Origin of the sequence: Methylobacter tundripaludum, assembly GCF_002934365.1 — a bacterium.
Lineage (GTDB): Bacteria > Pseudomonadota > Gammaproteobacteria > Methylococcales > Methylomonadaceae > Methylobacter_A > Methylobacter_A tundripaludum_A.
The window spans coordinates 1-115,343 of the sequence record NZ_PTIY01000002.1; the positions used below are offsets into that span (position 1 = coordinate 1).

Annotated in this window: 108 protein-coding genes and 1 pseudogene (1 of these 109 running past the window's edge); 47 read left to right on the plus strand and 62 right to left on the minus strand. The window is 53.6% G+C overall.

Features of this window, described 5'->3' with window-relative positions:
• Window positions 1-273: 273 nt before the first annotated feature.
• The 5 genes from B0F88_RS02075 to B0F88_RS02095 all read left to right on the plus strand — a co-directional run bounded on the left by B0F88_RS02075 (window position 274) and on the right by B0F88_RS02095 (window position 5,335).
• A complete protein-coding gene (locus tag B0F88_RS02075) occupies window positions 274-654 on the plus strand; it encodes a hypothetical protein (protein ID WP_104422300.1) in 381 nt (126 codons plus the stop codon).
• A gap of 21 nt (window positions 655-675) precedes the next feature.
• Window positions 676-1,311 carry a DUF2760 domain-containing protein gene (locus B0F88_RS02080; protein WP_104422301.1) on the plus strand — a complete coding sequence of 212 codons (636 nt, stop codon included), beginning with the start codon at window positions 676-678 and terminating at the stop codon, window positions 1,309-1,311.
• On the plus strand, window positions 1,308-3,218 hold the full coding sequence (locus B0F88_RS02085) for an Hsp70 family protein (RefSeq protein WP_258076534.1): 1,911 nt from the start codon (window positions 1,308-1,310) through the stop codon (window positions 3,216-3,218). The genes B0F88_RS02080 and B0F88_RS02085 overlap by 4 nt, the downstream gene beginning before the upstream one ends.
• Window positions 3,219-3,348: 130 nt before the next feature.
• The gene (locus B0F88_RS02090; RefSeq protein ID WP_104422302.1) at window positions 3,349-3,924 is read left to right on the plus strand and encodes a UbiX family flavin prenyltransferase; all 576 of its coding nucleotides are present in this window, start codon (window positions 3,349-3,351) and stop codon (window positions 3,922-3,924) included.
• A 316-nt stretch (window positions 3,925-4,240) separates the two neighbouring features.
• On the plus strand, window positions 4,241-5,335 hold the full coding sequence (locus B0F88_RS02095; protein WP_104422651.1) for an L-dopachrome tautomerase-related protein: 1,095 nt from the start codon (window positions 4,241-4,243) through the stop codon (window positions 5,333-5,335).
• Between the two features lie 6 nt (window positions 5,336-5,341).
• On the opposite strand, the gene B0F88_RS02100 is transcribed toward B0F88_RS02095, so the two are convergent.
• The gene (locus tag B0F88_RS02100) at window positions 5,342-6,265 is read right to left on the minus strand and encodes a LysR family transcriptional regulator (RefSeq protein WP_104422303.1); all 924 of its coding nucleotides are present in this window, start codon (window positions 6,263-6,265) and stop codon (window positions 5,342-5,344) included.
• 262 nt (window positions 6,266-6,527) lie between these two features.
• Here B0F88_RS02100 and amoA point away from each other — a divergent pair, with 262 nt between their 5' ends.
• The 4 genes from amoA to B0F88_RS02120 all read left to right on the plus strand — a co-directional run bounded on the left by amoA (window position 6,528) and on the right by B0F88_RS02120 (window position 10,786).
• Window positions 6,528-7,280 (plus strand): bacterial ammonia monooxygenase, subunit AmoA, encoded by a 753-nt coding sequence (gene amoA / locus B0F88_RS02105; RefSeq protein WP_104422304.1) that lies wholly within the window; start codon window positions 6,528-6,530, stop codon window positions 7,278-7,280.
• Between the two features lie 11 nt (window positions 7,281-7,291).
• On the plus strand, window positions 7,292-8,530 hold the full coding sequence (amoB, locus tag B0F88_RS02110; RefSeq protein WP_104422305.1) for a bacterial ammonia monooxygenase, subunit AmoB: 1,239 nt from the start codon (window positions 7,292-7,294) through the stop codon (window positions 8,528-8,530).
• Between the two features lie 18 nt (window positions 8,531-8,548).
• On the plus strand, window positions 8,549-9,346 hold the full coding sequence (gene amoC / locus B0F88_RS02115) for a bacterial ammonia monooxygenase, subunit AmoC (protein WP_104422306.1): 798 nt from the start codon (window positions 8,549-8,551) through the stop codon (window positions 9,344-9,346).
• Between the two features lie 222 nt (window positions 9,347-9,568).
• Window positions 9,569-10,786, plus strand: a complete 1,218-nt coding sequence (locus tag B0F88_RS02120) for an MFS transporter (protein ID WP_104422307.1) — start codon at window positions 9,569-9,571, stop codon at window positions 10,784-10,786.
• Window positions 10,787-10,985: 199 nt separating this feature from the next.
• Here B0F88_RS02120 and pqqE read toward each other — a convergent pair whose 3' ends face one another.
• The 8 genes and pseudogenes from pqqE to pqqA form a co-directional block, all read right to left on the minus strand.
• Window positions 10,986-12,137 (minus strand): pyrroloquinoline quinone biosynthesis protein PqqE, encoded by a 1,152-nt coding sequence (pqqE, locus tag B0F88_RS02125; RefSeq protein WP_104422308.1) that lies wholly within the window; start codon window positions 12,135-12,137, stop codon window positions 10,986-10,988.
• A complete protein-coding gene (gene pqqD, locus B0F88_RS02130) occupies window positions 12,115-12,387 on the minus strand; it encodes a pyrroloquinoline quinone biosynthesis peptide chaperone PqqD (protein WP_104422309.1) in 273 nt (90 codons plus the stop codon). The genes pqqE and pqqD overlap by 23 nt, the downstream gene beginning before the upstream one ends.
• Before the next feature lie 32 nt (window positions 12,388-12,419).
• Window positions 12,420-12,584 (minus strand): annotated as a pseudogene (locus tag B0F88_RS02135) (type II toxin-antitoxin system RelE/ParE family toxin); the annotation flags it as partial.
• A gap of 127 nt (window positions 12,585-12,711) precedes the next feature.
• Complete coding sequence (locus B0F88_RS19285) at window positions 12,712-12,897, minus strand: hypothetical protein (RefSeq protein WP_104422310.1); 186 nt, start codon at window positions 12,895-12,897, stop codon at window positions 12,712-12,714.
• Between the two features lie 8 nt (window positions 12,898-12,905).
• On the minus strand, window positions 12,906-13,379 hold the full coding sequence (locus B0F88_RS02145) for a Uma2 family endonuclease (protein ID WP_104422311.1): 474 nt from the start codon (window positions 13,377-13,379) through the stop codon (window positions 12,906-12,908).
• 21 nt (window positions 13,380-13,400) lie between these two features.
• Window positions 13,401-14,129, minus strand: a complete 729-nt coding sequence (gene pqqC, locus B0F88_RS02150) for a pyrroloquinoline-quinone synthase PqqC (protein ID WP_104422312.1) — start codon at window positions 14,127-14,129, stop codon at window positions 13,401-13,403.
• A 10-nt stretch (window positions 14,130-14,139) separates the two neighbouring features.
• A complete protein-coding gene (gene pqqB / locus B0F88_RS02155; protein WP_104422313.1) occupies window positions 14,140-15,051 on the minus strand; it encodes a pyrroloquinoline quinone biosynthesis protein PqqB in 912 nt (303 codons plus the stop codon).
• 111 nt (window positions 15,052-15,162) lie between these two features.
• The gene (gene pqqA, locus B0F88_RS02160; protein ID WP_006892363.1) at window positions 15,163-15,237 is read right to left on the minus strand and encodes a pyrroloquinoline quinone precursor peptide PqqA; all 75 of its coding nucleotides are present in this window, start codon (window positions 15,235-15,237) and stop codon (window positions 15,163-15,165) included.
• A gap of 310 nt (window positions 15,238-15,547) precedes the next feature.
• Here pqqA and B0F88_RS02165 point away from each other — a divergent pair, with 310 nt between their 5' ends.
• Window positions 15,548-15,754, plus strand: a complete 207-nt coding sequence (locus B0F88_RS02165) for a hypothetical protein (protein ID WP_104422314.1) — start codon at window positions 15,548-15,550, stop codon at window positions 15,752-15,754.
• Window positions 15,755-15,811: 57 nt separating this feature from the next.
• On the opposite strand, the gene B0F88_RS02170 is transcribed toward B0F88_RS02165, so the two are convergent.
• Window positions 15,812-16,564, minus strand: a complete 753-nt coding sequence (locus B0F88_RS02170; protein ID WP_104422315.1) for a HesA/MoeB/ThiF family protein — start codon at window positions 16,562-16,564, stop codon at window positions 15,812-15,814.
• A gap of 140 nt (window positions 16,565-16,704) precedes the next feature.
• Here B0F88_RS02170 and B0F88_RS02175 point away from each other — a divergent pair, with 140 nt between their 5' ends.
• The 3 genes from B0F88_RS02175 to B0F88_RS02185 all read left to right on the plus strand — a co-directional run bounded on the left by B0F88_RS02175 (window position 16,705) and on the right by B0F88_RS02185 (window position 20,597).
• Window positions 16,705-16,992, plus strand: a complete 288-nt coding sequence (locus B0F88_RS02175) for a co-chaperone GroES (protein WP_104422316.1) — start codon at window positions 16,705-16,707, stop codon at window positions 16,990-16,992.
• 49 nt (window positions 16,993-17,041) lie between these two features.
• Window positions 17,042-18,697: a chaperonin GroEL gene (groL, locus tag B0F88_RS02180; protein ID WP_104422317.1), complete on the plus strand. Its 1,656-nt coding sequence runs from the start codon at window positions 17,042-17,044 to the stop codon at window positions 18,695-18,697.
• Window positions 18,698-18,890: 193 nt separating this feature from the next.
• Entirely contained in the window at window positions 18,891-20,597 is a 1,707-nt protein-coding gene (locus tag B0F88_RS02185) for a GspE/PulE family protein (RefSeq protein WP_104422318.1), read from the plus strand.
• A gap of 59 nt (window positions 20,598-20,656) precedes the next feature.
• On the opposite strand, the gene B0F88_RS02190 is transcribed toward B0F88_RS02185, so the two are convergent.
• Both B0F88_RS02190 and B0F88_RS02195 read right to left on the minus strand, forming a co-directional pair.
• Window positions 20,657-21,703, minus strand: a complete 1,047-nt coding sequence (locus tag B0F88_RS02190) for a phytanoyl-CoA dioxygenase family protein (RefSeq protein WP_258076535.1) — start codon at window positions 21,701-21,703, stop codon at window positions 20,657-20,659.
• A 15-nt stretch (window positions 21,704-21,718) separates the two neighbouring features.
• On the minus strand, window positions 21,719-22,525 hold the full coding sequence (locus tag B0F88_RS02195; protein WP_104422319.1) for a helix-turn-helix domain-containing protein: 807 nt from the start codon (window positions 22,523-22,525) through the stop codon (window positions 21,719-21,721).
• A 178-nt stretch (window positions 22,526-22,703) separates the two neighbouring features.
• On the opposite strand from B0F88_RS02195, the gene B0F88_RS02200 reads away from it, so the two are divergent.
• The gene (locus B0F88_RS02200; protein ID WP_104422320.1) at window positions 22,704-23,183 is read left to right on the plus strand and encodes a hypothetical protein; all 480 of its coding nucleotides are present in this window, start codon (window positions 22,704-22,706) and stop codon (window positions 23,181-23,183) included.
• A 232-nt stretch (window positions 23,184-23,415) separates the two neighbouring features.
• A complete protein-coding gene (locus B0F88_RS02205) occupies window positions 23,416-23,943 on the plus strand; it encodes a class I SAM-dependent methyltransferase (protein WP_104422321.1) in 528 nt (175 codons plus the stop codon).
• On the opposite strand, the gene B0F88_RS02210 is transcribed toward B0F88_RS02205, so the two are convergent.
• The 9 genes from B0F88_RS02210 to B0F88_RS02250 all read right to left on the minus strand — a co-directional run bounded on the left by B0F88_RS02210 (window position 23,930) and on the right by B0F88_RS02250 (window position 33,072).
• Window positions 23,930-24,442: an HPP family protein gene (locus tag B0F88_RS02210; protein ID WP_104422322.1), complete on the minus strand. Its 513-nt coding sequence runs from the start codon at window positions 24,440-24,442 to the stop codon at window positions 23,930-23,932. The genes B0F88_RS02205 and B0F88_RS02210 overlap by 14 nt on opposite strands.
• An 82-nt stretch (window positions 24,443-24,524) precedes the next feature.
• Window positions 24,525-25,727, minus strand: a complete 1,203-nt coding sequence (locus tag B0F88_RS02215) for an NAD-dependent formate dehydrogenase (protein ID WP_104422323.1) — start codon at window positions 25,725-25,727, stop codon at window positions 24,525-24,527.
• A gap of 128 nt (window positions 25,728-25,855) precedes the next feature.
• A complete protein-coding gene (locus B0F88_RS02220; RefSeq protein ID WP_104422324.1) occupies window positions 25,856-26,773 on the minus strand; it encodes a LysR family transcriptional regulator in 918 nt (305 codons plus the stop codon).
• 69 nt (window positions 26,774-26,842) lie between these two features.
• Window positions 26,843-28,015, minus strand: a complete 1,173-nt coding sequence (locus B0F88_RS02225) for a molybdenum ABC transporter ATP-binding protein (RefSeq protein WP_104422325.1) — start codon at window positions 28,013-28,015, stop codon at window positions 26,843-26,845.
• A 97-nt stretch (window positions 28,016-28,112) separates the two neighbouring features.
• Window positions 28,113-28,541, minus strand: a complete 429-nt coding sequence (locus B0F88_RS02230) for a TOBE domain-containing protein (protein ID WP_104422326.1) — start codon at window positions 28,539-28,541, stop codon at window positions 28,113-28,115.
• A 20-nt stretch (window positions 28,542-28,561) separates the two neighbouring features.
• Window positions 28,562-29,638 (minus strand): molybdenum ABC transporter ATP-binding protein, encoded by a 1,077-nt coding sequence (gene modC / locus B0F88_RS02235; RefSeq protein WP_104422327.1) that lies wholly within the window; start codon window positions 29,636-29,638, stop codon window positions 28,562-28,564.
• A gap of 430 nt (window positions 29,639-30,068) precedes the next feature.
• Window positions 30,069-30,755 carry a molybdate ABC transporter permease subunit gene (gene modB, locus B0F88_RS02240; protein ID WP_104422328.1) on the minus strand — a complete coding sequence of 229 codons (687 nt, stop codon included), beginning with the start codon at window positions 30,753-30,755 and terminating at the stop codon, window positions 30,069-30,071.
• Window positions 30,756-30,759: 4 nt separating this feature from the next.
• Window positions 30,760-31,530 (minus strand): molybdate ABC transporter substrate-binding protein, encoded by a 771-nt coding sequence (modA, locus tag B0F88_RS02245; RefSeq protein WP_104422329.1) that lies wholly within the window; start codon window positions 31,528-31,530, stop codon window positions 30,760-30,762.
• 45 nt (window positions 31,531-31,575) lie between these two features.
• Window positions 31,576-33,072 carry an alginate export family protein gene (locus tag B0F88_RS02250; RefSeq protein WP_104422330.1) on the minus strand — a complete coding sequence of 499 codons (1,497 nt, stop codon included), beginning with the start codon at window positions 33,070-33,072 and terminating at the stop codon, window positions 31,576-31,578.
• Between the two features lie 416 nt (window positions 33,073-33,488).
• On the opposite strand from B0F88_RS02250, the gene B0F88_RS02255 reads away from it, so the two are divergent.
• From B0F88_RS02255 to B0F88_RS02325, 13 genes are all read left to right on the plus strand, one after another.
• On the plus strand, window positions 33,489-34,307 hold the full coding sequence (locus tag B0F88_RS02255; protein ID WP_104422331.1) for a TOBE domain-containing protein: 819 nt from the start codon (window positions 33,489-33,491) through the stop codon (window positions 34,305-34,307).
• A gap of 79 nt (window positions 34,308-34,386) precedes the next feature.
• Entirely contained in the window at window positions 34,387-35,118 is a 732-nt protein-coding gene (locus tag B0F88_RS02260) for a beta-ketoacyl synthase chain length factor (protein ID WP_104422332.1), read from the plus strand.
• On the plus strand, window positions 35,103-35,879 hold the full coding sequence (locus B0F88_RS02265) for a lysophospholipid acyltransferase family protein (RefSeq protein ID WP_104422333.1): 777 nt from the start codon (window positions 35,103-35,105) through the stop codon (window positions 35,877-35,879). Before B0F88_RS02260 ends, B0F88_RS02265 begins: the two co-directional genes overlap by 16 nt.
• Window positions 35,880-35,884: 5 nt before the next feature.
• Window positions 35,885-36,133: a phosphopantetheine-binding protein gene (locus B0F88_RS02270; protein ID WP_348529994.1), complete on the plus strand. Its 249-nt coding sequence runs from the start codon at window positions 35,885-35,887 to the stop codon at window positions 36,131-36,133.
• Window positions 36,134-36,143: 10 nt separating this feature from the next.
• Window positions 36,144-36,392 (plus strand): acyl carrier protein, encoded by a 249-nt coding sequence (locus tag B0F88_RS02275; protein ID WP_181049828.1) that lies wholly within the window; start codon window positions 36,144-36,146, stop codon window positions 36,390-36,392.
• Between the two features lie 226 nt (window positions 36,393-36,618).
• On the plus strand, window positions 36,619-37,170 hold the full coding sequence (locus tag B0F88_RS02280) for a COG4648 family protein (RefSeq protein WP_104422336.1): 552 nt from the start codon (window positions 36,619-36,621) through the stop codon (window positions 37,168-37,170).
• A complete protein-coding gene (locus B0F88_RS02285; protein WP_104422337.1) occupies window positions 37,160-38,851 on the plus strand; it encodes an AMP-binding protein in 1,692 nt (563 codons plus the stop codon). Before B0F88_RS02280 ends, B0F88_RS02285 begins: the two co-directional genes overlap by 11 nt.
• Window positions 38,852-38,961: 110 nt before the next feature.
• On the plus strand, window positions 38,962-39,696 hold the full coding sequence (locus B0F88_RS19600) for a glycosyltransferase family 2 protein (RefSeq protein ID WP_104422338.1): 735 nt from the start codon (window positions 38,962-38,964) through the stop codon (window positions 39,694-39,696).
• The gene (locus B0F88_RS19605) at window positions 39,693-40,640 is read left to right on the plus strand and encodes an LpxL/LpxP family acyltransferase (RefSeq protein ID WP_104422339.1); all 948 of its coding nucleotides are present in this window, start codon (window positions 39,693-39,695) and stop codon (window positions 40,638-40,640) included. The genes B0F88_RS19600 and B0F88_RS19605 overlap by 4 nt, the downstream gene beginning before the upstream one ends.
• Window positions 40,630-42,222 carry an HAL/PAL/TAL family ammonia-lyase gene (locus tag B0F88_RS02300; RefSeq protein ID WP_104422340.1) on the plus strand — a complete coding sequence of 531 codons (1,593 nt, stop codon included), beginning with the start codon at window positions 40,630-40,632 and terminating at the stop codon, window positions 42,220-42,222. Before B0F88_RS19605 ends, B0F88_RS02300 begins: the two co-directional genes overlap by 11 nt.
• A gap of 5 nt (window positions 42,223-42,227) precedes the next feature.
• Window positions 42,228-42,767: an REP-associated tyrosine transposase gene (locus tag B0F88_RS02305; RefSeq protein WP_104422341.1), complete on the plus strand. Its 540-nt coding sequence runs from the start codon at window positions 42,228-42,230 to the stop codon at window positions 42,765-42,767.
• A 772-nt stretch (window positions 42,768-43,539) separates the two neighbouring features.
• On the plus strand, window positions 43,540-43,761 hold the full coding sequence (locus tag B0F88_RS02320) for a helix-turn-helix domain-containing protein (RefSeq protein WP_104422342.1): 222 nt from the start codon (window positions 43,540-43,542) through the stop codon (window positions 43,759-43,761).
• A complete protein-coding gene (locus tag B0F88_RS02325) occupies window positions 43,751-44,299 on the plus strand; it encodes a hypothetical protein (protein ID WP_219820760.1) in 549 nt (182 codons plus the stop codon). Before B0F88_RS02320 ends, B0F88_RS02325 begins: the two co-directional genes overlap by 11 nt.
• On the opposite strand, the gene B0F88_RS02330 is transcribed toward B0F88_RS02325, so the two are convergent.
• The 3 genes from B0F88_RS02330 to B0F88_RS02340 all read right to left on the minus strand — a co-directional run bounded on the left by B0F88_RS02330 (window position 44,262) and on the right by B0F88_RS02340 (window position 46,815).
• Window positions 44,262-45,197 carry a DNA-methyltransferase gene (locus tag B0F88_RS02330; protein WP_104422343.1) on the minus strand — a complete coding sequence of 312 codons (936 nt, stop codon included), beginning with the start codon at window positions 45,195-45,197 and terminating at the stop codon, window positions 44,262-44,264. The genes B0F88_RS02325 and B0F88_RS02330 overlap by 38 nt on opposite strands.
• Before the next feature lie 122 nt (window positions 45,198-45,319).
• Window positions 45,320-46,513 (minus strand): iron-containing alcohol dehydrogenase, encoded by a 1,194-nt coding sequence (locus B0F88_RS02335; RefSeq protein WP_104422344.1) that lies wholly within the window; start codon window positions 46,511-46,513, stop codon window positions 45,320-45,322.
• Between the two features lie 5 nt (window positions 46,514-46,518).
• A complete protein-coding gene (locus B0F88_RS02340; RefSeq protein WP_104422345.1) occupies window positions 46,519-46,815 on the minus strand; it encodes an antibiotic biosynthesis monooxygenase in 297 nt (98 codons plus the stop codon).
• Window positions 46,816-47,227: 412 nt separating this feature from the next.
• Here B0F88_RS02340 and B0F88_RS02345 point away from each other — a divergent pair, with 412 nt between their 5' ends.
• The 10 genes from B0F88_RS02345 (at window position 47,228) to B0F88_RS02395 (ending at window position 56,791) form a co-directional block, all read left to right on the plus strand.
• Complete coding sequence (locus B0F88_RS02345) at window positions 47,228-47,641, plus strand: acyl-CoA thioesterase (protein WP_104422346.1); 414 nt, start codon at window positions 47,228-47,230, stop codon at window positions 47,639-47,641.
• The gene (locus B0F88_RS02350) at window positions 47,638-48,225 is read left to right on the plus strand and encodes an outer membrane lipoprotein carrier protein LolA (protein ID WP_104422347.1); all 588 of its coding nucleotides are present in this window, start codon (window positions 47,638-47,640) and stop codon (window positions 48,223-48,225) included. Before B0F88_RS02345 ends, B0F88_RS02350 begins: the two co-directional genes overlap by 4 nt.
• Window positions 48,206-50,530: an MMPL family transporter gene (locus tag B0F88_RS02355; protein ID WP_258076536.1), complete on the plus strand. Its 2,325-nt coding sequence runs from the start codon at window positions 48,206-48,208 to the stop codon at window positions 50,528-50,530. The genes B0F88_RS02350 and B0F88_RS02355 overlap by 20 nt, the downstream gene beginning before the upstream one ends.
• Before the next feature lie 149 nt (window positions 50,531-50,679).
• Complete coding sequence (locus B0F88_RS02360; RefSeq protein WP_104422349.1) at window positions 50,680-51,912, plus strand: NAD(P)/FAD-dependent oxidoreductase; 1,233 nt, start codon at window positions 50,680-50,682, stop codon at window positions 51,910-51,912.
• A 248-nt stretch (window positions 51,913-52,160) separates the two neighbouring features.
• Complete coding sequence (locus tag B0F88_RS02370) at window positions 52,161-52,634, plus strand: DUF3261 domain-containing protein (protein WP_258076537.1); 474 nt, start codon at window positions 52,161-52,163, stop codon at window positions 52,632-52,634.
• Window positions 52,615-53,790 (plus strand): beta-ketoacyl-ACP synthase, encoded by a 1,176-nt coding sequence (locus B0F88_RS02375; RefSeq protein ID WP_104422351.1) that lies wholly within the window; start codon window positions 52,615-52,617, stop codon window positions 53,788-53,790. The genes B0F88_RS02370 and B0F88_RS02375 overlap by 20 nt, the downstream gene beginning before the upstream one ends.
• The gene (locus B0F88_RS02380) at window positions 53,787-54,206 is read left to right on the plus strand and encodes an ApeP family dehydratase (protein WP_104422352.1); all 420 of its coding nucleotides are present in this window, start codon (window positions 53,787-53,789) and stop codon (window positions 54,204-54,206) included. The genes B0F88_RS02375 and B0F88_RS02380 overlap by 4 nt, the downstream gene beginning before the upstream one ends.
• Window positions 54,207-54,455: 249 nt before the next feature.
• Window positions 54,456-55,181 (plus strand): 3-oxoacyl-ACP reductase FabG, encoded by a 726-nt coding sequence (fabG, locus tag B0F88_RS02385; RefSeq protein ID WP_104422654.1) that lies wholly within the window; start codon window positions 54,456-54,458, stop codon window positions 55,179-55,181.
• Window positions 55,175-56,404 (plus strand): beta-ketoacyl-ACP synthase, encoded by a 1,230-nt coding sequence (locus B0F88_RS02390; RefSeq protein ID WP_104422353.1) that lies wholly within the window; start codon window positions 55,175-55,177, stop codon window positions 56,402-56,404. Before fabG ends, B0F88_RS02390 begins: the two co-directional genes overlap by 7 nt.
• 24 nt (window positions 56,405-56,428) lie before the next feature.
• Entirely contained in the window at window positions 56,429-56,791 is a 363-nt protein-coding gene (locus B0F88_RS02395) for a hypothetical protein (RefSeq protein ID WP_104422354.1), read from the plus strand.
• A gap of 604 nt (window positions 56,792-57,395) precedes the next feature.
• Here the strand turns inward: B0F88_RS02395 and B0F88_RS02405 are convergent.
• The 3 genes from B0F88_RS02405 to B0F88_RS02415 all read right to left on the minus strand — a co-directional run bounded on the left by B0F88_RS02405 (window position 57,396) and on the right by B0F88_RS02415 (window position 58,477).
• Window positions 57,396-57,662: an RNA recognition motif domain-containing protein gene (locus tag B0F88_RS02405; RefSeq protein ID WP_104422356.1), complete on the minus strand. Its 267-nt coding sequence runs from the start codon at window positions 57,660-57,662 to the stop codon at window positions 57,396-57,398.
• 108 nt (window positions 57,663-57,770) lie between these two features.
• Window positions 57,771-57,977, minus strand: coding sequence for a cold-shock protein (locus B0F88_RS02410; RefSeq protein ID WP_006892427.1), 207 nt, complete (start codon window positions 57,975-57,977; stop codon window positions 57,771-57,773).
• A 197-nt stretch (window positions 57,978-58,174) separates the two neighbouring features.
• The gene (locus B0F88_RS02415) at window positions 58,175-58,477 is read right to left on the minus strand and encodes a hypothetical protein (protein WP_146083298.1); all 303 of its coding nucleotides are present in this window, start codon (window positions 58,475-58,477) and stop codon (window positions 58,175-58,177) included.
• A gap of 201 nt (window positions 58,478-58,678) precedes the next feature.
• Between B0F88_RS02415 and ppnN the strand changes: the two genes are divergently transcribed.
• Window positions 58,679-60,049, plus strand: a complete 1,371-nt coding sequence (gene ppnN / locus B0F88_RS02420; protein ID WP_104422358.1) for a nucleotide 5'-monophosphate nucleosidase PpnN — start codon at window positions 58,679-58,681, stop codon at window positions 60,047-60,049.
• Between the two features lie 145 nt (window positions 60,050-60,194).
• Entirely contained in the window at window positions 60,195-62,537 is a 2,343-nt protein-coding gene (locus B0F88_RS02425; protein ID WP_104422359.1) for a type IA DNA topoisomerase, read from the plus strand.
• Window positions 62,538-62,774: 237 nt separating this feature from the next.
• On the opposite strand, the gene B0F88_RS02430 is transcribed toward B0F88_RS02425, so the two are convergent.
• The 5 genes from B0F88_RS02430 to B0F88_RS02450 all read right to left on the minus strand — a co-directional run bounded on the left by B0F88_RS02430 (window position 62,775) and on the right by B0F88_RS02450 (window position 69,477).
• Complete coding sequence (locus B0F88_RS02430; RefSeq protein ID WP_104422360.1) at window positions 62,775-63,434, minus strand: PepSY-associated TM helix domain-containing protein; 660 nt, start codon at window positions 63,432-63,434, stop codon at window positions 62,775-62,777.
• A gap of 84 nt (window positions 63,435-63,518) precedes the next feature.
• On the minus strand, window positions 63,519-64,979 hold the full coding sequence (locus tag B0F88_RS02435; RefSeq protein ID WP_104422361.1) for an ABC transporter permease: 1,461 nt from the start codon (window positions 64,977-64,979) through the stop codon (window positions 63,519-63,521).
• Between the two features lie 12 nt (window positions 64,980-64,991).
• Window positions 64,992-66,458, minus strand: coding sequence for an ABC transporter permease subunit (locus tag B0F88_RS02440; protein ID WP_104422362.1), 1,467 nt, complete (start codon window positions 66,456-66,458; stop codon window positions 64,992-64,994).
• On the minus strand, window positions 66,455-67,264 hold the full coding sequence (locus tag B0F88_RS02445; RefSeq protein ID WP_104422363.1) for an ABC transporter ATP-binding protein: 810 nt from the start codon (window positions 67,262-67,264) through the stop codon (window positions 66,455-66,457). The genes B0F88_RS02440 and B0F88_RS02445 overlap by 4 nt, the downstream gene beginning before the upstream one ends.
• Window positions 67,265-67,278: 14 nt before the next feature.
• Window positions 67,279-69,477: a TonB-dependent receptor gene (locus B0F88_RS02450; protein WP_104422364.1), complete on the minus strand. Its 2,199-nt coding sequence runs from the start codon at window positions 69,475-69,477 to the stop codon at window positions 67,279-67,281.
• Between B0F88_RS02450 and B0F88_RS19610 the strand changes: the two genes are divergently transcribed.
• On the plus strand, window positions 69,465-69,593 hold the full coding sequence (locus B0F88_RS19610) for a hypothetical protein (protein ID WP_258076538.1): 129 nt from the start codon (window positions 69,465-69,467) through the stop codon (window positions 69,591-69,593). The genes B0F88_RS02450 and B0F88_RS19610 overlap by 13 nt on opposite strands.
• A 214-nt stretch (window positions 69,594-69,807) precedes the next feature.
• Here B0F88_RS19610 and B0F88_RS02455 read toward each other — a convergent pair whose 3' ends face one another.
• The 18 genes from B0F88_RS02455 to B0F88_RS02540 form a co-directional block, all read right to left on the minus strand.
• Entirely contained in the window at window positions 69,808-70,110 is a 303-nt protein-coding gene (locus B0F88_RS02455) for a hypothetical protein (RefSeq protein WP_146083299.1), read from the minus strand.
• Between the two features lie 13 nt (window positions 70,111-70,123).
• A complete protein-coding gene (locus tag B0F88_RS02460) occupies window positions 70,124-70,357 on the minus strand; it encodes a hypothetical protein (protein WP_104422366.1) in 234 nt (77 codons plus the stop codon).
• 603 nt (window positions 70,358-70,960) lie between these two features.
• Window positions 70,961-72,223 (minus strand): PepSY-associated TM helix domain-containing protein, encoded by a 1,263-nt coding sequence (locus B0F88_RS02465; RefSeq protein WP_181049818.1) that lies wholly within the window; start codon window positions 72,221-72,223, stop codon window positions 70,961-70,963.
• A 301-nt stretch (window positions 72,224-72,524) separates the two neighbouring features.
• Entirely contained in the window at window positions 72,525-74,621 is a 2,097-nt protein-coding gene (locus B0F88_RS02470; protein WP_104422368.1) for a TonB-dependent siderophore receptor, read from the minus strand.
• Between the two features lie 75 nt (window positions 74,622-74,696).
• The gene (locus B0F88_RS02475; RefSeq protein WP_104422369.1) at window positions 74,697-75,215 is read right to left on the minus strand and encodes a ParB N-terminal domain-containing protein; all 519 of its coding nucleotides are present in this window, start codon (window positions 75,213-75,215) and stop codon (window positions 74,697-74,699) included.
• A 2-nt stretch (window positions 75,216-75,217) separates the two neighbouring features.
• Window positions 75,218-76,414: a type III PLP-dependent enzyme gene (locus tag B0F88_RS02480; protein ID WP_104422370.1), complete on the minus strand. Its 1,197-nt coding sequence runs from the start codon at window positions 76,412-76,414 to the stop codon at window positions 75,218-75,220.
• Entirely contained in the window at window positions 76,411-77,172 is a 762-nt protein-coding gene (locus B0F88_RS02485; protein WP_104422371.1) for an HpcH/HpaI aldolase family protein, read from the minus strand. The genes B0F88_RS02480 and B0F88_RS02485 overlap by 4 nt, the downstream gene beginning before the upstream one ends.
• Complete coding sequence (locus tag B0F88_RS02490) at window positions 77,172-78,929, minus strand: IucA/IucC family protein (RefSeq protein WP_104422372.1); 1,758 nt, start codon at window positions 78,927-78,929, stop codon at window positions 77,172-77,174. The genes B0F88_RS02485 and B0F88_RS02490 overlap by 1 nt, the downstream gene beginning before the upstream one ends.
• A gap of 4 nt (window positions 78,930-78,933) precedes the next feature.
• The gene (locus B0F88_RS02495; protein WP_104422373.1) at window positions 78,934-80,664 is read right to left on the minus strand and encodes an IucA/IucC family protein; all 1,731 of its coding nucleotides are present in this window, start codon (window positions 80,662-80,664) and stop codon (window positions 78,934-78,936) included.
• A gap of 13 nt (window positions 80,665-80,677) precedes the next feature.
• Window positions 80,678-81,883, minus strand: a complete 1,206-nt coding sequence (locus B0F88_RS02500) for an MFS transporter (RefSeq protein ID WP_104422374.1) — start codon at window positions 81,881-81,883, stop codon at window positions 80,678-80,680.
• Complete coding sequence (locus B0F88_RS02505; protein ID WP_104422375.1) at window positions 81,880-83,637, minus strand: IucA/IucC family protein; 1,758 nt, start codon at window positions 83,635-83,637, stop codon at window positions 81,880-81,882. Before B0F88_RS02505 ends, B0F88_RS02500 begins: the two co-directional genes overlap by 4 nt.
• 5 nt (window positions 83,638-83,642) lie before the next feature.
• Complete coding sequence (gene sbnB, locus B0F88_RS02510; RefSeq protein WP_104422376.1) at window positions 83,643-84,668, minus strand: 2,3-diaminopropionate biosynthesis protein SbnB; 1,026 nt, start codon at window positions 84,666-84,668, stop codon at window positions 83,643-83,645.
• Window positions 84,665-85,654 carry a 2,3-diaminopropionate biosynthesis protein SbnA gene (sbnA, locus tag B0F88_RS02515; RefSeq protein WP_104422377.1) on the minus strand — a complete coding sequence of 330 codons (990 nt, stop codon included), beginning with the start codon at window positions 85,652-85,654 and terminating at the stop codon, window positions 84,665-84,667. Before sbnA ends, sbnB begins: the two co-directional genes overlap by 4 nt.
• Window positions 85,651-86,037, minus strand: a complete 387-nt coding sequence (locus B0F88_RS02520) for a hypothetical protein (protein ID WP_104422378.1) — start codon at window positions 86,035-86,037, stop codon at window positions 85,651-85,653. Before B0F88_RS02520 ends, sbnA begins: the two co-directional genes overlap by 4 nt.
• Window positions 86,038-86,624: 587 nt before the next feature.
• Complete coding sequence (locus B0F88_RS19295; RefSeq protein WP_104422379.1) at window positions 86,625-86,849, minus strand: hypothetical protein; 225 nt, start codon at window positions 86,847-86,849, stop codon at window positions 86,625-86,627.
• A gap of 99 nt (window positions 86,850-86,948) precedes the next feature.
• Complete coding sequence (locus B0F88_RS02530; protein ID WP_104422380.1) at window positions 86,949-87,377, minus strand: ExbD/TolR family protein; 429 nt, start codon at window positions 87,375-87,377, stop codon at window positions 86,949-86,951.
• The gene (locus B0F88_RS02535) at window positions 87,374-88,210 is read right to left on the minus strand and encodes a MotA/TolQ/ExbB proton channel family protein (RefSeq protein WP_104422381.1); all 837 of its coding nucleotides are present in this window, start codon (window positions 88,208-88,210) and stop codon (window positions 87,374-87,376) included. The genes B0F88_RS02530 and B0F88_RS02535 overlap by 4 nt, the downstream gene beginning before the upstream one ends.
• Before the next feature lie 6 nt (window positions 88,211-88,216).
• Window positions 88,217-88,972 (minus strand): energy transducer TonB, encoded by a 756-nt coding sequence (locus B0F88_RS02540; protein WP_104422382.1) that lies wholly within the window; start codon window positions 88,970-88,972, stop codon window positions 88,217-88,219.
• 1,063 nt (window positions 88,973-90,035) lie between these two features.
• Here B0F88_RS02540 and B0F88_RS02545 point away from each other — a divergent pair.
• Window positions 90,036-90,248, plus strand: a complete 213-nt coding sequence (locus B0F88_RS02545) for a hypothetical protein (protein ID WP_104422383.1) — start codon at window positions 90,036-90,038, stop codon at window positions 90,246-90,248.
• Between the two features lie 5 nt (window positions 90,249-90,253).
• Window positions 90,254-90,511 (plus strand): hypothetical protein, encoded by a 258-nt coding sequence (locus B0F88_RS02550; protein ID WP_104422384.1) that lies wholly within the window; start codon window positions 90,254-90,256, stop codon window positions 90,509-90,511.
• 8 nt (window positions 90,512-90,519) lie between these two features.
• Here B0F88_RS02550 and B0F88_RS19300 read toward each other — a convergent pair whose 3' ends face one another.
• From B0F88_RS19300 to B0F88_RS19155, 8 genes are all read right to left on the minus strand, one after another.
• Window positions 90,520-90,696, minus strand: coding sequence for a hypothetical protein (locus B0F88_RS19300; protein WP_181049820.1), 177 nt, complete (start codon window positions 90,694-90,696; stop codon window positions 90,520-90,522).
• The gene (locus B0F88_RS02555; protein ID WP_104422385.1) at window positions 90,693-91,841 is read right to left on the minus strand and encodes a PepSY-associated TM helix domain-containing protein; all 1,149 of its coding nucleotides are present in this window, start codon (window positions 91,839-91,841) and stop codon (window positions 90,693-90,695) included. The genes B0F88_RS19300 and B0F88_RS02555 overlap by 4 nt, the downstream gene beginning before the upstream one ends.
• Before the next feature lie 46 nt (window positions 91,842-91,887).
• A complete protein-coding gene (locus tag B0F88_RS02560) occupies window positions 91,888-94,287 on the minus strand; it encodes a GNAT family N-acetyltransferase (protein WP_104422386.1) in 2,400 nt (799 codons plus the stop codon).
• A gap of 488 nt (window positions 94,288-94,775) precedes the next feature.
• Window positions 94,776-95,963 (minus strand): MFS transporter, encoded by a 1,188-nt coding sequence (locus B0F88_RS02565; protein ID WP_104422387.1) that lies wholly within the window; start codon window positions 95,961-95,963, stop codon window positions 94,776-94,778.
• Window positions 95,960-97,291, minus strand: coding sequence for a lysine N(6)-hydroxylase/L-ornithine N(5)-oxygenase family protein (locus B0F88_RS02570; protein WP_104422388.1), 1,332 nt, complete (start codon window positions 97,289-97,291; stop codon window positions 95,960-95,962). The genes B0F88_RS02565 and B0F88_RS02570 overlap by 4 nt, the downstream gene beginning before the upstream one ends.
• Entirely contained in the window at window positions 97,284-98,888 is a 1,605-nt protein-coding gene (locus tag B0F88_RS02575) for a pyridoxal phosphate-dependent decarboxylase family protein (RefSeq protein ID WP_104422389.1), read from the minus strand. The genes B0F88_RS02570 and B0F88_RS02575 overlap by 8 nt, the downstream gene beginning before the upstream one ends.
• Before the next feature lie 73 nt (window positions 98,889-98,961).
• Window positions 98,962-101,139, minus strand: a complete 2,178-nt coding sequence (locus B0F88_RS02580) for a TonB-dependent siderophore receptor (RefSeq protein WP_104422390.1) — start codon at window positions 101,137-101,139, stop codon at window positions 98,962-98,964.
• A 164-nt stretch (window positions 101,140-101,303) separates the two neighbouring features.
• Entirely contained in the window at window positions 101,304-101,555 is a 252-nt protein-coding gene (locus B0F88_RS19155; protein WP_146083301.1) for a hypothetical protein, read from the minus strand.
• A gap of 51 nt (window positions 101,556-101,606) precedes the next feature.
• Here B0F88_RS19155 and B0F88_RS19985 point away from each other — a divergent pair, with 51 nt between their 5' ends.
• The 4 genes from B0F88_RS19985 to B0F88_RS02600 all read left to right on the plus strand — a co-directional run bounded on the left by B0F88_RS19985 (window position 101,607) and on the right by B0F88_RS02600 (window position 107,224).
• Window positions 101,607-102,020, plus strand: a complete 414-nt coding sequence (locus tag B0F88_RS19985; protein ID WP_445641275.1) for a hypothetical protein — start codon at window positions 101,607-101,609, stop codon at window positions 102,018-102,020.
• A gap of 408 nt (window positions 102,021-102,428) precedes the next feature.
• On the plus strand, window positions 102,429-104,801 hold the full coding sequence (locus tag B0F88_RS02590) for a phosphoketolase family protein (protein WP_104422392.1): 2,373 nt from the start codon (window positions 102,429-102,431) through the stop codon (window positions 104,799-104,801).
• A complete protein-coding gene (locus tag B0F88_RS02595) occupies window positions 104,789-105,856 on the plus strand; it encodes an acetate/propionate family kinase (RefSeq protein ID WP_104422393.1) in 1,068 nt (355 codons plus the stop codon). Before B0F88_RS02590 ends, B0F88_RS02595 begins: the two co-directional genes overlap by 13 nt.
• A 573-nt stretch (window positions 105,857-106,429) precedes the next feature.
• Window positions 106,430-107,224 (plus strand): bestrophin-like domain, encoded by a 795-nt coding sequence (locus tag B0F88_RS02600; protein WP_104422394.1) that lies wholly within the window; start codon window positions 106,430-106,432, stop codon window positions 107,222-107,224.
• Window positions 107,225-107,447: 223 nt separating this feature from the next.
• Here the strand turns inward: B0F88_RS02600 and B0F88_RS02605 are convergent, their stop codons facing one another.
• From B0F88_RS02605 to B0F88_RS02620, 4 genes are all read right to left on the minus strand, one after another.
• Entirely contained in the window at window positions 107,448-109,973 is a 2,526-nt protein-coding gene (locus tag B0F88_RS02605) for a glycogen/starch/alpha-glucan phosphorylase (protein ID WP_104422395.1), read from the minus strand.
• Entirely contained in the window at window positions 109,973-111,130 is a 1,158-nt protein-coding gene (locus B0F88_RS02610) for a putative bifunctional diguanylate cyclase/phosphodiesterase (RefSeq protein WP_104422396.1), read from the minus strand. Before B0F88_RS02610 ends, B0F88_RS02605 begins: the two co-directional genes overlap by 1 nt.
• Window positions 111,131-111,256: 126 nt before the next feature.
• Window positions 111,257-114,142, minus strand: a complete 2,886-nt coding sequence (locus B0F88_RS02615) for a methyl-accepting chemotaxis protein (RefSeq protein WP_104422397.1) — start codon at window positions 114,140-114,142, stop codon at window positions 111,257-111,259.
• Window positions 114,143-114,187: 45 nt separating this feature from the next.
• Window positions 114,188-115,343 carry the 3' portion of a GGDEF domain-containing protein gene (locus tag B0F88_RS02620; RefSeq protein WP_104422398.1) on the minus strand. 653 nt of this gene lie beyond the right edge of the window, so only the last 1,156 of its 1,809 coding nucleotides appear in the window; the start codon falls outside the window, past its right edge; the stop codon is at window positions 114,188-114,190.

Consider the following 115,343-nt stretch of genomic DNA (forward strand, 5'->3'; position numbering starts at 1 on the left):
CGCCGATGATAGTGTGGCAGTTTGCCATGCGAAAGTAGGGAATTGCCAAGCTCTTAAATCAAAAACCCAAGCCGAAACGCTTGGGTTTTTTTTTGACCGCAGTTTAGGGTAAAGCATTTTTTTTGGAATGTTGAGGTTGCTATTTCATTGAAAATAAAGAAGAACGGATGCATTGTCTGTAATGCAGAGTCCTTTGGACAAATGTTATTTATTTTTGACCAGTTAGCGTAAAATCAAGCATTCAAAGTTCCATTAACACTAGCGGAAAATACCATGAAAAAGATTCTTTTCTTAACTGTCTTGTTATCGGCTTCAACGGCTTTTGCTGAGGACGCCAAAAATGATTGGCATGACACGACTCTTTCCGATGCCACAATTAAGAAAATTCAGGATGCTCAATACCAATATAAAAAGTGTGTTTCAGCTGAAATGCAAAAGCCTGCTCAGCAGGAGTTGGAAAGCCGTAAGGCGACAGAAGCGATCATGAAACAATGCGAGCCGGTGTTATCCCAGATGCGAGAAGTTTATCTGGCTGAAAAAGTGCCGGGAACCATTGCGGATCGTCATTTGAAACAGATGCGCATGCAAACCACTCGTAATGTGCTGCAAGGTATGATGTTCAGCGAAGCCGCCCGCAAATCAGGTCAACAATAACAACTAAAAGAGCCTCGTGTAATGAATACTTATGGAATTGATTTATCCTTAAAGCCCACCACCTTTGATTTATGGCATGTTTGTTTGGCAGGTACTGTCGCTCTGTTGTCGTTGCTTCTAGTGGTGTTATTGCTGTCGATACTGATCAGTCGGGCTCGATGCAAGAAAAAAGCAGCTATTCAAGCTGCTGAACCGGTAGTAAAAATTGTCGAGAAAATCGTCGAAGTTGAAAAATTGGTTCATGCGCCCACACCGGAACCTGTTGTGTTGAAAGAGGCAACCCCGGATGCGGCCTTGCAATTACTGGGGTTGCTGCAAAAAGAAGCTCGTTTCATCGATTTCATTAAAGAAGATATTACCGTTTTCAGCGACGCCGATATTGGCGTTGCCGCCCGCGTCGTGCATGAAGGTTGCAATAAAGCGATTAACGAGCACTTTACTTTAGCCGCCGTCCGTAGCGAACAGGAAGGCAGCAAAATTACGCTGCCTGACGGTTTTGACGCCGCTACCGTGCGTTTAACAGGCAACATCGTCGGTACGGCGCCTTTTACCGGTACGCTGGTTCATAAAGGCTGGCAAGTCACTGATGTCAGGTTGCCCAAGCTGACGTCAGGATATAATGCCGCTATAGTTGCACCGGCAGAGGTCGAGTTATGAGCGATTGGCCCGGTCATGAACAAGCGAACGCGACAGCTGAAAGCGTAGTTGTTCAGCAGGCGCAAAACGCAGTTTTCGGAGCACAGTATTCTGTCGGTATCGATTTGGGCACGACTCATTGCGTGTTGTCTTATGCCGATCTTGGAAATATCGACGACGAAGAGTTTTCTCCACAAGTGATGGCAATACCGCAACTGACATCTCCCGGTTTGGTTGAAGAAAAACAACAGTTGCCGTCGTTTATGTATCAGGCGCATGAAGCTGAACTTGCTCAAGATTCAACTTCGTTGCCCTGGACCTCAAAACCGGATTATCTGGTCGGCGAGATTGCCCGTAATTTGGGCAGCAAAACCTCTATACGTTTGGTATCCAGCGCTAAAAGCTGGTTATGTCATACGGGAGTCGACTGTAAAGCGCCAATTTTGCCCACTGATGCACCTGACGAAGTCGAGCGCGTCTCGCCGTTCCAGGCAACCACGGCTTATCTGCAACATCTGCGCGATGCCTGGCAAAGCCAGCATCCGAATGCCCCGCTGGATCAACAAGATGTCGTGATTACCGTGCCGGCTTCGTTCGATCCTGCGGCACGGGAGTTGACGGTTGAAGCGGCTCGTGCCGTGGGGCTTGGGCAGGCTATTCTTCTGGAGGAGCCTCAGGCGGCGTTGTACAGCTGGATAGAGAAAAGCCACGGCGACTGGCGCAAGCACGCAGAGGTCGGCGACATTATCCTGGTAATAGATATTGGCGGCGGCACCACAGACTTATCATTGATAGCTGTCACTGAAAAAGACGGCAATCTGGAACTGACCCGCGTTGCTGTCGGCGATCATATCCTGCTGGGCGGCGATAACATGGATTTGGCCTTGGCCTATACCGTTAAAGCCAAGCTGGAAAAAGATGGGAAACGTTTAGAACCTTGGCAGCTTCAGGCGTTGACCCACAGCTGCCGCGATGCCAAGGAAAAGCTTTTCACTCATTCCGAGCTTGATAATATCCCGCTGGTGGTTGCAAGCAGGGGCTCATCTTTAATCGGCGGCACATTGCGCACCGAATTAACCCGTGAGGAAGTCAATCGTGTACTGGTTGAAGGCTTCCTGCCTAAGGTGGCTGTCAGTGACAGGCCGGTAAGCCGTCCCCGTACCGGCTTAAGAACCGCCGGTTTACCTTATGCCCAGGATGCAGGTATTACCCGACATTTGGCAGCGTTCCTGGCCAAACAGCAAGGCGCTACTGACGAACTTAAAGACATCAATCTGTCTGATCACGCAAGTTTCCTGCACCCCACTGCCGTGTTGTTTAACGGCGGCGTGTTAAAAGCCGACACCCTGGCTGAACGCTTAATGGAGGTTTTGAATTCATGGTTGAGCGTTGAGCAAGCGCCCGCAGCCCGATTATTGGCCGGTGCCGATCTTGATCTGGCGGTCGCCCGCGGTGCTGCTTACTATGGCTACGTTCGCAAAGGCAAGGGAGTGCGCATTAAAGGCGGCACGGCGGCTTCTTATTATGTTGGCATAGAAAGCGCGATGCCCGCAGTGCCCGGACTGGTACCTGAAATTCAGGCTTTGTGCATAGCCCCATTCGGCATGGAAGAAGGGACTCAACAAGAATTGCCGGATGATGAATTTGGTCTGGTGATTGGTGAGCCGGTTCGGTTCCGTTTTTTTTCCTCCCATATCCGGCGAGAGGATAAAGTCGGAATCCGTTTGGATTACTGGACCGACGAAGAGCTTGATGAGCTGGATGAGATTGAAATCACCTTGCCGGAAGAAGGCCGCAGACCTGGCGAAGTCGTGCCGGTGCATTTGTGTGCCGCCGTAACCGAAGTCGGTACGCTGGAGCTGCAAGCCGTATCCCAGAAAGACCAAGGCCGCTGGAAGATTGAGTTTGATGTCAGGGCAGGGGAGTAGTCCCATCCACCGGGATCAATTTAAAAATATCACCACGAAGGCACGAAGAGCACGAAGAAAGACAAGGTAAAAACTTCGCGTCCTTCGTGTCTTCGTGGTGCAATATAAAATCACATCTTGAACCATAAAAATGAAGCAAAAAAAACGATTAATCATCGCCATGACCGGCGCCACCGGCGCGGTTTATGGGGTCAGGATGCTGCAAGTCTTGCAGGCGCAGGATCAATGGGAAACGCATTTGGTCATATCGTCAGCCGGTGTGGTGAATTTAAAGCATGAAATGGATATGAAGCGCGCCGAGCTGGCCGAGTTGGCTGATGTGACTCACGGCATCGATGATATTGCCGCCAGTATTTCCAGCGGCGGTTTTAAAACAGAAGGGATGATTATCGCGCCGTGTTCGATGAAAACCCTGTCGGCGGTGGCGCACGGTTTTGGCGACAACCTGATTTCACGCTCGGCTGATGTCGTGTTAAAAGAGCGTCGGCGCTTGGTGATCATGCCCCGTGAGACGCCGTTAAACCTGGTGCATATCCGCAACATGGGGAGCGTCACCGAAATGGGCGGCATCATTTTTCCGCCGATGCCCGCTTTTTACAGCAAATCGGATTCGCTCGCGGCCATGGTCGATGAAACCGTTGGCCGGGTTCTGGATATGTTCGGGGTTAATGTGGACGGTTTGTACACGCCTTGGGAGGGATTGTAGAAGCTAGGGGATAAGTTATTTGTAAGATTCTGAATTTGATCTGACAGTTTCAAAATATTGGCTTGGATTGAACCTGACACTGACGGTCGCAGTTCGGCCAATTGCTGGCGGTCGCGACTGGCCGCTTTATGGCGATGCGTATTGCAGAATGAAATTCGGCAATACGTCAAGACCGGACTGGCATGATTTTATTTAAATATCTGCTCTCCCCCCAACCTCACAAAATTTATAAATACCGCCATGAATAAAGATCATTTAACAGACTTAACTCGACAGAGTAATGTTTTCAATGAATCTTGTTCAATTGGAGTTATTTATGAATACCCTCGTTAAAGTCACCGTTCTTTTAATGATGTTCACCTTTGACGCGGCAGCAAGTCCCGATTCAAAATTCGACATTATCGCCCATCTCGATACCGGACCGGGTAATGTCACCGTTACCGATAATGGCCGCATCGTCATCAGCATGCATCAGTTTTATCAGCCTAAATACACGGTGGTTGAATATAAAGATAATGCCCTGCTGCCGTTTCCTAATAAAGAACTGTCGGACGCGGATTCAATATCGGATCTGAAACTGGATTCCGTTCTGGGCATTCGTAGTGATGCCAATGGCATCGTGTGGATGTTGGATAACGGCATGCGTAGCGGTGTCACACCTAAATTGGTCGGGTGGGATACCCGTAGCAATAAGCTGCACCAGGTCATCCATTTGCCGACTCCGGTAGCGCCGAAAGATGCTTTTGTTAACGATTTTTCAGTCGATAGCAAACACAATCATATTTTTATCAGCGACCCGGCCGGAGGCGCCAATGCGGGGCTGATTGTCGTCAACCTGAGCACAGGAACGGCAAGACGCGTACTTGAAGGACATGGCAGCGTTATTCCTGAACAGGTCGATCTGGTTATCGACAATGTCCCGATTCAAGTTAAAGATAAAGCCGGAAAATTGCTTCGGCCTCATATCGGAGTCAATCCGATTACGGAAGATTTGAACAACGAATGGGTTTATTTCGGTCCGATGCATGGACTGAGTTTATACCGGATAAAAGCGGACGATCTGGTCAATGAAAAACTGGATGCCAAAATGCTGGCAAACCGCGTTGAACGCTACAGCGATAAACCGATTTCGGACGGCATCACCATCGATAAGGATAACAATATCTATCTGGGCGAGCTGGCGGCCAACGCAATTGGCGTTATCTCGGCCGATAAAAAATACCGGCGGCTTGCGCAGTGCCCGCGCTTGTCATGGGTGGATTCGTTCAGCTTTGGGCCTAATGGGCAATTGTTTGCGGTAGTCAATCGATTGCATCAGTCGGCAACGCTTAACGGCGGCGTATCGGCCTCAAAACCGCCGTATTATCTGTTACAGGTAAAAGCTTTGGCTGGCGGATTGCCTGGAAGATAACCAAACTCATGAGCCATTCATGTTCCGGCCTATCGCTGTTATTTTGTCCCGCAGCCAAAGATGGGCCGGATCTTTATCCTGTAACGGATGCCAAATCATCACTAACTCGTAGCTGGGAAGCTCGACAGGCACCGGAAAGATTTCCAGCGGCGCAAATTTTTTAAATTGCTCGGCAATTCGATAAGGCAGCGACAAGATCATATCGGTTTCGGCAACAATCAGCGGTGCGGAAAGAAAGTGTGGGACGATCAGCTTGATGCGCCGCTCCAAGCTCTGTTCCGCCAGTTTTTGGTCGATTAAGCCGACATTGCTGCCGGTTCGGGAAATCAACATATGGGAGGCGGCCAGATAGGCTTCCAACGACGGCGGTTTTGTTATCAGCGGATGATCCTGCCTGACCACGCAGGCCATTTGATCGCTGAATAAATGTTCGCAGTGTAAATGCGCGGGCGGCTTTAACACCGACTCGAACCCGAGCACGACATCGAGGCTGCCGTTCTCCAATTGCGCGGCCGGGAACGACGATTCGGTACGCTTAATGTGAAGATCGATACCGGGGGCAGTTTGATCGATCAATCCCGATAACGCCGGTATTAACAGCAATTCCATGTAATCCGTGGCCGCAAGCACGAATCGCCGTTGACTGGTTCCTGCCTCGAATTCCAATGGCGGCTGAATCAGCTGCTCCACCTCAGTCAATAAACTTCTGACCGGTTCGATCAAGGCCAGCGCTCTTTCGGTCGGTTTCATGCCTTTCGGCGTTTTAACCAGCAGAGGGTCATCCAGTTGTTGCCGCAGCCTCTGCAAAATATGGCTCATTGCCGATTGCGTAATGAACATCTGTTCCGCCGCGCGGGTCACGTTCAACTCCTGCATCAGCACATCGAAGGCCACCAATAAGTTCAGGTCAAAGGTTCTTAAATTAGACATTCGGGACTCTTTTAGCGTTGGTTTGGCAGCGATTAGCATAACAAAAACACAGCACGCGCCGGCTATGAATTGCGTCAATGATGGGATGAAATTTATACATTTAACAACGCCGTCTTTTCAACTTACTGTATCACTCAAGCGTGTTGTTTAGCTTGAGTCGGTCCAGTTCCCCCTCAATGGCCGGCCGACAAAATTTACAACACGCTGACTTTTTGGATAGGCGAGTCCGCCTTATCTATTGCTATTGATAGGAGACGCAATGATGTCAGCAAATATTTCAAACCGGTCTTTTCGACCGTACACCGGAGAAAAGGCGCGGATTAGCCGCGCTTACGATTACCTGATCCTGGTATTGGCTCTTTTCCTGTTTATCGGAGCCTTTCATCTTCATTTTGCGCTGACCGTCGGCGACTGGGATTTCTGGGTGGACTGGAAAGACCGTCAATACTGGCCGCTGGTGACGCCGCTGATGGGCATTACCTTTCCGGCTGCGGTTCAGTATGTCATGTGGAATAAATTCCGCCTGCCGATGGGCGCCACGCTGTGCGTTGCCGCGCTGCTGATAGGCACTTGGATTACAAGGGTCTTTGCTTATCATTATTGGAACTTTTTTCCGATCAACATGGTGCTACCGGCCACGATGTTGCCGGGCGCATTGGTTCTGGACTTTATCCTGATGCTGAGCAACAGCCTGACGATAACGGCCATTTTCGGCGGTGCCGCTTTTGCGTTACTGTTTTACCCTACTAATTGGCCGATCTTCGGCCTATTTCATGTGCCTGTTGAGCAAGGTAACGGGCAAGTGACCGTCGCCGATTTATTCGGCTTCCAGTACATCCGCACCGGCATGCCTGAATATTTACGCATCATTGAACGAGGCACTTTGCGGACCTACGGCCAATATGCGACACCGCTGTCGGCATTTGCCTCGGCGCTTTTATGCTCCCTGATGTACACCTTATGGTGGTATATCGGCAAGTGGTTCTCGACAGTTCGTTACCTTAACAAAATCTAAAGGGAGGGTTTATGAAAACGATTTTAGTCAAAACCTTAACGGCATTCTGCCTTATCTTTTCCGTGTACTTGATGGATGTCCAGACAGTCATGGCTCACGGTGAGAAAGCACTGGAGCCGTTCATCAGAATGCGCACCATCCAATGGTATGACGTGCATTGGTCGAAACAGGCTTTCAACGTCAATGAGGAAATCAGCGTCAGCGGTAAATTTCATGTCGCCGAGGATTGGCCTATCGGCGTACCCAAACCGGAAGCCTCATTTTTAAACATATCGACGCCGGGGCCGGTGTTGATCAGAACCGAGCGTTATCTGAACGGCAAGCCGTGGACTAATTCAGTGGCTTTGGAACCGGGCGGCGATTACGACTTCAAGGTCGTGCTGAAGGGACGTTTGCCGGGACGCTATCACATCCATCCGTTCTTTAACTTAAAAGATGCCGGACAAGTGATGGGGCCGGGCGTGTGGCTGGATATAGCCGGCGATGCGTCGGACTTTAGCAACTCGGCCAAAATCATCAACGGCGAGATGATCGATATGGAAAGCTATGGCTTTGCCAATGGGGTGTTGTGGCATGCGTTCTGGGGCATATTGGCAACGGCTTGGTTACTCTGGTGGGTACGCAGACCCTTGTTTATATCCCGCTATCGCATGCTGGAAGCCGGCATGGAAGATGAGTTGATCACGCCGCAAGATAAGCTGATTGCCAAATCGGCCATGGTCGCTATACCTGTCATGGTCTTGGCCTTTAATGCGATGGCGAACAATGACCATCCCAACACGATTCCTCTACAGGCGTCTTTAGACCAGATTTTACCGCTACCTGCCAAGGTGAATGCCGGTATCGTCAATGTCGATACTTTAAAAGCCGAATACCGCGTAGCGGAACGGGCGATGAAGTTTGACTTGAAAATCGATAACCAAAGCAATGCTCCCCTTCATATCGGCGAATTTTCGACAGCCAATGTGTATTTTTTGAACAAGGATCTGCCTGTAGCGCATCAAGATCTTTCCGGTAGTTCGACCGTTTCCGAGGAAGGCATGAGTTTGGATAATAACGACGCGATCAAGCCGGGCGAACAGCGCACTCTGACGATGATCGTCAAAGACGGCTTATGGGAATCCGAAAAACTGGACGGTTTGATTCGCGATGCGGATAGCCGAATCGGCGGCCTGTTGTTTCTTTATGATCTTACCGGCAAACGCTATATATCGAGCATTACCGCCGCTGTCATTCCAAAATTCGATTAACCTCATTAGGAGAACATCATGGCACTATCATCCGAGCAATTAAAGGCCGCGCTGCCTGAGCAATTAAAAGCCCCGCTTGAACAACTGGGTAACGCGCCCTGGTATTTGAAGGATTTGCCCACTTATCTAAAGGCTTTCGGCATACTTACTGTCATCTACATTGGCTTGCGTTTGTATCAAGGTGAATTTGCGGTTTCCGCCGGACTGGATTCCTATGAACCCGCCTTCGAGCAATACTGGATGCGTTTGTTTTATATTGAGCTGGTGGTTATTGCGCTATTTACGACGGGCTTATGGGGATATTTATGGGTTTCACGAGATCGCAATCTGGATTCGATCAGCCCTAAAGAAGAAATTTGCCGTTATTTCACGTTGACCATGTGGATTAGCGTTTACACCTTTGCCGTCTACTGGGCCGGCAGTTATTTTGCCGAACAGGATAATTCCTGGCATCAGGTCGCGATCCGCGACACCCCGTTTACGGCCAATCATATTATCGAGTTTTATTTTAATTTTCCGCTGTATGTCATCTTAGGCGGAAGCGCCTGGGTTTATGCCCGGACCCGCTTGCCGCTGTATGCGAAGGGTATTTCGCTGCCGTTGACGCTGGCGGTATTCGGGCCGTTCATGATCCTGGTCAGCGTCGGCTTTAATGAATGGGGGCATACCTTCTGGTTCAGGGAAGAGTTTTTCGCCGCGCCGATTCATTGGGGGTTTGTGATTGGTGTTTGGTTTGCGTTGGGTGTTGGCGGTATCTTACTTCAGGGCGTGACTCGTTTGATTGAGCTGCTGGATGATCTGGAAGATGCGCCGTGATTTATGGATAACGGGATTGTCAGAGCGACAGGATTCTCTTTTCCTCCGAGCATAGATGGTACCGCCCTCGTTCCCACGCGCTGCGTCCCGATTTGTCCGGTCTGCATTTTCTATAAGCTAACCGTGACTCACGGCGCAGCGCGCCTTGACTGCATTCCCACGCAGCGCGTGGGAACGAGATAACCAGTAATTACTTTAACTATTCCAAATACGTCGCTAATCATGACAACCCTTAAACGCACAGGCATCCATTATGCCTGGGTCGTACTCGCTGTTACTTTTACTTGTTTGTTTGCTGCATCGACGCTCCGATCTGTTCCGGGCATCATTATGCTGTCGCTGGAGCATGAATTTAACTGGAGCCGGGAAACAATCAGCGGCGCCGTTTCGGTCAACCTGCTGTTATTTGGGCTGGCTGGCCCTTTTTTAGGCAGGCTGATGGATTTGTACGGCACCAAAGCCACCACGCTGATAACGCTCACTTTGGTGACGTTAGGTGCGGGCGGCAGTGTTTTGATGCAGGAACCTTGGCAGCTGTATCTTTTTTGGGGCGTGATCATCGGCGCAGGTTCGGGAGGCACCTCAATCGTGATGGGGTCCGCCGTTGTCAATCGCTGGTTTCGGCAGCGGCGCGGTCTGGCTTTAGGTATTTTGGGGGCGGCTTTTTCGTCGGGCCAACTCATTTTCACGCCGATTATCATGAACCTGAACATGCAGTTGGGCTGGCGGGCTGTCACGCTGTTTATAGCGTTAATGCTGGGTTTGGTCGTATTGCCTCTGATCATGATATTGATGGCTGATAATCCCGGTTTAAAAGGATTACAGCCTTATGGCGACAATGGGTATGCTGAAGCTAAGATTCCACCTGACCCGAACCCGATGCGTTCGGCAATGGCCAGCTCTCAATTTTGGTTGCTGGCTTTCAGCTTCGGCATCTGCGGTTTTACCACCTCAGGCCTGTTTCAGACGCATTTGATTTCTCACGGCATCGAACACGGTTTCCCGGAAATGACCATGGCCGTGTCATTAGGCGTAATGGGCGCGACCGATATTGCCGGCACCATTTTTTCCGGCTGGTTATGCGATCGCTTCGGCAAGCGCTGGCCGCTTGCGGTTTATTATGCGCTTCGCGGTATTTCATTATTATTGCTGCCGTATGTCGAATCAACCGGGCAACTGATGGCCTTTTCCGTGGTTTACGGGCTGAATTGGCTGTCGACGGTTCCGGCAACCTCGGCGCTCACAGCCGACTTATTCGGCAAACAAAATGTCGGGGTCGTTTTTGGCTGGATTTGCTTTGCCCATCAGATCGGCGCAGCGTTAGCCAGTTACGGAGCCGGCTATTTGCATGGCTTGTTCGGGAATTACACCTTGGCCTTTATGACCTCCGGTCTTTTTGCGTTAGTCGCTACCGGGCTTGTCATGAAGATACGGGAATGAAATTCGGCTATGGGTCGAACTGAGACAGTCAATGCCTGATACAGTTGAGACTGATTTTGGCAATTACCTGATCAAGTCCAGAGTTTTACAAGTATTCACCATGAAGACTCGAAGGGTACGAAGTTTATGTTTTTTCTTCGTGTCCTTTGTGTCTTCGTGGTAAAAAAGAAAAGATATATATTCTTTGCCGGACATTGCCTTAAGATAACAGCCGCGAGTTTTTGCTGTTACGGAAAATCAGCGGTTTTTCATTATCTGCTAACGCGCTTGCTTTGGCGGAATCTATCGCTTCTTGAATAACATGGTGGTTCGGCGATTTGCTGCACACCGGGTCGGCCGCGTACATATCGCCGCTTAATAAATACGCTTGGCAACGGCAGCCGCCGAAATCTTTTTCCTTTTCATCGCAGCTGCTGCAAGGCTCTTTCATCCATTCGAAACCACGGAAAAAATTGAAGGTAAGCGATTCGTACCAGATCTGTTCGATGCTGTAGTCTTTGACATTGGGGCAGTCCATCCCCGGCAGTTCTCGGGCGGAGTGGCAGGGCAGGGCAACGCCGTCCGGAGCAATGGTCAAGAAGGTCGTGCCCCAGCCGTTCATGCAGGCTTTGGGGCGGTCTTCATAAAAATCCGGCACTACATAATAAATTTTCATCTTGCCGGCGACTTTTTCTTTAAAAGCTTGGGCGATTTGCTCGGCCTGTTCGAATTGCTCTTTAGTGGGCAGCAATAAGTCGCGGTTGGCGTGCGCCCAGCCGTAATACTGTGTGTTCGCCAGTTCCAGGTAATCCGCGCCCAGCTCTTCGGCCATTTCCAGAATTTGGGGCATCTGGTGGATATTTTCGCGGTGTATGACCACGCACAGCACCATCGGGTAGCCGTGTTTTTTGACCAGATGCGCGACGTCTTTTTTGTGCTGGAACGATTCGGTGCCTGCGATATGGTCGTTCAGCTCCTGGGTGCTGGCCTGGATGCTGACCTGGATATGGTCAAGACCCGCGTCCTTGAGTTGGGCAATTTTTTCTTCGGTCAGACCGTAGCCCGAGGTAATCAGGTTGGAATAATAGCCAAGGTCTCTTGCGTGTTTGACCAGCTCGGGTAGGTCTTTCCGGGTTAACGGTTCGCCGCCGGAAAAACCCAGTTGCACAGCGCCCATTTTGCGGGCTTGCGTGAGTACGCGTTTCCAGTCCTCGGTGTCCAGTTCGGATTGGTATTTCGTATAATCAATCGGGTTGGCGCAGTAAGGGCATTGCAGCGGGCAGGCATAAGTCAGTTCAGCCAGCAGCCAGCGCGGCGGGGTGATGCCTGTCCTGAGCGCGGTCGTAGGGTTAGTTTTGTTGGATCCAGCCATTTTTTAAAGCGACCTCTAGGAAAGCGGTAATGTCGTTGGTAAGTCCTGTCGTTGCAAATTTCCGCTCCAGATCGCTGACGATTTGGGCAAGGTTGCGGGTGCCGTCGCAACATTTCAGGATTTCTGCGGAACTTTGGTTAAGCTCCACCATGCCTTCAGGGTAGAGAATGACGTCTTTTTGCTGGGCTTCTTCCCATTGCAGACGGTGCAGGGGGGAAAACTTGATGGTTTGGTCTGGGTTTATAGTCATTTTGAGTTTGTGTGCGACACTTTAAATTAACATTATAGTGATGTCAGTAATCGATTTATATCGAGAGCACCGTGAAATACACCCAAAATATCGATACTCTCCGAGGTTTTTATCAAATACGCGATTCGGTAATGACCGTACAACAAAATGCGAATATCGCCATCGGGTTCTTTTCGGTACGAGTAGCCAATTTCTGGAAATTCGTGTAATAACTGGGCTTTTGCATAAAGGCCGGAAACAACTTTCTCAGCTGCGGGGCAGGGTTATCTACGGCGATATAGTCGAAAATATCCCGAAGCCAGCACTCCGTTTGAGTTGTCCAGTTTATTTACGCCATGAGTCCATGCGTTGTTGCATTTCTTCATTAGGGATTGCCCGGCCTTGTCGAGTATCCTCTAAGCCCCATTCTATCATCCGCGTAAAAGCCAACTCATGCAAAATCTCATCAAAGCTGCTGTCATCGGGTTGAGCTTGAACTATTTCAGACACTTTCTCTTTAACTGTAGGCATTTAACTCGCTAATTTATTGGAATCGTAACGTTAATGCTGTATGCCGATTGCTCAATTTTCCCGGTCTTGCCGTAATAATCAACAATGCCGTTTTCCCACGCAATCCAAACTTCTTCAGCACCTGCCTGCAAATACAGCTGAACCTTATTGGTCATTTCTTCTTTCGAATTGGACGGCGAGACAACTTCAATGCAAATTTCAGGGGCATGTGTATAAGGCGTTTCATAGCCGTGTTGCTTGATAAATGCTTTGGAACACCAAGCGACATCGGCAACTTTCACGCCTTCGGTAGTTTGAATTGAGCATTCGATCAATGCTTCACCTTTTTTTAGCTTGCGTTCGAGCAAAGCACCGATATGTAATTGCAATCGACCGTGTTTATTGGAGGCGGGAGTCATTTCAATTTTGCCATAGCGATTCAATTCGATTTTAAAAGGTAGATTTTCAAAATACGGATTATTAATAACTTCAGCCCATTGCATTGCCTGCCTCCAGTTGGTTGTCTACGCCTTAATATTAAAATACGGCGGCATCTCGTGAATATAAGCCATATACATCGCATCGGCCATCGTCCACAGCACATCCAGCTTGAATTTCAGGATTTGAATCATGCGCTCTTGTTGTTCGCGGGTTTTATACCAATCCAATGTAATCGCCAAGCCGTGTTCGACATCGCGGCGTGCTTCGGTCAGGCGTTTGCGGAAATAGATATAGCCTTCCTGGTCCACCCAGGGGTAGTGCTCCGGCCAGTTGTCGAGGCGTTGCTGGTGAATCTTGGGAGCGAACAGCTCGGTTAACGAGGAGCTTGCCGCTTCGTGCCATTCCGCCCGGCGGGCAAAATTAACATAGGCATCGACGGCAAAGCGCACGCCCGGCAATACGAATTTCAACGAGGTGATGTCTTCACGCGTCAGGCCGACGGCTATGCCCAGTTGTATCCAGGCTTCGATGCCGCCCGAATCGCCGGGATGTCCGTCATGATCCATAATCCGTTGTATCCATTTTGCGCGGGTTTCCCGGTCCGGGCAGTTGGCCAGGATGTTGGCGTCTTTAATCGGAATGCAGACCTGATAATAAAAGCGGTTGGCGACCCAGCCCTGTAATTGCGCTTTGGTCAGTTTACCTTCGTTCATCAGGGTATGGTAAGGATGATGAATATGGTAATGGCTTTCCATGCCGCGGAGTTCGGCTTCAAATTGTTCTTTGGTCCAGGGTGTATTATCACTGCTCATGGTGCATCCTTTATAAATCGATTTCCAGACCGTCGTAGGCGACTTCAATGCCGGCGGCATCGAGTATTTTACGCTGTTCGGAATCGTCGTCTAAGATCGGGTTGGTGTTGTTGATATGGATTAATATCTTGCGGGCTTTGGCAACGCCGTTTAGGACTTCTATCATGCCGCCTTCGCCGGATTGAGGCAAGTGGCCTATCTCGCGGGCTTTTTTATGGCTGATATTCTGAGTACACATTTCGTCATCGGTCCAGAAGGTGCCGTCCACCAGTAAACAATCGACGGTTTGCATCGCAGCCATGACGTGCGGTTCTATTTCGCCCAGACCGGGGGAATAGAACACTTTTTTGCCTGTAGAAATTTGCTCGATGATGACGCCGATATTGTCGCCGTCATGCGGATCATGCCGATGCGGAGAATAAGGCGGCGCCTTGCTTTTTAGGGCTTGGGTGTAAAAGCGTAAGTCGTCAATGCCGGGTATCGTAAAACTGCTGCCGTCATAAGGAATCGGGTGATGGTTGACGGTGCAGTAATCGGCCAGCATATTAAATAAAGGGAAGCCGGTGGTCAGGTCTTGCTTGACCATTTCCGTGCAGTAAACGTCCAGCGGCTTGCCTTCCCGGAGCATCAGCAGTCCGGTGGTATGGTCAATCTGGCTGTCGATCAACATGATCGCTTTAATGCCGGTATCGCGAACGCCTTCTTTAGGCTGGATGGCTGGAAAAGCTTCCAGTTGCGCGCGAATGTCGGGGGAGGTGTTGAACAGCAGCCAGTTAAGGTTGTCGGTACTGACCGCAATCGATGACTGGGTACGGGCTTTGCCGTTCATTTCCTTGTGCCGCAAGCGGCGGCAATTATGGCAGTTGCAGTTCCATTGAGGAAAACCGCCGCCTGCACCTGAACCGAGAACTCTGATCTTCATAGTTTGGGAGGTAATTTAAATTGGGGATAAGGGCTAGATGATACGGTAATAAAGGGTTTCAGGCAAAAAAAAAGGGGCTCATCCAGAGCCCCTTTTTTGATCCAAATCGAATTAACGATTGTAGATGTACATTGTTACTTCAAAACCGAAACGCAGGTCTGTGTAGCTTGGTGTTTCCCATTTCATTGTGAATCTCCAGTAGTGTTTAAATTATTATGCTAGCTCGATCAAGTAAGCTGGCCTGAAGTATACGATGAACTATTTTTTTACGCAACTTTTGACGGCGCCCAAAGCCGGCAATGCTATTGTTCTATGCGGTTATTGCTTTATTTGACCGCAAGGCAGGGGGGGTAGAGAATCAATGATAACTGGTTAAAATTTCAAGATATTTAGATAGCTAGGGAAAGACGTTTTTTTTGACCGGAAGCAGGAAGAGAGTATTATTTAAGTTCACCTTGAAAATAATAATACACATATAAAAATATGAGGAGGAATCATGGGTGGAGTTACTGAGTTGTTCGTGGTTATGATACTGATCGCGGCGTTTGCGTTTGCACCGTTAGGCTATTTTATTTACCGGTTCACCAAAGCCAGCGACAAGCCGTTCGGTGAAATTGAACCGCATGGCGATAGTCCGTCGATGGTGAACGATTTTGCAGAAAAGGCCATTAAATATTTCCAGGGATTGCTAGCCAAAAAGTAAAGCTGTGTTGTTGATGAGCTTCCAGGCGAATTGCATCGCCTGGAAGCTCATCGGCCATCAAACCGGTAAACCGCTGCATGTCGGGCAGCTTGGGTTTTTCCGCAATTTCAGCGAATTCCATTCCATTGTTAATCCGTCCAACAGCAGCAAGCGTCCGGTTAACGTGTCTCCGATATTCATTATCAGCTTCATCGCTTCCAGGGCCTGAATGCTGCCGACTATGCCGGTGACAGGGGCTATGACGCCATTTGTGGCGCAATTTTGCAATTCTTCGCCGTCGCTGTTGTAGAGGCAATTGTAGCAAGGGCTGTCATTTGTACCCGGCGTAAACACAGTCACTTGGCCTTCAAAGCGAATCGCCGCTCCTGATACCAGCGGCGTTTGCTGTTTGACGCAGGCGCGATTGATCGCAAAGCGCGTTGAGAAATTATCGCTACAGTCCAAAACCACGTCGGCCAGCATCACTTCGGAATCAAGTTGTTCGCCATTCAATCTTTGTTTAACCGCCCTTACTTTGACATCGGGATTTAATTCATTAAGTGTCTTGCGGGTTGAAATTACCTTATCAGTCCCAATATCCGGTGTGTGATGAGTAATTTGCCTTTGCAGATTGGATAAGTCCACGATGTCGTCATCATAAATCGCGATATTGCCGACACCGGCCGCGGCAAGATACATAGCGGCCGGGGAGCCAAGCCCCCCGGCGCCGACAATCAACACACTGGCGGCTAGAAGTTTTTGTTGCCCCTCAATATCGACTTGAGGAAGCATGATTTGACGGCTATAGCGTAGTAGTTGGTTGTCATTCATAGGTCATGTTGTCGCTGTATTGTGATAGAGAATGATGCCAAAGAACTTGACACACTGCAAAAGCTCATTATCATTAGCACTCATTACTAGCGAGTGCTAATAACAAGTTTACCCTTTAATTTTAATGTTAGGAGATATTGATGAAAATACGTCCGTTACACGACAGAGTGATAGTCAAACGCGTTGAAGAAGAAACTACAACTCCCGGCGGTATCGTGTTGCCTGGTTCAGCAGCCGAAAAACCAAGCCAAGGCGTGATCTTGGCGGTAGGTAACGGTAAACCACTGGACAACGGCACAGTACGCGCCCTGGACGTTAAAGTCGGCGACAAAGTGCTGTTTGGCAAATACGCCGGCAACGAAGTTAAAGTTGACGGCGAAGAACTGATCGTTATGCGTGAAGAAGACATCATGGGCGTTTTAGGTTAAGCCTGAACGCGTTAATCAAATTTACATACAAAATATTTAAGGAATAAAAATGGCAGCAAAAGACGTATTATTTGGTGATGATGCTCGTGTCCGTATGGCGCGTGGTGTCAATATTTTAGCAAACGCAGTAAAAGTAACTTTAGGCCCTAAAGGCCGCAACGCGATTCTGGACAAAAGTTTCGGCGCTCCAACCATCACTAAAGACGGTGTATCGGTTGCAAAAGAAATCGAATTGAAAGACAAATTCGAAAACATGGGCGCGCAAATGGTTAAAGAAGTGGCTTCGCACACTTCCGACGTAGCCGGTGACGGTACTACGACTGCAACCGTATTGGCGCAATCTATCGTCAACGAAGGCTTAAAAGCCGTTGCAGCGGGCATGAACCCGATGGATTTAAAACGCGGCATCGATTTAGCTGTGTCTAAAGCCGTTGATGCGATTGTGGCTTCCGCTACGCCTTGTGTCGATAACAAAGCGATTGCTCAGGTAGGTACTATTTCTGCAAATTCTGACGAGTCTGTCGGCAAAATCATTGCGGAAGCGATGGAAAAAGTCGGTAAAGAAGGCGTAATCACTGTTGAAGAAGGTTCAGGCCTGGACAACCAGTTAGACGTTGTTGAAGGTATGCAGTTCGACCGCGGTTATTTGTCGCCTTATTTCATCAACAAACAAGAAAACATGAGCGTCGAATTAGACGACCCAATGATTCTTATCTACGACAAGAAAATCTCCAATATCCGCGACATGCTGCCGGTTCTGGAAGGCGTTGCCAAAGCCGGCCGCCCTTTATTGATCGTTGCCGAAGATGTTGAAGGCGAAGCGTTGGCTACTTTGGTTGTCAACACCATTCGCGGTATCGTTAAAGTTGCAGCCGTTAAGGCTCCAGGTTTCGGCGATCGTCGTAAAGCCATGTTGGAAGACATTGCTGTGTTGACAGGCGGTGTGGTTATTTCCGAAGAAGTTGGTTTGAGCCTGGAAAAAGCTGAATTATCGCAATTGGGTACAGCTAAAAAAGTACAAATCACTAAAGAAAACACCACTATCATTGATGGTGCAGGTTCTGAAGAGCAAATCAAAGCCCGTGTCGCACAAATTCGCGCACAAGCCGACGAAGCAACTTCCGACTATGACAAAGAAAAACTGCAAGAGCGTCTGGCTAAATTAGCGGGCGGCGTTGCTGTGATTAAAGTCGGCGCTGCAACAGAAATCGAAATGAAAGAAAAGAAAGCCCGCGTTGAAGACGCGCTGCATTCAACACGCGCAGCGGTTGAAGAAGGCGTTGTTGCCGGCGGCGGTTCTGCACTGGTCCGCGCTATTTCCGCTCTGGATAAACTGGAAGGCGTTAACCACGACCAAACAGTCGGTATCAACATCCTGCGTCGCGCGATGGAAGAGCCTCTGCGTCAAATCGTTTCCAACGCAGGCGACGAGCCTTCAGTGGTATTCAACGAAGTGCAAAAAGGCACAGGTAACTTCGGTTACAACGCGGCAACCGGCCAGTATGGCGACATGATCGAAATGGGTATCTTAGACCCTGCGAAAGTAACCCGTACTGCACTGCAAAACGCGGCTTCTGTTGCCGGCTTGATGCTGACTACCGAAGTGATGATTGCCGACGCACCTAGCGATGACAAACATGCGCACGGCGACATGGGCGGCATGGGCGGTATGGGCGGCATGGGTGGTATGGGCGGCATGATGTAATCTTGTCGTCTTAAAGCTCAGACGCTTTAAGTGAAATAAAAGCCCCGGTTGTTCCTGGAACAACCGGGGCTTTTTTTATTGTAGGATGTGTCGAACGCAGTGAAACGCATCATTATGGAAAGTTATCAGTATTTATTTTAGCTGTGCTAAATTTAAACAACCGATACATAACTGACTGCAATTGACGACCCCCATGGACATTACCAAAAAAATTCGTCTCGGCGACCTGCTGGTTCAAAACCGGATTATTACCGAAGAACAACTCACGACGGCGCTGGCCGAACAAAAGAAAACCGGAAGACAGCTGGGCCGCACCCTGATCAATTTAAACTTTATCAGTGAAACGGAACTGCTTAGTTTTCTGTCGCAGCAATTAAAAATCCCGTTTTTGGATATTTTGCAATATCCGCGCAGGCCTGAAACGATCAAGTTGTTGCCCGAGACGGCTGCCCGGCGTTTCCGGGTCTTGTTGCTGGAAAATAACGAATACGACGTCCTGTTGGCTATGGCCGATCCTACCGACTTAATGGGGCTGGATGAATTAAGCCGTATCCTGAAAAAGAATATTCAGCCCGCCGTAGTCAGGGAAGCTGACTTGTTGATGGCGATAGACCAGTCCTATCGGCGCACCGATGAAATCGATAAACTGGCCGAACAATTGCGCAGCGATATGGCGGATGATGACAATATCGATCTCAATTCAATGCTGACATCGGCTGAAGCGGCCGATGCGCCTGTCGTCAGATTGTTGAAATCAGTGTTTGAAGACGCCGTGCAAGTACGGGCTTCCGACATCCATATAGAGCCGCAAGAACATAAATTGTATATCCGTTTTCGCATTGACGGCGTACTGCACCAACAAACCGAAGCCGACCTGAAAATTACCACAGCGCTGGTATTGCGGCTCAAACTCATGTCAGGGCTCGACATCTCCGAGAAACGTTTACCGCAGGATGGCCGCTTCCAGGTCAAAGTGCGGCTACAGTCAGTCGACGTGCGTATATCGACCATGCCGACCATCTACGGCGAATCCGTGGTCATGCGTTTATTGATCCAGAATGCAGAAGGGTTTTCGCTGGAAAAACTGGGCATGCCGCCCGAACTGTTGGCCCGTTTTCGCAAGCTGCTGCATCGTCCTGACGGCATGATACTGGTTACCGGGCCAACCGGTAGCGGTAAAACCACTACTCTTTATGCCGCCCTCAGCGAACTCAACTCCTCCGCCAACAAAATTATTACCGTGGAAGACCCGGTCGAATACCGTTTGCCCGGCATTAACCAGGTGCAGATAAACGAAAAGATCGATCTCGACTTTGCCCGGGTACTGCGTTCCGCCTTGCGGCAAGACCCGGACATCGTTCTGGTCGGCGAAATGCGCGATCATGAAACCGCGCAGATCGGCCTGCGCGCCGCGATGACAGGCCATTTAGTGTTGTCAACCTTGCATACCAACGATGCCGTCAGCTCGCCCATTCGGCTGATGGACATGGGCGTGCCGCGCTTTATGGTCGCCATGTCCTTGTTGGGCGTCATTGCCCAACGGCTGGTGCGGGTCGTCTGCGAAAGTTGCGCCCAGCCTTCCATACCGGAACCCTTCGAACAGACTTGGCTTAAACTTGAATTGGGCGATACTTTGGATCCGCAAGGCTTTGTCCGCGGCAGGGGCTGCATCCATTGCAACGGCACCGGCTATCAAGGCCGGGTGGGCGTTTATGAATTGCTGGAAATGAATACCGAACTGACCGATGCCGCCAATGATCCAGACACCAGTGTTTTTATTAAACTGGCGCGAAAAAAAATAGCGGGAAACACCCTGCGCAGCAGCGCGGTGGCAATGGCTGTGGCTAAACGCACCACCGTTGCGGAAGCCATGCGCATCAGCAATCAGTTTGAAGATTAGCCGGGGGGCTGCCACGTCATTGCTCCTGTATTCTTGAGGCAATGTTGAAAGGGTTCTTCTTATTTCCAGACGGAATGGATGCCGTGGTCGTGAGGAAACAATTTAATGTATTGCACCAACCGCGGGTAATGCGCCAAGTTGCGGCCGCTGGCGTGCGGCAAGGCGTGGTGCCAGAGGATGAAATCCCCGGCCGAGCCGGTGACCGGCACCGGATCCAGGCTTTCCAAATCCTGTTCGCGCGGGTTTTGCTCCGGCGGAAGTTCCTCCAGCCAGTGATCTATACGGCGGTGGAATCCCGGCACACAACGGAAAGCGCCTTGTTCGGCGCTGGTATCGCTCAGGTATAACAGGCCCTGGACGCCGAACGGAATCGGCAAGGCAAGGCTGACATCCCAGTGTATGCGGCTGGGGCCGGATATATTGATACCGCCGCGCTCAGGCCGGTTCAGGCTGGAACGGTCTACGCTAGCCCATAAGTCGCCTGTTCCCCAAAGTTGCTCGAACGCTTTGCGGATGCGCGGTGCTGCGCGGTTTTTATTCAGGGCCGGATGCAGGAACAGCGGCACCCAAAACAGATGCGTTCCGTTGTACCAACTCTCTGAGTTTAGCGGATCCATGCCGAGAAAGTCCCATATCGCCGATTCCGCTTCCCGGCAATCCTCAGCGGAAACCGCGTTGCGCAGCACCACGTAGCCGTTTTCCCGCCAGAACGCCAAGTCCTCTGCCGACAACACGGGGTCTTGAATGTCTTCCCCATTGATGGGGTAGATACGCCGCGGATGTTCCAGATAACGCCTAACCATTGCATTAAGGCGCTCCACCAAGGCGGCATCGGGAGCACCGCCGAGCTTTTGCACAATCCACTGTTCGAATTCGGCATAGCTAGGGCGTTGATGAAACAGATATTCCGCCGGTTCGACAATGCCCAAACCCAGGCCCTGCATCAGCGTGAAATCAAGTCCGTATTCGCCATGCACACTGCTCGGATCAAGCCGGCCCTCGATTTCCAGCATCCGTTTAGACCAATAGCGCCGCAAGTGGAGCACGCCCAATCCGCCGGCCTCCATCGAAGCAAGACTATGTTCAGGTTTTGCTATCAGGTTCACAGGTGCACCCACTGTTCAGCGCTGCAATCGGGCCAGCTTTTGCAGGCCTACCGTGGGCGGCGCACCGAAAGTCTTGCGGAATTCATGGCTAAAATGGGCCGAGTCCGAAAACCCGGTAGCGTGCGCCGCAGTCGTGAAGTTGTTGCCTTTGAGTATTTCGCATATCGCTTTCCGTACCCGGATCCAGCTTCGGTAACGGCGGAAAGGGACGCCGATCTGTTTTGTGAACAGGTGTTGGAATCGCGAGGCGGATAGCCCGACCGCTTCCGACAGCGTCGCCACTGAGGTCAGATCGTCGCCATGTTCGAATAAAAATTCCACCACCTGGGCTATGCGCGGATCGATCGGCTCTGCTCCTGACCGCCGTTTGGAAAAATCCATCAGATCGGCCAATGGCTCCGCAGTCCACTGGGGATTATAGCGGTCTTCGTAAAGGTCGCGCATGAACGCAATCTCGCCGGCCGTGCCGACCAGCGCGCCGTCTATTTGGCGAGTATTACGGATCAGCGGTTTCAGCGCATCGGCCCCGGCGATATTCGGTTCGATATAAAACACCGCCAGCGGGTCGCCGCCGACATCGAGCTCATGCAGGACACCGGCCGGAATAAGTGCAGTGCGGCAGGACAGCCAATCGCCGCCATGCAGCCGCAGGCGAAAACGGCCGTAGATTCCGGCGAGAAAAACAGGCGCGCCGTGTTGATGGCTCGCGTTGTAGTACAGCGGCCCGGTAAAAAACGTGCGCCCGTCGCTGATGTCCCAGAGCGCGTCGAACTGGACGGTGTCTGTCGCAGCACGTTCATACAAGCGGGGGCTGTCTGTCATTGTTTATACTCCGATACATTGTTTTGATCCCCGTCTTTAACGCAGGCGTTGGCAGTGCAGTCTAGTCAAATAGCAGGCTGTTGACAACTCCCTCCAAGTGGCGGTGGTTTGGGCAATTCGCCGCTATTGGCGTCCAACAAGGTGGGGCGAAAGCCCCCGTATAACGATGAGGGTAACCATGACAAACCAGAAAATTTCACACGAACCGATGACCAACCTTTTTCTTTTGGCGTTTGCCGGACTGTGTCTGGCGATAGCGCTTGCGATCGCCTGGGTGCTCGGCTTCACACTGTTTTTCCCGGACGGCGGCTTGGCCGGATTGCTGGTCGAACGGGCCGACATTATCAGGGCTCATATCGACTATCTGATGATGGCCCAATTCCTGTTCATCTTTTTCCTGCTGTTTCGGCAGTATGCCATCGATCCGCCCGTCTGGGTTGTTGCCGCTTGTTGTTTCGGTGCTTTTTTCAATCCACTGTCATTCCTGGTCAGGGGCCTGACGCCGAAGCCATCCGTTGTCGCTACGATTCCTGTCGAAGCGCATTTTCCGTTTCAGGCGGGATTGAGCTTCACATTGACAACGGTCGGTTTTCTGACCGCCGTCGCGCTGGTCGTCAGGGCGGCCTGGAAATTGAGATCGGCGAAGAATGGAGGCTGATTTGCCGTCCAATGTGCTAGGCTGTTTTCGGTGGGATGCATTCATCCTGGCGCAGCCTTGCATTCTATTTGTTAATAAATTATCAAGACAATCGCTTTAGGATGACAAATGCAGGCATGTCGGCTTTTATCAAAACCCAGTAAAATAAATCAGTAGCTTTGGTTGAATTTCATTCATTCAATAACCCCGTATTTACGGAATAACGACAACAACTTATAGTCAAGGCTCACTGATGATGAAACACTATTTGCTGGAAAAACCGTCGCCCTGGATTGTTAAACACGCTCCGTTGATAGCTAAAGAAGGCCGGGTACTCGACCTTGCCTGCGGCAATGGACGCCATGCAATCTGCCTTGCCAAGCAAGGCTATCGGGTCGATGCGATTGACCGCGATGCTCAGGCCTTATCGAGCATGCTGGGGGTGGACAATATCAACGCGTCTATTGCCGACTTTGAAGCGGGCGGTTGGCCTGACTCAGAGCGGCGGTATGACGGCTTAATAGTCAGCCGCTATCTGTATCGGCCGTTGCTTCTCACTCTTGCCGAAATGCTTAATCCGGGCGGCGTGTTGATTTATGAAACCTTCATGATGGGCAACGAACATTACGGCAAGCCCAGCAATCCCGATTTCTTGTTGCAGCCGGATGAACTGTTGGAAGTTTATTCCCCTGTACTGACTATAGTCGCATTTGAGCAGGGTGAACAGAAAACGCCACGGCCTGCTGTGATGCAACGCATTTGCGCGGTTAAGAATTTATAGCGGCTGCTTGCCGAACGGTACGCGTCAGCTTGAAGATAAGACGCGCCAGGAAAAACAAAACTATTGCGCCCGCCAAGGTTGGAAACAATAAAAACGACCAGTCCGGTCGGGTTAAAAAAATAATCACAGGATTGGAACCTGCGGGCGGGTGAACGGTACGTGTGACCAGCATCGCAGCCAGGGCGGTGCCGACAGCCAAAGCCATGCTCCACCAGTCGGGGCCGACGAATTTGAGAAAACCCAAGCCAATCAAAGAGCAAAGTAAGTGACCGACGATCAGATTGCGCGGTTGTGCAAATACCGCATCCGGGAATCCGAACAATAAAACACAGGATGCGCCGAAAGAACCCAATATCCAGGGGTGGCCGGAAAGTTGACTTAAGGCGGCAATGGAAGCGATAGCCAAACTTGACCCCAGTCCGGCCCAAGCTATATGTAATAGCGAAGGTCTTGGCGGAAGGACTTTGCCGCCATTTCTATTTTTATTCTTAAGCGGCATTAGTTAAGCCCCTCCTTCCAAGTCGGCAAAGGGGATGCGGCATTGACCCGCGCATCCCCGGCTTCAGTTCAAACGATTACTATCAATCCTTCTTGAACTTGGCCGCTTCTTCCGATCCACCGGTGGCATTGCCTTTACTATAGGAATGCGCACCGACGCCGGCCAGCTTGCCGCCTTGGACAATCAGGTATTCGTCGCGAATGGGCCGATTTTCAAAGTAGCACTCAAGAATTTCGCGGGTACCGGCAGCGTAACGTGTCTGCGCCGACAGGCTGGTGCCTGAAATGTGCGGCGTCATGCCATGATTCGGCATCGTGCGCCAAGGATGGTCGTTGGGTGCCGGTTGCGGGAACCAGACGTCGCCGGCATAACCCGCCAGTTGTCCGCTTTCCAGCGCATTGACAATCGCATCGCGGTCGCACAACTTGCCGCGCGCCGTATTGATCAGATAGGCGCCGCGTTTGAAGTGCTTCAGCGTCTGCTCGTTGATCATGTGCTCGGTTTCAGGATGCAGCGGACAGTTTAAGGTCACGACGTCGCACACCTCGGTCAGACTTTCCAGGCTGGAGTGATAGGTCAGGTTAAGTTCCTGTTCGACCGCTTCCGGCAGTCTATGACGATCCAGATAGTGCAGTTTCACATCGAACGGTTTGAGCAGGCGCAATACGCGCAGACCGATACGACCGGCCGCGACGGTGCCGACGTTCATCGCTTCCAGGTCGTAGGAACGCGCCACGCAGTCGGCGATATTCCAGCCGCCTTTGATCACCCAGTTGTAGGACGGAATGTAGTTGCGCACCAGCGCGAGCGTCATCATGACCACATGTTCGGCAACGCTGTTGCTGTTGCAATAAGTCACTTCGGCAACGGTAATGTTGCGTTCCATCGCGGCTTGCAGATCGGTGTGATCGGAGCCGATACCGGCGGTCACGATCATCTTCAGGTTTTTCGCCTTGGCGATGCGTTCGGCGGTCATATAGGCCGGCCAGAACGGTTGGGAAATGACGATTTCGGCGTCGTGCAGCTCGCGGTCCAGAACGCTGTCGGCACCGTCCTTGCTGGACGTCACGACCAGTTGATGACCGTTCGATTCCAGGTAGTTACGCAAACCCAACTCGCCTGAAACACTGCCGAGCAATGCACCGGGTTTGAAGTCGATGGCCTTGGGCGTAGGCAGTGTTTGTCCGTCAGGGTAACGCTCCGGCTGAGGCAGGTCGTTACGGGCATAGGATGTTGGATAACCGTCGATAGGATCGTCGTAAAGAACCAGAATAATTTTTGCCATTTTGCTTTGCCTTAATGATAGTTGGGGGAGGGCGCGTCCGCGATGCGGACGGCCCTGATTTATCCCGGCCGGGTGGCAGTATTGTCCGGTGCTTGCGGCGTCAGCGTCTAATCGTTTCGCCGTATCGGTTAATAGATTGCGGTTATCAAACCGTCGAAACGGTGTTGCAGATTGAGGCTTTGGGCGATGTTCCAGGCGGCGTTCTGCAACGGTGGCGGCAAATCCTGGCGGCGGGCGATCAGGCCGATTTCCCGCGATAGTTCAGGGTTCAATGGAATGGCGGTGACGTCCCTGCTCATTTCAAACAGGCTTAACAGGCTGTGCGGCACCACGCTGTACAGGCCTGCGCTGCGAACGTAGGCGTACAGGGCGAACACCGAGTCTGTTTCCAGCATGATGTTGGGGCTTATGCCCGCTTCTCGGAAGGCGGCGTCGATCAGGCGGCGGTTTTGCATGTTCGGCGTTAGCAGGCACAGCGGCAATTTTGCGACATCGGCCCAGCCTAAATTGTCTTTAAAAAGCCTGGGGTCGGGGCTGCGGGCCAACAGCACATGACGTTCCCGGTACAATGGCAGTTTTCGGAAACCTTTCAGTCCGGGATCTTCGAGATAAGTCAGCCCCAAATCAAGCTCGAAGTTGTCGAGTTGACGGATCAGGTCGTCGGCGCATAGCGAAACCAGTTTGACGCCGACGCCCGGATAATCGCTCTGGTAAGGTTCGGTTAACAATGGAGCCACGGCCAGCGTAGTGGGAATGGCGCCGATGCGGAGCGTGCCGGTGAGTTGCCGGTTGCATTGCGCCGCTTCCTGCCTCATGCATTCCCAGTCTTGCGCCAGAATCCGCGCCCATTGCAACAGGCGTTCGCCTTCCATCGTAAAGCCCTGAAAGCGTTGGCCGCGGCGGATGAGGGTAACGCCCAGTTCTTCTTCAAGATGCTGGATGGCGGTGGATAAGGCCGGTTGGGAAACGCAGCATATTTCAGCCGCACGGCCGAAATGTTCGGTTTTCGACAGCGCCAGCAGGTAATGGATTTGACGGATAAACATAGTGGGATAGTTGGGGAGCCACCAGCGGTTGCAGGCGCTGGTTTGCTGAGACCGGCTAAAGGTGTCGGGTTATTCAGGCAAGAAGCCGTCGTTCGAGCCGGCTGTATCGAGATAATATTGGCCGTCGCCGTGACTGATTACCCGTTGGTAGGGCAGGGCGTCGAGCTCGGTCAGGTAAGCAATGGAGTGGGTTTTAATCAGGCAATAGATGACTTCACCTTCCTGCAAGGCCATGTTCCGGCCAGCGCCCGGCGTAATTTCAGCCAGCAGCGTACTGCCGCAATCGACCTGCACGATCAGGCTTTCTCCGCTGGGAATCAGTGCGCAGATGCGGCCCTTGATTTGATTTTGTATCGATATGCCGTCGATATAGCTGCGCGATAAGGCTATGTCTTTGGCGCGTATCGACACTTGCGCCTCACTGCCGACAGCTAAATGCGGCCGTAGCGGCAAGGTCAGCGGCAGGCCGAAGCTGTGGGCCAGGCTGCAACCGGACACATAGTCGTGACGGCTGACGGTCACCGGCAAGATGTTGTCGATCTGGCGGATGCCCAGATAGCGCAACATGCCTTGCTGCTTGGCGACATCGAGCAGCGAGCCGTTGTGCAGCACTTTGCCTTGTTCCAGCACAATCAGCCGGTCGGTCAGCTCCAGAATCTCTCCCAGGGATTGGCTGGCATACAGCACCGGCAAGCTCAGTTCATCCTGTAAGCGTTTTAGAATCGGCAGCAATTGTATTCGGTAACCGTTGCCGATCGCGGCAAAGGTCTCGTCCAGCAGCAATAGTCGCGGCGATTTCAGTAGCGAGCGGGCCAGCGCCACCCGTTGGCGTTCACCGGCGGAAAGCAGTTCGATGACATGGTTCAGGATAGGCCCCAATTCCAACAGCTCGATTAGAAAATCCAGCTTAAAAATGCGGCGGTGTTTCAGCGTCCGGTTATAGGCGGAGGTCAGGTTGTCGCGAACGGTTTCAGTCGAATCGGCGCAGTCGATTTGCAATACAGCGCCCACAGGCCGCTGTTCGCGCGGCATCATGATGCCTTTGCGGCTGTCGAACAGGATTTTGCCGTCCAGCACGATATGTCCGTTTTGCGGCTGAATAGTACCGGCGATTAAGCCGAGCACCGTGCTTTTGCCTGCGCCGGATTTGCCGAACAGGCCGACGCTTGAGTCGCTGATCGACAAGCGCGTAGTCAGGTCGAAATGTCCCCTGCGCAGTTTTACATTCATTTCCAGCAGCATGGTTACCTCCGTTAATTAAGAGATGTTTCCCTCGTTCCCACGCGCTGCCCTTCGATAAAGCTCAGGACAGGCGTGGGAACGAGGAAGCGGAAGATTATCAGCCGGCGACAGCCAGGATCACCGCGCCGGCCTTGAACACCGCCGTGGCGGCTTGGCCTTTGCTCAAACCCAAGGCTTCGACGCTGTCGTTGGTCACGGTGGCGGCAACCTGCTCGCCGCCTTTCAGCTCAATATCGACTTCGGCATTGACAGCCCCCGGTTTAACCAGGGTTACCGTGCCTTGCAGCTGGTTACGGGCCGACAGCCGGTAGCCGCCGAAATCGGTGACGATGATGATTTGCGGGGCTTTGACCAGCGCGACCACTTCCATGCCGATCTTGATCCCCAAGGTTTCGACGGATTCCTTGGTAATCGAGGCGACGATGGTCTCTCCGCCTTTCAAGCCGATATGAACCTCGGCATTGACTGCGCCGATAATGACTTGGCTGACGGTACCGGTAAACTGATTGCGTGCGCTTGCTTTCATGATGAATCTCCAGATGTTGATTAATTTAATATCGAGGTACCCTTGATCTGCACGTAAACCGCCATGCCGATCTGCAAACCCAGCATTAGCGCCGATTTGCGGGTGATGTGCGCCAGCAGCGCCTGATTGCCAATCCGCATTTGCACCACAGTTTGGCCGTCGCGACCGTCGGCGATGCCGGTGATCGTTGCAGGCAGCACATTGAGAATGCTGGTGGCGGTCGGCGCTTCAAGGGCGATGCTGACGTCGCGGGCGTAAATCTGTACCCGTAACGGTGTGCCGATCTCTGCATCGACCGCCGGTAGGCTGAGTGAACCTCCGGCAAAGGCGACGCGGGTCAGATGATAGTCGGCTTCGTGTTCGGCGACGGTCGCCTGCCAAACCGTGGCGGCTTCCCGGTCTTGCGCCAGCGGCACGTCGAGACGGCTTTGCGTTTCCGGCAGCGGCCCGGAAGCCAGCGCCCGGCCGTCTTCCAGGATCACCAGCGTGTCGGCCAGTTGCGCGACCTCTTGCTGCGAATGGGTGACGTACAGCACCGGAATGTCCAGTTGCTGATGCAGTCGGCTTAAAAACGGCAGAATTTCCTGCTTGCGTTTGAAATCCAGCGACGCCAGCGGTTCGTCCATCAGCAGGACTTCAGGATTGAGCGCCAGGGCGCGGGCGATTGCGACCCGCTGGCGCTCGCCGCCGGACAAGTGTCCGGGCATGCGCTCCATCAGGTGGCCGATGCCCAGCAGTTCAACGGCCTGTTCCAGTTTGACCGTGCCCGAATTTTGTTTGATCCGCTTCAAACCGTAGTGCAGGTTATCCCGCACCGTCAAATGCGGAAACAGGTTGGCTTCCTGAAACACGTAGCCCAGCGGCCGTTTATAAGTAGGCAGGAACAGGTTGCGTTCGCTGTCCTGCCAAACATGGCCGTTGATTTCAAGCTTACCCAGCGGCGCGCGTTGCAGTCCGGCGATACAGCGAAGCAGGGTGGTTTTGCCGGAGCCGGAATGGCCGAACAACACCGTAATGCCGGTGCCGGGCAGTGTTAAATCGACGTCCAGTTTAAAGTCGCCGTAGTCGAGCTGGAAGCGGGCTAGTATTGTTGTCATAATATTTTTTTAAATAATAAAACGCGGATTTTACTGATCTTCACTGATAGAAATGTCTATGAAACGGCCAAAGCAAATAGGATAAATAAAAATTCGTGACAATCCTTCTAATCCGAGTTCCATTTTTCTAAGGATCTGGTTACAAATAACTTCCCGAAATCACTATTTTCGGTCGTCAAGTCGTTCGTGCTGAGCCCTTCGGCTGGGCTCAGGGTGAACGGAAAAATTTCATCCGATCCCTATCGGGAAGTTATTACTGACCATATCCTAAGGAACGTGCATGAAATAACTTGAGCAAGTTTTATTTTTCATTTTTTAACCATGAAGGACATGAAGCGGCATGAAAGGTTTAAGTCTTCATGTCCTTCATGCTCTTCATGGTAATTGCCTAAATTAATTTATACACGATCCTAAGCCAATCAGTTGCCGATTATTTAAGCGGATGAGCGACAGGCTGTGTTTTCAGCGCGGTGTACAGCACCAGCAACACGCTGAACGAGAACAGCAGCAAACAGCCCGCCAACCAGTGGGCTTCGCTGTATTCCAGGGCTTCGACATGATTGTAGATTTGTACCGACACCACGCGGGTTTTGTCGGGAATATTGCCGCCGACCATCAATACCACGCCGAATTCGCCGACGGTATGGGCAAAGCCCAAGATAGCGGCGGTCATGAATCCGGGTTTCGCCAGCGGTACGACGACGCTGAAAAAAGTATCCAAAGGGCCGGCGCGCAAAGTCGCCGCCGCTTCCAGGGGATGTTCGCCGATCGTGGCGAATGCGGTTTGCAACGGTTGTACGACAAACGGCAACGAATACAGCACCGACGCCACCACCAATCCGGGAAAGGTAAACGGCAAGGTGCCAAGGCCCAGTTCGGTGGTCAAGCGGCCGATAGCGCCGTTCGGCCCCATCATGACCAGCAGATAGAAGCCCAGCACGGTCGGCGGCAACACCAGCGGTAGCGCGACCAGCGCATTGCAGACGCCTTTCCAGCGCGATGCAGTGCGCGCCAGCCACCAGGCCAACGGCGTTCCCAGCAACATCATCAGCAGTGTGGCGTAACCTGCAACTTTGAATGTCAGCCACAAGGTGGCAATATCGGAGGCGCTTAACATGGCTTCAAGATTGGTTGGGGAGGTTGTAACCGTATTTACGGATAATCGTTTGGGCCTGCGGCGCTTTTAAAAATTGCAGCAGTGCCGGTGCGGCCGGATTTTCCACGCCTTTGCTCAGCAATATCGCATCCTGCCGAATTGGCGCATGGCGGTCGTCCGGTACGATCCACCCCGAGCCGCTGCCGATCTTGCCGTTGCCGATGACTTGCGATAAGGCGACAAAGCCCAATTCGGCATTGCCGGTACTGACGAATTGATGGGTTTGCGAGATGTTTTCGCCCAGCACAAATAAAGGTTGCAGCTTTTCAAAAAGCCCCATATTTTTTAACACGTCCAGCGCCGCCGCACCATAGGGAGCCAGTTTGGGATCGGCCAGCGCGATATGTTTGAACCCGCCTTTACTCAGGATTTGGCCTTGCTCGTCGACCAATCCCGGCGTTGCCGACCACAGCACCAGTTTTCCGAGCGCGTAGGTGAAGCGGGTATCGGCTACCGCCAGCCCTGCATTTTGCAATTTGATTGCGTTTTCCGCATCCGCGGCCATAAACACTTCGAACGGCGCGCCGTTCTCGATTTGGGAGACGAATTTGCCGGAGGAGCCGAACGACAGCTTGGCGCTGTGGCCGGTAGATTTTTCAAAAGCCTCGGCAATTTCGGTCATCGGTTTGGTGAAATTGGCTGCGACGGCGACCAGGACTGTTGCGGCCATGCTTGTTTGACCGAATAGCAGCAACGCCAAGGCCAGGATTGTACGGGAAAAGATAGTGGGTAACATGCGTTATATCTCCAAAGGTGTGGGAAAGAATGCCTGGCAAGCGCCTTAAAATCTAAGCATGCTTTGCACATAAAAATATTCGACGTCTTGCGCATTGGGCGCCGACGGTGCATTTTTGGCGAAGTGGCCTTTAAACAAATGCGCCCAACCTGTTTCAAGGTTCAGGCTGCTGTTGACATCCCAGCGAGTCGATAATTCCAATTGATGGCCGACAAAATTGCCGGTACGGCCGGTTGTGTCTTGCAGTCCTGCACTGGTCCAGCTGTCTTTTGCCGATGCCAGCCAGAACACCCGATGGCCTAAAAAGGCTTGTACGTCGGAACGCGGATTAATTCCGATCCGGTAGCCGGGGCTGTTGATATTGCTGCGGGCGAACGCACCGTAAATGCCGGTGGGGCCGAACTCGAAACGGCGGGCGCCGTACAGTGTGTCGAAACGCTGGTCTTTGTCGTCATTGGGATTTGCATCGCCGCTGGCGTAGTCGTATTGCAAGCCTAGACGCGGCGACCACGGCATATCGAAGGTATAGCCGACGTCGGCATGTTGGTACCAGGCCTGATGCTGTAAATCCCTGCCGTCGGTGGCGCCGGTGGTTGCCCGCACCGTGCCGAATTGGCCGATGGTTTCCAGCTCAAAGTCGAATTCGGCTTTGGCGGGCTTGATAAAGAAGCGCATGCCGGGCGTAAAATAGCGGCGATTGCGGGTCGGATTGCGGGCGCTGTCGCTCTCGTCAAGATGATACAGATAAACTTCGCTGTTGACGCCCCAGCCCAGGTTGTACAGTTCCAAAAAGCCGCCTGAAAACAGGGTGTTGGTGTCCTCTTCGTCCCATTGGTGCGTTTCGTTGAGAATGTCGGCGGCGGCAGTCGGGAAGCGCAGCACCGGCATGGTGACAAAGCCGTTGAATTGCCAGTTACCGTAATCCAGCAGACGCAGCTTTGCCCCGGTAAAACTGTTGATGGTGTTGCGCATGGCGTTTCTGGCAATCAATCGGCGGCTGCCGAGATTCAGGGTTTGCCTGCCGGCAGTCACCTCGGCGCCGATGCCGCTGTATAAAACATTCTGGTCGGCCCAGGCGGCATAACCTTGGATAAAATCGGCTTGATCGGCATGGGTGTTGTTGACGCCGGAACCGCTGTCGGCACTCAAGGCGCGCGAATCCAGGAACTCCGCGCCGAACCGGAACGCGCCCAGGTTGGCTTGCAGCCAGACGTCGGTTTGCAGCGGAATTTGCTGGTCGCCGCCTTTACCGTTGGCATTGAATCTTCCGTCCATGGTCTCGTAGCGGGTGCGCTGCTCCACCGACAGCGACAGCCATTTCGGCAGTTTCAGTGTGTCGTGCAGGTTCCAGACCGGTTTTTCGTATTTGTCGGAACCCAGCAAGGCATCGGGCATCTGGCTGGCAAACGGTGCGACAGGGGGTTTGGTGTATTTTTTCTGCTCAGCAGCCTGAGCAGTGCCGCTACCGGCCATGCAAAAGCCGCCGGCGACAATCAAACTGAGTGTGTGGCCCGCCACACCGGCAAGAGGTATTCTTCTCATCGTCAATGACCTAATAATTATGAGTTATGATGTTTACATCTCGGCAATTGCTCCTGCATCCATGCAAGTTGTACGTTGATTCGCCGATACATACAGGTCTTATTTTGGAAAACTAAAATAAGACGGCGCTCTAGTTTAACTCGTTATGTATAAAAGTACATAACGATGTTAATGGTAATGCTTAAGCAAGCGGTGTGCCAATGAATGTTAACGATATTAAGTTATTGAGTTATATTGATTATTTTTGTCGTCGAAAAAGTGGATAATGTTTTGTTTCGGACATTTTGTTATGTTCTGTAGACTTGGTGACAATGTAGGGATATTCAGCACCGCCCTCACGTCATTTGATTGGAAACGGGTTGCCCTGACTGGGAAATAATGTTTAACTCAATTTTTATACCGCAATACAAGCATTTATGATCGGTAATTCAAATTACAACACTATTCCGACTTGCTGGGTCGATGGCGAATTGCGGCTGGCCGGTCTGGACAGCCGCATGATCGGTTTGCTAAGGGCGATAGAGCAAAGCGGCTCGCTCAATCAGGCCGCCAAGCAGGTGGGCTTGAGTTATAAAGGCGCCTGGCAAATCATCGAAAGAGCCAACAACGGCGCACCGAAAACATTGGTCAGCACCGCCACCGGCGGCAGTAAAGGCGGCGGCACCTGTTTGACCGAGGCGGGACGCTCTTTGCTGGCGCTGTTTACCCGCCTGGAACAACAGCATCGGCAATTTCTGGAACAGCTCAACCGAGGTCTCGCAGGCGACCCCGATACGGTCCTGCTGTTGCAACGGCTGGTGGTTAAAACCAGCGCCAGCAACCAGCTTTTCGGCAGTATTAGCGCGGTTCAGGCCGGCACGGTGAATGCCGAGATTGCCGTGACCTTGAAAGGCGGCGAACAGGTGATTACCACTCTCACCCAGACATCGCTGAACGATCTCGGGTTAAAGGTCGGCGACGATGCGGTATTGCTGGTCAACAGCGCCGACATCACGCTGGTCATCGATTCCGGGTCCACTCGCTACGCGGCGCGAAATTGTTTGTCCGGCAGCGTGATTCGCGTCCAGCAGGACGAAGTCAATGCGGAGGTGATTGTGCTGCTGGCCGGCGGCGAGACATTGGCCGCGATGATCACGCAGCAGAGCGCACAAAGTCTGATGCTGACGCCCGGCGTATCCGTCTGGGCGATGTTTAAAAGCAACACGCCGGTTCTGGGCGTCATGCCATCGCGCTAATACAGTCACAGCAAATCGGACGCGGCTATAAACGCCCGGTGCTATCCATCAAGTGTCAACGGTCAACGGGGTTGATATAATGGTACTATCAAAAGCGGTCGATTTTGCCGTGCTGAACTGGAATGCCTGGGCTCCCGGCGTCAGCAGCCGCGAGGATTGGCTTGGCGGCAAAGCCTTTGTCCAAGCCGAAAAAGCGGCGCTACCGGCTACGGCGCCAAAGACACTGCAACGCAGATTAAGCCCATTAGCCAGAGCGGTTTTTAATGCGGCGGACGGTTGCAGGGATGGCGATAAAACACTGCCGATTGTTTTCAGCTCCGCCCATGGCGAAGTGAACAAGTCATTGGAGATGCTTCAAAGCATGCAGAAAGGCGAGGAAGTTTCGCCGACAGCTTTTAGCCTGTCGGTTCATAATGCCATATCGGGACTGTTTTCGATAGCCTATGCCAATCATCAGGAAATTACCGTGATTGCGCCGGGCCAGGACGGCATTGCTCCTGCATTTATTGAAGCATTGGGGCTTTTGCAGGAACACCATAGCGAGGTGCTGATGGTTTTGTATGATGAACCGCTATCGGATTTTTATCCGTCGCAGCCGTTTGCACTGAATGGGCCTGCGGTTTGTGCGCTGGCGTTAAGGATTTCTTTAGCCGGGAACGGCTTACCGATGCGGTTTAGCAGGTCGCCCGCTCGGCGCGATGATGGCGAGCATGCCTTGCAGATATTCTCTTTTTTAAAGTTTCTTGTTTCCGACGATAAAGCGTTGGCGCTGGGCAATCATAGACACAGTTGGGAATGGTACAAAAAATAGCAGCAAAACTCGGCTACGGCTGGCGTCTTTTTGCAACAGGACTGAGTTTTTTTAGTTTTGGCGCGGGCGGCTTATTGCTGTGGATATTGGTGTTTCCTGTATTGTCTTTTTTGCCCGGCAATCCGCGGCAAAAGGTCAGCCGGGGCCAAAAAATAGTGTCTTACAGTTTTTATGTCTTCATCGGTTTGATGCACAGACTGGGCGTAATGACTTACGAAGTCGTGGGCCTGGACAAGCTTAACCGGCCCGGCCAGTTGATCATCGCCAATCATCCAACGCTGGTCGATATTGTGTTTTTGATCAGCCGTATCAAACAGGCCGGCTGTATTGTCAAAGCCGGGCTGTGGCATAATCCGTTCATGCGCGGCCCGATCGTCAATGCGGGATACATCAGCAACGGCGATCCCGAGCAAATGATAGCCGAATGCGTTGCCTGGTTGCGCTCGGGCGGGTCGATGGTTATTTTTCCTGAGGGAACCCGGTCAATACCCGGCAAGCCGTATCGTTTTCAACGCGGAACGGCGGCCATTGCGTTGCAGGCCAACGCCGTGGTGACGCCGGTCACGCTGAGCTGTTATCCCAGCACCTTAACCAAGGCCGAGCAGTGGTATCAAATTCCCGACCGCCGCTTTCATCTGACCATGCACGTCGGCGACGACATTGCGCTGGATGAGTTTGTCGGCATCAGTCCAAAATCGGTCGGGACACGCCGTTTTACCCAGTACCTGCAAGATTATTTTACGCAACAGAGAGCTTTATAAACACGATGGAAAATGAATTAAAACAACTGATTATCGATACGCTGGAGCTGGAGGATATCAGCGTGGCGGATATAGACAGTCATGCGCCGCTGTTTAACGACGGTTTGGGGCTTGATTCCATCGATGCGCTGGAATTGGGCTTGGCTATCCGCAAAAAATACGATGTAAAGATCGATGCCGAAAAAGAAGACGCGGTGAAGATTTTCTCTTCGGTTTCAACGTTGGCTGAATACATTCAAGCGGCGCGCGGTTGAGGTTATGATGATCAAAGAGCGTGAAGAAATTTTAACGGCGGTCAGGGAGATAATGGTCGAGCTGTTCGAGATGGACGAACAGGCCATCACCCTGGACGCGCGGCTGTATGAAGACCTGGATTTCGACAGTATCGATGCGGTGGACATGATCGTCAGGCTTAAAGAAATGACCGGCAAAGCGATCAAAGCCGAAGATTTCAAAACGGCCCGCACTATTGGCGATGTGGTCGAGGCGGTTTACAAGATGCTTAATGACTAATATGCGGTTGCTGGTTTTATCGATCCGGTTATGTCCTTTTTTCTCGTTCCTACGCGCTACGCCGCGAGTCACGGCTATGAAGTTAAGCGTTGTAGGAGCGGGCCATGCCCGCGATGAAGTAGCTACAATTCTGCAATCGCTGCTCAAATGTCGCGGGCACGGCCCGCTCCTACGGTGTCATTGTGGTTAACTTGGCCGTGACGCAGCGCGTGGGAACGAGATAAATATGCGCTTGCTTGCAAACAGCATGATTGGCCTGTCAATCCTGTTATACCCGGCGGCAGTCTTTTTCGGCGGACGTCATTTCGAGCCCTGGAAAATCGCCGCCCTATTGATCGTGTTGCTGCTGGTCAGACTGGCGGCGGGTTATTCCAGCAAACATTGGAGTATTCCTTTAACGATTGCGGGCATCGGCTATTGCGTGTTTGCGATGTGGAGCAACCAGTTAGGCACCTTGCTGTTTTATCCGGCGCTGGTCAATGGCTTGATGCTGCTCATTTTCGGCTGGAGCTTGTTTTATCCGCCCAGTTTGATTGAGCGCTTGGCGCGCATTCAGCACCCCGACTTGCCGCCGGAAGGCGTGATTTATACCCGCCGCGTGACGCAAATCTGGTGCGGTTTCTTTATCATTAACGGCGCATTGGCCTTGGCGACGGCTCTTTGGGCCAGCTTGGAAGTCTGGAGTTTATACAACGGCCTGATCGCTTACGTGTTGATGGGCGTTTTATTCGCCGCAGAATATCTGGTCAGAATCAGAACCCAGAAACATGTCAGATAAACTGCTGCCGTTGTCTCTCTGCTTAATTGGCAACAGGCCGGTAGACGCGCCTGTCGCCTATCATGCCGGACGGTATTATTCGACAGGGCAGTTTGCCAACGCCGTTGAATCCTGGACCGGCAAACTGCAAGCGCAGCCGTTTTTGCGTTACGCGCTGTACACTGAAGACGCCTATCCTTTCGCCGTGCTGCTGTTTGCGTTGCTGCATGCCGGTAAACAAATCTGGATACCCGGCAATAACCGTCCCGGCACAGCAGAGCAATTAGCAAAAGACTGTCAATTGCTGGGCGACTGGCACATTGGCGAGCGTTTCGATTGCTGCTTGGACGTGACGAACAGTCCAACCCAATCGTTATCGCCGTTAAACCCTTTAGACAGTCGGCTGGTTATTTTTACTTCCGGTTCTACGGGGCAGGCCAAGCCGATAGCCAAATGCCTGCACCAGTTTCAGCTTGAAATCGACACGCTGGAAAAAAACTGGGGCGAACAACTGGGTGATGCTGCGGCATTGGCGACGGTCAGCCATCAACATATCTACGGCTTGCTGTTCCGCGTGTTATGGCCGTTGTCGGCAGGGCGGTGTTTTCATAGTCAGGCGTATATCAATCCTGAAGCGCTGGTGAACGCCATTCAACACGGACCGGCTTACTGGATTGCCAGCCCGGCGCATTTAAAGCGCTTGGATCAGGCATCGCCCTGGGACGGCATTGCCGGGTTAAAGGCGGTTTTCAGTTCCGGCGGCGCGTTGCCGGGAAATGCGGCGGAGCGGATATTGAACGAAAGCGGGCAGGCGGTGATCGAAGTCTACGGCAGCTCCGAGACCGGCGGTATCGCCTGGCGGCGGCAGGATGAGGCTTGGACGTTATTTTCAGGCATGGCGTTGAGTCATATCGATGGCAACTGGTTGCTACATTCGCCTTACTTGCAAGCAGAGCAAGGTTTCCAGTTGGACGATCAAATCACCTTGCACGATGATGGCCGGTTCATGTTGCACGGCAGGTCGGATCGTATCGTCAAAGTCGAAGAAAAACGCCTGTCCCTGGCCGAACTGGAGCAACGCTTGATGGCCGAGCCGTGGATAGAGGATGCGCATGCGCTGGTGATAACCAATCACCGGGATGTCGTCGCGGCGGTCGTAGTGCTAAGTCAACAGGGCTTGGAGCAGTTGGCAATCCAAGGCAGAAACCGGCTAATCAGGCAACTGCGCAGAACGCTTGAGCAATGGTTCGAGCCGGTGGTGTTGCCCAGAAAATGGTTGTTTGTAAACACGATGCCGTTAACCACTCAAGGTAAGATCGAGCATCATCTATTAAAAATCCTGCTGGATTTTGATGGCCGAAAACTCCCCCAGACGCTCAATTTTAATATGACTCATGAAGGCGTCCGGCTTGATCTTAAAGTTCCCGAAGACTTGCTTTATTTCCCCGATCATTTTGCCGATTACCCGATTTTGCCGGGCGTAGTACAACTGGCTTGGGTGGAGCATTTCGGCAAGCTGTTTTTCGTTATTGATAAACCGTTTTCGCAGATGGAAGTGGTTAAATTCACCCAAGTCATCCAGCCCGGCGATCAATTAACGCTGACGCTCGACTGGAATCCGGCAACGGGAAAACTGTATTTCAATTTCAGCTCGGAGCGCGGCGCGCATAGCTCGGGGCGCATGGTTTACGAGGGTAAGTGACGATGAAAGTATTCAGTACAAAAACGAATAACCACGAAGTTTTCAAACTATTTTTCTTCGTGTCCTTCATGCTCTTCGTGGTGAATAATGCTTTCGGAGTTTTATAGCCAATGAAACCTTGCATCATCATTCCCGTTTACAATCACGAAGCCGCGATTCCCCTGGTGCTGGCCCAATTAAAAAGCTTCGGCATGCCGACTTTACTGGTTAATGACGGCAGCTCGGCATCTTGCTCCCGGATTCTGGCGGATTGTGCCGAACGGGAACCGGACTGGCTGACCTTAATCAACCGTCCTGAAAACGGCGGCAAAGGCGCTGCGGTACTGGACGGCTTTAAGGCGGCGCAGGCTATGGGATTCAGCCATGCAATCCAGATCGATGCCGACGGACAGCACGACGTGAACGATATTCCGGCGTTTGTCGAGGCCGGAAAGCGGCATCCTGATGCGCTGATTTTAGGACGGCCGGTGTTCGATCAAACCGCGCCGAAGAGCCGGGTTTACGGCCGAACTATCGCTAACCTGTGGGTATGGATCAACACCTTGTCGCTTGCGATTGAAGACAGCATGTGCGGTTTCCGTGTGTATCCCTTGGCTGCGGTGGCAGAGCTAACCCGCACCACTCAGATAGCCGAGCGCATGGATTTTGACATCGACATCCTGGTGCGCCTGTATTGGCAAGGCGTAGACGTAATCAATATACCGACGCGTGTGCAGTATCCTTATGACGGCGTGTCGCATTTCAAATTATGGCAAGATAACCTGAGGATCTCGAAAACCCACGCCAAGCTGTTTTTCGGCATGTTGCCGCGCATCCCGCAACTGCTGGGCAGGCGCTATAGATGAGTAAATCTTCGCATTGGTCGGAGATGGGCGAATGGAGCATGATCCGGGGCATGCGTTTCTTGCTGCGCGTTTACCTGTTGCTGGGGCGTAGCGCGTTGCAGTGGTTTTTATACCCGGTCGTCAGTTATTACTGGCTGGCGAACAAGCCGGGCAGGGCGGCCAGCCAAGCCTATTTAAAGCGCGTTGCGAAGCTTTCGCCCGCATCGGATTTGAGCGGAAGCCTCCTGGACAGCTACCGGCACTTCATCTGCTTTGCCAACGCCATTATCGACAAATTGGCGGCCTGGTCCGGCGCGTTGACGCTGGCGGACGTGGATTATGCAGGGCGCGGCGAATTGCTGGCTCAAATCAAGACCGGCAGGGGCGCAGTCCTGCTGGGCTCGCACCTGGGCAATCTTGAAGTCTGCCGCGTGATTGCGGATATGGATGGCGCGCCCCGCATCAACGTGCTGGTACACACCAAGCACGCCGAAAAATTCAATCGCCTGCTGAAGCAAACCAACGAGAATAGCGGCTTAAACCTGATCCAGGTGACCGACATCAGCGCCGCCACGTCAATGCTGCTGAGCGATAAAATCGACAACGGCGAACTGGTCATCATTGCCGCGGACCGGACGCCGGTAAGCCCGCATCCGCGCGTGAGCCGGGCCGAGTTTCTGGGCGCTGATGCGTTGTTTCCGCAAGGCCCGTTTATCCTGGCCTCGCTGCTTAAATGTCCGGTTTACACCTTGTTTTGCCTGAAACAGCAGGGCAGACAGGCGATCTATTTTGAACATTTCAGCGAACTGTTGACGTTCCCCAGAAAAACCCGCGAGCATGCCATACAGCAAACCATACAAAGCTATGCCCGGCGACTGGAGCATTATTGCTTAATGGAACCGTTACAGTGGTTTAACTTTTTTGATTTTTGGCAATTGATTGATAAAGAAAGCGATGAACAGTAAGAATACCGTGGTTTTTGATGGGCAGGCGTTGACGATTGAGTCTATTTGCCAAATAGCCAACCAACAAGCGCAGGTTGAGTTAGGCAGGCAGCCGAAATTTATTGAGCGCATCAACAAAGGCGCCCGGTTTATCGATACCTTGTTAAAGGAAGAAGGCTTTGTTTACGGCGTAACCACCGGCTACGGCGAGTCCTGCACGGTCTCCATTCCGCTGAACCTGGTCGAGCAACTGCCCAAGCATCTGTACACGTTCCACGGCTGCGGGCTGGGCGATCATTTTGACGCCCAGCAGACACGGGCCATACTGGCCGCGCGCCTGACCAGTCTGGCGCGCGGTTACTCGGGCGTGCGCTACAAACTATTGAAACAGTTGGCTGAATTATTAAAGCAGGACATCCTGCCGTTGATCCCGCAGGAAGGTTCGGTCGGCGCCAGCGGCGATTTAACGCCGTTATCCTATGTCGCCGCCGTGCTGGCCGGGGAGCGGGATGTGCTGTATCAGGGCCGGCGTCAGCCGACGCAAACGGTTTTTGCGGAACTCAATATCGAAGCGCTGACCTTAAAACCGAAAGAAGGCCTCGCGATCATGAACGGCACGGCGGTCATGACCGGCATTGCCTGCCTGGCCTATCAACGCGCCGAATATTTATCCCGGTTGGCCACGCGGATCACCAGCCTGGCTTCGATCGCCTTGAACGGCAATGCCTACCATTTTGACGAGAAACTGTTTTCGGTCAAGCCGCACCCCGGCCAAAACCGCGTCGCCGAGCGGATACGTTCGGATTTGCAGTTGCAGCGCAGTGCGCCGCGCCACGATACCCGCTTGCAGGATCGCTATTCGTTGCGCTGCGCGCCGCATATCATCGGCGTGCTGGAAGACTCGTTGCCCTGGCTGCGGCAGTTTATCGAGAATGAATTAAACAGCGCCAACGACAACCCGATCATCGATGCCGAAGGCGAACACGTCCTGCATGGCGGCCATTTTTACGGCGGCCATATCGCTTTTGCGATGGACAGCCTGAAGACCGCCGTGGCCAATCTGGCCGATTTAATGGACCGGCAAATGGCGCAGTTGATGGACCCCAAATTCAACCACGGTCTGCCCGCCAATCTTTCCGGCGCTACCGGCGAGCAAGCGGTGTTGAACCACGGCTTCAAGGCCTTGCAAATAGCGGTGTCCGCCTGGACGGCCGAAGCGCTTAAATTGACCATGCCCGCCAGCGTGTTTTCCCGCTCTACCGAGTGCCATAACCAGGACAAGGTCAGCATGGGCACGATAGCAGCGAGAGATTGTATCCGCATTTTGGAGTTGACCGAGCAGGTTGCGGTGGCTGTGTTGCTTGCGGTTGTTCAGGGCGTTGAGTTGCGGGGTAATGTGGAGGCGTTAAGCCCGGCTTTGCAAAAGACTGTTGAGCAATTGCGGGAGCATAGTTTGTTTTTGAGTGCTGACCGGGCGTTGGAACAAGAGTTGCGGCAGTGTCTAGAGCTGACCCGCAAGCAGCATTGGGATTTATATGATTCTCCTCGTTCCCACGCGCCGCGTGGGAATGCAGTTCAGGGCGCGCCGCGCCCCGAGGATTAAACACTATGGGCCGTAGCCGCTACCGAATCTGCGACGAAAAAGCCCCGCACTTTTTAACTTGCACTGTGCTGAACTGGATACCGCTATTCACCCGACCGCAAATCGCAGGCATCATTTTGGACGCACTACGATACCGGCAAGAAGAACACGGCTGGAAAATATACGGCTACGTCATCCTGGAAAATCACCTCCATATGATCGTACAAGCCGAGAATCTGTCTGTGGAATTGCCGCGCTTCAAATCCTACACCGCCCGCCAACTGATCGACCACCTGAAAGAATGCCGCGCCGAACGGTTGTTGCAACAGCTGGCGTTTTTCCGCAAGGAATACAAACGCGAGGACCGGGATTATCAATGCTGGGAAGAGGGATCGCATCCGCAGCTAATCGAGAACGAGAAGGTGCTTCGGCAGAAGCTGGAGTATATCCATCAAAACCCGGTGAAGCGGGGGTATGTCGATGAGCCTGCGCATTGGCGGTATTCCAGTGCCAGGGATTATGAGGGTGTTGCCGGGCTGATTCCTGTTTTTAGGGATTGGTTGTGATTCGCGGCGCAGCGTGCCTTGGACTGCAAGTACTGTCTCTTTACTCACACCACATCCTCGTTCCCACGCGCCGCGTGGGAATGCAATCCAGGGCGCGCTGCGCCAAGTAAACGAGGGTATGTGGATGACAGGCATTGGAAGTATTCCAGCGCCGGAGATAAAGGGGGCGTTGCCGGGTTGGTTCGTGTTTTTAAGGCTTGACGGTGACTCGCGGCGCGGCGCGCCTTAAACCGCATTCCCACGCAGCGCGTGGGAACGAGAAAATGTGTCGCTAGCGCGACGGTTGATTGAATCGGGTTCTCGCACCCGAGGGCGAGTTACTTTCTTTTGCTCCGCCAAAAGAAAGTAACCAAAGAAAAGGCGGCCCGGTTGCCGCTTTGATCCTGCGTTCCTCGCTTTCGCCGGGGGTTGACGAAAGGGGCTCCTGCCCCTTCGTCAACGTGCGGCCTCCCTGCCGCACCCCTACGGGCTATTCCCGGCGAAAGCTCCGGTACTCGGCGCGGCAAACGGGATTCAGTCCGTACCATCGGCCGGTTTTCTTCGCTACTGCACGGTACTCATTGTTATACACAAGCATTTAAAAGCACGTCATTCCGGCAGGGATTGCCGGAATCCAGCGCAAAGAGCCGTGAAATTGTCGGCTGGTAAGTACTTTGGAAATCCAAATTTCTCGGTCTCACATGGTGTGTGGAAACGATGAAAAAATTTGAATTAGCTCTACGCTACTTATAGTCTGTCGACTTATAGAGTGCAATGCTGGATTATTTACTTTATGGAAATAACGCAATCTTTCGGTCAAAAAGTTAGGTATTTTCGAATTTTGAAAAGACTTTCTCAAGAAGAGCTTGCCGGGCTTTGTGGCTTGCATAGGACATATATAGGTTCTGTGGAACGTGGTGAGCGGAACATAACCCTTATAAATGCCGAAAAAATTGCAACCGCATTAGAGCAGTCGCTCGCTTCATTTTTTTTGGAACAACCTAGTGTCAATTGAGCAGAATTTAGACGCAGTACTTGAGCGGTATAAAACATCATTTATCGAAAAAGTTTATTCGGAAGAGAATGATGACCACGATCTGCTAATGGAGGCTTTCGGAATTTCCCCAGCACTTAAACGTGAAAATCGCCAGTATTGGGGGCGAGAATTAGGGAAATGCTGGGAATCACTGGTCATTGAAGCCTGTAAAATACTGCCAACATTCCAACCAGCTTTGCGTATAGGCGGCGATGAACCATGTGATCTTATCGTTCAAAATTACGCCATTGATACTAAATATCGGATAGGATCTGGCGATTCTGGAACTCTAAAAAAATTTAAATCATATGGGCCGTTATTAAGGGAACAAGGATATGAGCCTGTTTTTTTATTCCTTCGCGAAGATAACTTGCCTGCTGCAATAACAGCCTGTCAAAGTGGAACTTGGAATATATACATAGGTAAGCAATCATTCGATTTCATTAAAAATATTTCTGGATTCGATATGGAGGACTACCTTATGAGAAAAGCAAAGGCATTTCTTGTAGTTCGCTAACCGACTGAAGTCTCTTTTCTATTATATCGATGTAAGAAGGTTCCACTTCTATACCGATATAATCAATCCCAGCTTGTTTTGCTGCAACTAAAGTAGTACCTGATCCTGCAAAGGGGTCAATAACAATAGTACCTTCTACCCTTGGAACAAATATATCGACCAGCTTTTTCATGAGTTCTAAAGGTTTAACTGTACAATGGACATTGTAATCAGGGGTTTTGTCGCGTTTAATGTTTTCTAATATATTTGATTGAAAACCACCATCTTCATGTTTGGCATAAAAAAGTCCAGTCCCATATTCTAAGAGAGTTTGAGTGTAGTTATTTACAAGAGGTTTTTGAACAACACAAATAGCCTCCCATTCACTTCTTAAACAGCTATGCCAACCTTGCCAATTTTCAGGATTGGCATAACCTTTTTGTTCAAGATTTTTTTCCATGTTGATGCCTTTAGGTATTCCACTTGAACGGCGATACACGACTATATCTCGAGCATAAAACCCAGCTTTTTCTAAAGCCACTTGAACATGAGCAATAGTTCTAGTGCTATTAAAAACTAAAACGGAGGCTCCAGGCTTACATATTCGAAATAATTCTGTAGCCCACTCTAAACACCAATCTTCATACTCAAGAATATTTTCTCTATTTCTCCTATACCAACGCTCGTTTCTTACCCCTCCAGCTAAACCACTGCCATAGGGGATATTTTTAACTAACGTCTTACTGTCTTTTATGCGATTTTTTCTACGTTGAATTTCAGAGTCATCCCATTTGTGACCAATAAATTCATAGTTATATGGTGGGTCTGTAATACACGCAGATACAGTGCTATCAGACAGTTTTTTTAAAACTTTTCTGCAATCACCCAATAGTACTTTATTCTTAAAACTTTCCATCATAACCTCATAAAATGATACTTATAGTATTCATTTTTGCGTAAATACTCAACTAGTGAAATGGCATGATATACGGTTCCGAAGATCATGATGATGGAACAGCTGCACCAAACTATTACTCCAGCTCAAAGTCTCTGCATCAAAATAGCATTGACCTCCTCATCCGTCAGCACAATCGGATTAGTCTGCATGCTACTGCCGCGACTATTAGCAACAATCATCGGAAAATCATCCGCACTAATCCCATAGCCATAAAGGCGCGGCAGTTGCAGCCGTTCACTCCACTCGGCCAATAAAGCAATTAACGCCGATCGCGCCGCAGCATCGTCAAGCTCATCCAGGCCGCTCAATAACCGCCCGACTTGCGCATATTTAGCCAATGCCGGGTTTTCAGGTTCGCGCTGCTGCATGGCCTTGATATTGACCTCGGTGGCGGCGGATACCAACGTGCCGCAGACCACGCCGTGCGGGATAGGAAAATAAGCCCCCAACGGCGAAGCCAAGCCGTGTACCGAACCCAGACCCACTTGGGCCAGGGTGATGCCGGACAGCAAGGCCGCGTAAGCCATCGCGCCGCGCCCCTGGCTGGCCGCCGGTTCGCTCCCTTCCCAGGCGGCAAAAAAGCCTTCCTTGACGGCGGTCATGCCGCTCCAGGCCAGCGCGTCGATAAACGGGTTGGCTTTCAGCGAGACATAGGATTCCAACAGTTGGGTAAACGCATCCATGCCGTCGGCTGCGACCAGTTCGCGCGGGCAGCTCGCTAACAAGTCGGGATCGATCACGGCGTATTCGGGAATTAAACACTCATCGCGGAAGGATTTCTTGAAGCCGTCCGGGCCTTGTACGCTCAACACCGAGTTTTTGGTCGCCTCGCTACCGGTCCCAGCGGTGGTCGGGACGGCGATAAACGGGGTGCTGGGGCCGTGATACGGGACGTTTTTGCCGACGCCTTCGAGGTGATCCATGACCGAATTGCCGTGCGGCAGGAGGCCTGCTATCGCTTTGGCGGCATCGAGCACGCTGCCGCCGCCGATAGCGATAACCACGTCAATCGATTCGCCGCGAAACCGGCTGACCGCCTGATCCACCAGCGTCGGCGACGGTTCGCCGGAAACGGTAAAGTGCAACCAGTTGATTCCTCTGCTTTCCAGTGTCTGGGTAAAAGCTTGCCAGCGCGGCGTCGAGCAGAAAGAGTGTTTACCGGTCACCAACAAGGCGGTGCGACCATAGTTCGCCGCCAGCGCCGGGACTTCGTCGATACGGCCGCTGCCGTAAATAATGCGCGGCAAACGCGAGAGTGAGAAAGATTCAAATTGCATGGGTTTTATCCTTGCGGAAACAGGCCGTCGTAACGGACGCCTTGGCGCGGCTGGGCCATCCAGTCCGCCACGGTATCGCGCCAAGTTAAATAATGGCGGGTTTGCTTGTGGGCCGCCGCAGCCTCGGCAGAAGCATAGGCTTCATAAAGGATAAATTGGCCGGGATTTTCGGGAGATTGCAGTATGTCGAATCGGCGGTTGCCGGGCTCCTGGATCGAAGCTTCGTGGTTGAGCCGTGTCGCGGCAATGAAGTCATCGATGTGGGCGGGTTTTACGTGGACATGAACCAAGGTAACGTGCATAGCGGTGCCTTTGTGAGTTATGAGTGTGGCGAATATTATACTTCACGCGGTGTTGTTTTCAGGTTATGAAAATGTCTGAAGCCTAAGCGGTATCGCTTTGTTTTGGTCTGTGGCGACATTGAGCGGAATAGGCTGATTGTAAGGTATGAGATAATATATAGCGTTGAACCGGGTAAGAATGGTTTCATGGATTGCGCCACTGTTATTAAATTAAGGCGTGGTTATTTGACGCTCGTTCCCAAGCTCCAGCTTGGGAACCCTGAAGGCGAAGCTCAGCTTCGCGAAACGGGAAGCTGAGCTTCCTACACTGTGGAGCTTGGTAAATAGCACAGAACGGCTCAGCGCGCCCTTCGGCACAGCTCAGGACAGGCCTTAAACTGCATTTCCACGCGGCCGTGGGAACGAGATAATAATGATTCATCAAACTTCAATCGATCTGCAAATCCCCTTCCATGATGTCGACATGATGGAGGTGGTCTGGCACGGGCATTACGCCAAGTATTTTGAAATAGCGCGTTGCGCGCTGCTGGAAACAATCGATTACAACTATCCGCAAATGCGCGACTCCGGCTACGCGTGGCCGGTCATCGATCTCGGCATCCGTTATGCGCGGCCTGCCGTTTTCGGGCAGATTATTACCGTAAGAGCCCAAATCGTCGAATGGGAAAACCGCTTGAAAATAAACTACCTGATCACCGATAAACACACAGGCCTAAGGCTGACCAAAGGCCATAGCATCCAGGTGGCTGTAAACATGGCGACGCGGGAAATGTGCTTTGCATCGCCTGTCGTGTTGCTTGAAAGACTCGGGCTGGAGGCTTCTTGATTTTAATAAAAGCGCTGCTGCTGTATTTATTGGCATGCGGACTAGGTGTTGCAGATGAAGCGGTGTTGACGGAGATCGCCGCACGCTTGGCAAAAACACCGATTGCTCAGGGCGACTTTCACCAGCACAAACAGCTTAAAATTTTACATAAGCCTTTAGTTTCCAAGGGCACGTTCACTTACGACCAAAGCAAGGGCGTTATCTGGAAAACCCTGACGCCGGTGGTTTCATTGCTGCTGGTCAACGAGTCTAAGCTGCTGACCGGGCAGGGCGAACAAGCGGTGCCTGCGGCTTTCGGCAAGGTTTTCAAGGCCATGCTGGGCGGCGACTTGGCGGCGTTGACCGATGGCTTTAACATCACCGGAACCGATCGAAAAACGTCTTGGCAGCTGGAGCTAAGCCCCAAGGACGAGATGCTGAAAAAAATTATCAGTACGATGCTGCTGTCCGGCGACACCGAGCTGCGCTGGTTGGAAATACGCGAAGCCGCCGGCAATGTCACCCGCATCACCTTCGACGGCATCACGCACCCTGCGCAATTAACCGAGGAACAGGAAGCCGATTTTGAGCGTTTATCACCCTAAACTGACCGCGGGGCTTTGGCTGGCCGGAATGCTGGCCATCTGTATTCTCGGCGGCCAAGCCTTGACTAAAGATTGGCTGGAAACGAGCTTTTTGGCGTTATTGCCAAGCAACGAACAGCAGCCGGAAATCGCCAAAGCCACCCGGCAACATAATCAGCTGTCGAACCGGAAAGTGGTCTGGCTGGCGGGGGCGGCGACGTCTGACGAAGCTATCGGCCATGCACAAAAACTCAAACAGCAACTGGAACAAAGCCTGCTGTTTAACAAGGTGGTGCTGGAGATTCCCCAGCAGCAATACATCCGGCAATACCGGCAACTATTCCCTTACCGTTATCAGCTGCTGGATGCGCAAACCCAGGCAATCTTGGCGACTCATCCCGAGCAGTTGATCAGGCAAAATCTGGAAATGCTTAACAGCCCGATCGGGCAGATGCAGGCGGCCGATCTGGAGCGCGATCCGTCGCTGATATTCAGCCGTTATTTCAACGCGCAAAATCCGGTCAAGCTGAATCTGGAGCAGGGCATCGTCGTGTTGTCGGACCGGCAGCGGTTTTACGCGCTGTTGTTGACCGAGTTGCAGGATGAAAGGTTGCAGTTGGACAAGCTGGAAATCTTGTCGAATCTGGTTGACGGCGCAACCGAACAAGTCAAAGCAGATGGCGGCGAGCTGCTGGTTTCCGGCATGCCTTTGTTTACCGCACATGGCGCCAAGGCGGCCAAACAGGAAATTTCCACGGTCGGCATAGGTTCGAGTCTCGGCATTATCGTATTGCTGTGGGCAACTTTCCGCAGCGTCAGGCCATTGCTGTTATCGAGCCTCGCAATCGGCAGCGGCCTGCTTGCCGCGTGGGTTATTTGCGTGCTGTTTTTCGGTAAAATACATATCCTGACGTTGGTTTTCGGCGCCAGCTTGATCGGCGTCGCCGACGACTATGCGCAGCATTTTTTGTGCGACAGTTTCGGCGAGAAGGACTGGAATCCCCGGAAAGGCTTAAAGTTTATTCTGCCGGGGCTTACGTTGGGGCTCATAAGCAACCTGCTGAGTTACGCAGGCTTGGGTTTTTCGCCGTTTCCAGGCTTGCAGGAAGTGGCGTTATTTTCCGCGATGGGTTTGCTGGTTGCGTGGCTGACGGTGGTACTGCTGTTTCCGTTGCTGCTAACCGGGTTCAAGTTTGATCATCAGCCGGGCATACTTAAACTGACAAGCTATTGGGAGCAGCACTGGCCGCTTTGGGTAAGCAAGCATCGGCGTGGCTTAAGCTTGCTGTTGACGGTTTTTATTGCTGGCGGACTGTGGATGCTGACGCCGCAGGACGATGTGCGCTTGCTGCAATCGCCGCCGGCCGAGTTACTCCGCACCGCCGATAAAATCCGGTCTTTATTTCCGATGAGTCCCGACAACCGGTTTTTTCTGGTGTCGGGGCAAGATCAAGCGGACTGGCACCAAAATGAACAAAGACTGCTTCAGCGTCTGGACATGTTAAAACAGCAAAAATCGCTGACCGCTTATGAAGGCTTGAGCGGCTATTGGCCTGATGTAAACCGGCAGCAACAAAATTACCGGCTGTTAAAGCAGAAGCTGTACGACTCGGGCTTGCTTGAACATTACATGACCGATCTCGGTTTTGAACAGACGGCGGTGAAGGCCGAACTGAAGCAGTTTGCCTCGGCGGAGTCTAATACGCTGGCCTTGCCGGAATGGCTGGCGACTGCCGATGAAGCCAAGCAGCAGTTGTGGCTGGGTTGTGATTCCGGTCGCTGTCAAAGCACGGTTGCGTTAACCGGTATCAGCGATGCTGGCGCATTAACGGAGTTACAGGATTTGCCCGGCGTAGTCTGGGTGGATCAGGTCGAAGCGGTGTCGTCATTGTTTGCGCGTTACCGGATCAGGGCCAGCGGCTTGCTGCTGGCTGCTTTCTGCCTAGCCTCGTTGGGCTTGGGCTTCAAGTTCGGTTGGCGCAATAGCGTAACCATCATGTCGGTCCCGGTTGTTTCGCTGGCGGTTTCGTTAGCCATGCTGGGCTGGTTCGGCCAGTTGTTCAGCCTGTTCAACCTGTTTGCGTTGTTGCTGGTGCTGGGCATCGGCGTCGATTACGGGCTGTTCTTTTTCATGGCGGGCGACAGGCGAGCCAGCACCTCGCTGGGTGTTACACTGTCGGCATTGACGACCTTGCTGGCGTTCGGCTTGTTGGCGATAAGCTCCACCGAGATCGTGCATGCGTTCGGATTTACGGTGACTGCCGGTATTGTAGCGGCGCTGCTGTGCGCGCCATTGATTGGGCTTAAGACAATTTCCTCTGAATGAGCATTATTTTTTACTCACCACGAAGACACGAACGACTGCATGGATGCAGGAGCAATTGCCGAGAACACGAAGCTTTTAGTTCTTCATGCACTTCGTGTCTTCGTGGTGAATAGTTAACCCTGATATGCAGATAGGAGCATGAAATCGGCATGACAAATAATAAGAATAACAAAGGCGAAATTATCATCATCGGTGCCGGGCCTTCCGGCAGCATCGCCGGGGCATTGCTGCAAAACCAGGGCTTTAAAGTGACCATTCTGGAGCGGCAGCTGTTTCCGCGCTTCAGCATCGGCGAAAGCCTGCTGCCGCAATGCATGGAATTCATCAAGCAGGCCGGGATGCTGGACGCGCTAGTCAATGCCGGGTTCCAGTATAAAAACGGCGCGTCTTTCGTCTGCCGGGAACTGCAAACCGAGTTTTCTTTCGAGGACAAATTCAGTCCCGGCATGGGCACCACGTTCCAGGTGCAGCGCGGCCGGTTCGACAAGCTGCTCGCCGATGAAGCCGTGCGCATGGGCGTTAACATACAGTGGCAAATGGAAGTGCTGGCGGCAGATATTGCAGCCGACCGGCCGAAGCTTACGGTGCGCAATCAGCTTGGCGAAGTCATGACCTACAGTGCCGATTTTGTGCTGGACGCCAGCGGTTTCGGGCGTATCTTGCCAAGGCTGCTGGATTTGGAATCGCCGTCCGGGTTCCCGGTCAGGCAAGCCTTGTTCGGGCATATTGAAGATAGGATCGGGGAAGGGCAATTCGACAGAAACAAGATTCGGATCACGGTGCATCCCGTGCATCAGGATGTCTGGTATTGGCTGATCCCGTTCAGCAACGGGCGCAGCAGCGTCGGCGTGGTCGCGGAACCGGAATTTCTTCAGGGCTGGGACAATAACGACCAAGCCTTGAAGGACATCATCAATCAAGACCCCAGCCTGGCCGCATTGCTTCAAAACGCTGTGTTCGATGAAAAAATCAACACCATCGTCGGCTATTCCGCCAATGTAAAAAGCCTGTACGGCAAAGGCTATGCGCTGCTCGGCAATGCCGGCGAGTTCCTGGACCCGGTGTTTTCATCCGGCGTGACGATAGCGATGAAATCGTCCAGCCTGGCTGCGGATGTGCTGGTCAGGCAATTTAACAATGAAGCGGTCGACTGGCAGCGGGATTACGCCGAACCCTTGCAGCGCGGCGTCAATACTTTCCGGGTGTATGTCGATGCCTGGTATGACGGCCGTTTTCAGGATGTGATCTTCCACCCGAGACAACAACCCGAAGTGAAGGCAATGATCAGTTCAATACTGGCCGGTTATGCCTGGGATGAAAACAATCCTTACGTCAAAAATGCACGTCCGAGGTTGGATACGTTGGTTGAGTTATGCAGGTAAGGATTTTGAGTGCTAGTTCCCAAGCTCCAGCTTGGGAATTCAGTGCGGGAAGCTCCAGCTTCCTGTCTCGCGAAGCAGCGACTTGCATGGATGCAGGAGGTAGAGCAACGCAGGAGCGGTTGCCGAGAGCTTCGTTACCTGGGTTCCCAAGCTGGGGCTTGGGAACCAGCGTAATATGTATTTTTTTACTATGGCTGTCCGGCTGTGCGCTGATACCGCCGGAGCCAGTTACCGCTAAACCTGAACTAATGCCGATCGCGCAACCTTTAGGCCCGGCCAGACGGATAGTGCAGCAAATCAACGCGGTGTGGGCCGATCGGCAGGAATCCCTGTTGGCGGTTCTGGAGCTGGACGCGAAACATATCGCGATGGCCGGACTCAGTAACGACGGCTTGAGCCTGTTCAATTTGACCTACGACGGCAATACTGTGGTCTCCGATAAAAGCCCGTTATTGCCGGACTCGGTCGCCCCGGAATTTATCATTTCCGATCTGCAACTGGCTTATTGGCCGATAGCCGAGCTGCAAAAAAAACTTCCGGCCGGATGGCGATTGGAAGCGGGCCAGAACAAACGAATTTTAACGGTCGGGAATAAAAAACAAGTCGAAGTTAATTATTTATCCCCTGATCCTGTGTGGCCCAAAGCCGTTGAACTGGTCAATTTTCAGTACAATTACCGCTTGAACATTAAAACGCTAAGTTATGACCTTATACCTGAATGATCTAGGCCTGTTATGCGCGGTCGGCAATAGCAAGGCCGAGGTATTAAAGCGCCTGCTGGCCGGTGACCGGTCGGGATTATCAGCAAGCGACGAGTTCGGGACCCGCTGCATGGTCGGCGCTGTGAGTTCCGAGCTGCCTGAGATTGCGGAGCGTTACCGCATGTACAACTGCCGGAACAATCGCCTGCTGCTGGCGGCATTAAGCCAGATCGAACAGACGGTCGGCGACATGATTGCCCGGTTCGGTGCCGATCGCATCGGCATTGTACTGGGTACCAGTACGTCGGGGGTGCGCAACACCGAGCTGGCTTTGGATTATTTGGCGGATCACGGCTCATTGCCAAAAGAGTATCATTACAAGCAGCAGCAAATGGGCGCAGGGGCGGATTTTCTGGCCGATTTCCTGGGCGTGCAAGGTCCTGCCTACACGATTTCCACGGCCTGTTCTTCCAGCGGCAAGGCGTTTGCGTCGGCGCGGCGCTTAATCCGGCAGGGCTTATGCGATGCGGTCATCGTGGGCGGGGCGGACAGCTTGTGCGGTTTGACCGTTAACGGTTTTGCTGCGCTGGAATCGATCAGCGGCGGCTTGTGCAAGCCGTTCGGCCTGCACCGAGACGGCATCAATATCGGCGAAGCGGCCAGCCTGTTTGTGTTGAGTACGGAACCCGGCCCGGTCATATTACAAGGCATAGGCGCAAGCAGCGACGCCTATCATTTTGCCGCACCGGACCCGGACGCAACCGACGTGATCGGGGCCATGCGGATTGCGCTGGATGACGCGGGCAAAACACCGGCCGAGATCGATTACCTGAACCTGCACGGAACGGCGACATTATTGAACGATGCGATGGAAGGCAAGGCCGTTAACGCCTTGTTCGGATCAACGGTGGCGGCGAGTTCCAGCAAGGGCATGACTGGGCATACGCTGGGCGCTGCCGCCGCATTGGAGTTGGCCTTTTGTTGGCTGTTGCTGACCAGTGCCGATCAGCAAGGCGCGCTGATACCGAATATTAACGATGACGAGACGGATCCAGCGTTACCGGCGCTGAATCTGGTCAAGAAAGGCAGGGCGTTGGGACGCCGGATCAACACCTGTCAAAGCAATTCGTTTGCGTTTGGCGGCAATAATGTGTCTATTGTGTTGGGGCGGGCATGAACGATGTAGCCGACCTGATCCCGCATAGCGGCAGCATGGTGTTGCTGGATCGTATTATCGACTATGACGATCAGGGCCTGACGGCCGAACTTGTCGTGCGCGCCGATGGTTTGTTGGGCGATCATGAATCTGTCCCTGCCTGGGCCGGTATTGAATACATGGCCCAGACGATAGCCGCCTATGCCGGCATGATGGCGACACAGGCCGGTGAGCCGATACGGCTGGGATTTTTGTTGGGAACCCGGCGTTATCACAGTAACGTTGCCGCATTTAAGGTTGGTTCAGCGTTGACGATAAAGGTGGAAAAAATCATGCAGGATGATAATTTAGGGGTTTTTGACTGCCGGATTCAGGGGAAGGGTGTGGAAGTCACCGCCAAGCTCAATGTTTATCAGCCGCCGTTAAACAACATATGAGTACAATATGAGCGCCTCGTTCCCACGCGTTGCGTCCTGCATTAAGTTAAGGGTTTTTCCGTTCGCCCTGAGCCTGTCGAAGGGTGAATGGAAAAATCCGAACCCACTGAGTTAAGCCATTCATGGTTCGATAAGGCTCTCCTGAGCGTAGTCGAAGGGCTTACCACGAACGGCTTAACTTAATGGCAGTGACGCGTTGCGTGGGAACGAGATGACGAGATGATGTTAAAAACAACACACGAGTACAAAATGAACAAAACTGTTTTAGTAACCGGCTCCAGCCGGGGTATCGGCAAAGCCATTGCGTTATATCTGGCTAAACAGGGCTTTGATTTGGTCATCCATTGCCGCAGCCAGCGTGCGCAGGCCGAGGAAGTCAAAGCCGAAGTCGAACGATTGGGCCGGGACGCCCGGATTTTGCAGTTCGACATTGCCGACCGCGAGCAATGCAGCGAACAGATCAATCAGGATATTGAAAACCACGGCGCTTATTACGGCGTGGTCTGCAACGCGGGCATCACCGCCGATAACGCTTTCCCGTCGCTGACCGGCGAACAGTGGGACAGTGTGATACACAGCAATCTGGACGGTTTCTACAATGTCTTGCAGCCGGTGGTGATGCCGATGGTCAGGCGGCGCAGGCCGGGGCGTATCGTTACCTTGTCTTCGGTTTCCGGTTTAATGGGTAACCGTGGTCAGGTCAATTACAGTGCGGCAAAAGCCGGTATTATCGGTGCGACCAAGGCGCTGGCGCTGGAATTGGCAAAGCGCGACATCACCGTCAATTGCGTCGCGCCGGGCCTGATCGAGACCGATATGGTCAGTGAGTTGCCTAGCGATGAAATCAAGAAAATGATTCCGGCGCGCAGGGTGGGCAGCCCCAAAGAAGTCGCCGCCGTCGTGGCTTTTTTAATGTCCGAAGATGCGGCCTATGTGACCCGGCAGGTTATTTCGGTCAACGGTGGCTTATGTTGAAACGCGTGGTGGTGACCGGTATGGCGGGGATTTCACCGATAGGCAGCGACTGGAGTCAGGTTGCCGAGCGCCTTAAAAACAAGTCAACCGGCATCCAAACCATGCCGGGCTGGGACAAGTACCAAGGCTTGAATACCCGCTTGGGTGGACCCGCCGAATTCACTAGACCTGAGCATTATTCGCGCAAGCAGGTTCGCAGCATGGGGCGCGTAGCCTTAATGGCAACCCGCGCAACCGAATTGGCCTTGATCGATGCCGGTTTGTTGGATGACGCCTGTCTTAAAAACGGGCAGACCGGCATTGCTTACGGCAGTTCATCGGGTAGTCCCGATGCGATCGCCGAGTTCGGCAACATGCTGCTCAACCATGCCACCGGCGGTTTGAATGCCACCTCGTATATCAGGATGATGAGCCATACCGCACCGGTCAACATCAGTCTTTTTTTTGGCATCAACGGCAGGATTTACACAACCTCAAGCGCCTGCACCTCGGGCAGCCAGGGTATCGGCTACGCCTATGAGGCGATAAAATTCGGCCGGCAAAAACTGATGGTGGCCGGCGGCGCGGAAGAGCTTTCGCCGATTCAGGCCGCCGTATTCGATACCTTGTTTGCAACCAGTCTTCGCAATGATACACCTGACAAAAGTCCCCGGCCTTTCGATCGCGACCGGGACGGCCTGGTCATCGGCGAGGGGGCAGGCACCTTGATATTGGAAGAGCTGGAATATGCATTGGCGCGCGGCGCCCGTATCCATGCCGAAGTGGCGGGTTTCGGCTGCAATGCGGACGGCCTGCATGTGACCCAGCCTGACAGCGGCAGCATGCAGGTTGCGATGCGTCTGGCTTTGCAGGATGCGCAGCTTGAAGCATCCTCAATCGGATACATCAGTGCGCACGGCACGGCGACCAGTCACGGCGATGTCGCCGAAAGCCATGCGACATCGGCGGTATTCGGCGATAAAACGCCGATCAGTGCGTTGAAAAGCTTTACCGGCCACACCCTGGGCGCTTGCGGCGCGCTGGAAGCCTGGGTGGCGGTCAACATGATGAATGAAGGCTGGTTTCACGCCACGGCCAATCTTGACAACGTTGACCCTGAGTGCGCCCGGCTGGATTATATCAAAGAGAATTTCCGGAAATGCGATTGCGACTATGTGATGAGTAACAATTTTGCTTTCGGGGGTATCAATACTTCTTTGATTTTTAAGCGTTGGGATAGTTAATCCCACTCAACCTGGAGAACGACAATGATAAGAAAAATATGTTTAGCCTTGGCTGTACTGCTCATGGTCACAGGCTGCACCACGACCGGCACCTTCAAAGTTCCACCCGGCGCCGATCTGTATATCTATAAAAGGCCGGAGCCGGTAGACATTAAAGCCGACGGCAAAGTCACCACCAAACCGTTTTTCTGGACTGCGGCGGGCGTGCCGCCTGGAGGCGGCATACCTTACAGCCTGCAAAAAGACGGCAAGGTTGTCAAAGAAGGCAAACTGAGAACGAAATTCCGCACCGTTTCAATATTCTGGCCGCCGTTCGCGGCCATTTACTGGCCGATGGGATTTAACCCGGATATCACCTACGATTTGGTGAATGATAAGCAGGAATAAAGCATCGGCATGAGTTCTTAGCCGGATGTTTGCAACGTGAACCGGCGGCTAAAGAAGGCCGTGTTACAGTTTGGAGTTATCCACATTTTCTGTGGATAACTCTGTGCATAAGCTGAAAATAAATCTCCTAACTATTCACTTCTTAAGCTTTTTTGTTAGATCGTTCAAATTGTAGCCAGTGCTCGGCTGTTTTGGATATGTAATAAAATATCAATGACTTAGCGCGTTAAAACGGGCTTTGTAAGTGGCATTTTTACAGTTGGAATGAGGTTTTCCGGCTATGCTGCTGAAATAAAAGTGTATTGTCCGCATCTGTGGAAAAACGGTTTGGCGGCGATGGGCTGTCAAGCTTTATTTCTTCAAACAGGGCTATGGATTATTACGTTGGATATAACGAATATTCAGGCAAAGCGGGGCTATCTAACGATAAAAGCAGCATGCAATTCTGCGGTGTGCTTAAAGAGAAAAGGATGCGGCCGTTGTTGTCCGGCATTGGGGGCGACCGGAAAAGCTGGTCGCCCAGATAGTTCAGCGATAATCCCGCGTCATGCTGCGGCTAAGGCCGTTGAGTAATCGGGGAGAGTGGGACTATGCCGTTAATGTTTCAATGGCGTCTGCCATTTTTACCGGCAGTCGTATCTTCAAATTTAACCTTTAAAGGTTTTCCGCAATACAGATTGCCGTCAAGCCCGGCTATCGCGGCTCTTGCTTCGTGGCCTTCCATTCCGATAAAGCCGAAGCCCCGGCATTTTCCGCTAAATATATCGGAAACAAGTTGAATGGAGCGGACTTTTCCGTATTCGGAAAATAAAGCCTGTACAGTTTCTTCAGTGGCTTCGCTAGGTAAGTTTCCTACAAAAATTCGTTTCAAAAGACATGTCCTAAATTAGGGGGTGAGTTGATGGTCCGGGTTAACCGGTTGTGCCACGACCCCGCATCGTGTCGACGGCGGGGCCGGGTATTGAAAAGTAAAGCGGTTTTAAGCCGCGCTTACTTGTGACGCTTGTGGGCCTTTAGGGCCTGATTCTACATCGTACTTAACGGCTTGGCCTTCAGCCAAGGTACGGTAACCGCCGTCGCTTGCGATTGCGGAAAAGTGTACAAACACGTCTGCGCTGCCGTCGCTAGGAGAAATAAAACCGAAACCTTTTGCTTCGTTGAACCACTTAACAGTACCTGTTGCCATAAAATTACCTATATAAATCAATGAAAAAAGTTTGATTGCAAATCATGCTGGGCAATTTTGAAGAGAAAAGCGAATGGAATTTCTGAAAAGTGCTGAATAACATGCAAAACCTAAGCAGACGTTTCGAGTTTGTGCGAAATGCTATCTACTTAGGATCAGCATTATAGAGGCTAATCTCCAGTATAGCCATTGAAAATTTAGACGGCGCTGTTTCGGGCAAGACGTTTATTGATCGGTAAAGCGTTAATAACGATTCCTGCGGTCAAAGTCATGACGGTAATTGTTTCCGTCGTTAAAGGGATGATCATAATTTTGGCCCGGCCGACGATCTCCCGAATCAGCTGGGGGGCGATGGGGCCGGATATTGTGCTGATCGTGATGGGGAGGATGTGGAAAGCGCCGATAGCCGTTATCATAATAGTCCGGTCTTTCGCCGTAGTCGTTTCTGTGCATAATGGTGTAACCGCTGCTGTAAGCGCTATGGCCCGGATAATACGCATAATGGGCGCAAGCGCAGGGCAGCAGCGCAAAAGCGGCGAACAGCATTCTTTTAGCGATTGAATTCATTTCTATAGTCCGCGATAGTTGGCCTGTGCTAAAGAGTATCGATAGACCGCTGAATGCCGAATGAATAAAAACGGGTGTGTTGTCTCCGCTGAATACAGCCGGGAAGCGCACGGACATAACTATTTAGGAACATCATGAAATACCCCGTAATTGACGCAATCATCATTCCCGAAGGCCGTCTGGATGTACTGTCCAAGGCCGAAGTAAGCAAGCTGCTGGATACCAGCCAAGGCGGGCTGTACCGGCTGTTTCGCAACTGCTCGCTCGCCGTATTGAATTGCGGCAGCACCTTGGATGACGGCAAGGAATTGTTGGAACGCTATCCCGATTTTGAGATACGCGTAGTCCAGGAACAGCGCGGCATTAAGCTGGATATCAAGGCCGCCCCGGCCCATGCCTTTGTCGACGGCAACATGATCAAAGGTATCAATGAACATTTGTTCACGGTACTGCGCGACATTATTTATGTCAGCGACGAGATTACCGATAACCCGAAGATTGATCTGGACAGCTCGGACGGCGTCAGCAGCGCCGTGTTCCACATCCTGCGCAACGCCAATATTTTGCGACCGATGACTCCGCCTAAGCTGGTCGTGTGTTGGGGCGGGCATTCAATCAGCCGTAAAGAATATGATTACAGCAAGATCGTCGGTTACGAGCTGGGGCTGCGCGGCCTGGATATTTGCACCGGCTGCGGACCGGGCGCAATGAAAGGCCCGATGAAAGGCGCCACCATCGGTCACGCCAAGCAGCGGATAAAAAACGGCCAGTATCTCGGGATAACGGAACCCGGCATTATTGCGGCCGAATCGCCTAACCCGATCGTCAACGAGCTGGTGATTCTGCCGGATATTGAAAAACGCCTGGAGGCTTTTGTCCGCACCGGGCACGGCATCGTGGTGTTTCCCGGCGGCGCGGGCACGGCTGAGGAAATACTCTACATATTGGGCGTCTTGCTGCACCCCGATAACAAGGACATGCCGTTTCCGCTGGTATTCACCGGGCTCGACAGTTCAGAGGATTACTTCAAGGAAATCGACCGGTTTATTGCCGGCACCTTGGGCGAATCCGCACGGCAGCGTTACAAAATCATTATCAACGATCCGGTGGAGGTCGCCAGGGAAATGCAGGCGGGCATCCAGCAGGTGCGCCAGTTCCGCAAAGAAAAGGGCGACGCCTACTATTTCAACTGGTTGCTGAAGGTCGACGTCCCGTTTCAACAGCCGTTTATACCGACCCATGACAACATGAGAAACCTGGCCTTGAACAAAGAGCAGGACAGCCACCTGCTAGCCGCCAACCTGCGCCGTGCGTTTTCCGGCATCGTGGCTGGCAACGTAAAGGACGACGGTATACGCGCTATCGAACAATACGGTCATTTCGAGATTCGCGGCGATACGGAGATCATGGCGTTGATGGATTCCCTGCTGGCCTCGTTCGTTGAGCAGCACCGGATGAAATTGCCGGGGAAGAAATATGTGCCGTGTTACAAGATTATTAAATAATGAGATTGTGGCCCCAAGCGACTGAAAAGCGTTTATTCACCACGAAGACACGAAGAGCACGAAGAAATAAAACTTCGTGTCCTTCGTGTCTTCGTGGTGATAATCTTTACTCGTTCCTATGCCGGAAAGTGGGAACGATATTCTCATGAAAGTCATCCTGACCGAAAAACCCTCAGTCGCCCGCGACATAGCCAAATGCCTGAACATCGGCAACAAGCGCGACGGTTATTTCGAGGGCGACGGCTATCAAATTACCTGGGCGTTCGGCCATCTGGTCGAATTGAAAGAGCCCGATGAATATAACAAGGCCTGGAAACGCTGGTCGTTGGAATCGCTGCCGATCATTCCCGAGCAATTCGGCTTAAAAGCCAGGGGCGATGCTCAAGCGCAAAAACAGCTGAACACCATCAAGCGCTTGTTCAAGGCTGCCGACGAAATCATCTGCGCAACCGATGCGGGGCGGGAAGGAGAGCTGATTTTCAGGTACATCCTGTCCTGGTCCGGGTGCATGCAAAAACCGTTTAAACGCTTGTGGATCAGCTCACTAACCGATGATGCGATACGCAAGGGTTTTGCAGCGTTGCAGGAGGGGCGCGCTTACGACGGACTTTATCGCGCGGCCAAATGCCGTAGCGAATCGGACTGGATCGTCGGCTTGAACGCCACGCGGCTTTACACCCTGAAGTTCGGCGGGCAGGGCGGCTTATGGACGATAGGCCGGGTGCAAACTCCGGTGCTGGCGCTGATCGTGCAAAAAGATGCGGAAATCAGCAATTTCGTCGCCAAGGATTTTTGGGAGTTGCACACCCTGTACCGGGATGCCGATTTTCAATATGTCGGCGGGCGGTTCGACCGAAAAGCCGACGCGGAAACCCTGTTAAACCAAATTACCGGCCAGGATTTCCAGATTACCGGGGTCAAGGGCAAGAAGGAAACGCTGAGTCCGCCGTTATTGTACGATTTGACCGATTTGCAAAAAGACATGAGCATCCGCCACGGCCTGACCGCCGAGCAAACCTTAAGCGCCGCCCAACAGCTATACGAGAAAAAACACGTCACCTATCCGCGCACCGACAGCCGTTATTTGACCAACGACATGAAGCCGGGTATGAAGCCCTTGCTGACGAAATTGCGCATTAAATTCGAGCAGCAGATTGAGCCGCTCGACCTCGATAAACTGACGCTGAGCGGCCGTCTGTTCAATGACGCCAAGGTCAACGACCATCATGCGATCATCCCCACGGCCGCCTTGCCTGGAGCGCTGTCGGGTAATGAAGCCAAAGTCTTTGAGGCGATAGCGCTGCGCTTTATCGCGGCGTTCTATCCGCCCTGCATCAAGCAAATCACCACCGTGTTAGGCGAGGTATCTGGTGCCGCCGCTACCACAGTCGAATTCAAAACCACCGGCACGATGATCGAATCGCCCGGCTGGCAGGTCTTGTATAAAAACGATGCGGCAAATCAGGCCGATAAGACGCAAAAAATCCTGCCCAATTTTGTAAAAGGCGAAACCGGTCCGCAACAGCCGTCGATAACTCAGGGCAAAACCACGCCGCCCAAACCCTATAACGAAGCGAGCCTGCTCGGCATCATGGAATCGGCCGGTAAGACCTGCGACGACGAACAACTCAAAGAAGCGTTGAAAGAAAAGGGTCTCGGCACGCCCGCAACCCGGGCCTCGATTATCGAGGTGCTGATCAAGCGGAACTACATCCAGCGGCAAAAAAAGAACTTGCTGAGCACCGAATCCGGGCGGCGCCTGATCTCGATTATCGCCGACGACAGGCTGAAGTCTGCGGCGATGACCGGCGAATGGGAGGCCAAGCTCAAAAAAATAGAACACAACGAGTACGACCCCGACCGGTTCATGGCCGAAATCATCCGGTTTACCCGGAACATAAAAGATCAATCGGACCGGCCGCTGTACGATCAAAGCCGCCTCGGCGATTGCCCCTTATGCGGCCATCCCGTAATCGAAGGCCGGAAAGGCTACGGTTGCAGCGATTGGAAAGCCGGTTGCAAGTTCGTGTTATGGAAGGAAATGCTTGGCGTTCCGGTCAACCGGGACATGGCCTGCCAATTACTGCAAACCGGCCGGACCCTGCACAGTTACGCGGTCAAGCCGGGCGATGAGGTGTTCAACGCCCAACTGACGCTGGGCAAACAGGGCGAAACAGGTTATATCAAAGCCGAGCCGGTGCAGCGGGCCGTTGTAACAGAAGCCATTGCCGATTGCCCGCTGTGTAACGGCAAAATCATTGAAACCGCAAAAGCCTACAGCTGTAGCGAATGGCGCAACGGCTGCAAAATGGCGATCTGGAAAACTGTTGCGCATAAAAAAATCACCGCAGCGATGGCCAAAAAACTGCTCAGCAAAGGCGAGACCGGGCTGTTAAAAGGCTTTAAATCCGGCAAAGGCAAGGAGTTTGAAGCCAACCTGAAACTGGTTGAGGGCAAGGTCGAAATGGATTTTTCGGTACCTGAATAGAAACCGGCATGGAGATTGGGATCGGGGCAAGCAGGTTAAAAAATATTTACCACGAAGACACGAAGAAAAACACCGTCGTTCCAACTCTCCGGCGCAGGCATGCTGTTCTGACACTTCAGCGACCCGCAAAGCTTGAGCGTTCCAAGATTCCGTTCGCCCTGAGCCTGTCGAAGGGGAACGGAATCTTGGAGTGCGGCGGGTGGATGGGAGCCGCCTATACGACTCGCGCAGCATCCGTTATAGCGAGTCCAGCACAAAAAACACCATCAGTCCAAGCGAGCCCAGCCCCAGCCCGGCCATAGCCAAACGCGAGCCGTGCAGCTTAGTCCACAACAATAGGCCGGTCAGGGAAAGAAATACCAATCCGCCGGCCAGCGTATCGGCCAGCAGCACCCAGCCGGTCCCCATACCGACGCCCTTATGCAGGCGGGTGATGAATGCGAACGCGTTGGCATCCTGATGTCTTATCGAAACATAAGTATTCCCTACCCAGTATTCCGCGTTAACGGAATGCTGCGGATTGTGGAAGTCAATCTTCCATTGGCCGGGCTGCCGGAAGCTTTGTCCGCCCCAGGTCACGGTTTTTGCCGGTTCGGTGGAAATTTTATGAGGTTCCCGGCCGATGTTTAATTGGACTTGCAGCCATTCTGCCAGGGCTTTTGCATCGGCCGGAGGCGGCTCGGGCAAGGCCAGTTCGACTTGCGACTGTTCCATATGCGCTGCCGGAATCTTCATCACCATGCGATGATTGAGCAAAATTCCGCTAACGCCGAACAACAGACCCAGCGCCGCACCCCACAGCCCGACCCAGGCATGCATGCGGCGCAGCCATTTGAGCCAATGAAAGCGTTTAGGTTGCCGGCTGAATGTTGTGTCCCGGCTTTGCGTTTGCACCATTATTTATCCTATTCTGTTTCGTTTGTCGGAACGCCGGAATCGGCCTGTCGGTTCCGGCGGTTTTCCATTTATGCCTGAGCTTGGTCATGCCGTAATCGGATAATCCCGGATGCGGCGAAGGCTGAACAAATATAGCACAGCAATCGGGACAACCAAGCCGAGCAGCCCGCTGAGCAGGCGCATATTGGTCTCGGAAACGGCCGGGCCGGCATAGACAAAGCGCGGAAAATGTTGGTAATCCTCGAGTGTGAGCGGCGTGTTCTCAAGCACTTTCGGCAGGAAAAACGCTTGCCATTCGCGGTGAAACGCATCGACCTGTTCAGACAAATGCCGGTAGCGGCTGTTGTCGGTGCCGGCTACGGCGTTTAACGCCTCCTGCATCACAATCGCCGGCGATAAAAAGCGCAGACTGTCGACGACGCGCTGTTGCCGCGCCAATTGCCTATCGTACCCCGCCATGATTTGGCTAATCCGGCCGGCCGCCGCTTGCTGCACCAATACCCGCTTCCTGATGGCCGCAACGTCATCGGCTTTTGCAAGCGGTTTCGCGGTCATTTCGGGATGCTCTTGCTCAAAACGCGCAACGGTTGCGTCGGACTCCTGGTTCGCATCGGTTTGTGCGGCGCGGATCTGTCCTACCATGGCGACGCGGGACGGAACCGGGTAGGCGACGTTGACCGCGATGCTGATAAAGCTCGGCAACACCAGCAAAATCACAATCCACAGCCCCGTCAACATCAGCGCGTTCTGTGCGGATGATTTGGCCAGCACGTTGACCGCCGCGGCCAGGGTCAACCAGAACAGGATGTAGGCCAGCAACAGCAGCATCCACCAGCCCAGCCGCACCAAGCTATCCATCGTCGACAAATCGGTACCGATGGCCAGCAAGCAGATCACCGTCATGCCGGCAGTCAGCGAGAAGACAAGCGCCGCGCGAAAGCCGAGTTTACCGGCGATCAAAACCCAAAGCGGCACCGGGTTTGTCATTGTGACAGCCAGCGTACCCTGCTCGTGCTCGGCGGAGAGTACGTTGTACGACAGCGCAATAATCAGCAGCGGCAATAAAAACACGACGACAAAAGCCAGATCGAAATTGCCGATCAGCAAATTGCCGGGGTTTTCGATTTCCTCGTTTAAGGCGAACGACTCTTTATTATCGGAGGATACCTTGACGTAGGGCGGGTTGAGATCGCTTTGGCCGATTGCGGTCGCGGCGAATGCGGTAGGCGGCAGCACGGCATAGCTTGCCGCATGGCGATTGCCCACCCAATAGGCGTTGACCGGATTTTCAAACGCCTTGGCCGGTGCAAGGCCGCCCGCATCAATCCGGGCTAGTTTGTCTTTCAGCTCTTGCAGGCGCACCGACTCTTCGGTTTGCGCCGCATGCACGGCTTGCTGCTGTTTGTTGATCCATGACTGGCCGTTGACAAACGCGTAACCGACTGCCGCAACCAGAATCAATGCGACAAAAAAATCCAGGCGGTCGGCGCGGAACAGTGAGCGCTCAAAGTTGAATATCTCTTTTAAATACAGTGATGTGTGCATTGTTGCTAGTCCTTATAATGGCCGTAAGCGCCGCGTAGCCGTTACCGCAAAAGCGATTGCCCCGAACATCCAAGCCGATAAAATCCCCAGATTCAAGCCCTGTTCGGCGATAGCGGTTCTTGCTTCCGGTATTTTGTGTTCCAGCGCCGGGATCTGTTCCCACAACCGGCGGTTCGATACATAGTTGTTGTCGCCGTTTTTGTGGTGCTGAATCAGGTCTTCGCTCATCGCGGTCTGGATCTGCCGCCGGTACAGTTCGGCAGCCGTGGCGAAGCGGTTTTGATGAAAGGTATCGGTGCCCGCCAAGCCCATCGAAAACGGTCTGAGCGCGGCCAGCGGGAACGCAAACCCGGCGATCGCGCGGATACGTTCCTGGCGCGCATAGATGGCCCAGAGCGCGCCGTAGTGCTCGTCGTAAATGCGGTAGCCGTTCTCGTCGTCTTTGCGTAAGGTCAGGCCGCGAAAGCTGACCGGCAAATCCTCAATGCGGGTCACGTTGTACTTTTTAAATACTTCATCGCGGAAAGCGGCGAAAGCGGGATGCGTTTCATCGTGACCAAAAGTCGCTTTCCGCGCTTCGTTGAGGCCGTTTTGGAATTCCACCTTGGTCGGCGTCGGGCTGACGATGCGGGCTAAATCCGTCATGGCCCGTGGCGCGATAAAACCGTTCACTACCCAAAACGCGAGCAGCCCGATCAACGCTTTGCGGGATGACGACGAGGCGGCCGATACGCCCAACGCCAATGCAATAAACCCGGTCAAATAAATTGCGTAGCCCAGGATCAGCCAAGTGCTCCGCAGGTATAAATTTTTCGCGTCCGCATGTTGATCGTCGACAAAACCCAGCGCGATAAAGCCGAGCAGCGCTACCGGCAGCAGTAAAGCGCCGACGGCCGCGATAATCGCCAGGCCTTTGCCGACCAGCAATTGCGTAGGCTTTACGCCGATGCTCAACAATTGCCGAAGGGTGCCGCGTTCGCGCTCGCCGGTGAATGCGGAAAATCCGAGCAGCACAATGACCAGCGGCGCGAGTATTTGTAATACGAACGCCATGGTCAGCTCGCCGAAGCGTTGCAGCGAGGTTGCATCCCGCGCCGGACGGAAATTGAATTCGTTTTGTTTGTGCGCTTCCACCCACACCGTCGAGCCGACAAATTGATCGATGCCCGGATCGACGAAAGCCAACGGACTTACCGGCTTGAAAGCGTATTGCCCAAAATGGGCCGCCTGGTGCGGATTTTTATCGCCCTGATCAAGCCATTGCTGATAAGTCACTGCGCGCGCCGCGGCGTGCTCGCCGTCAACGCGCTGCATTTGCCGCCAGCCCAGAAACAGAGCGATCAACATCAGCAGCAGAATGATGCCGCCGGTCCACCAGAAACGCGAATCGCGCAGCAGCTCAACTAATTCCTTGCGTGCAATGGTATCGATAACGCCGGCATCGGTTTTGCCGCCGGCAACAGTTGCGGCGGTATTCATCGGGCCTCCTTTTGTCCGGCAACTGCTCCCTGCATGGCGCTCGGCAACTGCTCCGTGCGTTGCTCTGCCTCCCCCGTCCTTGGGGGCGCGCCTCCTGCATCGGTGCAGGAGGCGATATCGAGATAAATACGTTCGAGATCGGCGTGGCCCAGATCATCGGTCGTCATCGTCGAGACCAGTATCCCGCGCTGCATGATGCCGACGCGCGTACCGACCTGCTTGGCCAGGAACAGGTCGTGGGTAGCCATCAGGATCGCCACGCCATCGGCCTTGAGCCGGTCCAGCAGTTTGGAGAATTCGTTGGCCGCTTGCGGATCGAGGCCGGAGGTCGGCTCGTCGAGCAGCAATGCTTTGGCGTTTTTCGCCATCGCAATCGCAATGCCGACTTTTTGCCGCATGCCTTTCGAGTAACCGGAGACGCGTTTGAACGCCGCCTCTTTCGCCAGCCCGGCTTCGGCGAGCAACTTGAGCAATTCATGCTCGGGCCGCTTATGCCCGAGCGCGAGCGTGGTGAAATAGTTAAGATTCTCCAGGCCGGAAAGGCTGGGGTAAAGCATCACCGTTTCAGGAATATAGGCGATGTGGCGCTTTACCTCGAGCGGTTCCGCGCTGACGTCGATACCGTTTACCAGCGCCCGTCCGGCGGTCGGCGTCACGAAATTCAGGAACAAATTGATTGTCGTGGTTTTGCCTGCGCCGTTCGCGCCCAGCAGGCAGAAAATCTCGCCGCTGTTGACGGTCAGGTTCAGTTTGTTCAGGGCAACGACGCCGTTATAGGCTTTAGTGAGTTCAGATGCTTGCAGCATGTCCGGTCTCCGCTTTAGTTAAAGTTAAAACGCAGGCTGCCGTAAACGCTAAGCGGGTCGCCGGGCAGAGCGCCGACAAATGTCGGGTTGGTATAGTAATTCTCATCGGTCAGGTTCTTCAGGTTAACCGCGGCTTCCCAGCGGGGTTGGCGATAGGCGATTGCGGCGTCGACCGTCGTGTAGGACGGCACTTTGAGCAAGTTCAGGTTATCCGCATAAGACTCGCCTTTATGGGTAACGCCTACGCCGAAGCTTAGGCCTTTGACGGCCCCTTGCTGGATTTCATAATTGTTCCAGATGCTGAATGTTTCTTTGCTGACGCCTGTCGGGGTAGTGCCGTAAATGCTGCGATTGTTGACGCCCAAAGTCGCATTGCTGGCGACGGCCCGAGACAGCGTTTCCGGGTCCATCCATACCGCATTGCCGGTGATATTCCAGCCTGCGAGCGGGTGGACGCCAATATCCATTTCCACGCCTTGGGACCGGTCTTTGCCGTCCTGGGTCGCCAGGCCGTTGTTGCCGGGCAAGGTGACGAAATAGTCGCTGCGCTCGGTATCGAACAGCGCTGCATTCAAGTCGACCTTGCCGTCCAGCAGCGTGGTTTTAGCGCCGACTTCCACCTGTGAAGAGGTTTCAGGCGCTGTCGGGTAGGCCTTGCTTTCTGTACCCAGGTTGATGAATGCCCCTTCGCTATAGCCCGCGTAAAAAGCCAGGTTCTTGGTCGGCTGAAATACTCCGCCTATCGATCCGGTGGTAAAGGACTTGCTTTCGTTAATTTCACGGTATTTGGATATGCCCGCGAGACTCTGAACCGTCCGTTCAAAGCCTTTGTCGTCGTAATTGATAATGTCGTGGCGGACGCCGCCGCGCAGTTTCCAATGTTCGCCGAACGCCAGCTGGTCTTGTCCGTAGAAAGACACGGTATCGCTGGTCATTTTTCGGTCGAACAGCTGGTAGTTGGTGTTTCCTGCCAGCGAAGTTTCCAATACGACCGGGTTCAACAAGTTGGCGATATTGGGGAACATATAAATATCGACATTCGAGTCGATGTCGGTATTTTTATATTCAAATCCGCCGAGTATCGTGTGATCAACCGGTCCGGTGCTTGTTTTCCAGGTCAACTCATTCTGGAACGTGGTGTAAGAAGCGTCATCGGCTTGTCTGCGCGCGTTTCGTCCCGTTACGGTGTTCGCCAACGTGGCGGTGGCGGACAGGTTTCTGATTAAGTTCAGCTGACGGTTTTCAGTGGTCATTGCGGTGCGCATGCTCAATGCGTCGGAGAATGTCCAGTCGTGGGTGACGCCGACCCGGTTGATTTGCTGGTCTGTTTTATTAAACGGGGTGTAGTAGCGGGTTTCGCGGGAGACCTCGGGAAGATTGCCTTTGGCGTCGAAAAGGATGCCGAAATTGTCCGGCTTAACCTGGATATCGCGATGATCGAAATCAACGGTCAGTGTTTTATTATCGGCTATGTTCCAGGTCAGACTCGGGGAAATTTCGACAATGTCGCGGCCTAAACCGCGAAAGCCGTCCGAGTGTTCGCCGTTCACGATTAAGCGGCCCGCCGTATCGTTCAGCATCGGCCCGGTTAAATCGAGATAGCCGGTGCCTGTGCCGAAACTGCCGAACGTTGTGCCTCCCGATACATTGAACTTTTTTTGCGGCTTTTTGGTGATCATGTTAATGCTGCCGCCGCCGTTTGCAGCGCCGAACAGTGCGGAGCCGGGGCCTTTTAACACTTCGATGCGCTCGACGTCATACAGAGTGCGGTAATAGCCGTTTTGGGACGGCCCGTCGGGCATATCGTCGCGTAAAAAGCTTAAACTCAAACCGCGCGAGGTATAGTTATTGGCATAACCGTAGCCGCCCGCCATTTGCGGCTGAACGCTGCTGACATTGCGCATGGCGTCATTCAGGGTGATGGCGGCCTGTTCCTTGAGCAGTTTTTCCGGCACCACCGCCACGCTGGCCGGAATATCGCGTAGCGGCGTATCGGTCTTGCTGCCCGTTCTCGCGACATCGTCAGGGGATCCGGGGTATATCCGCGCTGCGTTGGTCTTGACTTCCGGCAGCACGGTTTCGTTTTTAGGTTTGGCCGGCGGTATTTTCTTGCTTGCCGCGGTATCGGCCAACGTGACTAACGGTGCGCCGGCAAGCGCCAATAGCAATGCCGCACTGGCGCGTCCTTGCCTGCGTTGGAATGGATGTTTCATATAAAGCCCCTGTTGTTTTGTATAGAGATGGTTGGCTGGCTATACAAGCGGCAAAAGCTTATTGGCTGGCTGGAGATGCGATTGAAAAATTAAATATTGAAGAATTAAATCCGTAAACCACAAAAGCGCGTTGGTTGCCGCAGTTCCCGTTTTCGTGATGTTGGCGTAGCGGCAGTTATAGCGAGCCCAGCACAAAAAACACCGTCAGCCCGAGCGAGCCCAGCCAAATTGGAGTGCAGGCTTCGCCTGCTTGGCAAGCAGAGCTTGCACTCCAAAATACCGGAAAACTTTAGCTCGATTACTTATCAATACTGACTGAGTGCCAGTGAATTAATGGGCGGTTTTTCTATCCGTTGAAATATTTGTCCTTTGTTCCAACAAAGTCGCTCTTATGTTTTGCCATTGTTGCAGCAGTTGCAAGTATAGGGTTCGGCAATCAGGAGAACCGGCTACATCAGGATGCTCAATTACCAGACGAATGTGGCTGACAATAAAGTGGGCAAGCTTAGGACATTGATCCTTATGAAATCGTGTCATTAAAAAGCAGAGGGTGGAATGTAATTTAATAAACGATAAATCATCGGTTTTTTTTTCTTTAATGAGTGTTGCGATGCTATTCAGGTTTTGTTCCACGGTTTTTCCTTTATCAGTTGCATTCATGAGGCTGAATAAAATCATTAAGCTGATTTTGCATTTTTTGGGAATGCCTTGAGTATTTGACGTACTTTCCCCGCTTGTTTTTAGCAATACTTAAATTTGCAAGTAAGCGGTAATATCGGGAAATGAGCAGGGCAATACAAGGATTTTGCAGAGCTTCATATTGAGTTTTCAAATATTCGATAGCCATTAATAACGTCTTTTGCTGATCTTTTTCAGACATAGTAATTCTCCTGATATCCGGTTTTATTCTTTTTTCGTTAATTTCACAGTGGATAGGAATAATTTCCAGACCGTTTTTTTCGAGTCAATATCCAGGCACTTAAAATCCACTGCATGAATACATTCGCTTTCAATGAGTGAGGCTAAGGTATGTACCGAGAGTGCTATGTGTACCAAGTTATTTTCCATGTTAAAACCGGATCAAGTTTTATTTGACGTTAATGATAACGATTCCTATTTACAAGTCAAATGAATTTCTTCTTCCCGATGGCTTTTATGATGCGATCTTATGAAATACAGTGAGCCAACTGTCGAGGCATAGGTATCTACACAAGTTCTAGCCCCTTCTCCCTTGAGGGAGAAGGTTGGGATGAGGGGGAATATAAAGGGTTGTTTTTATTCTCCTCACCCCAGCCCTATCCAGCAGGAGAGGGAGCTAGGCCGACTTATAACTTATTGTATTTATAATGTAAAAAGTTGTGGAGATGCTTATGCTGTCGAGGGGAAATACACGCATGGTTGAGGGGGGAATGGCAGTCTTTATGCTTAAAGCACGGTATGCTTTTTAACATACCGGCCTATAGGCTTTATCACCGTCTTGATTTCATCGTGAGACCGGCTGAGCCGCTCTGCCTCTTGATTTACGCTTCCTATTCCAGATCAGCACCCCGGTTATCGATAACATTACCGTCGCCAGTCCGGTAATGCAGACAACAATCCGTCCCGGCAGGCCAAGAACTTGACCGGAATGCAGCGGAAACTGCCAAGCGAGGAACTTGTCGGACGGGGTGCCGCTGCCGTAGCCTCGCCGGCCTCTGAGTTGACTTGTGTCGGCATCGACAAATACCTGTTCAAAGCCAAGGATGAAGGCCGATTCGCCGCGCCCCTGCTCCTGAAAACCTACCCGATAAACGCCCTGCGCCGGCATGTAACCGACGAAGTCGGGCTGCATACCGCGCGCTTGCTCAGGCAACAGGGTTCGCGCGCGTTCGATGGCGGCCTCGAACGACAGTTGCGGCGCGGGCTGTACGCCGGAGCGTTTGGGCAGCGCCTGTACCGGGTTGGGGCTCAACGTGCCGAACAGGCTCACCACGGGCCGGAACACTTCCTGAGCCAGGTTGAAATACGCGCCGCTCATGGCAAGCGTGAACAGCATGCCCCAAAGCCACAAACCGCCGGCACGGTGTAAATCGAAATTGAGGCGTGGAGCACCGGCGCCGCGCTTGATTAGCCAGGCCGGTTTCCAGCGTTGCCGCCAATTCCTTTCGGTCGAGTAGCCTACTGTTCGGCAAGCCGATGTTTTGGGGTTCCGATAGCTTGGCAGCGTCAAATAAACCCCGACCAAGCAATCGAACATCCATGTCAGCGCCACCAGTCCCATCAACCAGACTCCCCAGCGTTCCGGCAGGTGCATCGAACGGTGCAGGCCATAGAGGAAGGGCATCAGGTGTATCCGGTCCGCACGCAATGCGTCCGTTTGGCGACCGCCCAGTATCCGCCCATCGTAGGGATCGAGATAGACCTCATCGATGTCAGGCACATTCGGTTTGCCGTCGGCGGATTGGTTGCCCGGACTCAAACGCACATGCACACTCTCCCGGTCCGCGCGGTGCAGCGCGAGAAAGCTGACCTGGGTATTCGGATACGCCTTCTGTACGGCGGCAACCAACGCATCCGGCCCGAGTGCCGCAGTCCGGCGCTCCTGCACACGGAACAGGCCGGGATTCAATGCCTGATCCAGCTCATGATAAAAAGCCAGCAACGCCCCGGTGAGTCCGCTCACAATCAAGAACAAAGCCATGCCCAGGCCCGCATAGCGATGGACTTTGGCAAGGAAAGGGCGCACTCGCCAACCGCGCGCGGTCATGATTCCCTTGCCGGCGCAAAAACCAGCTTTCGCCGAAAGTGGCACAGTCTGTCCGATGCCCGAGCAATACGCGAACATAGCACTGCTAAGGCCGGGAGACAGGATTGAAAAACAGGAGATTTCATGGGTATTTTTTCCTTTTAGATGGTAGAAATCATGATAATTATTCAGCCGGAGATTAATACGGATTAAACAGATTGCTTTGTAAGGCGCAAGGCAAAAGGGCGCGCCTTTTGCCTTTAATCTTTATGCAAAATGTACCCGCCCTTGGTAGCCCGAGCTACCGCAACGGCAGCGGCGGTCAGAATTCGACCTTGGCTGCGAGCTTTAGCGAAATCGGCGCGCCGACCCCCAGCAAGCCGTTACCCGCGGTACTCCAGTAATTATTGTTGGTCGCATTGTCGAGCACCGCCTGAACCGTGGTCAGCTTGCCCGCAATGCGGGTCGCATAGCGCGCGCCTAACGACAACACCGCATAGTCATCGACGAAAGCTTGGTTTTCACTATTGACCGGGCGCTTGCCGACGTAATGCACCCCGCTGCTGAGCGCCAGTCCCGGCACGCTTTGCAGGCGATACTCGGCGAACAGGCTGGCGGTTTGCTCCGGCGTGTTATCGGGCGTCTTGCCGAAGGTTGCCGTATTGGCGGCGTTCAGCTGCTTGGCATTCATGAACATGGCCGACCCGATCAGCGACAGTTGCGGGGTCACTTCGCCGGAGGCCGACAATTCCACGCCCCTGTACTGCGCCATGCCGTTCAGCACAAAGCGGTTGGCCGAGTCTACCGTGGTCGATGCGCGCTTGATGTCGAAATACGCCGCCTGCAGCAATATCCCTTTTCCAAGCTCCGCCTTCACGCCGGCTTCCTTCTGCTCCGACACAGCCGGGGCCAATATCTCGCCATTATTGGCGCGGTTGGCCGGCGCTTGCCCGCTTTCCTCGACCCCTTCGATGTAACTGCCGTAGATAGATACGTTGGTAAGAGGCTTATACGTCAGCGCCAGCGACGGATTGATAGTGTCCGCCTTAAAACGCGAGGTAGCTCCGACGCTCTCATAGTTGCTGCCGCGCACTCCCAGCATGGCTTGCCATTTCTCGCCAAGCAAAACGCGGTCGGATAAATACGCGCCCAGGTCCGTTATTTTCGATGAATTTGAAGTGAATGGGGCGGTCGGAGATCGTTGTGGGATGTCAACCGGGTTGTACAGGTTTTGCGTCACGTCGAACGTGGAGGAGGAGCGGGGATCCTGACTGCGCTCATTGCCGGTAACGCCCAGCGACACTTCATGCGTGATCCACTCGCCCGGGAAGCGGCCGAACACTTCGCCGCGAATATTCTCGTTATTCCACTCCGCTCCACGCTGGAAGAAAGTGCGCAGGGTGCCTTGGCCGGTGGCGAGATTATAGTTTTGGAATTGCGAGAAATTACGGTCGCGCAGGACTTCCGCTTTACCGGCTTCGACTAACAACGCCCAATCGTCATTGATCGCATAATCGGCGCGCAGCAGCAGATTAGTGGCTTCGGCGTCGTATTTCTGCCATTCGCTGGCGAGATTGCGGGTCGCGTCCGGTACGCCGGGCAAGGTGATAACGCCGTTGACTGCCGCAGGCACCTGGATTCCCGCCTGCTCGGAGACTTCTTTGCGGTAATGTTCAATATCGAATTTCAGCGAAAGTTTATCGTTGACCAGCCAGTCAAAAGCGCCCGAAGTCAGCGCACGGTAGCCGGAAAAATTGTCGATGCCGATGTCCTCGCGGCCACCGAGCAGGTTGACGCGCGCGCCGAATTGCTGCCGGTCGCCAAAGCGCCTGGCCGCATCAATGTGTCCATTTGTCCCGCCATATTGGTTGGCCTGCACCGACACATTGGTAATTGGATTCTTGCCGGCGCGTTTGGTGACCATGTTGACGATACCGGAGGGCGGCACAAAGCCGTAATAAAGCGACGAAGCGCCTTTGAGCACTTCGACGCGTTCCTTGTTCTCCAACGGAATGTCGATCAGATTGATGACCGGCAATGATCCGTTCAGCCGGTAATTGCTGCGATTTTCCACCAGAATGCCGCGAATCGAAATATTGTCGTAAGTCGAACCGTTCAATTGCGCGCGGGTAACGCCGGCCGTGTTACGCAAGGCGCCGAACAGGGTGCTCGCCGCTTGGGCATCGAGCACCTCCCGGGTGACCACGTTGCTGGTCTGCGGAACGTCGAGCGGCGCCATGTCGCGGAATGTGCCGACCTGAACGACATTGGACTTGAAGCTCTTGCTTTGCTCGGCGGCCACATTCACGGTGGAAAGCTGCGTGGCCGGTTCGGCCTTGTCTAGGCTCTCGGCGTTGGCCTGGGGAAGCAAAAACGCCAGCGTAAGACCGCTTGCCAAGGTGGGTAAATTAAATTGCATGGAGGATACCTCTTTAGGTTGATGTGTATGAAAAATAAGATGCTTATGCAAAGTACGCAGCCGGTGACGGCGCGGCTAGGGAGGGTTGCCCGGCCGGGTGGCAAAGCCGGACGGTATCCACCGTTCGGCGGACTTCCTGATCATTTTTGCCGCATGCCGGTCAACGGATCGCACTGCGGACGAGGGAAGTGGTGCGCCCCGGTCTTGCAGCAGCCATAATGAAATGTTGCAGACGGGTAGCGGCGACGGAAACCGATGGCGGGTCGTTTTGGGTGGGTATAAGTCTCCGGTCCGGGCGCGGCGCACGATCTCCTGGGGGGTAACGATATAGCCCTGCCGCGTGGCGATGACCTCCACCTGCTCGTAGTCGAGGAGCAGGCACGGAACATGGCTCAGCTTGAGCCGCCGCGCCGCCTCGAAGCGGTGATGGCCGTCCATGACGGCCAAACTGTTGCGTTCGAGCGTAATCGGAATGCGCCAGAGCTGCTCGCGCATGATCGTATCGGCCAAGGCCGCGGCATGTTCGGGATGGTGGCGTTCGTTCGGGCGAATAAGGTCTATGCGCACAAAATGGATGGGAAGAGAACAAAGCATGGTCAGATCCTTTCTATACAGTTGTCTAGGTACACCCGGTCCGGGTGCGGGTGACTCAGGAAGTCGTGATGGGAAATGTGCCAGCCGTAGGCGCCGGCCAGCAAGAAAGCGACACAGTCGCCCGCGCGCAGGTCATCGACGTGGGCGTCGCGCGCCAGGACGTCCTTGGGCGTGCAGAGTTCGCCGCACAGCGTGATTTGGGCGTGGTGTACGCCTGGACGCGAAAACGGGTAAGGCCAAGCGTCGCGCGGCAGGATCACGAACGGATGATTGTGTTGCCAAGACACCGGTAAGCGGAAATGGTGCGATCCGCCGCGCAAAATGGCGAAGTGTTTGCCGTAGTTACTTTTCACGTCGGTGACTTCGGCCAGGTAATAACCGCAGTCGGCGGTGAGGAAGCGGCCGCATTCGAAGATAATGCCGAAGCCGGGTTGACGCGCGGCGATCAGCGCCGATAGTCCGGCGCAGAAGCCTTCCCAATCGAATTGCGCGAGCGGCTCGGCGTAGTTCACGCCGATGCCGCCGCCGACATTGAGCCAATCGAACGCCAGCCCATAGCGGCGCTGCCAAGCTTCCGCCAGATCGAAGTAGTGTTCGAGCAGGGCAAGATGGGTCAGTGCATCCAAATTGTTGGAGATGGCATGGATATGCAGGCCTTTCAGGCGCACGCCCGGTAGGCTTAGCGCCAATTCAATCAGCGCCGGTATCCGCGCCTCTTCGATACCGAATTGACTGGCTTGTCCGCCCATGCGCAACGTGGCTTGCTGCGGCACATACGCCGGATTGACCCGCAGCAGGATGTTCGCCACTTGGTTGCGCTGGCGCGCGATCCAATCGAGACGCCGCAACTGGTGTTCGCTTTCCACATGGATCAGTGTGACCCTGTGCTCAAGAGCGCCTTCCAGTTCGGCATCGGTCTTGCCGGGACCGCCGAATATAACCGGCACGGCGCTGTCGACGGCGCGCACGCGCTGGATTTCACCCAGCGAGGCTACTTCAAAGCCGTCGCTACGCTGTAACAGCGACTCCAGGATCGGCGCGTCGCTGTTGGCCTTGATGGCGTAGAACAGCTTGCATTGCGAAGGCAGGTTACGGCGTAGCGTGTCGACGCGCCGGCGCAAATGCGCCAAATCGTACAGATAGGCGCACACCGGCTCCGTTTGGCCTTCCAGGTAATTATGTAACTGTTGCAGGTTCATTGCTCGATGTCCTTTAGTTGATGTTGGGTCAGATGGGCGGCCATAGCGCGGCGGGCGATACCGCGATCGTCGCCCAGGATGAACATGCGGACTTGGTTTCGGCGCCAGGCTTGAAAATCCTCCGGCGCGCGCGGCAGGGCGCAGAAGGTTTTGCCGTGCTGTAAAGCTGCCGCGTGTATGCGCGACACCGCCGCACAGATGTCCGGGTGGCGGGTCTGCCAAGGCAGTCCGAGCGACTGCGAGAGGTCGGCCGCGCCTTCCAGCAGCACGTCGATTCCGTCCACCGCAGCGATGGCGTTGGCTTGTTCGACGCCTTCACGGTCTTCGATCATTGCCACTACCAGGGTGTGCTCGCGCTCAGTTGACATGGCAGCGGCCAAGTCGTCGCGGCCGTAGCCGTTGCGCCAGGTGGCGTTCAGACTACGGTCGCCGCGCGGGGAAAAATGACAAAGCCGCACCGCATCCAGAGCGGCTTGCGCCGAGCGGATGCGTGGAAACACGATGCCTTCGGCCCCGGCGTCCAGCGCCTGCAACGCTTGATGCGGAGCCGCCACCCGGACCAGCGCGGCTATGCCGCCGGCGCGTGCCGCCAACAACATGCCGGCAAGTTGTTCGGGGCCAATCAGCGTGTGTTCCAGGTCGATCACCGCGAAGTCGTAACCGGCCGCGGCGATAAGCTCGACGGAGAGTGCGGCCGGCGTCGAGCAAAACAGCCCGTATAGCGGCTCGTTCAGTTGCAAGCGGGCTTTCAGGCGCATCACAGCTTGCCCTGTTGCGCCAGTGGGTTTGGCGCAAGCCGCGTGCGCAAACGGATTTCCTGCCGGAATCGGCGGCTGGCGAGCAGTTCAATCGAGACCTGATCGGCAAAGCAGTCGAATAACGCATAACGCGCCGCCAGCCGCGGATGACGCTGTTGATGAGCGCGAAGCACCTCGCGGGTGATCTGCCAGAACCGCGCCCCGGCCATATCGTAGAAGCGCTGGAACAACCAGGCCAGTTCGGCCAGGTTGACGAAGAACAGCGCATCGAAAGTAAAATCGCGCAGCTCGTCGGCGTCGGCGGTTTCCAGAAAAGAGTTAGGATTGACGCGTGCATGCTCGGCGGGCGGCGCTGTCAACACCGGCGCGGGACCGGACAGTAGCGCCTTGCTGAAGCGCACGCCGTCGTGAAAGTCCTTGAGCGCCACGCGCGCCGGGAATCCGTCTTCGTGCAGCAGGATCATGTTTTGCGCATGCGATTCCAGCGCCGTGCCGTGTTCCCACAGCAGATGCAATACCGGCAACCAAGCTCGCTCGATCAGCCGCTTTAACCACGCTTCGGAGCCGTAGCGCTTTACCCACGGGTCGATAAAGGGCCGTCCATCGGCGTCCACATGCATCAAGGCCGTCATCGGAAGCGCGGCTTCACCCGGCTGCAAATGGTTATGCACGCTTTCGCGCCAGATGCAGGCCAATGCCCCGTACTGTCCGTGCGCCGGAGCCTTAGAGCTGAAACTTACGCCGGCCACTTCGCGCAACAGCACCGGCCGCGCCATCGGTTCAGCCCAGTCGGTGCGCTCCACCAGCGCGTGCAGCCAGTCGCTGATGACAGGGGCGTTTTGCACGGTATGGGGCGCCAGCACGCGCGACGTGGAAGTATTGACTAGGTTCATCGCCAGCTTGAGCGACAGGCGGCCGGGGTCGCTCAGGTTGCTCAGGGTGCGGATCGATTGTTGCGGCAGGTAATGATCCGCTAGCGGCCCGATCGGCAGCAATTCGCCGCGCGCCATCGCCTGATGGTAGCCGGGCAGGATCACTTCGTCCCATTGCCAGGGATGAACCGGCAGCGGCAGATAGTCTTCGGCCTGCAATCCGCGCCGAGTCAGCTCATCGGAAAAACGCTGCACGTCCGCTTCGCCCAGTAATGGCTGGTTCAGCGTAGCGCTGACGGCCCAACGGCTGCAATCGCGGCGCACCGCCAACAGCAACGGCGTCACAGTCGGCGAGAACTCCGGCGCATAGGCGCGGTTGTCGGACAACGTGAAGCCGAGGCGCGATTTATAGCTCGGATGGTACGGGTGGCTATCGGTCAGCCGGGCCTCCACCGTATCGTAATCGGCACCGCGCAATGCCTGATAGCCGCGCGCATGCAGGGTTTGGGCATCCTTGATCTGGGTCGCCGTTAGTTCTGCCGCGAACCGGCTGAGCAGGATTGGGTCGGCGCCCAGCCATGGCGCGATTTCCGCCAGGAACAGCGCGGGATCGGTCGCGTCTTCGCTAACGCCGTCAGCCTCGCGCAGCAGCGGCTCAGTGATGCGTATGCGACCGAAACTGAAAGTATGTTGCGCACGGCACCGGTAGCTGACCGGCGCGTGGTCGGCACTGAGGGCGGGCACAATCAGAGTTTCGCCCTGCCACTCGTAGTGCGGTAACGCGTCTTCGAACAGCAAGGCTTCCAGCAGTTGGCGCAGCACGCGGCGGCTGGCCTGCCGGTAAAAGGGACTGTCGAGCAGGTTTTGATAATCGTAGGGTTGCATGGAGTTACCTTTGAGATAGCATGGGGTTGGGGATTTCGACCCAGACCGGACGTTCGCCGTGTTGATGGAAACTGCTGAGCATGTTGGCTTTTGCCGGCAGCGTAGGTTGGTTGAGTAATGTCTGTGCCAGCGGGTTGCCGGTCGCATTAAGGTTATCCGCGGTGTCCCGCCACAGCGCGGCCTCCGTGGTCAGTCCGGTGCGCGCCAGACAGGCAATGGCATGGCCTATGTGATTGACCAGCACGTAATACTGGAAGCGATGCCATGCTTGCTCTTCCTCGTACAGCGCGGGACTGTCGGGGTTCAGCCGGTCGAGGAACGGAAAACGCGCGCGGCTGATGCTGGCGCCTTCCATATCGCGCGCATAGCCGCGCACCGGCCAGCCGCCCAGGAAAGCCACCATGGTGTTTTGCAGATGGGCTTCCAGGCTGATGCCGTAATCGGAAAATAGCCGAAGCAACGGCAGCAGCGTGACGTCGAGGTAGCGGGCCCACCACGACCTAACCAGCGCCTCGTCGGGCGCTTGTATCCCGGCTGCTTGCCGAAGCAAGGCCAGCAATGGGATTTCCCCGTCAGCCGGTTCCTCCAGCACCGACGCAAGCACCTGAACGTGTTCGGCTTCCTCAAGCGGCATCGCTTGCCGGTACACCACTGCGCAAGCGGCGCGTAGTGCGTCGCTCGACAGCTTCAAGGTCCGGCTTCCCAATTCCGGAAGAATGCGGAACACGGATTGTTCGAGTACCTGCCGTGGCAGAAAAGACAGCGCGAGGCTGGCGTCCAGCGCCCGCTCGACCTGCTCGGGCGGGTTATTGCGGATGAAATTGGTGATGCGGATATCGAGCGATAGCTTGAGGAACAGACTTTGGCCGGGCAGCCACACCGTGCGAACCGAAGACGTGGGCCAAGCCACTTCTCCCAACGGACCCAACGAGATCAGCGAACGGCTTTTTACCAGTGCATCGATTCCAGGCAGGCCCAGTAAATAATTAGCTTGCCAGGGATGGCACGGCAACAGCCGATAATCGCCATCGGCCAACAAGTTTTCGGCTAAGCGGGCCGCCTCAGGATCGACCGGCAAGCAGTCTCCGCCCAGGACGCGCTCGTCGAGCAGTCCGTCGGCTACCGCGAAGTAATGCAGGCGGAACGAGGCTCCCAGCTCGGGCGCGTAGCGCTGCATGTCTTCTTCGCTAAAGCCTTCCGAGGCTTTGGAGGTCACATGGAAAATGTGGCCGAAACGCAAGCCTTGCTCGGCTGCCAGAAAAGACGAGCGCAGCCCATCAGGCTTATATCGGTGGAAGCGATGCACCTTATCGATACTGTTGTACATCAGTGTCTTCAGGCGGTCGCGACAGTGATCCGCGGCATCGGCAGGATGATTGCCGGTCGCAGCGAGCGTGTCGACGATCAGATCGACCAGGGGCTTTACGTCGTCGGTTAGGGGGCTCCAGTCGCCATTCAGTCCGATCCAGGCGAAAGGCGACACGCGGTGGTAGCCGATCGGCGAGAAATAGCTTAGCGCCCCGACCAGCTGATACCCGGTTTGGGCAAACGACACCCGATAAGGCATCAGCCCTGCGGCTCGCCAGGCTTCAATCGGCGCATGCAATTCGACCGGTCCCGGTTCGGCAGGCGCAAGGCGAGGGTCGAAACAAGCGGTTTCCCGGCAATAAGTATTGAGGTACTGTTCCACCAGACGCCGCTCTATTGCGGCAAGTTGCGGTAGGTGTGGTGACATCTGAATTTTTCCTTTAATTTTGTTTACAGGGAGTTAAAGCGGCATGTCGGCCGCTATGAACCAGCAATCCGGCGGCCAGGAACAACGCCGCCACCGGCCAAACGAGGTTGACTTGGTCGAGGCGCGGCATCAGAACCATGATCAGCAGCGGGCCCAGCAGTTGGCCGACGACCATGAAACTCCTGCTTAAGCCTGTCACATGCCCATAGGCCGAGGCAGGCAGTTGACGGCTACAGGCCAGCAGCATCGACTGCGCCAGCGCTGCATAACACGCGCCCTGAACCATCCGCAGCAGGGCGACGAGCCAGATTTGGTCGGCCACAGTCAGTAATCCGATCGACAAGGCGCAGCCAACGGCGGCCAGCGTAAAATGGCGTCGCGGTTCGCCGCGGTCGTTGAGACGGCCCCACAGCGGACCGGCCAGCATGGCGGCGAGCCAGCCCAGCGCGTGCAGCAGCCCGATCTTGCCGGCAGTGGCGTCGGCAGCGGGGAAATGAGCCGTCACGTAAAGCGCAAAGACATTGACCAGCGCGAACGCGGCGGCCTGAATCAAACAGGCGGCGAGCATCCATTTGCGCAAATCGGCGTCGGCGAGTACGGTGCGCAGTCCGGCGAACTGCGGAACATCGGGAACGGGCTTTGTTTTTGGCGGTTCGCTGAGCCGGCTCCACAGCAGCCCGCCGATGATGCCGGTCAGCAGCGCGCTGGTTGTCAGCAGCGGCTTGAGCGACCAATAGTCCAGCATGATGCCGCCAAGGATCGGCCCCGCCAGCGAACCGCAGGCGATGGCGCTTTCCTGCAAGCCCAGCGAGCGCCCGCGCGATGCGTCGTCGCTGACGTAACCGATGAAGGCGGTCAGCACCACGCCGATGGTGCTGATGCCTTGCAGCAAGCGGCCCAGCATGAAACCGTAAACATTCGGACTCAAGGCCATCAGCAGCATGCTGACAATAAACACGGTCAGCGACACTAGCAGCATGCGGCGATAACCGAAGCGGTCGCACCATTGACCGGCGTAGGGGGCGGAGCACAACACGCCCAAGGCCGGCGCGGCCAAGGCGAGACTGCTCCAGCGCGCCGCGCCGACCGAGTCCGGCTGCGTCAGCGTCGCCACGTACAGCGGCATGATCGGCACCAGCACCATCATGCCGAGCGTGGTCACGGCCTGACAGCTCAGCAGCAGCGCAAGGTTGCGGGAACCCGACAGCACGGCGCTCATTCATTACGCTCCACGGTCAGCAAGGGATTGATCAATCGCCCCATCGCGCTGGGCATGCCGGTGCCGAAGCTCGGGCGGCCGAGCAGCGGTGCGAGCACCTGCTTGAATGGCCAATCGGCTTCGTCCAGCAGCAGAGTCTTGGTCTGAGCGGCGATTTCATCCGGTAGCGGCACGCATGCCAGGCAGTCTTCCAGCACCGTGCGGACGATATGCCAGCCATGCGCTTCTTCGCGGCCGTAGCGTTCGGCCAGCGCGGCGAGAATGGCGTACAGGTTGACTTCGATGGCCAAGGTTTGCAGATAGGCCAGCAGTTCGCGCGGACTGTCCGGTTCCAGCGTATTGGGCGTGCCGCGGTCGATGACGTAAGCGGGCGCTGTTACGCCTTGGGCCTGCATCAGCGGCCGGCAGATGCGCAAGGTGTCGTGGTCGCGCAGCACCAGCGCGGCGATACGCTTCCCCTGGAAAGCCAACAGCACGTTCTGTCCGTGCAGCTCCGGCATCACGCCTTGCGCGAAACAGCGCAGGCCCAACTCCAGCAAAGCGCGGGCGATGTCGGAGAACAGCATCCAAGCCTCTTGTTCATGCGCCGCGCAGCCCAGCAGATGATCGAATGCAGGCAGTGCGCCATCAGCGCTTGTCATCGGCAGCGCCGCCATCGGAATCAGCCGGGTTCCCGGCAGCGCCGGATATCTGCGGATCAGGCAGGCCAGCTCGCCAGGATCGGCTTCGAGTGCGTCATGCTGCCGCAGCGCCCACCATTGATTCTCGTCGCACAGCAGCAGGTTCGACGCCAGCCAGGCGTCCTTCCGGCGCAGGCTTTCCAGACAGGCTCCGGCGAGTACGGCATTGTGCAGGTAGCGCGGCGGCAGGGTGCGGATAGCGCCGAGTGCGTTGATAGAGAGCGACACTTTAAGATGCATGCCGGAATTTCCGGCGATAGCAAGCGAGCGTAGCGAAGCGGTCGGGATCGCCGATCCCGGCCCCGGTCCCAAGTCGATATGTGCCGCCGTTGCCGACAGCTCGTCCCAATCAAACCGCGCCCATTGCCACGGGTGAACCGGCAACCATAGCCAGGCATCGCCATCGGCGCCGTGAGCGTGGGCGGTCGAGCTCAATGTGTCCCGCTCGATACGGTCGAGCAGGAGTTCTGCAAGGGGCTGGCCGGTCATGGCGCTGCCTCGTAGGTTGTCCCGCAATAAGGCCACCCAGTGCAGCGGGACTGATGTCATGGTTTCCGGCGAATAGGCTGTGCCGTCGCTTCCGTCCCAGTCCTTGGCGCGGGCCAACGGATGGAACGGCCGGTCTTTCAGGCAACTTAGCGCTTCCCAGGACAGCAGGTCGTCCGGTGCCGCTGTCAGTTTGGCGACGATGCTGTGTTCATGCTCAGCCGAGAACGCGGCCTGGACGTAGGCAAGCCGGAAAAAGCGGGAAAAGCGGCCGCTCCGGTCGAGCCACCAGTCGGCCGATTGCAAGGCCTCGACGCTTTGGACGGCATTCAAGTCTGTCGGGTGCGTAGCGCCATGCAAGACGACGGGCCGATCCGAAACCCGGAACGGGCGCAATCCGGCGGCCCGGCGGCCGCTCCAGTGCAGCGAGCGCAATTCGTCGAGCGCAACTTTCAGCACCGTTTCGCCATTGGAAGCCGAATCGAACACACAGTGTTTGCGAAAGCCGTAAAGATCTTCCAGCCAGAGTGCGTCGAACAGGTCTTGAGTTAAACGCCGCGCATAGGGATGAGTTGTGATGGACTGCATAGGCTTCAACCGTATAACGGCAGTTGCGTGCCGATTCCGCGCTCGCGCGCCAGATGATAGAAATGCCGTGCGCAGACGATGTCGTCGAGCGCCATGCCCATCGGGTTGAGCAGAATAATCTCCCGATCGTTTTCCCGGCCCGGCTTGTCGCCGACGACGATTTCACCTAATTCGGCATGCAGGTGTTCGCGGCTGAAACGCCCTTCCAGCACCAGCTGGTTGATGATTTTTTTCTCGCGGTTGGATTGCTCCCAATCGTCAACCACCACCTTGTCGGCTAGTTCGTAGACTTCCTTATGCACGTCCATGATCGATACATTACTGACGAAAGCGCCGGGCTTGAGCCAGTCGTAGCGCAAGTAAGGCGCGTCGGCTACCGTGCAGGTAACGATCACGTCGGCGGCGCGCACCGCGGCTTCCGCCGAGCCGGCCTTAACGAAGGCGATACGCGGGAAACGCCCGGCCAGTTCGGCAATGAAAGCGTCGGCGGCAGCGGACGACAAGTCGAACAGATGCAAACGTTCGATCGACGGGAACTGCTCCAGCAATGTTTGCATCTGCATGCGCGCAATCGGGCCGCAACCGATACCGGCGACGTCAGTGAATCCACCGCGCGCCAGATGACGCGCGGCGACGGCGGTGATGGCGGCGGTGCGCATGCCGCTGATCAGTCCGCCTTCCATGATCGCAATCGGATAGTTGGTTTGCGCGTCGTTCAGCAGCACTACCGCGCTGGCGCGCTCCAAGCCGAACCGGGCAGGGTTGTGCTGGCGGCTGCCGATCCATTTGAGTCCGGCGATTGCCTGTTCGCCGCCCAGGTAACAAGGCATCGCGATTATGCGGTCGGCGATATGGTCGGCGCCCGGCCAGCGCAGGTAGGGTTTGAGCGGCTGCACATAATCGCGGCGCACGTGCGCCGTAAGCCCGTCGATGATTGCGTCGACATAGGGCTGTGAATGGCCGCCGCCTAATTCGATCAAGTCGTTGCGGCTGAGATAAAGTAAATCCGGTGAGTTGGTTGGTGTAGTCATGCTATTTGTCCAAGTAAGTGTGATGTGCGGTCCAGATGCCGATCTTTCATGCGCGACAGCCATTCGTCGTCATAGACGGAATCCAGGTAGCGCTCGCCCCGGTCGGGTAGGACGGTCAGGATGCGTGCGCCGCGCGGCGCTTGCGAGGAGAGACGCTGAATGGCTGCGATAACCGAGCCGGACGAGCCCCCGGCGAAAATGCCTTCGTGCTTGACCAGCTCCCGGCAAGCGACGGCCGACTCATAGTCGTCGATATGAATGGCCTGATCGATCTCGCCGCGCTGCAACAGCTCCGGTACGCGGCTGGCGCCGATTCCGGGCAGTTCGCGCGGAGACGGCGGGGTGCCGAACAGCACCGAACCGACGGCATCCACCGCCACAACCTTCAGATCCGGCCATGCTTCCCGCAGCCGCCGGGAGATGCCATGTACGGTGCCGGATGTACTGACGCCCAGCACCAGATAATCCACCGGCCCATCCAGAGATTTCAGGATCTCTTCGCCCTCGCCGTGATAGTGGCTTTGCCAGTTACGTTTGTTGGCATACTGGTTGATCCATACTGCATCCGGCTGCTCGCGCAACAGGTGTTTTACACGCTCGATACGGGTTTCCAGATAGCCGTTTTGGCTGTCTTTCTCGGTCACCAGTTCGATATCGCCGCCGTAGCATCGAATGATCTTTAAATTGATCGGCGATATTTTCGGATCGACCACCGCCGTAAAACGCAAGCCGTGGATACGGCAAGCCATCGCCAAGGCAATGGCGAGATTGCCCGACGAGCTTTCGACGATATGCGAATCCGGCTGAATAGTGCCGTCGGCCAGACCGCGTTCGATGATGTAGCGCGCCGGCCTGTCCTTGACGCTGCCGCCGGGATTGAGCATTTCCAGCTTGGCGAGAACCTCGCATGGCGAATTGCGAAACAAACGCGACAGGCGGACGATAGGCGTTTCCCCGATGCCGTTAAGAATGCTGTGCAGGATCATTGGGCCGCCTCGCTACGCAATGCATTGAGGCCGGGCGCGCCGATGTGGAAATGGAGGATGTCGAACCGGTGTAGCTTGCGTGTAGCCGCCGCTTCCGGCTGCTTACGGAAGAAGTCAGCCTCATCAGGCGATAAGCGCCGCGTTAATGCGCGATAATCTCGTGCGCTAATAGCGGCCGGAATATCGTTAACGGCGGCTTCGCTACGGAGTAGCTCCGCCGCATATTTATGACAGATTGATACTTGCATTGCGGTAAAAGTACCTGCGCTTTTCGCTTTCATAGCAGAACGCGGCCGCGGAGTAATCTCCGCAGCTTTGGAATAGAGTGCGTCCGTTAATGTAGCGATGGTTAGCGGCAGTACTTGATGTTGGTAATAGCGCATAAACATTTTCCTCGTTGAGGTTGGTTTGTTTCTGGCTGGCTACTCACACCCAAGTGATGGCTGGCTAAATGTGGGGCGGCTTATGCATTGCTGCATAAGCCTGATTTACAGATTTATTCTCGCTTCAAGGCGATTAAGTAAAAAACAACAGCCGGATAGATAGACTAAGCCCAATGAATACGACCGATTAAGACAGGGCATCAGTTTGCTGAAAATACTGCGTTAGCCCGGTCCGTCAATAATGCCAACGACAGGCCGAGGCGGAAAGCTGTCGTTGACCGATTTGCTCGAGATGTGAGTTAGCGATCAATTTTTGGTTGCATATCAGTTTTCCTTATATATCTATTTGAACGCTGAGCATCACTGAGCGCCCCGGTCCCGGCATTCGGCCCAGGCTGATACCCACGCCGCGGAAGTAGTCGTCCTGATTGAACAGGTTGTTGCCGGCAAGACCGATCCGCAGGTTGGCCTTGTGACGCGGAAGACCTTGGTGATTTGCGTGTTCCACAGCCAATAGCCCGGTATTTTGCCTCTGTCGCCAATGGCGTTTTCCAGCACGGTGTTGGCGGCATCGGTATAGGCGGAACTCAGGTAAGAACCGTTTTTTCCAGGGTGGTTTTATGGTCAGCTTGATGTTTTTCCTTGTGGTACTTCTTTTCGCTCTCTGCTTCTTCCGTATCGGATACGGCAGCGGTGCGCGCATCGCTTTTTATATCGGCGGCATCCGCCAAACTCGCTATAGGTACTGCGGCAAGCATCAGCAGCAATGTCGCTCTGGTATGCGGTTGCCTGTATTGGAATGATTGTTTCATACAAAGCTTCAGTTGTTTTTGTAATAGTTGGCCGGCTATACAAGCGACAAAAGCTTTTTGGCGGGCTGAATATACGGTTAAAAGTAAATTGGAAAAGCGCTATTCCTTTGATTTTGGTTCGGTCACAAAGCCGAGCTTTTCTATTCCCACTGTTTGCGCGGCGGACATCACCATGGCTAATTGCTGATAATTTGTGGCTTTGTCAGCGCGCAAATGCAATTCGGGCTGCGGCTTTTTCTGCGCCGCCGTCTCCAATCGCAACGCAAGTTCTTCTTGTTCAAATAGCGCATCGTTCCAAAACAGTTTGCCTTCCGCATCAATCGACAGGGTGACGGTGTCGGGTTTTTCCGGGTTGGCTTGGCTGCCCGCTTGCGGCAGGTCGATTTTGATCGAGTGGGTCAGCAAGGGGGCGGTAATGATGAAAATCACCAACAGCACCAGCATGACATCCACCATCGGCGTCGTATTGATTTCCGCCATCGGTTGGGTATGACGGTTATCGCCGCCGAAGCCGCCTGAACCGATCATAGTGACACCTCCGCTTGAAGAGAATTTGCTTGCGGAGCGTCTGATGAGGGCCGGGCAGGGGCGGTCTGGCTTGAATTCTCCGACGGTACCGTTTCGGTAATTTGCACGGCTGCCAGCGGTACTCCGGTGGTCAGGTAGGTATGCAGGTCGTGGGCGAACGTTTCCAATTCGCCCATTAACAGGCGGTTGTCGCGCACCAAGGTGTTATAGGCGAGAACCGCTGGGATGGCGACTGCCAGGCCGAATGCGGTCATGATCAATGCTTCACCGACCGGGCCTGCCACTTTGTCTACAGTAGCTTGGCCGCCGACGGCGATGGTGCCGAGCGCATGATAAATGCCCCAGACGGTGCCGAACAATCCGATGAAAGGGGCGATACTGCCTACCGAAGCCAATAAGGTCAGTCCTGTTTCCATCTGCATGGCTTCCTGGCCGATAGTTCGGCGTAGCGCCTGGGCAATAAATTCATCATGCCGCGAATGTTCCTGCAACGCGGTATTTTCATCATCCCTTACCCGTTGCGCGGTGTAACGTTTGTGGTGGTCGGTAGCGCTGATGCCTTGCAGCGCAAGGCGCGCAAACGGGTTTTCCGCTTTTTTCAAATCCTGGCCCATGGCCGCCGCCATTGACGTCAGGGTTGACGACGAGGCATGCCAAAATCGTGTTAAAAAAGCCGCACTGCTGTTTTTTAAACGCCGCGCCTGTATGGCTTTGATGACCATTAAAGTCCAACTTCCGATGGACATGGCCAGCAGGCCTGCCGCTACGGTAATCGATACGGCGCCGCCTTGGCTGATGAACTCCAGGTTGTCTAAGATATGTTCCGCTTGCATGATGATTTATCCTTCCTCTATTGAAAATCTGACCGGCACTACTACCGATGCACTGACCGATTGTTCGCCGCGTTTGGCCGGAATGAAGCGCCATTTTTTGACGGCTTCCAGTGCGGCCTGATCGAGACGGTTTGAGCCGCTGCCGGTTTGCAGTTCGACAGAACCGGCTGCACCGTCTTGCGTCACGTGTACGAGCAACAATACCAAACCTTGTTCGCCCAGCCGCCTCGAGAGTGGCGGATAAGCGGGAGAAGGGTTGTTTAAATAAGCGGCGTTGAAGTCAGGCGATTGATATGTCTGGGTGTCAGCAGGCGCCCGGCTGTTTGTCGCTTTCGACTGTTGTTCGGCAATAGAGGAGCTTGGAGCGGCCGCCGGTGTTGATGTTTGTTCCGCAGGAGGGGTCGGCCGGCTGGTTTGTTTTGTAAGCGGTACGGCAGGTTTATTGACCGGGGTTTTGACCGTTTTCTTAACCGGTTTTTGCACCTCCGCCACCGGCTGGGCAGCGGGCAAAGGCTTTTGCAGCGTTGTTTGCGGCGCACTCATCAAGCTGACCATGATCGGTTGGGCGATGGTCTCAAGCGGTGAAGACGGCTGCTGCTGGGATAATGCTGTAAATAGGGCCAGATGCGCGCATAGCACTAGACTCAACGCAATCCATGGGCGGTCGTTGATGCGGGTAGTTCCGCCATGGACAATATTTCCCAGCATCAAGGGCGTGGAGTAGTTGTCCATGAAATGGAAGTTGAGTGCCGGGAAAATCATTTTAGTGAACGCGGCAGGTTAGTTGTCGATTGCGGCCATTTGCCGGCGACGCATTTTGTATTTGCACAAAACGCCATGCGGCAATTGCTGCTACCGGGTAGGCCTGTTTTCTTGTGTCGTTTAGTTAAATTCATTGATTTTCACCATCCAAATGCACAGTCTGCCGAAGCGGCAAATCGCTACGTTTCATTGACATTGGCTGGCTACCGGACACTTGAGTGTCGGATGGCTGGCTGGCTGCTCTTAGTATGTGTATTGCACTTTATTGTCGGCATGTTCATCCTCCGTATCATGATCAGGAGAGAGGCCGGTAGGTAGGAGGAAAATAACCTGCCGACAATAAAGTGCAATAACTGTATTAAGATAAAATATTTAGTCAGGATTAATTTGCCCTGACGGGTCAAGCTCAATCATTTTTCCCGCGTATTCGCTGACAATTCGCGTCCCGTACCGAACATTCGGTGCCGGTTAACCGATGCCGCAAAGCCGGCGTTATGTCCCGTTTTGCAGGCAAAGGTAATTTGTCTTGCATGCAAATAATAATGATTATCATTTGCTAGGTCAATACTTGTCGGCATTTATATGAAAAATACTTAAAGGAAGCGTTGATTTAGTCTTTAAATAGAATAGTAGTATATTGATTTATAAGTGTATTTTCAGACTCGTTTAGAGGTTCTTTGTCGAACCATGAACGAAAGGGGGCGGCGCTTCCTTAACGGGCTTTGTTACAGTTGGTGAGTATGTGTGTCGGGCAGGCTAATTGTCGTCGAGCAGATGACAAATAATTGCGTGTTGCCGGATGGAAACGTCAATCAGCTACTTTTGTTTTGAGCACAGGGAATAATGTTGGGAAGTTAGCCTTAGTTTATACGCAGGAAATGCGCATCATCCTCTAAGCCGATGGAATAAGTTTTAGCCATGACGAGCTTTTAATGGAAAAGGCTATATGCGGCATATTAAAAGTAAGACTTGAAAGAGAGAAGAATGCGGGAGGAAAAAACACTTTACTTTTAAATAAGAATCATTATTATTTGAGTTAAAGCAATAAATACCCGGCCCAGTCATGAAAACATTTTTTTCTATTTTTCGTCCATCTCCATCTGTGAAACTGGCTATAGCGCCTGAGGTATTGACTGCTCTTGTTGAAAAAGGGCAAATCCATGCAACAGATTTTAGATGCCTGGATTTTGGCTCGAAGCAGATTGTCTGGAAGATATTTCTCTCTTTGGCAAAATCAAAAATGAACAGGCTTCCAGTCCAGCTGGGTAAGGAATAACCACGATGCAAGACGATAAAAAACATGAGCTGCTGATCAGCGCGATAGACTATTTAAAAGTCCAGTATGCAATGGGACAATCGCCTTGTCTTGCACTGGTCATTTCACGGCATTATCGCCTGTTGGCCGAATCCAGCGCTGAAAGCAGCCATAAAACCAACTATGTCAACCAGGCTAGCTCATGGTTTGGCTGTTATTTGAAAAAAGCAAAGCCGCAGGCCGAAGCCGAAATGCAGATTTACAGCGGCGTGTACGGGACTTAACCCGCCGATTAAGTACGCCGGACGCCGTACCAAAGAGCGGTCACGACCGGCGCGGCAAGGGCAATCCATGACACCGCATCGCCGATGCCGTCGAACAGCAGGGCGGCGGTAAGACCACCAGTGCTGACTAAGCCCAGCAAGACCGGCATCGCCCATATTTGTATCCCGGTTAGTGATGTTTTCATGCGCAATCTTTCTCCTTTTCGTTCGGCAGCGCGTCCAGCCGGGCTTCAATTGATACATTGCGTTTTTTCAACCACAGATACAAGCCGCTGCCGAGTACCGCAATGCTGAGTATATCGAGCAACGCCCAGATAATCTTCAGCGGCAGGCCGCCGTAATCGCCGAAATGCAGCGGTTTGGAGATCAAAAGCGCGGTGACGTACCAGGGCAATTCGCGCGTTTCAACGACGCCTCCTGTTTGCGCATCGATCAAGACCGGTTTCAGCAGCTTGGACGTTAGCGGCGAATTGCCTTGCATGAAGGCGACAAAATGGCGCGGCCCTGCAAAGCCGTTGCCGGGAAACGCGATAAAACCGAGCGACATATCGGGCGCAACCGTGCGGGCGGCATCGAGCGCTTTCTGCACCGAGCCGGGTTCCCGAACCGGGGGCATAGTGCGGTAGGGGGCGGTCATATCGGCCAATTCGCCGGATTGCCATTGTCCGAATATCGGCGTCGCCAGCGTATTGATTACGCCGGTAGCGCCGACGACAAGAAACCAGACCAATGTCGCGATGCCGAGCAGGTTGTGCAGATCCAGCCACTTTAAACGCGTCGATTGCTTGCGCCGCACGGCGCCGAATGCAAGCTTGCGCATGAACGGGCCGTACAACACGACGCCCGAGACCAGCGAGGCGACCAGCAGCAGCCCCATCAACCCCAGAAACAACGTCCCCCAGAGGCCCGCGAACATATCGACATGCAGCCTCAGCATGATATTCATGACGCCCTGGTCCAGCGGATACTGATACAGATAATCGCCGGTGCGGGCGTCGAACGCATAAAATGCCGAGGGTTTCGCCGCCGCCACGTTTTCGGCCATGCGCACAAACCAGAGATCGGGCTCGTCCGGGTCGGCCACGATAAATTGCACGGCATCGCCGGGCCTCCGCGCTTTGGCGGCCGAGATGATCGCATCCAGGTCGGCCCGCTCCGCCGTTTCAGGCAGGTCCGGCGGGGTTACGCTATAGCCGAGCGCGCGATCGATTTCATCGGAGAAAATCAACGGCAGGCCGGTCAGGCACAGCAACAGCATGAATGCGGTGCAGATCAGGCTCGTCCATTTATGGATCAGATACCAGTGCTTGATTGAGCTGCGCGTCAACATAAGCGTTACCGCGAAAACGTCGGCGCGCGATATAAAATCCCGCCGCTCATACGCACGCCTCCGCTATGTCAGGCGCGACGGCCTTGGTTTTAAAGACGGCTATCGGATTTTTCAACGTGCCGACAAATTTCAGGTTTTTGGCCGGGTCGGCGAGATCGATCATTTGCTGATTATTGCCCAATTGCAGCCGGTTCAGGCAGGAGCGGATAAATTCGGGCGCGAACAGGTCGTACCGCTCGAATTTATCGGCCAGTTCGGGATGCGTGCGTTGATAGTCCAGTACGCACTCGGCGACCAGTTGCCAAAACCGCTGTTCGGAATAACCGCCGTGCTCAACCAGAATGTGGGACATATAACGGAAAATCAGGTCAAAAAAGTCCGTAAAGATAGACAATATTTTCAGCTCTTCCGGCACGAATACCGACAGGCGCTGCACTTTTTCGGACAGCACGATTTCCTTGTTCATGATCGCGGCCTCTTCGGCAATGTCTTTCATGATGGCCCTGACCGGGACATTGTTTTCCAGGACCAGGATCAGGTTTTCGCCGTGCGGCATAAACACCAGATCGTAGGCGTAGAAACAATGCAGCAGGGGGCTCAAATAGCAGTTCAAATAACGCCGCAGCCAGCTTGCGGTATCGACGCCGGACGATTTGATCAACTCGGGCAACAAGGCGGTTCCCTGGGCGTCGGTATGCAGCAGGGCGGCCATCGTCATCAATCGCTGTCCCGGCTTTAACTGCGGCACCGGGCTTTCGCGCCACAGCGCGGACAGCATTTTTTTATAGGGGCTGTCCTTAGCCGTGGCCGTTTCGTAATAATGGTTGCGATAACCGACAGCGGCGACTTCACGCAGTATGCTGAAACCTTTTTCCGCCAGATAAGGGTCGTGTTCAATCAGCCCGTTGATGCAGTCGTTAATGGCGGGCGTGGTACTCATGTAGTAGGGCGACAGTCCGCGCATGAACCCCATATTCAGGATCGACAAGGCCGTTTTGACATAGCGTTTGTGCGGATGGCTGGTATTGAAGAAGGTGCGGATCGATTGCTGGGCAAGATAGACATCCTCGACGAACCCCAAGCAGACCAAATGCCGTGCGGCGATGTCGGCGGCAAAGATGACGGCCAGTTTGTTATACCATTGCCACGGATGCACCGGCATAAACCAATAATCATCGGTATCCAGCCCCTGCCGCGCCAATGTTCGGGTAAATTGGTCAAGAGTCGAATTTCCCAGCTCCTGCTCCAGCAATTCCGTATAAGACAAATCGTCCGCACAGGCGAAAACCGTTTTGCTTTTATGCGCCGCCAGCCAGATTAGCTTAACCGGCGCCGCGGCTTCCGGCGAATAAGCCTGATAGTCGGCCGCATCGAAACCGATGCGGCCGTTATTGGCCAGAAAGGCGGGATGGCCTTCCATCATCGCGGTTTCGACGGTCTGAAAATCGGCGTCGAGGAGTTGCGCCACATCGACACCCTTCTTGGTGTGCTTATAAGCGCTGCCGTACAGCGTACTGGTGATTTCTTCCATATAAGTCGGCAGTATCGAAGGATCAATGCCCAGGCCTTCGCTGACTTCCAGGATAAAGCTCAAGGAATCCGACGCGGCCTTGTCGCCGTCAACGAATTTTTCAACGGAAGCCTTGTCGATATACCAGTGTTCCAGGCTCAACACTTGCGCGCGGAAGCTGTATTCGACGCCCGGCTTGTCGGTCTTGAGCCGGTAATGTCCCCAGTCGCCTTCCGAGAACTGGAGTTCGGGCGTTATCAGCAATTCGTGCGCAAACTCGCTGATCGCTTTGCAAAGATGCAGGGTATTCACATGCGCCCAGACGTCTTCCCGCAAATGAGCGACGACGTGATTGGGCGATACGGAGACCGGGTTTTTGCCCCGCGCAGCGCGGTATTGTTCCCGGCTGCAAAATGCCAGATGGGCGGTTTTATTGGGCAGCGTTATGACTTTTTGATATTCAAATCCCACCCGTTTATTCAAGGCATGGATTTTTTCATTATTGATGTCCGGCTCGACGACTATTCGCTGCGCCGCCGGATCGCTGAATATAAAGTCCATGATGACGGTAAAAACCGAGCCGGTGAAATTGGCTATCGGGCGCTCGGCAGGCGCGACCAGGATATGCATGCCCCGGTCGCCGGCTTGCCAGGCATAATGTTCGCTAAGCGCATGGTGTTCGGGGTCGTAACATTCCAGTAGAAAAGCGGGTTGGTCGTTGCAAAAGCCCAAATAAACCAGCGACTGCTCGGCGATTTTCCGGTATTCCGCTTCGACCTGTTCGACTGAGTAGCCTTGCAGTCCCCAATAGCTTGCATAGTCCCTGTTGACCCAATCATGGATCAACGCAATATCTTGCGGGATTTGCAAGGGGCGTAAACGGAACGTGCCTATCGCGGGTATGTATTTTTTGAAGATGAAAGATTCGTAATTCATGTTTTGTTGCTCATTGTCAGTGTGGGAGTTGCAGAGGTTGTTAGCTGTCGATGCTTCGACGGGCTCAGCACGAACGGCTTTCACAGCCTCCAACTGTGGTTTCAGGTTTATTAAAACAAGGCGCTGCGAGTGCTTACGACGGGTGCTGATTCCAAAAAATGTTATTTATATTTACCATGAAGACCATGAAGGACTTGAAGAGACTACTGCATTGACTTCATGCGTGATATTGAGACGACTCATAAAACATTCGGCCCTGAATTCCAGCCCTGTAGGCCGGAATAAGGCTTTTCGAGCGTCAGCGAGAACAAGCGTTTCCGGCACACCGCCCGGATTCGCCGGAAACGCCACCACGCGCTGCGCCCTTCGTCAAGCTCAGGACAGGCTTGGGTGGTCTTATTCCGGCCTACAACTACTTCCCTTCATTATCTTTATGTCCTTCATGGTAATAAAAACAAGTTATAAACATTGTGCTGCGTCAGCACCCCTTACGACGTTTCCATAACCGCATTCATAGGCTTTGGCGCCGCCTTGAACAGCAGCGCGTACAAAAAAGCCGTCAGCACCAGTCCCAAGGCGCCCGCGATAAAGGGCATTTGCAGGCCTTGGGCGGCGACTAACGAACCTGCGGTATATGAGGCAATCAGCGCGCCCAGGCTTTGAAAAAAATAGATCTTGCTGAAGTCGGCGGCATAAGATGCGGGCGTGCTGACTTCGAATAACAGCAAGTCCAGACGGACGGTGGCCTGGAACAGCGCCCAGCCGAACAGGCATCGGCCCAGCAGCACAATCGCCTGTTGCCCGGAGGCTTGCAGCAACAGCCCGAACATGCCCAGTAAAGCCGCCGAAACAATCCCGTGCTTGCTGCTGCCCATGTTTTTATTGATGCACAGCGCCAGCAATGCGATAGCCCCCGGTATGGCGAAAACCAAGCCGGTGACAATCCCGCCGTTCCATGCGGAGATGGCTTCCCAATAGCGCGAGAAGAAAGGCCGTATCAGGTAAACGCTGAAATAGAAGAGCAGCATGACCAAGCCCAGTTTATAAACCAGGCTCCCGGTTAAAACCTCTGCCGCCTGTTCCGCCGGATATTGCGGAGCCTCCGGCGATGCTTCCGCATCGGTTTTATCTTTGCCGAGCAGGAACGCGCACACCAGCATCTGTAAAAAATCGCCTACCGACATCAACAGAAAGATCAGTCGCGGTTCGAACAGATCCAGCGCAAAACCGCCGATGCCTGCGCCGGCTATGGCGCCCAGGTGTACGATGACCGACAGCAACCCGATCGTGCCGCCGTGCTTGTCTTTGTGCTCAAGGCTCATCACAAAAGGGTAAATCAGCAGATAACTGGCTTTAAACACCATCATCAACAGCGACACGAACCAGAACTCCGGCAGCGAGCCGGATTCATAACACAATATGCTCAACACGCCCGCGGCAAATTGCGTATAAATCAACAGCCTGAGCACCGGCATATGTTTGGCCGCGGCGGCCCATAACGGAAACGCCAGCATGACGACAAAGCAGCTTGCGCTCAGGTACAGGCCGATGTGTTGCGGGGCCGTTATCGAAAAGGCGGCGGCAAAGAATTGCGGATAGAACGGAATCAGCATCGAGTCGCTGATTACCGAAACCGCGACCATCGCAACGAGAAAAAATTTCAGCTGCGGATTCATACTAAAACACCGGATGGCTCAACGGCGCTGACTTTTTCTTCCGGCGCCGAGAACCGCTGAAAGGCGATGCTTTGCTCTATCGGGTAGTGCTCCTGGCCGGTGACGGCTTTGATAATGCAGGCATTGCGGTAGCAGACCATGCCCAAGTCCGGCGTGACGAAGCCGTGCGTATGCAGTCCCACGTTCTGCACGAATATCTCGCCGCCATTAGGGTCGATGCTGTAGTTCCTGTTGACCGCGAACCGGGCTTGCGGATCCCGCTGAATGCGCGACGCGATGCCGTCGATAAACGCCGGCAACTGGTAACTGTAGCCGGTCGCCAGCACCAGCCCTTCAGTGCGGTGGCTGTAGCCCGCCTCCTGCTCGCCTTGAAAGAATTCCAGCTCAAAACGCCCGTCACCGGCATTGAATTCGGCGGCTTTTAATTCCGAGTTCGTCAACAAATTAACCCGAAAATCATGGCTTAAGCGCTTAACGTACATCAGGTCGTAAATGTCGTTAATCAAGGAGCCGTTAATGCCCTTGTACAGGTTTTTCTGGCCGTCGATTAAACGCTCCCGTTTGTGCGCGGGCAGTTGGTGGAAATAGTCCACATATTCCGGCGAGGTCATTTCCAGCGTCAGCTTGCTGTACTCCAGCGGAAAGAATCGGGGCGATCTGGTTATCCAGCTCAGTTCATAGCCGTAACTGTCGATGTCCTGAAGCAGGTCGTAAACAATCTCCGCGGCGCTTTGCCCGCTGCCCAATACCGTAATCGACTTTTTGCGTTGCAGCGTCTTCTTGTGCCGCAAATACTGCGATGAATGCACCGATTTGTCGGCCGTTTCCAGGCAGCACGCGGGCGTGTAGGGCAGGGTTCCGGTGCCCAGCACCAACTTTTTCGCACGGTAAGTTTTGGCTTTCCCGGTTTTCATGCACTGTGACTGGATCACATAACAGCCCAGGCTCTCGTCGTACTCGATTTGCCCGACGTGGGTGTTGAATGCGACATTGTCCAGCTTGCTCGCCGCCCATTGGCAGTATTGGTTGTATTCGCTGCGCATCAGGAAGAAGTTTTCCCTGATGTAAAACGAATAAATCCGGCCTTGCTGCTTGATGTAGTTTAAAAAGCTGAACGGGCTGGTCGGGTCGGCCAAGGTCACCAGGTCGGACAGGAAAGGGGTCTGCAAATGCGCGTCTTGCAGCAAAATGCCCGGGTGCCAGTTAAAGCCCTCGCTTTTGTCCAGAAAAAGGCTGTTCAAGCCTTCTATCGGTTGCATTAGGCAAGCCAAGCTTAAATTAAACGGACCTACGCCGATGCCGATTACATCATAAGTGATCTCACGCATCGCAGGCCTCCTTGATGAATGCCTGGTTGGCGGCCGGGTGGGCCGCTTGGGTTACGGTTTTGTCGGGTGAATTGAAGTAGTTTTGCCCATGATGGGTGATCAGTTTAAGCACGGCCTGCATGTCCTGGATAGTCGTCAACGGGTTCAGTAAAGTGAATTTAAGATATTGTTTGCCATGTACTTTGGTGCTTGCTATGACCGCTTCGCCGGACCTGAACAGGGCTTTGCGGATATAGGCGTTAACGCGGTCGATGTCGTGTTCCGAATGTCGCCGGGACGGGCGATAACGGAACACCAGCGTGCTCAGCTGCGGCTGATGGATCACTTCGATGCTTTGTTCCGACAGCAGCAGCAAATAAGTCTGTTTCGCCAAATGAATATTGCGGTCGAACGCCGCGCCAAGTTGGTCGGCGCCCATCGTTCTGAGGGTCAGCCAGAGTTTCAGCGCGTCAAAGCGCTTGGTGGTCTGGATGCTTTTATTGACCAGATTGGGCGTGCCTTCATTGGCTTGGCTGAGCGGGTTCAGGTATTCGGCATGGTGGGTGACTACGGCTAAATAGTGTTTGTCCCTGACCAGGAACGCGCTGCAACTGACCGGTTGCAAGAAAGATTTGTGGTAATCGACGGTGACCGAATCGGCGGACTCGATGCCCGCCAGCAAATGGCGAAACTTGGGCGATACCAGCAAACCGCAACCATAAGCGGCGTCGACGTGCATCCACAATTGATGAATGCGGCAGAGTTCGGCGATTTCAGGCAAGGGATCGATGCTGCCGAAATCGGTCGTGCCGGCGGTGGCGACAACCGCCATCGGGATTAAGCCGTCGGCCAGACACTGCTCGATGGCCTGTTCCAGCGCCTGGGCGTTCATTTTGAAATAGCGGTCGCAAGGAACGGAAATCACCGAGTCATAGCCCAAGCCCAGTATCGCCGCCGCTTTTTGCACGCTGAAATGGCTCATCTGCGAGCTGAAAATGCGCAATTTGCGGAAATCTACCGGCAAGCCCTGCGCTTTATTGTTATGTCGCCATTTTTTTGCGCAGAAACTGTCGCGCGCGAGCAGCATCGCCATCAGGTTGGATTGGGTGCCGCCGCTGGTGAAAATGCCGTCCGCCTCCGCGCCCAGGCCGATTCTTTCCGCGGTCCAGTCGATCAGTTTTTGTTCGATCAGCGTACCGCCCGCGCTTTGATCCCAGGTGTCCACCGAGGAATTAATCGAGGTCAACAGCAGTTCGGCCAAAATGGCGGGCACCGCAACCGGGCAGTTCAGATGGGCGACATAGTGAGGATGATGAAAATAAATCGCATGATTGAGATAGAGTTGCTCAATTTCCGCCAAGGCGTCGTTAAGATCGTTGCACGATCGATTTAAATCGATCGAGTGAAATTGGGCCGCAAGCTCGTGCGGCAGGACGCCGCTGAACGGTTTGTCAGCGGCCGACATGCTTTTTTGCATCAGTTCAATGCCTTTTAGCAGGCTTTCTTCGTAGTGATGCAGACTTTTATCGGTGAAGATGAAGTCAGGATTCTGTGAGCTCTCCCTGTTTTTTTCTGCGGGAGTTTTTACTGCTTTCAGTATGAAAGTGTCGCTACTCATGTGCTTCTCCTGGGTCGAGTGAATGTTTGCCGCTACAGCGGTAAAGCGGGCTTTAACGCTGTAGCGGCCTGGATTAAAAACTGTATTTGACGGAACCCGTTACGACGCGTCTCGGTCCGAATGTTGCGAACTCGCCGCCGCTGGTAAAGGCCGTGGCGACGTATTCTTTATCAAGCGCATTTTGCAGATTGATGGAGAACTGAAACTGCTTCCATTTGTAATGAGTCGATGCATCGAACAAGACCACGCTGGGCACTTCGATCGTGTTTTTGGCGGCATAGCTGTTGCCGAACGATGTGCCGATATAGCGTGCGCCGCCGCCCACGCCCCAACCTTTGGCGATACCGGCCGGTACGGTGTAATCGGCCCATACAGAAGCCTTGTGCTCGGGGGTGTATTCAAGCGGCTCTCCGATTTCGGCGGTAAAGGAGCTCTTGGTCACTTCCGCATTCAGGTAGGTATAGTTGCCGGTCAGGTTTAAGCCGTTATCCAAACTGGCGACGCCTTCCAGTTCGACGCCGCGGGAATTGGCTTCGCCCCGTTGCACATTCGCATAAGTGATCGGGTCGGGGGTCAGGAAGTCTGTACGCGTAAGGTCGAAATAAGCCAGCGTGACGAAGCTGTTTTGGTTTTTCGGCTGGAATTTGACGCCGAACTCATATTGTTCCCCCGTTTCGGGTTTAAGGGCTTTGCCGGCCGCATCGGTGCCCAGCGCGGGAAGAAAGGATTGCGCATAACTGAAGTACGGGGCCAGGCCGTTGTCGGCCACGTACACCAGGCCGGCGCGGCCGGTCAGTGCATTGTCGTCCTGCGTTGTGCTTAAACCGGTGAGCTTGTTTTTGATCACGCTGTCGGCGCGGTCATAGCGCCCGCCCAATGTCGCTCGCCAGTGCTCGCCGAATTTGATCTGGTCTTGAAGATAAAGCCCGATCTGGTTCTGGGTCGCATCCTCGTTTTTAAAGACCGGAGCGGACGCAACCGCCGAGCCGTAGACCGGATTGAAAATGTCGAGGTTCGGCGCGGCGCCGTAAGTTTGCAGCGAATTGGAGCCGACATGTTGAAAATCGAGGCCCGACAGCAAGGTATGATCCAGTACCGCTGTCGAGAATTTAAACTGGGCCTGGTTGTCGAGGTTGAAGCCGTGGACTTTGCCGAAGCTCTCATACAATGCGCGGCTGATCGTGCGTTGGTCGGCCAGCAATGCGGTCGTATAAATGGAGCGGTCATCGACTTCGTTGTTGTAGTAACGGGTGTTCTGGCGCAACGTCAGCGCATCGTTGACGCGATGCTCCAAGGCGTAACCGACGGCAAACTCTTCCCGGCTGTATTGATCGACATTCGGCTCGCCGGTGAAACGATTGGTCGGAATTTTGCCGTTGGCATTGGTGCGCAACGTGCCTTCGGCCGGTAAACGTTGCGAGGGTTTGGTGTCATCCTTTTGGTAATGGCTTAAAAAAGTCAGCGTCGTATCGTCGCTGGGTTTCCAGGTCAGCGCCGGAGCGACATAAATACGGTTGTCTTTGATGAAATCGACCTGGGTTTCGCTGTCGCGCACCAGGCCGGTGACGCGATAGGCCAGCGTTTTCCGTTCATCAAGCGCGCCGCCGACATCGAGTTCGCCTTGGAAGCGGTCGTAAGTTCCCGCTTCAAACTTGATTTCCCGGAACGGGTCGAATGTCGGCCGCTTGGACACGTAGTTAACCAAGCCGCCGGGGCTGGCTTGTCCGTAAAGTACCGACGCGGGTCCGCGCGGCACTTCAATGCGTTCCGCGCCATAAGGTTCCAGGCTGTAACCTACGGCGAAGCCGGGATTGCTGAGTTTGAGGCCGTCGCGGTAAAGCCCGGTTTCCGTCGCATCGAAGCCGCGAATTTTGATGAAGGTGGTGCGCGGTTCAAAACCGAAGGTCTCGCTTTGCACGCCGGGCGTGTAGCGCAAGGCTTCGGCCATAGTGCTGACATTTTGCGCTTCCATTTGATCGCTGGTAATCACCGAGATCGATTGGGGCGTTTCTATCAGCGGAGTGTCGGTTTTGGTGCCGGCCGTCGAGCTGCCGACTTTGTAATTGCCGGAGGTATTATCGCGCGCCGCTTTAACCTTAACGGCCGGCAGAGTGATCTCTTTTTTTTCAGTAGCCTGCGCTTTGGTTGGGCGCTCGGCGGCCATCGCCATTCCGTTCAGCGCGGCTCCCAGCGGCAATAATGCGGCCAGCCGCCAGCTTGCTTTCTTTAAAGCCGTATTTCTTTTCGACATGCCTTTCCCCTTAATATTTATAGTGGTGGCTGCCTGGCAAGAAAGCTGGGTGGCTGATTTGTGTTATGTAGTAGATTTATCTGGATCGGCGATGAAACCGATGCTTTATATATGTTCCTGGCCGATAGCGTGTGACTCAGGGGCAGGGGTTTTCAGGATGATTTTTAGTGAACGCGGCCTATTGCCGGCTGAGTATTGCGATGCGCCGGCGCCGCATCTTGCATCTGGGCGATCCGCACCTTGGCGTGGTTTAAGACTGAGCTGAGTATGTGCAGCGATTCGCAATTGGTGCGTATCTTAGTTTCGCCCAGATTTATCTCTAGGGTGCCGCAATCAGGACAAAATACCACGCGACAATCGGCGTTACCGGCAAGGCTTACTTTCTTGTGTCGTTTATTTGAATTTATTGAGTTCATTGATTTCACCATCCAAATGTTGGGCAGGATAAAGTCTGCCGAAGCCGCGGTATGCAGCGTTTCTTTGACATTGGCTGGCTACCAACAGCGGAAGTGTTGGTTGATGGCTGGCTGCTTTTTACAAATTATTTGGTCAGGATTAATTTGTCCTGGCGCGTTAAACGTAATCGGTATTCTTCACCGGCGTGCTCGATCACAACTTCGCGGCCCGAGCTAAATAGCTCCGCGCTGTTTAACCTCTGCCGCACCAGCTGTGATCCCGTCACTGCCGGCACTTCCACCTTCCCTGGTGGTCGTAAAACAGGCGTTGTGTCCTGTTTTGTCGACAGCGTTAAGTCTAAAGGTTCTGTAGAGGGGGGAAGTTGTTTGTTCATGGTTGCAAATAATAATGATTATCATTTGTCGAGTCAACATTTGTTGTTCCATTTTGGTAAATTACTTAAAAGTCAGCGCGTAATCACTTAATTGGATAGTGCATGCCCAAGCTGTTATCGATGCCGATTAGGAACGTGCATGAAATAACTTGAGCAAGTTTTATTTTTCATTTTTTAACCATGAAGGACATGAAGCGGCATGAAAGGTTTAAGTCTTCATGTCCTTCATGCTCTTCATGGTAATTGCCTAAATTAATTTATGCACGGTCCTTAACGCTGGATAATGTCCAGAAAAGACAGGAAAAAAGAGACTTCGTATGATGTGGTTTGAGTTTAATTGAGGTGGGAGGGTAAGAACCGGAATAAGCATGCGGTACTGGGGCACTTAAGAGCGATTACCTTGTAGTGTTAGCCAGCCTGTCATATAGGCGTCATAATGAGAATGTCTAATATCGAAAGTCAATTGTCCCCTATGAAACCAAACCCGGATCTATAAACCATGACCACCCAACAGACGAAGCTATCCCAAGAAGAAATCAGCAAGATTGACGCCTATTGGCGCGCATGTAACTATCTTGCCGCGGGCATGATTTATCTGCGCGACAATCCGTTGCTGCGCGAACCGCTCAAGCTTGAGCATGTGAAGAGTCGCTTGCTGGGGCATTGGGGATCAAGTCCCGGCCTTTCTTTTACCTATATCCACCTCAACCGGCTGATTAATAAGTACGACCTGAATGCTATTTTTATGGCCGGTCCGGGACACGGCGCGCCGGGCGTGCTCGGTCCGGTTTATCTGGAGGGCGCGTACAGCGAAACCTATCCGAACAAGAGCGAAGACGAACACGGCATGCGCCAATTTTTCAAGGAATTCTCCTTTCCGGGCGGCATCGGCAGCCATTGCACGCCGGAAACGCCGGGCTCGATTCATGAAGGCGGCGAACTCGGCTACAGCGTCTCGCATGCGTTCGGCGCGGCTTACGACAACCCGGATTTGATTGTTGCGGTGGTGGTCGGCGATGGCGAATCCGAAACCGCACCGCTGGCGACCTCCTGGCATTCCAATAAATTCCTGAACCCGATCCGCGACGGCGCGGTGCTGCCGATCCTGCATCTGAACGGCTACAAGATCAACAACCCGACCATCCTGTCGCGCATCCCGCACGAAGAATTGGAAAACCTGTTCAAGGGCTACGGCTGGACGCCTTATTTCGTCGAGGGTAGCGACCCGGACGCGATGCACCAGGCTATGGCGGCCGCTATGGAGCAGTGCGTGCTGGAAATCCGCCGTATCCAACAGGAAGCGCGCGCTAGCTGCCAGCCGGTCCGCCCGCGCTGGCCGATGATCGTGTTGCGCTCGCCCAAAGGCTGGACCGGGCCGAAAGAAGTCGATGGCAAGAAAGTGGAAGGCTTCTGGCGCGCTCACCAAGTGCCGCTGGGCAACGTGCGCGACACGCCGGAGCATTTCAAACAGCTGGAAGACTGGCTGCGCAGTTACAAGCCGGAACAACTGTTTGACCGGGACGGGCGCTTGCTGCCCGAATTCAAAGCCCTTGCACCCAAGGGCGCTCGGCGCATGAGCGCCAACCCCCACGCCAACGGCGGCCTGCTGCGCAAAGCCCTGCACATGCCGGATTGCCGCGACTATGCCGCCGTCGTGACCAAGCCTGGAACCACCAGCGCCGAAAACACGCGTCCTCTAGGCAAGTTCCTGCGCGACATCATGCGCTTGAATATGAACAATTTCCGCGTGTTCGGCCCCGACGAAAACAGCTCGAACAAGCTGGACGACGTGTACGAGGCCAGTAAGAAAACCTGGCTGGCCGACTATCTGCCGGAAGATGCGGGCGGCGGCGAACTGTCGCCGGACGGTCGGGTCATGGAGATGCTGTCCGAGCATACCTTGGAAGGCTGGCTGGAAGGCTATCTGCTGACCGGCCGCCACGGTTTCTTCTCCACCTACGAAGCCTTCGTGCATGTGATCGATTCGATGTTCAACCAGCATGCCAAATGGCTGGCGATGTCCAAGGAAGTCGCATGGCGCGCGCCGGTGTCATCGCTGAACCTCTTAATCACCTCGACCGTCTGGCGCCAGGATCACAACGGCTTTACCCATCAGGATCCGGGCTTTCTCGACGTGGTGGTCAACAAAAGCCCGGAGGTGACGCGGATCTACCTGCCGCCCGACGTTAACTGTCTGCTGTCGGTTGCCGATCATTGCTTGAAGAGCACCAATTACATCAACGTGATCGTTTGCGACAAGCAAAAGCATTTGCAATTTCTGGACATGGATGCGGCGATCAAGCACTGCACCAAAGGCATCGGCATCTGGGGCTGGGCGAGTAACGATCAAGGCGTCGAACCGGATCTGGTTATCGCGAGCGCGGGCGACATCCCGACCAAGGAAGCGCTGGCCGCAGTGGTGTTGCTGCGCGAGAATTTCCCGGAACTGAAGATTCGCTTCATCAACGTGGTCGATCTTTACAAGCTGACGCCGGACAGCGAACATCCGCACGGCTTGTCGGACAAGGATTTCGATAGCCTGTTTACGCTGGATAAGCCTATCCTGTTCAACTTCCACGGCTATCCCTGGCTGATCCATCGCCTGGCCTATCGCCGCAACAACCACAAGAACCTGCATGTGCGCGGCTACAAGGAAAAAGGCAGCATCAATACGCCGCTGGAGCTCGCAATCCAAAACGAGATCGACCGCTTCAGCCTGGTGATCGATGCGATCAACCGCGTTCCGTCTTTGCGCGTGGCGGGCGCGCATGTCAAAGAAAGCATGCGCGATATGCAGATCGAATGCCGCAACTACGCTTACGAACACGGCACCGATTTGCCCGAGGTTGATAACTGGGTGTGGCCGTATTGAAGCGTTCGGTTCTAACGATCAACAGCGGCTCGTCTTCGATCAAGGCGAGCCTGTTTGCCGCTGACGGGGCGCGGCGCAATTTCCGTTATGAGCATGTGCGTGATCAACGGGAAGCATTCGATCAGTTGCTGCACGATCTGGAAGGCGATATGCCGGAGCGGGTCGGGCATCGTTTTGTCCACGGCGGCGATATTAGCGATTCGGCAAGGCGGGTCGATGCGGCCGAGCGTTGCCGGCTGGAACAGTTGATCCATCTTGCCCCGCTGCATTTGCCGGGCAATTTGCTCGGGCTGGATTTGTGCCTGCAACGTTTCAACGCGCCGCAAGTCGTCTGCTTCGATACGGCTTTTCATGCCACGATGCCCGATTTGGCCAAACGCCTGCCGATTCCGAACGAGCTTGGCTTGCGCCGCTTCGGTTTTCATGGGCTCAATTACGCCTATATCGCCAAAGTTTTGCCCGATATGCTCGGCGATGCGGCTTATAAAAAAGTTGCCGTCGCCCATTTGGGCAGCGGCGCCAGCCTTTGCCTGATGGAAAACCTGAAATCCGTGGACACGACGATGGGTTATACCCCGGCGGGCGGCATTCCGATGGGAACCCGAAGCGGCGACCTTGATCCCGGCGTGATGCTGGAGCTGGCGAAACATTACAATCCCGAACAATTGAGCGACGTGGTCTTCCACAAGATGGGATTGATGGCTTTGTCGGCGGGCGAAAGCTCGGAAATGAACGAGCTTCTTTCGAGTAACAGTGAAAACGCCCAATTCGCGGTCGATTATTTTTGCCGTCAGGTAAGGGCCGCGATAGGCGGTTTTGCGGCCAAGGCGGGCGGTATCGATGCGCTGGTTTTTACCGGCGGCATCGGCGAGCATTCGGCCGAAGTCCGTGAAAAAATCTGCGCTCCCCTGGATTTTCTTGGGTTTGCGTTGGACCAGACAGCCAACCATTCCGGGATGACCGACATCGGTCTTGCCGGTCACAAGCCCGTGTTGATCGTTCCCGCTGATGAGGAAGTGATGATCCGCAATCTTTGCTTAAGTACTTGTCCGTAGATATTTAAACTTCCAGGACGAACTATACAGGCCGGCACAGATACCGCACGACCAGACGGAAACGCCGCCGCGCTGCTTTAAGTTAAGCATAATGGCCCGCTCCTACGCACTTAACTTAGGATCGTGCATGAAATAACTTGAGCAAATTTTATTTTTAAACCATGAAGCGCATGAAGGACATGAAGGATTTAAGTCTTCATGTCCTTCATGCTGATTGCTTAAATTAATTTATACATGTTCCTTAATGGCTGTGACGTAGCGCGTGGAATTTACTTGAATTCTGGCGCGTTGATACCGATAGGAGGGAGGAGTTCATCCCATTGGCCGTATCTTTCAGTTATGATGAATCGATGTTTTAAATGCTGTCAGCGGTGTACCCTAGGGAAGCGCTGAACAAATTGATTTCGCTCATGGTTCGACAAGCTCACCATGAACGAAATCAGAAACTTACCGTTCATCCTGAGCTTGTCGAAGGATTAAATCAGCACTTCCCTAGGCATTTGTGAACTTTATGTTATAAGGGCAAAAGTCCTGCTGACTCTATATATAATTGATTACCGGAGATAATGATTAATGTTTTACTGGATATACGATATTCCGAATGGGCTTCTGGCCGGGTTGATGTGCCTTGTCTGCCTGAGCTATACCTGGATTGGCCTGCTGACATTAAGGCCGTGGATACGGAAATGGCTTGGGTCTGAACAGGGGGGAGAAAACGAGTTTGTCAGCTATTTTCTTTCGGCTTACGGCGTTTTCTACGGTTTGATGCTCGGCTTGATCGCCGTCGCTACTTACCAGAACTTCAGTGATGTAGACGGTAAAGTCGCAAGAGAGGTGACAAGTATTGCCGCGTTATACCGGGATGTTTCCAGCTATCCTGAACCGGTTCGGAGCAGCTACCAAAACCATCTACGCGGATATGTCCATTATGTGATCGATGAGGCTTGGCCTGCCCAGCAGCGCGGGATAGTTCCGATGGGCGGCTCGATGCGCGTTACGAACTTTCAGAAAGACTTGTTCGCTTTCGAGCCAAAGACCAAGGGTGAAGAGATTCTGCATGCAGAAGCGCTACGGCAATTCAACGTTTTCATCGAGGCTCGGGTGGCGGGAAAGCAAAGCGTGGGGGCCTCATTGCCCGAGGAACTCTGGTATGTGGTGGTGATCGGGGCGGCGTTGAACCTGGCCCTGATCTGGATGTTCTCTATTGATAGGGTCTCGATTCATCTGGCTTTGTCCGGTATTCTTTCGCTGTTTGTCGGCTTGATGCTGTTTTTTATCGCTGCGATGGATAATCCTTTTCGAGGAACCTTGAGTATTACGCCTGAAGCCTTTCAGATGTTACTGGATAGTACGATGAACTCAAGATAAGTTAAAAAACGCGAGGCTCCCAAACTTCAGTGTTTGTGATAATGTTGCAAAAACCTCCTCGTTCCCGCGCGCTGCGTCACTGCCATTAAGTGAAGTATTGTAGGACCGGTCATGCCCGCGATTTCTACAGTCGCTGCCCAAATGTCGCGGGCGCGGCCCGCTCCTACGACGTCATTGTGCTTTATGAACGGGAGCCAACCCGCGTCGCCCGGTGGCTGTTAGGCTAAGTCGGATTTTCCAATTTATGCGTTACAGCCGGTTGCGGTGTTAATTTCCAAATATCGCGGTTGTATTCGCCGATCGTCCTGTCGGTAGAAAACTTGCCGCTGTTCGCGCAATTTAAAATGCTCATTTTGATCCAGTGATCTTTGTCCCGATAGGCGTCTTCAACCCGTTTTTGGGTATCGACGTAGCTTCTAAAATCGGCAATCGTCATCCAGGGATCGTGAGGACTTTTTATCGAGTTGATCAGGTCGTCGAAGATGCCCGGCTCGAACTGGTTGAAATAGCCGGATTCCAGTAGATGCATGACTTGCTGCAAATCTTCGTCCTGGTCGATCATGTCGAGCGGGTCGTAGTGGGCTCGCCTTGCTTCAATTTGCTCTTCGGTCAAGCCGAACAAAAAGAAGTTTTCATCGCCTACTTCTTCGCGGATTTCAATGTTTGCGCCGTCCAGTGTGCCGATGGTGAGCGCGCCGTTCATCATCAGTTTCATATTGCCTGTGCCTGAAGCTTCCTTGCCGGCGGTGGATATTTGTTCGGATAAATCGGCGCCGGGACAGATCTTTTCCATCGCCGAAACGCGGTAATCCGGTAAAAACAGCAAGGTCAGTTTGTCGCCTATATCAGGGTCGGAATTAATGACTTGGGCGACATTGTTGATCAGCTTGATGGTTTTTTTCGCCATGCGGTAACCGGGAGCCGCTTTGCCGCCGATTAATACGCATCTTGGCACCCGGTCGGCGTCGCCTTTCTTTATGCAGTTATAAAGATGGATGACATGCAATACATTGAGCAGCTGACGCTTGTATTCATGAATGCGTTTAACCTGCACATCGAATAAGGCATCGACATTCAAATGCAGTTCCGCGCCGTGTTTGGTTTTTTTATAGTCAATCAAACGTTGTTTTCCCGCCTGCTTGATCGCGTGCCAGCGTTGACGGAATTTGGCGTCGTCGGCGTGGGGTTCCAGTTTTTTCAGTTGCGATAAATCGGTGACCCATTTGTCGCCTATGGTTTCCGTTATCAGGCTTGCCAACTCGGGATTGCAGGCCGCTAACCAGCGCCGCGGCGTCACGCCGTTAGTTTTATTGTTGAATTTATGCGGCCATAAGGCGTAAAAGTCCCTGAACAAGTCCTGCGTCAGTAACTTGGAATGCAGCTGGGCAACCCCGTTCACGGAAAAACTGCCGACTATCGCAAGATGGGCCATTCTTACCTGTTGCCGGTCGCCTTCCTCGATGATCGACATCCGGCTTAATCGATCGGTATCCGCAGGCCAGTGCATCGAAACTTCAGCCAGAAAACGGGCGTTGATTTCAAAAATAATCTCCATCAGCCTCGGCAGCAACCGCTGCATCAGGCTAACCGGCCATTTTTCCAGCGCTTCGGGCAGCAAGGTGTGGTTGGTATAGGCCATGGTGTTTTTGGTGATTGTCCAGGCTTGATCCCAGGTTAATCCGTGCATGTCCATCAGCAGGCGCATCAGTTCGGCAATCGCAATGCTCGGGTGGGTGTCGTTTAGCTGGAAGCAGCTTTTTTCGGCAAAATGCTCGAAATTATCGCCGTGCAGGCTTGTCCAGTGGGCGATGACATCCTGCAAGCTGGCGGAAGCCAGGAAGTATTGCTGCCGCAATCTCAGTTCCTTGCCGTTTTCGTTGGCATCGTTGGGGTACAGCACCATCGTGATATTTTCGGCCGTGATTTTTGCCGCGACGGCTTCCGCATAACCGCCTGCATTGAATTCATCCAGGTTGAATTCCTCGGTAGCTATCGCCTTCCACAGCCGCAGTGAGTTAACGGTTCCATTCCGATAGCCGGGTATCGGCGTATCGAAAGGCACGGCCAATACATTACTGGTCGCCATCCAGCAATGCCGTTGTTTGCCGTTCTCGTCGGTCTGGACTTCTGTATGGCCGCCGAATTTAATGCAATGCGAATATTCCAGGCGCTCGATTTCCCAGACGTTACCGTGGCGCAACCAATGATCGGGTTTTTCGACCTGTTCGCCGTTGATAATAGTTTGGGTAAACATGCCGTATTCGTAACGCAAGCCGTAACCGATCACCGGCAGCTGCAAGGTGGCGCAGCTGTCTATAAAGCAGGCGGCGAGACGGCCCAGGCCGCCATTGCCGAGCCCTGCATCCTGTTCGCTGCCGATTAGTTCTTCCACGGCAATGCCGAGATCGTACATGGCCTGGGTTACGGTATCGGTTACGCCCAGATTTAGCATGGCGTTGCTCAAAGTCCGGCCCATCAGAAATTCCATCGACAGGTAATAACCCCGTCTACAGTCATTGCTTTTATAGGTTTGATGCGTGGTTTTCCAGCGCTCCATCAGGCGGTCGCGAATCGCCAGCGATAAGGCTTCGCCGGCATAATAAGGGGAGCGGCAGTTTTCGTCCCGGCCCAGCAGGTGGACATAGTATTCTTTGAAGTCATCAATAAAATCGTTTTTTTCCCGGCCCTGCGCGGGAAGCTTGGTGATTGACGGCTTGGGGTTGCTGATTACAAATTTGTTGGTGGGCATTATTTAATCCTGAAAGCTATGTCGGTCGGGTTAATCAGTTTTTCAAATTCATCTAGCGGTATCGGTTTGCCGAACAAGTAGCCTTGATAGGCCGAGCACCCCAGTTGTTTTAGACAGGCAAATTGCGGTTCGGTTTCCACGCCGCCGGCAATCACGTCGATCTCCAGTTTGTTGGTCATGGCGATGACCGTTTTTACGATCAGTGCGTCGCCAGTGTCGATGGCGATGTCGCGCATCAGGAACGGGTCGATCTTTAACTGGTCGATGGGTAGCTTCTTCAGCTGACTCAATGAGGAATAACCGGTACCGAAGTTATCCATTGAAAAGCGGACGCCGAGCTGTTTCAGCGCCTTCATTTTTTTGATGGTGTTGGAGAGGTCATGGAGCATCAGGCTTTCGGTCAGTTCCAATTTAAGCCGCTTCGCATTGACGCCGGTCTCTTCCAGCGTCCGGCGCAATTGTTCGGCGAAACCGGGGCTGTTGAATTGACCGGGGCTGATGTTGACGGCGAGCTGCAATTTCTTTTTCAGCGGGTCGGCCTGCCATAATCTAAGTTGTTCGCAGGCGGTTTTCAGCACCCATGCCCCGATCGGCAGGATCAAGTCTGTTTGTTCCGCTATCGGGATGAATTGATCCGCAGTAAGCACTCCGTATTGTGGATGTTCCCAACGTAGCAGGGCTTCCGCTCCGATCATTTTGCAATTGCCGTCTACCTGAATTTGGTAATAAAGCTGGAATTGGCGCTTTTCCAACGCAAGGTTCAACTCCGATTTCAACGTCCGGTGGTCATGTTCATGGTCGGCATGTATTTCCGGGTGCGCAAAAGCCGAAGTTATATCCGTTTTGCTATACCAGTCAATGTCGTGCAGTTTGAAAAGGCTTTTAGTCAGCCGATTGGTGACCAATTTGCGTCCGTCCCTGTCTTTGAGCAGAACGGCATCGGGAATCGCATCGATCAGGCGGGTAAGTTGAGAACTGAAAATATGCAGTTTGCCTTCGTTCTTGTGCAGTTTTTGCAGGGCGTTGCTTTGCTTTTTGATCAACGCAAATTGGTCTTGCCGGGTGTTAGGCAGTTTTTTTTTCAGTTTTTTAGGCATAAATTTTCCACGGAGAATAGGGTGGTCATCGGTTATTTGAATGTCATAAAACGTATTCATTGCAGACCTTGCCTTATGGATTGAGTGCAGCCGAAGCCTGTCATGAGTTTATCGAATGGGGATCACCACGAACGGCTTAACTTAATGACGTTGGAGCAGGGCGCGGTAACCGGAATGTTGTCATTATTAAAATTCCTCCCAATCGCCATTGGCGAGGGCCAGCAGTTGCGGCTTCATATTGGCTGCCGCGACCTTTTCCAGACTATGGAGAGCATTGCCGCCGGTTCTTACGCTATCCCAAACAACACGTTCCTTGTGTTCCCGATGGCGGTGTTGGTGCGCCGGCAGTGCTACAGCGGCATCTTCAACGACAGGAAACGTGTCCGGGCCGGCCAGTCTTTCATCTACGTTAAAGCCGCTTACGGTGACGGCCAAGTTTTGCGCTTGTTCTTCCAATGATTCCGTAGCGGCGGCTGCTTGTTCTACCAGGGCGGCATTTTGTTGAGTTACATTATCCATTTGGAGGATGGCTAGATTGACCTGTTCGATACCGGCGCTTTGCTCGACGGAGGCGGCGGTTATTTCGGCCATCATGCCGGAGACGCTACGGATGGAGCTGACGATTTCTTTCATGGTCAGCCCCGCTTGGGCGGCCAGTTTACTGCCCACATCGATTTTTTCCACGGAGTCTTCAATCAGGCTTTTGATTTGTTCCGCGGATGCGGCGGCGCGTTGCGCAAGGTGGCGCACTTCGCTGGCTACGACGGCAAAGCCGTGTCCGTGGATGCCGGCATGGGCGGCTTGAACGGCGGCGTTGAAGGCGAGAATATTGGTCTGGAAGGCGATGTCGTCGATCACGGAAATGATCTGCTCGATCTTTTGCGAAGATTCTTTTATTTCATTCATGGTGGAGACAACCTGGCCAACCGCCACACCGCCTTGGTCGGCTATTTCTGCTGCGCCCGTGGCAAGCCGGTTGGTCTGTTTGGCGTTCTCGGTATTATGCTGCACGCTGGATGTAAGTTCTTGCATGCTTGCGGCTGTTTGTTCCAGACGGGTGGCTTGCTCTTCGGTACGGTGCGCCAGGTCATTGTTGCCCGAAGCAATTTCCTGTACGCCGGTGTTGATGCAGCCGGCGGCCTCCTTGATCAGATGGATGATATTTTTAAGTTTTTCCACCGTGGTATTGGAATTGTCCTTCAGTTGTCCGAACGTGCCGTGGTAGTCATGAGTGATGGTTTGCGTCAGGTCGCCGCGGGACAGCGCTTCGAGCACGCGCACGGTTTCATTGATGCCTGTTTCGGTGGTATACAGGAGCTGGTTGAGGGCTTCGCCCAATTCGCGCAAGAAGCCTTCCTTGCCGCGTAAGTCGAAACGATGGGTAAAGTCGCCCAGAGTAGCGGCAGCGACAATGGTTGATACCTCTTTTTCGACGGCGATTTCGGCGGTGCGGTCCTGCCATTCGGCTACCGAACCCAGACGTTGCCCCTGTTTATTGATGACTGGGCTGGCTGCCACTACCATCGAACGGCCGCCCAGTTCCATAGTGGTTGTGTAGGTGCCGGTTAATGCGCCGAGTAATTGCGCCTGGTGCGCAGGTTTTTTATGAAAACTGTCAATCTTGCTGCCGACCAGTTTGCCGGCTGAAAAACCCGGAAAATCATTGCGGATACCTTGCTCGGCCTTGCTGAGCATATCGCTTACCGATGGGTTCGCATAAATAATTTTACCGTCGTTGTCGGCGATCATGACGCCGGTGCTGACGTTATCCAACGCAATCTTGATGCGCAGGTTTTCATCGGCGACGCGCTGGTTTTCGGCGACGTCAAAACCCAGTTTGGTTTGCATCGCTTTGAGGGCTTCCATGACTTTGCCGATTTCATTCCGGCGTTCTATGTCTATGACATTGTTGTAATTGCCCTGTGCAATTTGGCCGAAGTGGGCGATGGAGGCCTCAAGCGGATGTATGATCACGCGGACCAGAACCAAACCGAGCCACAGCACCAACGCAATGCCTGCCGCGATCAGGCCGATGGAAAAAGTGCGGAAGGTTTCATGGCGGGACTGGGCGGCCCCGAACTCCTGTCCGGCTATATCGAGCTGCATTTGCATCAGTTGCCGGATACTTTCTTCGACCGGTAAATAAAGGTCGTTGATCCTGTCTATGTCGGCCTGCGCCAGGCGGTTGCCCCGCAATGCCGCAACCGCCGGTTTTAACCCATCCGCCACGAACTGTTTTCTGTATTCGGCAAATTGGTCGGCCAGTATTTTTTCTTCAGCGGTTAATCGGGTGGACATATAGCCGGCCCAAAGCCGGGTGATTTTGTCGATGTTTTGCTCCACGTCCGCGGTGTTTTGTTGGATCGCTTCAGGTGTCGGGTTATTGAAGCTTGCGACAATAGCCAGTCGATTACCCTGCAACAAGTTTTGAATTTCGGCAATCCGGCTGATAGGAAGGGTGCGGTCCTGATACACGGTACGCAGACCTTCTTTGGTCTCGCTCATGCCGAGTAATCCTATGCCGCCGATAATCAGCAGTAAGAGTGATAGCAGGCCGACAATAGCGATCAGACGGGCCTTGATGGTCAAATCGCTGAATTCTAATTGCTTTAAAATAGAGGGTCTTACGACCTTGCCGTCCTGGATTTTCAAGTTGCGGGCCTTGCCTTCGCGAAATAACCGGTAAGCCGCGTCCGCGGTCTTGATGTGTTCATGCGCGGGTTTGCTGCGGACCGACATGTAGCCGACCAGTTGATCGCCCTCATAAAGCGGTGTGACATTAGCCAGCACCCAATAGTAATCGCCGTTTTTGCAGCGGTTTTTGACGATGCCGGTCCACGGGCGGCCTGCTTTCATCGAACGCCACAAATCGGCAAAGGCTTCGGGCGGCATGTCGGGATGACGCACGATGTTGTGCGATGCGCCGATCAGTTCTTCTCTGGAATAGCCGCTGATACGGATAAAAGCATCGTTAACATAAGTGATAACCCCTTTTAGATTGGTATTGGAAACAATAGAATCAGCATCGGTAAGAATATGTTCCACATCGGTTACGTGCTTATTAATTTTCATGAGCTGTTCCCCGGTCAGTTTGTTATTAAAAGAGACGCTTTAGGCTTAATTAACTATGTGCAGTTTGGTTGCTGAGTGTGTAAAGGATTGAAAATTGCCGGAATTTTTTGCGGCCATTCGTTGGTTAATAAAGAGACTGTTGCCGGGTATTTTTTTTGCCATTTTTTTGGCTTCGGATGCCAAGTCGGCTATATCGACATGGGATTGGCACTGGCTCGTTGATACCGGATCCACCAAGCCGACGGACAGGCTGATCAACGGGAAAAAACATTTCTCTCCGGCCCTGTTTTCAGTATGAATGCCCCCGGCATTTATATCCTTGTCGCTGTAATGGGACGGGACGGTGCTTTCAAAGGCTTTCAGTATGTTTTTACAGCGTGTTAACCAGTCATCGCAGGTAAAAATTACAATAAAATCATCGCCGCCTATATGACCGACCCGGCCGCTCTCTGCCGGGATGTATTGAATCAGCGTATTGGCGACGGCTTTGATGATCGCGTCGCCGGCATCGTAGCTGTAGACATCGTTAAAAGGTTTGAAGTTATCAAGATCAAAATAGCCGAAACCGAACGGGATTTTGTTAGCCAGCAATTGATTGATCTGGTTATTGATCGGAACGCTGCCCGGCAACAGCGTTAGGGGATTGGCGTGTTTGGCGTTATCGATTTGCTGGCGGGTGAATTCGGCGAGTAAGTCCAGCAGAGTGCCTACGCCCATATATTCCCCGTTATGGGTAATGATAAAAGCCGGGTCATTGGTCATTAATGAGGTCAGCTGCTTACTGACTAAATCGATCGGCATGTTTTTATCGATACACAACGGCGTATTTTCGATAAACATTTTGATTGGGTTTTTGCCGTGTAAGTCGATGCCGTATCGGCTAGAGAACAGTTTGGTAAGAAATTTGTCACGAAAAATAATGCCGGACGCTATGTTGTCGTCAACCAGAGGCAATATGGTCAGTTCGCTGTTGTGATGAAACAGGTTCATGACGTCGCTGATGGTGGTTTTGGCTGAAATAGGCGTGATGTCCCTGATGATCTGGACCGCTGTTGTGGCGTTATTGAATGGAGCGCTTTTGCAATCCGTATCCTGTTCGATAGCAAACAGCGCTTTGTCGATTTCCTTTACGGGAACAGCCGTTGGCCGGGCAAAATAATAGCCTTGGGCATTAGTAATGCCGATTTTTTCTATGGCTTTG

Coding starts and splice junctions, on each gene's coding strand:
- B0F88_RS02450 (WP_104422364.1), bottom strand. CDS start 69,477: ATGAAACATCCATTCCAACGCAGGCAAGGACGCGCCAGTGCGGCATTG.
- B0F88_RS02375 (WP_104422351.1), top strand. CDS start 52,615: ATGACCTTATACCTGAATGATCTAGGCCTGTTATGCGCGGTCGGCAAT.
- pqqB (WP_104422313.1), bottom strand. CDS start 15,051: ATGAAGATCAGAGTTCTCGGTTCAGGTGCAGGCGGCGGTTTTCCTCAA.
- B0F88_RS02205 (WP_104422321.1), top strand. CDS start 23,416: ATGATGAAACACTATTTGCTGGAAAAACCGTCGCCCTGGATTGTTAAA.
- B0F88_RS02230 (WP_104422326.1), bottom strand. CDS start 28,541: ATGAAAGCAAGCGCACGCAATCAGTTTACCGGTACCGTCAGCCAAGTC.
- B0F88_RS02575 (WP_104422389.1), bottom strand. CDS start 98,888: ATGAGTAGCGACACTTTCATACTGAAAGCAGTAAAAACTCCCGCAGAA.
- B0F88_RS02410 (WP_006892427.1), bottom strand. CDS start 57,977: ATGGCAACAGGTACTGTTAAGTGGTTCAACGAAGCAAAAGGTTTCGGT.
- B0F88_RS02080 (WP_104422301.1), top strand. CDS start 676: ATGAATACTTATGGAATTGATTTATCCTTAAAGCCCACCACCTTTGAT.
- fabG (WP_104422654.1), top strand. CDS start 54,456: ATGAACAAAACTGTTTTAGTAACCGGCTCCAGCCGGGGTATCGGCAAA.
- B0F88_RS19285 (WP_104422310.1), bottom strand. CDS start 12,897: ATGCCTACAGTTAAAGAGAAAGTGTCTGAAATAGTTCAAGCTCAACCC.
- modC (WP_104422327.1), bottom strand. CDS start 29,638: ATGACAACAATACTAGCCCGCTTCCAGCTCGACTACGGCGACTTTAAA.
- B0F88_RS02545 (WP_104422383.1), top strand. CDS start 90,036: ATGAAAACATTTTTTTCTATTTTTCGTCCATCTCCATCTGTGAAACTG.
- B0F88_RS02185 (WP_104422318.1), top strand. CDS start 18,891: ATGGACATTACCAAAAAAATTCGTCTCGGCGACCTGCTGGTTCAAAAC.
- modB (WP_104422328.1), bottom strand. CDS start 30,755: ATGTTAAGCGCCTCCGATATTGCCACCTTGTGGCTGACATTCAAAGTT.
- B0F88_RS02495 (WP_104422373.1), bottom strand. CDS start 80,664: ATGTCACCACACCTACCGCAACTTGCCGCAATAGAGCGGCGTCTGGTG.
- modA (WP_104422329.1), bottom strand. CDS start 31,530: ATGTTACCCACTATCTTTTCCCGTACAATCCTGGCCTTGGCGTTGCTG.
- B0F88_RS02540 (WP_104422382.1), bottom strand. CDS start 88,972: ATGATTTTCCCGGCACTCAACTTCCATTTCATGGACAACTACTCCACG.
- B0F88_RS02095 (WP_104422651.1), top strand. CDS start 4,241: ATGAATACCCTCGTTAAAGTCACCGTTCTTTTAATGATGTTCACCTTT.
- B0F88_RS02090 (WP_104422302.1), top strand. CDS start 3,349: ATGAAGCAAAAAAAACGATTAATCATCGCCATGACCGGCGCCACCGGC.
- amoA (WP_104422304.1), top strand. CDS start 6,528: ATGTCAGCAAATATTTCAAACCGGTCTTTTCGACCGTACACCGGAGAA.
- B0F88_RS02565 (WP_104422387.1), bottom strand. CDS start 95,963: ATGAATCCGCAGCTGAAATTTTTTCTCGTTGCGATGGTCGCGGTTTCG.
- B0F88_RS19600 (WP_104422338.1), top strand. CDS start 38,962: ATGAAACCTTGCATCATCATTCCCGTTTACAATCACGAAGCCGCGATT.
- B0F88_RS02590 (WP_104422392.1), top strand. CDS start 102,429: ATGACCACCCAACAGACGAAGCTATCCCAAGAAGAAATCAGCAAGATT.
- B0F88_RS02470 (WP_104422368.1), bottom strand. CDS start 74,621: ATGCAATTTAATTTACCCACCTTGGCAAGCGGTCTTACGCTGGCGTTT.
- B0F88_RS02225 (WP_104422325.1), bottom strand. CDS start 28,015: ATGCTGCTGGAAATGAATGTAAAACTGCGCAGGGGACATTTCGACCTG.
- B0F88_RS19155 (WP_146083301.1), bottom strand. CDS start 101,555: ATGAACTCAATAAATTCAAATAAACGACACAAGAAAGTAAGCCTTGCC.
- B0F88_RS02415 (WP_146083298.1), bottom strand. CDS start 58,477: ATGCGTATTATCCGGGCCATAGCGCTTACAGCAGCGGTTACACCATTA.
- B0F88_RS02320 (WP_104422342.1), top strand. CDS start 43,540: ATGGAAATAACGCAATCTTTCGGTCAAAAAGTTAGGTATTTTCGAATT.
- B0F88_RS02250 (WP_104422330.1), bottom strand. CDS start 33,072: ATGAGAAGAATACCTCTTGCCGGTGTGGCGGGCCACACACTCAGTTTG.
- B0F88_RS02345 (WP_104422346.1), top strand. CDS start 47,228: ATGATTCATCAAACTTCAATCGATCTGCAAATCCCCTTCCATGATGTC.
- B0F88_RS02220 (WP_104422324.1), bottom strand. CDS start 26,773: ATGTTTATCCGTCAAATCCATTACCTGCTGGCGCTGTCGAAAACCGAA.
- B0F88_RS02500 (WP_104422374.1), bottom strand. CDS start 81,883: ATGAGCGCCGTGCTGTCGGGTTCCCGCAACCTTGCGCTGCTGCTGAGC.
- B0F88_RS02360 (WP_104422349.1), top strand. CDS start 50,680: ATGACAAATAATAAGAATAACAAAGGCGAAATTATCATCATCGGTGCC.
- sbnA (WP_104422377.1), bottom strand. CDS start 85,654: ATGATCCTGCACAGCATTCTTAACGGCATCGGGGAAACGCCTATCGTC.
- B0F88_RS02505 (WP_104422375.1), bottom strand. CDS start 83,637: ATGCAGTCCATCACAACTCATCCCTATGCGCGGCGTTTAACTCAAGAC.
- B0F88_RS19605 (WP_104422339.1), top strand. CDS start 39,693: ATGAGTAAATCTTCGCATTGGTCGGAGATGGGCGAATGGAGCATGATC.
- B0F88_RS02210 (WP_104422322.1), bottom strand. CDS start 24,442: ATGCCGCTTAAGAATAAAAATAGAAATGGCGGCAAAGTCCTTCCGCCA.
- B0F88_RS02200 (WP_104422320.1), top strand. CDS start 22,704: ATGACAAACCAGAAAATTTCACACGAACCGATGACCAACCTTTTTCTT.
- B0F88_RS02100 (WP_104422303.1), bottom strand. CDS start 6,265: ATGTCTAATTTAAGAACCTTTGACCTGAACTTATTGGTGGCCTTCGAT.
- B0F88_RS02460 (WP_104422366.1), bottom strand. CDS start 70,357: ATGTCTGAAAAAGATCAGCAAAAGACGTTATTAATGGCTATCGAATAT.
- pqqD (WP_104422309.1), bottom strand. CDS start 12,387: ATGACTATAAACCCAGACCAAACCATCAAGTTTTCCCCCCTGCACCGT.
- B0F88_RS02145 (WP_104422311.1), bottom strand. CDS start 13,379: ATGCAATGGGCTGAAGTTATTAATAATCCGTATTTTGAAAATCTACCT.
- B0F88_RS02580 (WP_104422390.1), bottom strand. CDS start 101,139: ATGTCGAAAAGAAATACGGCTTTAAAGAAAGCAAGCTGGCGGCTGGCC.
- B0F88_RS02610 (WP_104422396.1), bottom strand. CDS start 111,130: ATGAATACGTTTTATGACATTCAAATAACCGATGACCACCCTATTCTC.
- B0F88_RS02560 (WP_104422386.1), bottom strand. CDS start 94,287: ATGAATTACGAATCTTTCATCTTCAAAAAATACATACCCGCGATAGGC.
- B0F88_RS02380 (WP_104422352.1), top strand. CDS start 53,787: ATGAACGATGTAGCCGACCTGATCCCGCATAGCGGCAGCATGGTGTTG.
- B0F88_RS02425 (WP_104422359.1), top strand. CDS start 60,195: ATGAAAGTCATCCTGACCGAAAAACCCTCAGTCGCCCGCGACATAGCC.
- B0F88_RS19610 (WP_258076538.1), top strand. CDS start 69,465: ATGGATGTTTCATATAAAGCCCCTGTTGTTTTGTATAGAGATGGTTGG.
- B0F88_RS02175 (WP_104422316.1), top strand. CDS start 16,705: ATGAAAATACGTCCGTTACACGACAGAGTGATAGTCAAACGCGTTGAA.
- B0F88_RS02535 (WP_104422381.1), bottom strand. CDS start 88,210: ATGCAAGCGGAACATATCTTAGACAACCTGGAGTTCATCAGCCAAGGC.
- B0F88_RS02330 (WP_104422343.1), bottom strand. CDS start 45,197: ATGATGGAAAGTTTTAAGAATAAAGTACTATTGGGTGATTGCAGAAAA.
- B0F88_RS02570 (WP_104422388.1), bottom strand. CDS start 97,291: ATGCGTGAGATCACTTATGATGTAATCGGCATCGGCGTAGGTCCGTTT.
- B0F88_RS02530 (WP_104422380.1), bottom strand. CDS start 87,377: ATGATCGGTTCAGGCGGCTTCGGCGGCGATAACCGTCATACCCAACCG.
- B0F88_RS02305 (WP_104422341.1), top strand. CDS start 42,228: ATGGGCCGTAGCCGCTACCGAATCTGCGACGAAAAAGCCCCGCACTTT.
- B0F88_RS02280 (WP_104422336.1), top strand. CDS start 36,619: ATGCGCTTGCTTGCAAACAGCATGATTGGCCTGTCAATCCTGTTATAC.
- B0F88_RS02480 (WP_104422370.1), bottom strand. CDS start 76,414: ATGAACCTGCAACAGTTACATAATTACCTGGAAGGCCAAACGGAGCCG.
- B0F88_RS02215 (WP_104422323.1), bottom strand. CDS start 25,727: ATGGCAAAAATTATTCTGGTTCTTTACGACGATCCTATCGACGGTTAT.
- B0F88_RS02550 (WP_104422384.1), top strand. CDS start 90,254: ATGCAAGACGATAAAAAACATGAGCTGCTGATCAGCGCGATAGACTAT.
- amoB (WP_104422305.1), top strand. CDS start 7,292: ATGAAAACGATTTTAGTCAAAACCTTAACGGCATTCTGCCTTATCTTT.
- B0F88_RS02270 (WP_348529994.1), top strand. CDS start 35,885: ATGGAAAATGAATTAAAACAACTGATTATCGATACGCTGGAGCTGGAG.
- groL (WP_104422317.1), top strand. CDS start 17,042: ATGGCAGCAAAAGACGTATTATTTGGTGATGATGCTCGTGTCCGTATG.
- B0F88_RS02485 (WP_104422371.1), bottom strand. CDS start 77,172: ATGCGCCTGAAAGCCCGCTTGCAACTGAACGAGCCGCTATACGGGCTG.
- pqqE (WP_104422308.1), bottom strand. CDS start 12,137: ATGGCTGGATCCAACAAAACTAACCCTACGACCGCGCTCAGGACAGGC.
- B0F88_RS02600 (WP_104422394.1), top strand. CDS start 106,430: ATGTTTTACTGGATATACGATATTCCGAATGGGCTTCTGGCCGGGTTG.
- B0F88_RS02475 (WP_104422369.1), bottom strand. CDS start 75,215: ATGCTTTGTTCTCTTCCCATCCATTTTGTGCGCATAGACCTTATTCGC.
- B0F88_RS02615 (WP_104422397.1), bottom strand. CDS start 114,142: ATGAAAATTAATAAGCACGTAACCGATGTGGAACATATTCTTACCGAT.
- B0F88_RS02165 (WP_104422314.1), top strand. CDS start 15,548: ATGGGTGGAGTTACTGAGTTGTTCGTGGTTATGATACTGATCGCGGCG.
- B0F88_RS02335 (WP_104422344.1), bottom strand. CDS start 46,513: ATGCAATTTGAATCTTTCTCACTCTCGCGTTTGCCGCGCATTATTTAC.
- pqqC (WP_104422312.1), bottom strand. CDS start 14,129: ATGAGCAGTGATAATACACCCTGGACCAAAGAACAATTTGAAGCCGAA.
- B0F88_RS02435 (WP_104422361.1), bottom strand. CDS start 64,979: ATGCACACATCACTGTATTTAAAAGAGATATTCAACTTTGAGCGCTCA.
- B0F88_RS02490 (WP_104422372.1), bottom strand. CDS start 78,929: ATGCAACCCTACGATTATCAAAACCTGCTCGACAGTCCCTTTTACCGG.
- B0F88_RS02340 (WP_104422345.1), bottom strand. CDS start 46,815: ATGCACGTTACCTTGGTTCATGTCCACGTAAAACCCGCCCACATCGAT.
- B0F88_RS19300 (WP_181049820.1), bottom strand. CDS start 90,696: ATGAAAACATCACTAACCGGGATACAAATATGGGCGATGCCGGTCTTG.
- B0F88_RS02605 (WP_104422395.1), bottom strand. CDS start 109,973: ATGCCCACCAACAAATTTGTAATCAGCAACCCCAAGCCGTCAATCACC.
- B0F88_RS02370 (WP_258076537.1), top strand. CDS start 52,161: ATGCCGATCGCGCAACCTTTAGGCCCGGCCAGACGGATAGTGCAGCAA.
- B0F88_RS02395 (WP_104422354.1), top strand. CDS start 56,429: ATGATAAGAAAAATATGTTTAGCCTTGGCTGTACTGCTCATGGTCACA.
- B0F88_RS02440 (WP_104422362.1), bottom strand. CDS start 66,458: ATGAATACCGCCGCAACTGTTGCCGGCGGCAAAACCGATGCCGGCGTT.
- amoC (WP_104422306.1), top strand. CDS start 8,549: ATGGCACTATCATCCGAGCAATTAAAGGCCGCGCTGCCTGAGCAATTA.
- B0F88_RS02445 (WP_104422363.1), bottom strand. CDS start 67,264: ATGCTGCAAGCATCTGAACTCACTAAAGCCTATAACGGCGTCGTTGCC.
- B0F88_RS19985 (WP_445641275.1), top strand. CDS start 101,607: ATGCAGCGTTTCTTTGACATTGGCTGGCTACCAACAGCGGAAGTGTTG.
- B0F88_RS02520 (WP_104422378.1), bottom strand. CDS start 86,037: ATGCGCTATTACCAACATCAAGTACTGCCGCTAACCATCGCTACATTA.
- B0F88_RS19295 (WP_104422379.1), bottom strand. CDS start 86,849: ATGAAACAATCATTCCAATACAGGCAACCGCATACCAGAGCGACATTG.
- B0F88_RS02300 (WP_104422340.1), top strand. CDS start 40,630: ATGAACAGTAAGAATACCGTGGTTTTTGATGGGCAGGCGTTGACGATT.
- B0F88_RS02120 (WP_104422307.1), top strand. CDS start 9,569: ATGACAACCCTTAAACGCACAGGCATCCATTATGCCTGGGTCGTACTC.
- B0F88_RS02465 (WP_181049818.1), bottom strand. CDS start 72,223: ATGACCGCGCGCGGTTGGCGAGTGCGCCCTTTCCTTGCCAAAGTCCAT.
- B0F88_RS02430 (WP_104422360.1), bottom strand. CDS start 63,434: ATGGTGCAAACGCAAAGCCGGGACACAACATTCAGCCGGCAACCTAAA.
- ppnN (WP_104422358.1), top strand. CDS start 58,679: ATGAAATACCCCGTAATTGACGCAATCATCATTCCCGAAGGCCGTCTG.
- B0F88_RS02255 (WP_104422331.1), top strand. CDS start 33,489: ATGATCGGTAATTCAAATTACAACACTATTCCGACTTGCTGGGTCGAT.
- B0F88_RS02260 (WP_104422332.1), top strand. CDS start 34,387: ATGGTACTATCAAAAGCGGTCGATTTTGCCGTGCTGAACTGGAATGCC.
- B0F88_RS02285 (WP_104422337.1), top strand. CDS start 37,160: ATGTCAGATAAACTGCTGCCGTTGTCTCTCTGCTTAATTGGCAACAGG.
- B0F88_RS02265 (WP_104422333.1), top strand. CDS start 35,103: ATGGTACAAAAAATAGCAGCAAAACTCGGCTACGGCTGGCGTCTTTTT.
- B0F88_RS02085 (WP_258076534.1), top strand. CDS start 1,308: ATGAGCGATTGGCCCGGTCATGAACAAGCGAACGCGACAGCTGAAAGC.
- sbnB (WP_104422376.1), bottom strand. CDS start 84,668: ATGACTACACCAACCAACTCACCGGATTTACTTTATCTCAGCCGCAAC.
- B0F88_RS02170 (WP_104422315.1), bottom strand. CDS start 16,564: ATGAATGACAACCAACTACTACGCTATAGCCGTCAAATCATGCTTCCT.
- B0F88_RS02390 (WP_104422353.1), top strand. CDS start 55,175: ATGTTGAAACGCGTGGTGGTGACCGGTATGGCGGGGATTTCACCGATA.
- B0F88_RS02555 (WP_104422385.1), bottom strand. CDS start 91,841: ATGTTGACGCGCAGCTCAATCAAGCACTGGTATCTGATCCATAAATGG.
- B0F88_RS02075 (WP_104422300.1), top strand. CDS start 274: ATGAAAAAGATTCTTTTCTTAACTGTCTTGTTATCGGCTTCAACGGCT.
- B0F88_RS02195 (WP_104422319.1), bottom strand. CDS start 22,525: ATGACAGACAGCCCCCGCTTGTATGAACGTGCTGCGACAGACACCGTC.